Here is a 115,343-nt window from a genome sequence, read left to right on the forward strand (position 1 = left end):
GAATCCTTGTCCACTCGGCTATTTTGACAAAGGTGACATCTTGCTGCGGACGGATTAGCTTACTGGCGAACGGCTGAAGCGCATGCTCAGACAGCTCAATTAAGAGTGAGGTTAACAAATAATTAACACTGGAATAGGTCAAATATCCTGAGTTAGCTACATGGAGGATTTGATTTGCCAGAATATGAATCCTGTCACTGTGCTCGATTTTTATGAACTGCGGCAGATATAGATCATGTACAGACCATAAGCGCTGTGTACGCGACAAGATTTCTTCTGCTTCAGGCTTCATTTCCTCCTCACTCAGCAATACCCCCTCGTGGGTCAGCTCGAAATGAAACCAATAAAATTTAACCCCAGGCCATGATTCTCTATAGCCTACATGCGTGCAATTAGGCATGAGCAGTAGCGCTTCGTCAGGTCCTACTTCAAAGCGTTTATTTTCCTCACTTAAATACACCGTTTCATTCACGCCTATGATTAGCTCATAATTGCCCATTGCACGTTCTACATGTTTCCATGGCGTTTCTGAGATGAATTCTCCTGCCGCCGTAAAATGAACAGGTACATCTGCATTTATTTTCAAATAGGTCATGCGGTCCTCCTAGCCATCAATAAGTCGGATTTGTCCACTATTTGTATGGCTGATCTACCGACAAATCAACGTTTGGGTGTTATCTTATGGATACAAATATACACTTGTCATATCACCCTGACAAGATTGCGAGGGAGCGATTTCATTGAAGACGCAAGCTTTTGCTTTGCAGAATGTACGCATTGAGTCAGGTCCGCTTCTCCATGCGATGGAATTAAATACGGATTATTTACTCAAGCTGGAGGCTGATCGTCTTCTGTCGCGTTTTCGTGAATATGCTGGCTTAGCGCCTAAGGCAGCTAACTATGAAGGCTGGGAATCTCAAGGCATTAGCGGCCATACGTTAGGTCATTATATCTCTGGGTGTGCGTTAATGTATGCCTCTACGGGAAATGAAGAGCTGCTCCAACGCGTGAATTATGTAGTACATGAATTAGAGCGTTGTCAGGATGCGCATGGTAATGGCTTCATTTCCGGCATTCCTCGTGGCAAAGAGTTATTTGAGGAAGTGAAGGCAGGCGATATTCGCTCACAGGGCTTTGACCTTAACGGGGGTTGGGTGCCGCTATATACGATGCATAAGCTGTTTGCAGGTCTCCGCGACGCTTATCGATTGGCCGGAAATCAGAAGGCGCTCGTTATTGAAACGAAGCTGGGGCTGTGGCTTGAAGATATTTTCGCAGGGCTCAGTAAAGATCAGATCCAAGAGGTGCTGCGTTGTGAGTTTGGCGGTATGAATGAAGCGCTGACGGATTTGGCAGAGGATTCCGGGGCTGAACGTTTCCTTGCTTTAGCCGAAAGCTTTTACCATGGAGAAGTCCTTAATGATCTTGCCGAAGAAAAAGACACATTAGCAGGAAGACATGCCAATACTCAGATTCCGAAGATTATTGGTGCGGCAAGACAGTATGAGGTAACGGGACAGAAGCATTATGCAGGCCTCTCTCGCTTCTTCTGGGATCGGGTCGTTAATCATCATTCATACGTGATCGGCGGCAACAGCTATAATGAGCATTTTGGCGAACCGGATAAGCTGAACGATCGATTGGGAGAGGGTTCATGTGAGACGTGTAATACCTACAACATGCTGAAGCTGACCAAGCATATGTTCCAGTGGAATGCTTATGCGGCATATGCGGATTACAACGAACGTGCAATGTATAACCATATCCTAGCTTCTCAGGAGCCGGTAGATGGACGTGTGTGTTATTTTGTATCTCTCGAAATGGGTGGACATAAGTCGTTCAACTCCCAGTTTGAGAGCTTTACATGCTGTGTAGGCTCAGGAATGGAAAGTCATTCTATGTATGGATCAGCGCTATACTTCCATAGTGAGGATGAGCTGTATGTTAATCAGTACGTGCCTTCAACGGTGACTTGGAAAGAGCAGGGTGTCCGTCTGACGCAGGAGACCAAATTCCCAGAAGAGGGACAAGGTGTATTGCGGATCAGCGCAGCGCAGCCCAGGAAGTTCGCATTGAAGCTAAGATACCCGTACTGGGCTGAGCAAGGAATGAGCGTTAGCGTAAATGGTGAAGACGTGCCTGTGAATGTAGGTAAATCCAGCTACCTAGCTTTGGATAGAGTATGGCAGGATGGAGACGTTGTCGCATATGATATTCCGATGTCGGTAAGAATCGAAGCGATGCCGGATAACCCGAATCGTATAACGTTCCTTTACGGCCCCCTTGTGCTGGCAGGCGATTTCGGGCCAATAGATGCGGAGCTGAATCGTGACCGCGCGCTTGCTTCCGTATTAATCGGTGATCGCGAGACGCTAACAGACAGCCTCATTCAGTCAAATGTGAGCAAAAATGTGTTCCGGATGAAAGGTTTAGGATATGCAGGAGACCATGAGCTTCGTCCATTCTACCCTATGCATGATCATCGTTATTCCGTGTATTGGGATTTGTTCACGTCAGAGGAGTGGAAGCTGGTGGAGGCTGAATATCGCGAGGCTGTTGAGAACAATCTAGTACTTGAACAGCTAACCGTAGATTCGGTGCAACCTGCTGAAATGCAGCCGGAACGAGACCATAATTTCAAAGGGGAGCATGTAGGCTTAGGCAAAATCTACAACCGCAAGTATCGCGATAGCTGGATCAATGGCTGGTTCTCCTTCACAATGGAAGTCTTGCCAGAGGAGCAAGTGGATCTGGTGGTAACGTACTTGAAGTCCAACGATACTTCGGTGGCCTTCGATATTACGGCAGATGGTGAACGGCTTGGACTAGGTGTCCTTGAGTCTGAAGAGATGAACAAGCTGGTGACGATTCGTTACGAGCTTCCGCAGTTGGTCACGGGTGGTGCATCAGCTACTACAATCAAGTTTGCTTCGCATGAAGGACATAAGGTGGGCCAAGTGGCCGGACTACGTATCGTTAAACGTAATTCTTGAATAATAAAGCTTCGAGAATTATAATAGGAGCAATTCTTTTAATTGAGGTGAAATGGATGTCGTTCCGTATCGTTCGAAGTAACTAGTTATCGGGCTGGGTGAAACGCGTACCAGCTATCAAGGGAGAAGTCTATCCTTTTGATCCATGAACTAGAGCTTTGAACGGTGCCATAGGCAGCTATTTCTATAAAGCCAGGCACTTAACCTATTTAACTTAGAGAACCGTGTATTTGTGAATGGTTTTTTACAGTGGGATGGTGGGGGTTGCCTGGCTTTTTTGCATTCAATTGAAAGAGGAGGAGAACGTGATGTTGAAAAAGAGTCTAGCCCACCTAAAGTGGTGGATTTGCGGTTATATTTTATTGGGTTTTACGATTCAGCTGCTGAGTAGTTTAGGGATTGTTGTGTTTCAAAAAATATTAGACAAGGCCACGATGATGGGCAGCTTTGGTGAAATATTGAATTTGATTATGATGTATGGGGTTTTGCTGGCTGGGGTGGTAATTCTAAATTATGTAGATGAATACCCTAGCGTGTATTTATCGAACAGTATAACGGAGCGATTAAAGATACTTGCACTATCTAAAATATCCAAAATCGACTATCAAGCCTATCAGGATATCGGCACAGGGCAGATGATTAAAGTGATCGAGAATGGAGCGGCGGCTGGGAACAGCATGATTTTCTCCTTTTTCCTTAAAACATTACATGAGTTATTGCCCACGCTGCTGTTCAGTCTCATCTTTATCAGCTTCTATGATTTAAGGATCATGGTAGTCATTGCAGCGGGCTACGTGGTCGTCTTTTTGATAACGAATCTGCTGTTGAAATTTCTGTATGCGATGAAGGCAACCATTCTACAGGAACAAGAAAAGATGTCCAGATTCTCTATCCGTGGATTTATGGAATTGGTCGTCTTCCGGACGAACAAAAGATATGAGAAAGAGATCGATAAATTAAGCCACACCGCACGCACTATCATTCACAAAAATGCTCAGCTACAAATGATCCATGAAGCTTTTTTCGCGATATTTGAGTTGTTTGTCACGATTATTAAAGTTGTTGTCCTGATTTACGGTGTAAAAAGCATTGTCGCAGGTGAGACATCACTTGGTATTGTGGTCGCTTTGTTTATGTTTATTGATAAGATTTATTCGCCGATTGCTATCTTCAATGTCCTCTTTGTAGATTACAGACTGAATAGAGTGACCTACAAAAGATTCGAGGAATTTATTTATGCCCCAGAAGATAAGAATCTAGAACGAGGAGAAGTTATCACTGAGATCCAAGGTGATATTGAATTTAGGGATGTATCTTTTGATTATGGACAAGTGAAGATCTTGAATCATCTATCCTTTTCAATTGCGAGAGGAACGTCGGTTGCTATTGTCGGATTAAGCGGGGGCGGGAAATCAACCCTGATTAAGTTAATCGTAGGCTTATTAAAAAAGGACGAAGGTGAACTCTTATTGGATGGTAAAGATATCGATGAGATCCATCTGGATAGCTACTATGATCATATCTCTTACTTATCACAAGACACGCCGATTTTTGACGCTACGATTAGGGACAATATTATATTTGATGAGCGTTCCTTATCCGATGAAGTGCTGTATGAAATTTTGGAGAAGGTTCATCTGCAGGAAAAGGTAAGCCAATTACCGGATCGTCTAGATACATTGGTAGGTGAAAAAGGCGTCAAATTATCAGGCGGGGAAAGACAGCGATTAGCTTTTGCCAGAATCATTGCTCAGAAAAGAAACATTCTAATTCTGGATGAGCCAGTGTCAGCACTTGATAATATTACGGAGCAAAGCCTTATGGAGACGATTTTGCAGGAATTTCAGGACAAAACCATCATTATTGTTGCACACCGGCTAAATTTTATAAAAGATGTTGATAAGATACTGGTAGTGGATCAAGGTTCGGTCGTGGGTGAAGGGAAGTTTGATGATTTGATAGCGCATTGTGAAGCTTTTAAAGCGTTGTGGAATAGAAAAATATCGTTTACAAATGCTGATTAAATTGTTAACCTCTTCTAAAAAGAGGTGCAGTCTATGGCATGGCCAACACATATTGTAGCAGCAGGTGGATTCGCAGAAAATGAACAAGGAGATATCCTTTTAGTAAAGACGCATGATGGTGGATGGGTATTCCCTGGTGGACAAGTAGAGGTCGGAGAGAACCTGGTGGATGCATTAATTCGAGAGATTAAAGAGGAAAGTGGAATAGATGTCACGGTATCTCAATTGATTGGTGTGTATTCGAATACAGGCATTCATAAATGGTATGACGGTGTAACCGATGTTCCGACCAAGGTCATGTTTGATTTTATCTGCAAGCCCGTGGGTGGGGAATTATGTACCTCGGAGGAAACCTCTGAAGTAATGTGGGTGGCAAGAGAGAAAGTGCTGGATTGGATTACACAACCGGCTATTCGTACCCGCTATCAAGCTTATTTGGATTATGACGGGAATACGAGGTATATGGATTATGTTACTGGAGACACGTTTGAAGTTAATTTGGATCGAACGGTGTAAATATAAGTGATAGGCCATCCTGCAAAGGATGGCTTTTTTGATTATGCTTTGATGCCCTCAAAGGCAGAGGTGATCAAATATTTCACAAAAGCTTCGTCCAGCTCATCCCCTGTGATTAGAAGCCGATAAAATATCGGTCCATAGAGCAGATCAATCGTGATCCCAATATCCAGATCCGCTTTTAATTGGCCTCGGGTCACCCCGCGCTCCAACAACTGTCGTGCCTCTTGGCGGCGGGGAGCAAAAAACCTTGCACGATAGGCCTCAGCAAGGCCAGCATCGAACTGTCCTTCGCCGATCAACTCGGTAATGATCTTTCCTTCTCGGCTGCGAAGAAAGCTGGCCAGATTTGTGGCATGGATTATAATATCGTCCATGACCGAACCTGTGTCTGGCACCGGCAGTCTTGCGGAAGCTGCAGACAGATAGCCGTCCATGACCACGGCTGCTTTGTTAGGCCACCATTTATAAATGGTCGCTTTGCTTACCTTCGCCCGTTCGGCAATTTTCTCTACGGTCACCGCCCCAAATCCGGTCTCCAGCAGTAGATCATACGATGCTGCCAGAATAGAAGCCTCGGCTTCGTTATTGCGCGGCCGTCCTCTTTTTTTATCCATAAGAGATCCCTCCCGACTAATCTATCCTTTATTTTACTTGCGATCAAAAAATAGAAACTGTACGTTCATTATACAAAATATTTTAAGAAGTAGCCAATCACCTATTTACAAAACTGAACGTTCAGTATATATTTAAACCAATTAGTAAACGTTACGTACAGTATTTAATATCGAAGGGTGGAGATCTTATGAATCAAGGTAATCAAATGAATTCTGTTAGTTCAGTAAATCCGGCAAAGGAACATTCGGAAGGAAAAACGATCCCTGGATGGATTACATTGTTACTGGCGGCCTCCTGCGGACTTATTGTGGCTAATCTGTATTACGCCCAAACCCTGATCGGACAGATTGCCCAAGCTACGCAGCTTTCTTCTGGGGCAGCAGGTCTGATTGTAACTTTGACTCAGGTAGGATACGTTCTTGGACTTTTGTTCGTAGTACCGCTTAGCGATATTATTGAAAATCGCCGCCTGACTGTGGCGTCACTGGCTGTGGTGGTGGTGTCACTGGTAGCAGCCACACTAGCTCCGAATGCTGCAATCTTTCTGGGAGCGTCTCTGTTCATTGGCCTCGGTTCCGTAGCTGCCCAGATTCTTGTGCCGTATGCGTCTTTTCTGGCTGCTGAAGAGCAGCGCGGCCGGGTGGTCGGTAATGTAATGAGTGGGCTGCTGCTCGGCATTATGTTCGCCCGGCCACTGGCTAGCTTTGTCTCTGGATTGTGGGGATGGCATGCGATTTATGCCATATCGGCAGTAGTGATTGCCTTATTAACACTTCTATTGTCCCGTGTGCTGCCGCAGCGCCAGCCTGTGCCTACAATGAATTATGGTGGATTGATCCGTTCGCTAGGTACTTTACTGAAGAATACGCCAGTGCTGCGCCGCCGGGCAATATATCAGGCTAGCCTGTTTGGCGCCTTCAGCCTGTTTTGGACGACAGTCTCTTTGCATCTGTCCGATACGTATCATTTAAGTCAGCAAGGCATTGCCTTGTTTGCACTGGCTGGAGTAGCCGGGGCTATCGCTTCTCCCATCGCCGGGAGATTAGCCGACCGCGGCTGGACCCGGTCGCTGACCGGTCTTGCGTTTGTGCTGGCAGCTGTGGCTTTTCTTCTAGCTTACTTGTTTCAGGAGGATTCGAGAGTAACCCTTGGATTGCTGGTCGCAGCGGCCATCATGCTGGATATGGGGGTATCGGGTAATCTAGTGCTTGGACAAAGGGCGATTTATTCCCTTGGGAACGAGGCGAGAGGACGTTTAAACGGATTATTTATGGCAATATTTTTTGTAGGAGGAGCCGTTGGTTCTTCACTGGGGGGCTGGGCATATGCGTACGGCGGCTGGGGTCTGACCAGCTTGATCGGGCTGGCTCTGCCGATCTTAGCCTTCCTGTACTATTTAACGGAGAAAAAACAAGCGTAAGAGGTTCAAATAAAGGCATTAAAAGGACTGCTCTCCAGGCTGAATATAGTCAGCCTGGAGAGCAGTCCTTTTTTGGAATTCCTAAACGGTATAAGGATTTTGGCGAATCATTTGAATAAGGTTTGCCGCCGAGGCGGATAACGGTTCATTTTTTCGCGTACAAATCGCAATGCTATTCTTCAGATGTATGCCTTCAACATAAACTCGGCATAACTCTCCCCGTTCAACATCTTCGCGAACAACGAGTGAAGAGACGAAGTTGGCGCCATACCCGGCGATAACGGCTTGGATCGCTTCATGAAGTCCGTTAAATTGCAAAGAGATCGTGGGAGCTGGCGTATTATATGTACGGCATAACGATAATAATCGCTCTCTCGTCGAACTCCCTTCCTCACGCATGACAAAAGGCTCCTTCATCATTTCGGATAAAGAAATCTGCTTATTCGCATAGGGGTGATGGGGTGCGACCACAAACCATAACTCATCCTGAAATAACTCCTCTGTCCGGATCGTATCTGGATAGGCCTCGGAAATCCCTCCGTAAATCGCCATATCCACGTCTACATTTAACAGCTGCTTCAGGGCATCGCTTGAATTGGTGGTCGTAATCACCATTTCTACTTGCTCATATTGTTGCTTGAACTTTGCGATCCAGGTAGGGATAAGGAAATGAGCAGGCAAATACGTCGCGGCTAGGCGTATACTTCCATTCGTGCCGTTAACATAATCCTGAGTGAATTGTTCGATCTGCTGTTCGACAGCGAACAGTCTTTTTGCGAGTAGGGCAAGCTCCTCACCCGCATCCGTTAAAGTAATTCCTCTACCTTGAGGCTTGAACAGGGCGAAGTATAGTTCCTTTTCGAATTTCTTGATCTGAGCCGTAATCGCAGGCTGACTGATATTTAATACTTCAGAGGCGCGCGTCACGCTACCCGTTGATGCGATCACATGGAATAAGCGTAAGGCGTGTAGATTCATGGTTAAGCTCCTATCTGCTATCGTTTGATTCATATATTAAATATATAATTTTGGTTTAAAGATATATTATTTTTATGATTATAACTGATTTACAATACAGGTATAAAGTTGAAGTTGAAGTTGAAGTTGAACTTGAATCTTTAGTTAGGGAAAAGGAGTACCGAAGAGGAGGTTTGGAACTGTAGGAGCGTCAGCGACCGACTAAAAGCTTTCCGTAGGAAAGCTCACTTCGTAAGCATAAGCTCTACGGATTTCAACCACGAATAGTGGTTTTAATCGAAGAAATCTGGAGACAACAGCGGCCGGAAGTCCAAACACTCCTCGTAGTTACGACCGATCCCTAATTGTGGAAATGAAAATTTTATTTCAAAGGAGAAGTGATAAATATGAATCAAACGAATACATGGGATAAAGTCGATCAGTACATTACAGAGCGGCTAATTCCGCAGGACTCTGTGCTGGAGGAAGTATTGACCGCTAATCAATTGGCAGGGCTGCCGCCCTTTGATGTCTCACCTAGTCAGGGCAAATTCCTTAACCTATTGGTTCAAATGAAAGGGGCACGCCGGATTCTGGAGATTGGCACTTTGGGTGGGTACAGCACAATTTGGATGGCAAGGGCGCTCCCGTCTGACGGACATATCGTTACTTTGGAGCTAGATCCGTCGCATGCTCAGGTGGCTGGGGCTAATTTCTCGCTTGCTGGGGTGGACGATGTGATAGAACTGCGTATAGGAGATGCGTTGGGGCAATTGTCTCAGATGAAGCAAGAGGGTGTGGAACCCTTTGACTTTATATTCATTGATGCCGATAAACCCAACAACCCTAACTATTTACAATGGGCGCTTCAATTTTCCCGGCCCGGTACGGTGATTATAGGCGATAATGTGATCCGTGAAGGTGAGGTCATTAACAAGAATAGTAAAGATCCTCGTGTTGTAGGCGTTCGCGAATTTTATGATCTGTTGGCTAAAGAGCCTAGGATTTCGGCTACTGCCCTTCAAACGGTGGGGAGTAAAGGGTATGACGGATTCGTATTAGGGATTGTGAATAGCTAAGTTATGTATTGCAATATCCAACAATTGTAATATAATCTATGGAAAATCTAATAGTGAGAGGTACTTTCTATGCAACCTATATTTGAAACACAAAGGTTAACGCTAAGACCGTTTCAATCTACAGATGCAAGTAAAGTGCAAGACCTTGCTGGGGATATAGAAGTAGCTAGAACAACCCTGTCTATTCCCCATCCCTATCCGGATGGAGCGGCTGAATCTTGGATTAGTGCCTGTAGGAGGAGTGCAGCCGAAGGGGATGGGTTTCCATTTGCTTTAATTAGTAGAGAGAGTAATGCCTTACTAGGCTGTATGAGTCTAAATATAGACAAATCGCATAAAAGAGGGGAACTTGCCTATTGGGTAGGCAAACCTTTTTGGGGGAATGGTTATGCGACTGAAGCGGCTAAGAAGCTGATTGATTTCGGATTTGAAGACCTGTCATTAAATAAAATATGGGCAGCGGCAATGACTAGAAATCCAGCTTCCTCTAACGTTATGAAAAAAGCTGGAATGAGATTTGAAGGGGAATTTAAACGGCATATTTTAAAATGGGATAAATTCGAGGATATAGTCTTCTACGGGTTAACTAGAATTGAATATGAAGATAGGAGATAAGTGGTATGATAACAACAAGGGGTTCCTAAGCCATGCTGGCTTGTGGAACCCCTCCTTTTTTAAAGTGACTCTTTAATCACCTTTTTATAGTAGAAAACAGACAGCACTGCAAAGATCGAATACAAAGCCGTGTATAAGAGCATTACCAGAATCATCGGTGTCCAAAGCTCAGTGCCGAAGAAGAACCAGCCTGACTTGACGGCAAAGTAGCTGTGAAGCAGGCCTATAACTAATGGAATCCCGAAATTGAACAATTGTTTCATCTGAATCCCTCTAAGCAAATCACCCTGCGTGAATCCAAGCTTTCTTAGGATCGTATAGTTAGGCTTTTCGTTCTCACTCTCATCCATTTGTTTGAAATAAAGAATACATCCGGAGGTAATCAGGAACGTTAGCCCCAGAAAAGCAACGATAAACATGATCAGTCCCATAGTTTCCTTTTGATTTTTTTTCGTCTCCAGTTGAGAGTCATGCCGGTTGTCTTTTTCAAATTTCATGTTCTGAAAAAGATCATTCGCCTGCTCAACGCTTGACCGATCTTTCATATCGATTCCGATATTAAGAGAGGACTTTCTTTGAAGGGCTGGATCTAGATCGTTTTGTAAGCGTTCGAAGATCGTTTCGTCTACAATAGCAACGGGTAAGCCGCCACCTGTGAAAGATAATAAAATAGGTGCATCCATATTTATTTTTTCATAAGCTTGTGGAATAACCTCATGCAATCCCTTCAATTCAATGGGGCCTTTGTCTTTCATAGCAATCATATTATCCAGTGCACTACTTGTCTTTGTAAAATAGGTCTCATCCGGCGATACATCGATACCTTCAAGTGCCTTTTCACTAATCACAGGAAGGGTCATGATATCAGAGATTATACTAGAGTCCTTTGTATTTTCACCCAGAATCTTCTTCACATTTACATCTACCTGAATGACCTCGGTCTTTTTTTCTGTAAACACTAAGTTCTTCGCAGTTAATACCTCTTTAAATCGTTCGGCTTCATGGATATCGGTAAGAATAAAATCTGACGGAACGTACAGCTTCGCATTTTTCTCAGTAGAGTAGAATGAGATGTAGCTCAAGGATAATAGACCTATTGCTAGTGCCGACACCGTTGTAATGACGGTCAGTAATACGGCGTTTGACTTCATTCGGAACATAATGGAGGAGAGAGACAATACCTCTTTAATGTTCAGATACCCATTTTTCTGTTTACGAATGAGATGAAAGATAAAGCTTACGGAGCCTTTATAGAAAAGATAAGTCCCAATGATAACTGAAGCCAGAATAGTAATCATGGCTATAGATAGCTCAGTCATTGATGTTAAATCTCCACTAAATAATCGAGATGAAATCGAATAGCCAAGTATAATGAATCCAATACCAGCGATCCCGATGATCATTTCGAAGAAGGACAGCTTTTTCACGGTACCTTCTGTGGTTGAGGTCACTCGGAATAAGGACAAAATGCTTTGTCTTTTAATAAAGCTATAGTTCATCAGCATGATTAAGAGATAGATTATAAAAAATACAATCAGCGTTTGGACTAAAGCCAGATTAGAGAAACGAAGGGAAGCAATCGCATCGACCCCAATCGTTTTAAAGAGAATCATTAGAATTAACTTTGAAACAGAAAAACCTACGGCGATTCCTAGAATTAAAGAACCGAAATACAGGATAAAGTTCTCTGCCGAAAGAATCCGGAATATTTTACCTTTGGTCATTCCAATTAACTGGAACAAGCCAATTTCCTTGCCCCGGCGTTTGATGAAGATGGTATTAGCATATAACAGGAAAATGGATACAATCCCGACCAGTAAGACCGAGGCAGCCTTAATTGCTGCGCCCCCTTTGACCGAGCCTTCTACCGCATCCATCGAGGGATCATATTGCAACGTAACAAAGGCGAAATATAAGGCCACGCTAAAGACGAGAGCAAACACATACAGGTAGTAATTTCTGATGTTTTTTCGCAGATTTCGCAGCATCAATACATTAATGCTCATTCTGCACACCACCTAATACACCTTGTGTTTTTATGATGTCGTTGAAGAAGACTTGTCTGGATTGTTCCCCTTTATTTAATTGCGTATAGATCGTACCATCCTTTATAAAAATAACTCTACTGCAATAGCTAGCTGCCACTGGATCATGGGTAACCATAACGATCGTTGCTTTTCGTCTTTGATTTAGTTCACTTAGCTTGTTTAACAAATCAGAAGCAGATTTAGAATCCAAGGCCCCTGTAGGTTCGTCAGCAAAAATGATACTCGGCTCATGAATGAAGGCCCGGGCTGCAGAGGTACGCTGTTTTTGCCCCCCAGAGATTTCATTCGGGTACTTATTTTTTAATTCTAAAATCCCCAGCTCCCTCGCGACGTTTTCGAATTTCTCATTGGCAATTTTCTTAGGGGTGTTGGTAATGGATAGAGGTAACAGGATGTTCTCCTTCACAGTCAGCGTATCCAAGAGATTGTATTCTTGAAAAATAAATCCTAAATGATTTTTCCGAAACTCAGCTAATTGCTTTTCTTTCATAGTAGAAATTTCATTACCTTCGATGGTAATTGATCCATTGCTGATCTTATCTATAGAGGAGAGAACGTTAAGCAGGGTGGTTTTTCCTGAACCGGAAGATCCCATAATGCCAACAAATTCTCCTTCTTCAATAGAAATATCCAGTCCGCTCAACACGGATTGTTTGTTTAATTTGTTTCCGTAGCTTTTATGAATTTTAGTGGCTTCTAGAATTGCCATATTGATTCACTCCCTTTTTATACTCGTTCTTTTTGTATAGCCTTATTATAAAAGGCTTTGCCGTTCTTATCCTTCGATTGCCCGAACAAAATAAAAAAGCATGTGACATTGTTGTCACACGCTTGAGAGCTTCACGAATTCATTTTTAAGGGGAAAGGTTAAAGTGAACGTCGTCCCTGATCCGAGCCTCGACTCAACTCCGATGATGATCAACAAGGATTGTGCTGCTTTTTTGGCTAAATATAAGCCCATACCTGTGGCGGCATTGTCGCGATGCACGGTGGTGGAAGTAAATCCTCTATCAAATATTCGAGGCAAATCCTTTGGATCTATCCCGCGCCCACCATCCTTCACCTCAAGAACGATATGCTCAGCTTGCTGATAGCTACTCACTGTAATATCTGAAGCCTCACTATATTTCACGGCGTTGGTTAGTAGTTGTCGGATAATAAAAGCCAGCCATTTGGCATCACTAAGCACTTCAGCTACTTCCAAGTTCAGTTCAAAGCCGAGTCCCTTCTGAATACACCAGGATTGCAACGTCTTAATCTCCCCGAAAATAAGCGTTTCTAAATCGATATGTTCTATATACAAATCATTCTCAATAAAGGGAATCCGCCTTTGATGGAGCTGCTGGTCCAGTAAGAGATGTATTCGCAGCCATTCATAGGTCAGATTTTTCTTCATTCCGTCATCTTCCATACGTTCAATCATTAGGTGCATCGCGGTCAAAGGGGTCTTCACCTCATGAATCCACGACAAAAGCTCGTCTTTCTCCTGCTCTAGCGTCATTTGATTATGTGAAGCAGTCTGTTTCAACCATCTGGCTTGATTGGTGATGCTCTCTTCAATCATTTTCTCAAATGGACTTTCGGGGGAGGCGATACTGGTTAAATCCAGATCATCCTCTCGCTCCGCCAAGCTTTTATAGAATCTGGTTTCCCTGGGATAGCGAAGGATTAAGAACATTACGAACAAAAACATCGACAAGGAGACCAGATAGAGGACCGAAGAGAATGGAATCGACGGGTCCATATAGGTGACAAAGAGTATAAACAGGTTGGTAAAGAGAACAAGGAGGATCCAGCTGCTTCTTTCCAAGAGATATTTCTTAATCATAGGGTTTCCTCTTCGATGGCCATATACCCTTGTCCCACTTTCGTTTCAATGAAATTACCTAATTCAAGCTCATCCAGCTTCTTGCGCAGCCGATTTACGTTGACGGTAAGGGTGTTGTCACTAATAAAACGTTTATCATCCCACAAGCTATTGATTAATTCCTCGCGGGTGACGATTTTATTCTTTTTTTCAATAAGTAGTTTTAATATATAAATCTCGTTTTTCGTAAGCTCAATCGATCCCATTTCATTCGTCAACAGATTTCTCTCATAATCCACGGTTGCTCCGCACCATGTTTTGAGTTCAATGTTCTCTGTGTTGTAATTGTAGACGCGTCGAAGAATCGCTTGTACTTTGGCAATGAGTACATCGAAATGGAAGGGCTTTTGAATATAGTCATCGGCTCCAAGCTGCATGGACATCACCATATCCGTAGGATGATCGCGTGACGATAAGAAGATAATCGGAAGGTTGGAGTGAGAGCGAATCATTCGACACCAATGAAAGCCATCAAATTTAGGTAATTGGATATCGATGATGACTAAATCAGGTTTGATCTCTATAAATTCCTGCGTGACATTGCTGAAATCTTGAATGCCATACACATCGTAAGACCACTGGGTAAGTCGCTCCTTGATCTCATTAAACAGCGTTGTATCATCTTCTATTAATAATAGCTTGAACACATCTTCACCACACTTTTAGTTAGCTTTACAGCATTTTGGATAATACATCCTGATAATGCTTGAACTCTTTGGCTTCATTTAGATTAGGGCATGTTCTTAAGGATAGCAGAGCGCTTTCGATTAAGAACTCTCTCGGTTCCTTATTATTCATGATTTCTTCTTGGATAAAGTACAACAGCTTTAGATAATTAGTGCGGTTCGTATCACCTGGCGCGAAGGATCTCTCTATTATTTTCTTCAGGCTGATTGTCGCAAAGGATAGATCATTATTGAAAAAATCACTGTATTCCGCTGCGGGCAATAACTTGTCCACATGTTCTGGTGAGATGAGTTGAATGCCCATGTCACTTACTTCTTCAACAACCTTTTGGATAAGAGTAGTGCAATAATCAATGATTTGTTTAGAGGTGATGACTTCATTCATAGCACTGTTGATTTGCAGCATATTCTGCAGAATCCCGTTAAAAATAATGGCTCCATCCAGTAAATAAGGTTTTTTATCCGCAGGAAAAATATGAAGAAAACGTTCATATACCCAAGTGAGCAGGTTGAACTTCGTTTTTTTGATAAATGTAATTAAGTCTGGATCATTGGAGACTAAAGCATCTTCAACGAGCTGTAATAATCTATTTTTTTTATTGATTTTCATGACCAGCTGAACCTGCTCGGCAAATATCTTAATGTCAGAGGGGTCTTGACCAATGAGCATTGAATTTCGCCCTTCTTCAAGCTGAATGTGAATAGATGTGAATACAGCCTTGAAAAGATCCCCTTTGGAAGGAAAATAGTTATAAAAAGACCCTTTGGAGATCCGGCTATGATTCAAAATATCCTGAATGGAAGTGGCGTGGTACCCTTTTTCAATAAATAATTCATGTGCCTTATGAATCACTTGCTCTTTTCGTTTATTAATCATCTGAGATGCCCCTTTAAGCTGGACTCTTTGTTCCAATATAGACTAGCTTATATTTCCTCTTATTACAATTTCAATTTTAAATGAATTTTGTCTTGCCAAGCAGTAAATAAGGGAGTAATATATTCTACACTGGTTTGTAACTAGAGTTCAAATTTGAACCAATAGTATGATTATAGAATGGAGGATTCCAAAATGAAAGCAAAAGAAAATAAAGCGTCCTACGGGATATTGGCAATCCTTATGATTGGTGCATTTGTTGCTTTACTGAGTAATACCCTACTCAATATAGCTTTACCATCGATTATGAAGGATTTTGATGTCAGTGCCTCAACAGTGCAATGGCTATCTACAGGTTATATGCTCGTGAACGGGATCATGATTCCCTCGACAGCATTTTTGATTCAAAAGTATACCGCGAGACGGTTGTTCCTAATCGCCATTGGATTATTTGCGATAGGAACCTTTATCGGAGGGTTCGCACCTAGTTTCCCTGTGTTATTGATCGCCAGAATGGTTCAGGCTTCCGGGGCTGCAATCATGATGCCATTATTAATGAACGTATTGTTCACTACCTTTCCGCCTGAGAAACGTGGTTCAGCTATGGGGATGTTCGGGTTGGTTATGATTTTTGCACCAGCGATCGGACCTACATTATCTGGATGGATTATTCAGCACTATGAATGGCCTGTTCTATTCTTTATGATTGCCCCAATCGCTGTATTGGTGTTCATTCTGGCCTTCTTTAAATTACATGATCCTAAAAAAGATGTGGCGATTAAGATCGATTTCCTATCTGTGCTTTTATCCGCAATTGGTTTCGGGGGGCTTCTATATGGCTTCAGTTCCGCTGGGAATAAAGGATGGGATGATCCAATGGTCTACTCCGCTCTTATTATCGGGGCGATTGGATTAGTAATATTCATTATGCGCCAATTGAAGATGAAGGAGCCTATGCTGAACTTCAGAGTGTACAAATATCCGATGTTTGCGTTATCCTCAGCGATTTCGATTACGCTAAATATGGCAATGTTCTCGGCGATGATGCTGATGCCGATCTACCTGCAAAATATTAGAGGGATTTCACCACTGGATTCAGGACTTCTAATGTTGCCTGGTGCGTTAATTATGGGTGTTATGTCACCAATCACAGGTAAATTGTTCGATAAATTCGGAGGTAAAGTATTAGCACTAGTCGGTCTAGCAATCGTAGTGATTAGTACGTATTTCTTTAGTGATTTGACTGAAACGACTAAATATTCTACACTCATGATTCTATATTCTGTAAGAATGTTCGGGATCTCTATGGTGATGATGCCAGTGATGACTAATGGACTGAATTCTATTCCAGCCAAATATACGCCGCATGGTACAGCGATGAACAGTACGATTCAGCAAGTATCAGGAGCGATTGGTGGGGCACTGCTCGTAACTATTATGTCTAACAGTACCACTTCACATGTGAAGGATATGGTCGCTGATGCTGTAAGTAAATTAACGACTAAACCTTCGGCAGACCAATTGCTTGGTATACAAAATCAAGTTATTGCGAAAGCTACTATTGAAGGAATTAACGATGCATTTTTAGTCTCTGTAGGCGTAGCGATTATTGCATTTATTCTAGCCTTCTTTATTAAAAGAGGCATTCAGCCTAAGGAAACAGCAGAAGAGAAAGTGACTGCGAAGCCAGTAGCTGCCAAGCAGGTTACAACGCATTAATCTATATTCAAAAAGGCGCTCACCTTATAGGTGATGCGCCTTTTTTTGCAAATATAAGAAAGTGTAGATTATTTATAATGATGGGTTAATCTTGGACCATCCTGAATGACTGTGATGGAATTATCGTTCGCGACATATAACCTATTTGTTAGTGGATTCAGGACAATATTTACGCCTGTTACGGAGGGGAATACCGCAATTCTTTTAAACGTGCTGGCGTTATAAACAGACATTCTGTTCTTATTGAAATTACTGACAAATAAGTGATTTGTAATCGGGTTGATGAATGTGCTGGAGGAGGAGGATAACACTCTAGTTGTGATCACCTTATTGGTATTTCCATTAAGCACAAAAAGCTTCCCTTGTTTAACCTGTTGAGCGCTAGACACGTAAACACGGTTCGTAAGCGGATTAAGGATGACCTCACTTTGTAACCTTCCAAGCTGTACATTCTTGAGGAGCTTGTTGGTTCGGCCATTGATCACGGAAAGAAAGCGGCTTAAATTATTCGCTACATAAATACGGTTGGTAATCGGATTTAATGCTGGTATGGTAATGGGGTTCTTGCCAACCTTTATAGTTGCTATCACGGTTTGTGTACTGCCGTTGATGACAGATACGGAGTTGTTTATCGTATTCGTTACATAAATGCGATTGGTACGTTTATTGATGACGATAGCGGAAGGACGGCCGCCGATGTGGATAGTGGTTCGAATACAGTTCGATCTGCCATCGATCACAGTTACGATGCCAGAGGCACTCGACACATAAATCAGGTTCGTACGAACATTAACGTTAACACTATCAGGGTTTCTGCCTACTTGGAGGGTCTTGATTACACGGTTTGTCCGTCCGCTAATTACAGATACCGTCCCATCGCGGAAGTTGGTGACGTACACACGGTTTGTTCTTGGATTGATGGCTAGCTTGAGCGGAAATCTGCCTACTTGTATGGTTGCAATGATCCGATTGGTCAGGGTGCTTAATACACCAACAGTTCCGGCTGTAGTGTTAGGATTTACGAAGAATACCCGATTGGTGATGGGATTTACCTCAATATCTCCGACAGGTACGGATGTAGGAACTGTGGTTATGATGGTGGGTAACGCCATGATATAACCCCCTCTTCAAATGACTAGATGATTCATTATATTTGGGCAAGGGCAAAAGGGTACTACATATATCGTTGCAAGATGTAACTCCTGGGTGTAGAATAATTTTCCTATATACATTTGAAATAGTGTGTAAGCGCTATATTTTATAGGGAAATGAGATGCACTGGAGGTTGGAGGATAAGATGATGAAATCAGTGTTGTCGGATATTTTACTAACACCTGATAAGTTACAACTTCATAGCGAATTACTAGAGGAGATTGGAAAATACATTACGCAAGAGATCCTAAATCATCCGTTATTGCAAGAAGTTCGTCAGAGGGTAAGCATTATCCTCGATGGATCGACCGCACTCGGGGTGGTAGATGGGCAGTCGGATGTAGATATAATCATTATTTGTGAGGATGAGTCTTACAACCGTATTAATCATCGGTTCGAGGAAGCAGGCCTGATTCCGGAGCATAGTAGTTTTTTTATGGATTTAAGGCTTCCGTGTGGGAAGACAGGGCATTATACACTCCATAAAATATCTGATATCAAAGAAGCTTTAATGAGCGGGGATATGAAATGGCTGTGGAATGCATCAGTGTCCTATATTTACTACGATCTGCTGGATCTGAACTCACTTTTTCATTCCTATGTTCCACTCCAACCTGAAGTGCTAATGAAATTTCGTAAGAATTCATACATACAGCTAAGAAGCTATGCCAGAAGTCTAGATCATCCTGTAGTTCGTGGCGACGCCTTTCCCATCATGTTCTTAGCGGTTTCCCTTTATAAAGAGGCTTTACGCTGTGCAATCACTATTGAAGGTTATCCGTATCCCTATGACAAATGGCTTGTTCCCGTAGCGCAGCAAACGGCCGTGGGACAAAGAATTTTAGAATGTGCAGGAGATTTTTGGAGTTATCTAAGAGAGGATGGATCCTTTGCTCCGATGTATCAGGAGGACAATAATTTTGTCAAAATGGAAAAACTATTTCGAAAGATACTTTTGGAGGAATTCCGCCTGAGAGGGATCGATGAACCTTGGTTAATAGAGCGGTGGAAATTTTCGGATGAATAACCGGAGTAATGAGGGTGACTATGCTTATGGATTACGGTAAGGTATACTGGAATGAACTTTTCAGTAAGAGGTGATTAAATGGCTGGGACAGTCTCTATATTAGGCGTTCCTTTTTCAAAATTAACACTACACGAGACAACACTTCATCTAACAAAACATATTCAAGCCGGAGAACCAAAGCTATTTCATTTGATTACGGCGAACCCGGAAATTACGATAACAAGTCAATCGGACGAGCTGCTTCGAACCATACTCCATGAGGCAGATCTGATTACTCCTGATGGGATTGGCATTGTGCTGGCATCGAAAAGAAAAGGTGACCCTATAACTGAACGAGTTACGGGGTATGAACTACTTCTTGAACTGCTCGCACAAGGGAATAAGCTGGGCTGGAGCTTTTATTTCTTAGGAACGGATGAGCATACCAGCTGTAAAGCGGTCGAAAAGATTACAGAGCTATATCCGAATGTTAAAATTGCCGGAAGACATAATGGTTTTATTACTAAAGAAGAGGAACCGGCCATTGTGGCAGAGATTCAGCACGCACAGCCAGATTTCCTGATTGTCGCGATGGGGGCTCCATACTCTGACAAGTGGGTTTATAAGCATAAACAGGCGCTTTCTCAGGTTAAGGTTGTTTTTGGTGTCGGGGGAAGCTTGGATGTTATAGCGGGAAAAGTGACTCCAGCCCCTGCGATATGGAAGAAACTCAATTTGGAGTGGTTGCATCGGCTGTTATTTTCCCCTGTAGCCAAAGGACAAAAGTCGCGCTGGCGCAGACAAGCCGTTCTTCCTAAATTCGTGTATCGAGCAATGATAAGGAAATGAGGTATAGCAGTAAATAGATAGTCTTTCACGATTTCTGCAATTTGTAGAAGTAGTGAAGGACTTTTTTTGTGGTCGCTTACAGGAAATATGCCCTAAGTATTTAAGGGAGAATATCGACTGATGAAATTCCAATATATTCTTGATTGCTTTTTTAAGAATGTTGTAATAAAATATTATCAAGATAATAAATTATTATCAAAAATAAATTAGACGCAAAACGAAAGGAGTGAAATGCTCACATGATAGAAGATCGCAGCTGTCTAGAGTCCTATTTTCCAATCGCTTCTTTTATTGCTTCAATTATAGGTTCAAAATGTGAGGTTGTTATTCATGATATAAGCAATCCAGAGCGTTCAATTATTTTTATTGAGAACGGATACATTAGTGGGCGTAAAGTAGGAGATAGTTCAACAGATCTCGTGCTTAAGCTGTTGAAAGATGAGTCCTACCGTGAGCAACCGTTTATTGCTAACTATAAAGCGCGTGGTTCGCAAGGTCAGGTATTTCGCTCCGCTACTTATTATATTAAAAACAGCAGCAGCGAATTGGTCGGTATGATGTGTATTAACATTGATGTCACACATATGGAGGTTGCAGCTGAGTGGATACAAAACATTTTGCAAGGAGGATCAACACTTCCACCAGTACCGTTAATACCACAGCAAGAGGTTGTAGAGAAGCAGACGGAAGAGTATTTACAAGGAAACGTAGATGATCTGCTCCAGCACATGATTGATTCGGTGCTCGGTAAAATTAATGTTCCGGCAGAGCGATTGTCCTCGAAAGAGAAGATTGAACTTGTGAAAGTACTTAACGAGCAGGGCGTGTTTCTACTTAAAGGTGGAGTTTCTCAAGTCGCTAAGACCTTGATGATATCTGAGCCAACCGTTTATCGTTATTTGCAAAAAATTAAGTGAGAATAAACAGAACTCTCAAGAGAGGAAGTGGGCTAGATGACAATAGACTTTGATAAGGTTGTTAGCCGATATGGGACCAATTGCGCGAAATGGGATGGTATGGCGCAAGTTTTGGGCAGAGAAATGATAGCGCTTTCTGTTGCGGATATGGATCTTCAAGCCCCTCCACAGGTGATAGAGCGAGTAACGGAGATGGCGAAGCATGGCATATATGGATATACCGATCCTTTTCCACCTTATTATGAGGCAGTTCAGGGATGGATTAAAAAAGCTTACGATTGGGAGGTTCCGCAAGAATGGATCGTGTTTTGCCCTCGTATTGTGCAAGCGGTTTCTCTGATCATTCAGAACTTCACTCAACCCGGTGATCAAGTGTTAATCCATACGCCAGCCTATCAGCCGGTTGCTAAATCAGTAGAGCTAAATAACCGCGTATTAGTGGAAAGTCCACTTCGTGAAGTGAACGGGCGTTATGAGATCGATTTTGCTGATATGGAGTTGCGGATGCAAGCAGGGGTTAAAATTGTACTGCTCATCTCACCGCATAATCCGGTTGGACGGGTATGGACACGAGCTGAACTAGAACGAATCGTTAGCTTGTGTACAAAGTATGATGCTTATATTGTATCGGATGATATTCATGCCGATTTTATCCATGAAGGTCATGAGCATACGATAATCGGGAAGATATCGACCGAGGCTGAGCAGCGATCCTTTATCTGTACTTCCCCAGGGAAGACCTTCAATCTTGCAAGCCTTGAAATTGCTAACATCGTGATTCCGAATGATCAGTTGCGGGAGAAATTCAGACGTTGTTTACAGCAAGCGGGCTGTCATAACCCCACCTTTTTTGCAGTACCTGCATTAGAAGTGGCTTATACGGAATGCGATGAATGGCTGGAAGAATTACGAGGATATATCACAGCCAATATCGCTTGGGTGAAAGCGTATATAGCTGAATCTATGCCTGAACTTCGCGTGATCGAGTCAGAAGGAACCTATCTGTTATGGGTGGATTGTAGGGCAATCAGTACCAACGAAGCAGAGCTAAAGCAGTGGATCGAGTCGGATGCGAAGGTTAGCGTGAGCTTTGGGACAGGTTTTGGAGCATCAGGAGAAGGCTTTATCCGCTTAAATATTGCGACGCCACGGCCCTTGTTGCAGGAAGCTTTTGAACGGCTGAATCGAGCTTATCCATTAAAAAAGTAAAAATAGTAAAAAACAATTGATCAATGACCTTGAAAGACCTCATTAGTAGCTTTTCTCAGATCCATATCAAGGGGGAAAATAACCATGTCCAAATCAGAATCACCAAGAGTCAAGAAACAGCCGACGATGTTCTTAGCACTATTACCGATTATTACAATGATTGTGTTACTTAGTTTAGGGTACGTGTTGTTTGAATTACCACCTGAACCACTTATCATTACCTCTGCGGTTGTTGCTGGTATTATCGCGATTATTCTTGGTTATAGCTATAACGACATACTAGAATCTATCGCTGGCAAGATCGCGAAAACGATGCCTGCCATTCTTATTCTGATCATGGTGGGTTTTATGATTGGGGCATGGATGGTTGGTGGAACGATCCCAATGATGATTTATTATGGATTGAATATCATTAATCCACAATTTCTGCTTATCACCGCATTTATTGCGACAGCTGCCGTTTCACTTTGTACGGGCACGTCTTGGGGGTCAGCGGGAACGATCGGGGTCGCCTTTATGGGTGTTGGCGCGGGTATGGATGCGAACCTAGCAGCAGTAGCTGGTGCTGTTGTTGCAGGTGCTTATTTTGGTGATAAATTGTCACCGCTTTCAGACACAACGAATATTGCTGCGTTAGCAACAGGTGTCAATCTTTATGAGCATATTGGACATTTACTATATACCACACTTCCTTCATTTATCGTTGCAAGCGTTGTCTTTATTATCACAGGCCTAAACACAGATGCTGCCGGTGCTATTGTTCCAGAAAAGGTTGGAACGATCATGGGAACATTAGATACCATTTATGACTTTAATCTGCTGCTATTAGTACCTGTACTAATCATCTTGTATGGTTCTATTACGAAGAAGCCGACCATCCCAGTCATGCTGATCTCTTCCATGTTCGCTATGGCCAACGCACTTGTATTTCAGGGATTTACGTTGAATGAGGTCGTATCTTCTGTTGTTAATGGATTTAATATTTCTATGGTTCACGTAGCTGGATTTGATTCTGCTAACATTATTGAAGATGTACCCCGTCTCCTAAATCGTGGCGGAATGAACTCCATGATGGGTACACTTCTCATTTGCTTCTGTGCAATCACGTTTGCTGGAACCATATCTCTGACGAAATCCTTGGAATTGATTGTTAATAAGCTTTTGAAGTTCGTCCATTCCACAGGTTCAATGATCGTAGCAACCATTGTTACAGGTCTTACGATGATCGGGGTTACAAGTAATGGTCAGGTATCCATCTTAATGCCAGGTGAAATGCTGCGTGAAGCATATATCTGTCGGGGCTTGCATCCGAAGAATTTGGGACGTACGATCGAGGATTCAGCGGCGATTACCGAGCCTATTCTGCCTTGGACAGCTGCAGGTGCTTATATGGCGGGAACGCTGGGTGTTGCAACGTTAGACTATTTACCTTGGGCTGTTCTCTGTTGGACAGGAATAATCTTTGCGACGATATGGGGCTTTACGGGATTTGGTATCGCGAAGTTAACGCCAGAGCAACAGGCAGAAATGCTAAAGGAATATGACGGTAAAACTAATGAACAAGTTGGATAAAGGAGTCTTTTAAAATGAAAAATATGCATAAAGAAACTGTAATAACAACGGATGCACCAGGTGCAATTGGACCTTATTCTCAAGCTGTAAAGCTTGGGAACGTCCTATATACTTCAGGACAACTCGGACTAGACCCGGTTAGTGGGACTTTTCCTGCTACGGTTGAGGAACAGACGGAACAGTCGTTGCTGAATGTCAAAGCCATACTGGAAGCGGCGGGTACAAGCATGGACCAGGTAATAAAGACGACCGTTTTCCTAAAGGATATGAATGATTTTCTTAAGGTAAATGAGATTTATGGAAGGTTTTTTGCTCAGCCATATCCTGCTCGCAGCGCAGTTGAAGTAGCACGTCTGCCTAAGGATGGGCTCGTAGAAATTGAAGTTATTGCTTATATACCATAAGTGACTAGAAAATAAGGCAGATGGCCGCCCTGAAAAGGGTGGCTTTTTTTGAGTAGTAAGTTGCGGAAATATTGAAAGCAAGAATTTTTATGAAAATTTAAATGAAAATATTCATGAAAATGTAACAGTAAGTATAACTAATTACTAAAAAACCTTCACAAAACAGCATCCTTGCGTTATCATAAATGTGAAAACATTCACAAAGGGGCGTTATAAAGATGAAGAAGACAACAAGTACTGCTCTCATTCTCATTCTCTCTGTCATGCTCGTAATCGCAGGCTGCGGTAACAGTAATAGCAACAGCGCAGGTAATAGTAATGGCAATGAGAACAAAAGTAAGGTAAATGAGACGGCCAAAAATGATAAAGCTGAAGCCGTATCAGGTGCATCAGAAGCTAGTTACACACCACTGGATCAATTAAAAGATAATTATGATATCGTTATTGTCGGTGCTGGTGGTGCGGGAATGTCTGCTGCACTGGAAGCTAAGGCTAAGGGCTTGAATCCGGTTATTTTAGAAAAAATGCCGGTTGCAGGTGGGAATACAAGTAAATCCTCCTCAGGGATGAACGCTTCCCAAACGAAATTTCAAAAAGAGCAAAGCATTGAAGATAGCAATGATAAGTTTTATGAAGAGACGCTAAAAGGCGGTCATGACACGAATGATAAAGAGATGCTTCGTTTCTTCGTTGACAATTCCGCAAGTGCGATCGATTGGTTAGATTCGATCGGAATCAAGCTGAACAATATTACGATCACAGGCGGCATGAGCGAAAAACGCACCCACCGTCCAGAAGACGGCTCTGCGGTAGGCCAATACCTTGTCAAAGGATTGGTTAGAAACGTACAAGAAAAAGAAATTCCACTGTTTGTGAACGCGGATGTTAAAGAAATTACTCAAAAAGACGGTAAGGCTAACGGCGTCAAAGTACTCTTTAATCAAGCTGATGAAAAAACCATTACAGCGAAGGCAGTTGTTGTAACAACAGGTGGTTTTGGATCCAACATGGATATGATATCAAAAGTTAGACCTGATCTGGAAGGATACGTTACGACTAACCAAATCGGTAGTACAGGCGACGGCATCAAGATGATCGAGGCACTTGGCGGAACTACTGTCGATATGGATCAAATTCAAGTTCACCCAACAGTTCAACAAGATAAATCTTATCTGATCGGGGAAGCCGTTCGCGGTGAAGGATCTATCCTCGTGAACAGCGAAGGCACACGGTTTGTAAACGAATTGACTACACGTGATAAAGTTACCGAAGCGATCAATGCACTTCCTGAAAAAGCGGCAACGCTTGTCTTTGATTCCGGCGTTAAATCACGCGTGAAAGCAATTGAACAATATGACAAAATGGGCTTCGTAATCCAAGCGGATACCATCGAAGCATTGGCGAAAGAAATCGGTGTTCCAGCCGATAAGCTAAAAGCGACACTTGATACTTGGAACAGCGCAGTAAAGAACAAGAACGATGCTGAATTCGGCAGAACAACAGGGATGGACAACGATTTGTCCGTTGGTCCTTACTACGCTATTAAGATCGCCCCAGGGATTCACTACACCATGGGCGGCGTGAAGATCAATACGAATACAGAGGTATTAAATAAAGACGGCGCTGCTATTCCTGGCCTGTATGCGGCTGGTGAAGTTACAGGTGGATTGCACGGTCAAAACCGGATCGGCGGTAACTCTGTAGCAGAAATCATTATTTTCGGCCGTCAAGCAGGGATTAAATCTGCTGAGTTTGTACAAGCACAATAAGATTTAACTGTTATTCTGATTAAAACAAAAGAACCGCTTGGGCTAATTGAAGCCCGGGCGGTTCTTTGTTTAATCTCTTGTTTAAAGTGAGTGGAGTGACCTCTATTCAAAAAGCTACTTCCCGCTCTTAGCCTGTTCTTCGCGCATCCACTGTGACAGCTGGCGTTTGAGTTTAAGGAATTCCGGGGAATCCGTAATCTCATCGCGGCGTGGCCGTGGAAATGGCACGTCAACAGTATGTAGGATGGAGCCGGGGCGGCCCGAGAATACATAAATACGATTCGAGAGCAGCAACGCTTCTTCGATGTTGTGGGTGATGAACAGCACAGAGCGGCGATTCTCCTCCCACAGTTCGAGCAGCCAGCGCTGCATTTCACTGCGAGTTAGGGCATCCAATGCGCTGAAAGGCTCATCGAGCAGCATCAACTCCTGCGGAGCTAGCAATGCTCTGAGAAAAGCCGCACGCTGCTGCATCCCCCCAGACAGCATATGCGGGTAAGCCTGTTCAAACCCGCTCAAGCCAACCTTGTCGAGCCACTGGCGCGCTTCTTCACGAGCTCCATCCTGCAGAGCACCTTTGATTTCCCCGGCGAGCAGCACATTATCCTCAATCGTACGCCAAGGGAAAAGCGCGGGGTGCTGCGGCATATAACTGATTTCACCACGTTGACCTGTAACGACCTTGCCGTTCATGAGGATCGTTCCTGCATCAGGCTTCACTAGTCCGCCGATCATATGGAATAAGGTGCTTTTTCCGCAGCCGGAAGGACCGACGATCGAAACGAACTCTTGCTGCTCTACCTTAAGAGAGACGTTGTTCAGCACGTTCGTCTCGCGGCGGCGATGGGTGAAAGACTTGGAGATGCCGCTTACTTCAAGAGCAGGTGGTGCAGTATGAGCTTCAGGAGAGCTTATGATTTCAGTTGTTCTTTGCCCTATTTGCGTCGCTTGAGACATACAGGCATCTTCCTTTCTATGAATTACGGCGTGGTTTCCAGCGAACTAACCATTTTTCGAGCAACGCGATAATAGCAAAAAGTACAAGACTAAGGAGCACAATAATAACAATAGCGACAAACATCCGATCCGTACGATAAGCGGATTTCTGGAGGAGCATATAATAGCCAATCCCTTTATCTGCGCCAATCCATTCAGCGACCACGGCTCCCATAACCGCATAAGTGGCGGATATTTTCACACCGGAAAATAGTGCCGGTATAGAAGACGGAAGCTCCAGCTTGGTGAAGATTTGCCACTTGCTTGCGCCCGCCATTTTCATATAATTCATCATGACCTGATCACTTTGAGACAAGCCGCCCATTGCAGCGACAGCTACCGGGAAGAAGCATACCAGTGTAATCAGTACGATTTTGGGCAAAAGACCAAAGCCAAACCAGATGATAAGCAGTGGTCCGAGTGCGATAGAGGGAACATTTTGACTCAGAATAATCAGTGGATAAAAAGCGCGTCTAGCCCAAGGCAAAAGATGCAAAAGTAGAGCGACGATCAAGCCTACACCTGTACCAATAGGAAAACCGATTAATGTGAGTCGAAGCGTAGCCATCGTATGAGCCCAAAGACCAGAAGCATTACTGGTGGATTCGCGGGCAATATCAGCAGGACTTGGCAGAATCCAGGATTCGATATGGAATAGAGAAACAGATAACTGCCATACGGTTAAAAAGAAGACGACCGCCACAAGGGGCGGCCATATTAGCTTCCAGGTCGATCTCACGGCCGATATTTCTCCGTCAATTTATCCATGCTGATTCCGTTAGGGTTATGAGCAATTTTGATCTGTGAGATCACGCTTGGACTACCAGCTTCGATCAGCGCCTCCTGCATTTGACGAACAACCTCAAGCAGCTCGCTAAGTTCACCTTCCATCGTGGTTTCCAGCGGGTTCACCTGATGTTTAACGCCGGATTTTTGAATAACTTCAATTGCTTTATCGACGTATGGGATGGAATCCTCATTGTTTGGAGTCTTAGGAATTACTTGAATGCTGAGCAATGTGTTAGCCACAATAATCAATCCTCTCAATTTGTATAGGTAAGTTCAAAAAGCCAACTTTGATAACGAAGTGATACAGGAAGCGGATTCGACATCGAATCTTGAACGAACTTGGGAAGTGCGGTACTCACGTAGCACATCACTACGCTCCGTTCCTCCTTCCTCAAGTAACGTTCAACCTTCTTGGTTCTGAAAGCCGACTTTTTGAACTCTCATTGAAGTGGTAAGTTCAAAAAGCCAACTTTGATAACGAAGTAATTCAGGAAGCGGATTCGGCGTCGAATCTTGAACGAACTTGGGAAGTCCGGTACTCACGTAGCACATCACTACGCTCCGTTCCTCCTTCCTCAAGTAACGTTCAACCTTCTTGGTTCTGAAAGCCGACTTTTTGAACTCTCATTGAAGTGGTAAGTTCAAAAAGCCAACTTTGATAACGAAGTGATACAGGAAGCGGATTCGACATCGAATCTTGAACGAACTTGGGAAGTCCGGTCTACTCCGCCGGTAAAAAATCATTCGTGAATGCACTAGCTGCATCCAGCGGTTTGTCCAGCAGCTTCAAATCATACATCCAGTCGCCGTAATTCTGCCAGACCTCGGTTTTTTGCTCTCCCCAGCGGGGGGCGTCGTCTTTATATTTCGGGCTAAGCCATTTTTGGCTGGCTAGGACAAGCTCGGCATCAAGGTCAGGCACAGCTTTGGATAATGTAGCGGCAGCCTCTTCTGGATGATCAATCGCATATTGATAACCCTTCGATGTGGCATTCAGGAAAGCCTTCACCAAATCTGGATTCTCAGAAATCTGCTTCTCGCTCGTGGTCAGCACAGGGGTGTAATAATCGAGCTGAGGCGCATAATCCTTCAAGTACAGCATATCCAGAGGCTCTCCACGCAGTTCGGCTTCAATACCGGTCCAAGCGTAGAAGATCCAAGCGAAATCAATGTCACGTTTGACTGCGGTAAAATAGTCAGCTTCACCAATACTGATTAGCTTCACCTTTTTCACATCGCCACCAACAGGGTCCATGATCGCCTTCATGGCTGCTTCCTCGGCGGGAGAGCCCCAGCCTCCGTAAGTTTTACCCTCAAAATCTTTTGGCGATTTAATATTGCGATCCACTGGAGCGGCGAATCCCGACGTATTATGTTGAATAATGGCTGCAATCGAGACAAGGGGAACGCCTTGTAGACGAGCTAGAGTCAATCCTTCCTGAGCGCTGATCCCAAAAGCAGCTTCCCCAGAAGTAACCATGGTATCGGAGCCTGCTGCGCCAGGTTGAACGATTTCTACATCCAGACCTTCTTCCGCGTAATAACCAAGATCCTTGGCTACGTAAAGACCGGTATGATTCGTATTCGGTGTCCAGTCCAGTGCAACCTTAACTTTGGTAAGCTCTTTTGGAGCATTTGATCCGGTCGCTGCATTCGATTCCGCAGCAGTCCCTTTGTTTCCGGCTGTATTCCCGTTGTTGCTGCCGCATCCGGCAATCGCAAGAATGAGCATACAGATGAGGCTAAGCATGAGTGCTTTTTTGACATGCATGTCTTCTTCTCTCCTTTAAGGTTGCCAGATCCCGTCATCCAACATGAACCATAAAGTGTAGTATGTACATTTCTTCTACATCTTTTGTGATCTACACAAAAAAAGCGCCCGAGTGATCGGGACGCTGGCTTGGCGCAAGGTTAGTAAAGGTCACAGGGACCAAAACCAATTGGCAATTCCTACGCTGGCATTATCCAGATCAGGTATAAGGGTCAGTATCTTGTGGGATACAATCTCAGCCGGCCAATTCCAGCACCCCTGGTTCTATGAAGTTAACGGGTATTTCCACTTGAAATATAAGAAAGTTTAGGTTTTGCACCTATACTTTATAGCTTATATTTCTTGCATACGCTGTATTATAGACGGCTGTTCTCGGAATGTCTAGTAGCATGATCCTAAATTTTTCAAATCTCTTAGTCCGTTTTCATTCATCCAGATCTTTATGTTTCTTGCGATGACGCCGCTTAAGCTCAGTAACCAGAGCACCTAGTGTAAGGACAACACTGATCATTATCCCGCTCATTATCACGAAGAGAGCAAGAAACTCAAAGGGGGAATAGCTAACCATTTTACTCCACTGAATCTTTCCATCCAGATCGTCAATGACTTGATTCATGCCATAAATCCCACTTACCACCGTAAATACAGTGAGGATCATCAGCAGATTATCCCGGCGCTTCGACTGGAATTTATCTTGATACTGAAACAGGTCAGTCAAGGTTTCTTTTACTTCCTCGAATAGAGCGTCGTTCCCGTATACTTTACGCAGCTGAAGAAAAATCTCCCGTCCTTGCGACTGTGAGATTAGCTCTAAGAAATAAAACTTTGCCGAGAATTTATTAATCGAGTAGATTAAATTATCGATCTCATCATAATCGTGGTTTATGCGTAGTCGGGAATGCATATTTGCCAGCTTTAGCAGAACGATTTTGTGGAAAATATTGAGTAGAAATCCGTAATAGTATTGCCCGTACATCTGGTCGGCCAGGCTAATGGCGATCTTTGGTTCAGCTCGGGTAAGGCAGCAAAAGGTCTGCTCATTCATCATATAATACGTGTCTGGGCCCCATCGATTATAAGAATGCTCATGACAATAATTCGCAATATACGCTGGGTCGCTGGCACTGGCATAGGGCTTGCCGTTCAGATCAATTCCATCAAGCTGAGAGGCGCGATAGCGGATATTTACACTAATCTCATCAGAATCTCCTTCATTCTGAAAGCCATAAAAGGCTTGCACCTGCATTCTTTCATCTACGAAAAAGGGAAGGGTTTCGAAATAAGCCCCATTGATATCCGAGTGATCCAGAAAAGGTTCCAAGCCATCTACCAGATTTCGGAAGACAAAATCCTCAACCATCTCATAGGTCTGTTCCCCGCAATGGATATAGGTGTAATCATCCTGTACGAAGGTATTCTCAAGCGTCCGGAAGCGGTCCGCGAATTCCAGTGCAATACTAAAGGGAATCGAATCCCCCTCAAGCTGGACACGTATCGTCACAAATCCAAGCTGAAAAGGACATATGAATATATCCGTCGAGAGAATTTTAAAAAATATAGACTGCTGAGGAATCTCTAGGATACAGTCCAGATTATTGACTCTGGAAAAGCGGCGGAAAGAGTCCACATCCTTCTTGCGTGGAAAAAGAATATGTGCAGCAAACGGTAAATAGGTACGCTCCAGCCGTTCATGGGAAACACAGTGGCCTTCTCCGTAATAGGCATTTTCTAGCTCTTTATTATCCAGAAAAAAACGTGTGAAGCCATCATCCTGCAATTGTTGGATGAGCTTCTTAGAATCACCCTTTTTTATTGAAAAAGGAAAAATAAACTGCATAAGCGCAGTATGTAATAAAGGTTCAGTTGAAAGCTTATCCATTCATCGTCCATCCTTGTGCTCAGAATATGCTTATAGATGACATTACCCTAAAAAGATTAGGTTGATACCATTCTAACATTCTAAATACTGGAACTCTTTCTTTGTACTGCTTGCCTGGATTGGAATCTCCATGCGGCAATGCTCAGCAAAAACAGGAAGGCGGCAAAGCCGGCAAGTACCCCAGCAGTTTGTACTACTTTTAAATGGTCCATAGACCAGCCCATAAATAGGGGCAGCAGAGCTCCACCGACACCTCCAGCAGCGATCATTATGCTGGGTGTTGATTCTTCGGCTCCTGGCAGCATCTTGCTGGAGAAGACTAAAGCTATGGAGAAAATACCGGACATAAATAGCCCAAGTAGCATAATTACGATGAATGCAGCTAATCGATTTTCTGTGAACGGAAAAAGAGCCAACAGTAACAAGGTCAGTAAACAGCTACATAAAATGTATACACGGTAAGAAATTTTCTCTGCAATCACTCCAGCAAACAATCTTCCCGTAGACATAGCTAGCCAAAAGAAAGTGACTGTCAGCGCCGCCGCAGATTCTGTCATTCCTAGCTTGGCGATAAAGATGGCGGGCATAAAGTTGACCAGACTCATCTCCGTACCTACATAGAGAAAGAAGAAAAGAATGAAGATACCCAGCAGAATCCATTGTTTCCCTTTATACGGAAGCTGTGTGCTGGACTGCGAGGAATGCGGGGATGCTGAGACTTTGCGAGGTGCTCGCTCGTCTAGTATACGTTGCAGATTCCCGAAATGGCCTCTTCCCCAGAGAATGAGGGAAAGTAATGAGAAGCAAGCGACAATTAGAAATGTCAATCTCCATGCTCCGGTAGCAATGAGCGGACTGGCGATAAGAGGCATTAGGAGTGCCCCTACCCCAAAAAGGACTTCAAGTCGGCTCATCGCGATCGCGGTTCCTTCTGTCACAGCTCCGATAATGATGGTGCCGATGACGGCTTCGATCATACCGAAACCAAAGCCAGCCGCAACAGCAATGACATACATCCATCCCCAAGGTGGCAGAAAAGCATATGCAATTTCAGCAGTCAGGAGAAGAGCGGTGGCGATAATGATGCCTCCTCGTTTGCCAAAACGGCGATTGAGTAGGGGAGAGACAAGCACACCAGCCAGAAAACCAGCGAATTGACTAAAGATTAATTGCCCGCCGGCACTATAATTTTGGTCATAATGCTGTAACAGAACGGGAAGAATAGATCCCAGTACGACATGAGCAAGTCCAATGACAAAGTAGGAAAGACAGCCGATCCAAATCAGTTTTTTCACGAAGTAAGCCCCTTATATTGAATGTAGTTTATGGAGTAAGGTCGGATTCAATGTGAACCTGAAGGGTACATTATAATAAGCACCATTGTTATGATAAATCCAAACGGTGAGCTTGGATATATAAACTTTTGTTTACATGCTTGAAGGGAGAGATTTACGTAATGGATAACAAACAACTGGAGCAACTCATTATTAAAGCATTGGATGCCAACAAGTTCGGTTCCTTTGGTACGATCGAAGAAGGAAATAAGCCGAAAGTACGTTATATGGCTATTTTCCATGAGGGTTTGAAGATTTATTTAGCTACGAATCGCAAAACTCATAAGGTGGAGGAATTATCGAATAATCCGAACGCCTTTTTGCTGCTTGGATATGAGTCAGGCGGAAGCAAAGATGTGCTGGAGATTGAAGCCACCGCTGCCGTTTCTAAGGATGAAGGGCTGCGCACAAAGGTATGGAACAAAGAGCTGGAGCCATGGTTTACAGGACCCGATGATCCTAATTATGTGATTCTTGAACTTACTCCAACGCGTATTGAGTATGTTGGCAGTAATAAAGAGCACGGCGTGTGGACTCCCTAAACCAATTTAAAATCGTTTCCGAGAGCCTTCCTATCCCCCACGGGTTTAGGAGGGCTTTTTTTAAAAGATAAGTCCCTGAGTGTCCTGTTAAAACATGTTATAATGACTTCAACTTTTTACGTAATTTCTCAGGGGAGGACTTAAAATACATGACCGTCACTCTGTTATATATTGAAGATGATCATGAAATCGGCAGCGTCGTGTCTGCGGATTTAAGTGAGCGTGGTTATAGTGTGCGTTGGCTGCGGAGCGGGGAGGGAGCGACGGAGGAAGCTTCGCCTTGTCAATTGGCCATTCTGGATGTAATGCTTCCGGGCCTGGATGGCTTTACTGTCGGACAACGATTGAAGCGGGCGTACCCTAAGCTTCCGATCTTGATGCTCTCCGCACGGACTTCCATTGATGATAAACTGCAGGGGCTTGAATTCGCGGATGATTATTTGACGAAGCCTTTTCATCCGGATGAATTAGCAGCCAGAATTGAAGTGCTGCTCAGGCGGAATGGGGCATCGGTTCAGGATTCGCTCACGCTTAAGCACCTAATCGTATATGAAGGAGATAACCGAGTAATAAATGCTCAGACTCAGGAAGAAGTCATGCTTACGGGTAAGCAATTTCAGATTTTTTCTTATTTGCTGCGTCATCTCGGCCAGATTATGACGAAGGAGCAGATTTATGAAGCCGTCTGGGGAGAAGCCTATCTCGAAGGGGATAAAACTTTGATGGTACATATACGATATTTGCGCGAAAAGTTAGAACTTGATCCGGGCAATCCGGAAATTATAGAAACTGTCCGGGGGATTGGATATCGGGTAAGAGCATGAGGGGGTTAGGGCGCATTCGTAAGCAGCGCAACTCCTCTTTGCTGTCGGGATATTTGCTTATTATCGTTTCTGCACTGCTTTTTATCCCTGTGGTTCTGCCGTTATCTTTTGTTCTCTACAATATGGTTAATGAAGTGACTAAAGGGGCTCCACCTGTAGATACCTCTTTATATTCGAGTGTTGCAGCGCTGGAGGCCATGTGGCATAAAGAGGCGCTTCAATTGGAAGATGCTTCTTCGGAAGGCATAAATAAGCGGTTAGATGAACTGAGCCGGAAATACACTGAGGCTACTATGTTTTGGGTAGATGGGCAGGGAATGACCCGATTGATTCTCACACCTGATAAAGGCAATCCGGATCATGGCAGCGGAGTTCCGGAGCAGTGGACTGCGGCTGAGGCTATTTATTTTATGAAAGAAAGTACAAAGCGTGATCCTTTAGCCATCGTCGCCTTCATGGGAGACCGAGTGGATGCGGGTAAAGGGTTTATGGTAATGCAAATTCCAAACAAGCTGCTCAACAAAGGCGCTTATGGGGGAGTCGGGGCTTGGGCTTTGTATTACTTTGTGCTCTTTGTACTTTTTGGAGGGTTCGCACTGGTTTCTTTGCTGTTCTTTAGAAAAATACGCAAACGGCTACTACAGCTGCAAACCGCGATGACAATTACGGGACCGGATAGAATGCCTAAGTCTATTATGACGGGCAAGCTGGATGAGATAGGCAGACTGGAGGAAGCTTTTAATACGATGGTGGCGAAGCTTGACGAAAGCCGAAAGAGGGAAATCGAAGAGGAAGAGCTGCGTAAGCGTCTAGTATCCAACTTATCTCATGATTTACGTACACCGCTAACCGTTATCCGCAGCCACATCCATGTAATGACTAAGGAGAGCTTAACCCCAAAAGGACAACAGTCCCTAGAGCTAATGGATAAGCGTATAGCAGATCTTAGCGTCTTGATTGAGAATCTTTTATCCTACAATCTTCTCAACAGCGGACGGATCACTTTGAAGCGGGAGCGTAAAGATGTCTTGCGCTTGTTGCGGGAAAGTGCTGCTGCTTGGTACCCCGTATGGGAAAAAGAGACCTTCGAGATCGATATTGACCTGGAGGCTGAACCGCTGTTCTGGATGGTGGATGAGGTCTGGTTCCGCCGTATTCTTGATAATCTATTTCAGAATATTGTACGTCATGCCAGCAGTGGTCTTTATGTAGGGATTTCTACGGAGTCCCGTAATGGGAAACGTGTTATTTTGATTACGGATCACGGCAGAGGTATCCAGAGTCCATCCGATTACAAAGGGGCAGGATTAGGGCTGTCCATCGTGGATCTGTTAATGAAGCATATGGAGTTAGAGTGGGATATGGAGAGTACAGGAGATGGTACCTCTATTGTAATCTTCAATCCACGGGATGAAATTTAAACAAAACTTAAACTTCGTGCCGCCTTGTTCTTAACCTTGGGACGTTATGCTAATTACCGAGGTGAGGAAGATGAAAGAAACAGTAATTGAAACGAAGGATTTATTAAAAAAATACCGTGGCCGGGCTGCGGTAGAAAATTTAAATTTGAATATCCGCAAGGGAGAAATCTATGGTTTTCTAGGCCCAAACGGGGCTGGAAAAACAACGACGATTCGTATGCTGCTTGGACTGATCACTCCGACATCAGGAGGGATTGAGGTGTTCGGCCAGGATCTTCGCAAGCATAAGCTGCAAATTTTGCGGAAGGTAGGGTCGCTTGTCGAATCTCCATCCTATTACGGGCACTTAAGCGCTGTGGATAATCTTGAAGCCATCCGCCGTATTCTTGGTGCTCCGAAGTCACGGATTGCTGAGGTGCTTGATATTGTTTCCTTAACAGGGGAAGAGAAACGTCCAGTGAAAGGGTTCTCTCTCGGGATGAAGCAGAGACTAGGTATTGCTGCTGCCTTGCTCGGGGAACCGGAGCTGCTTATTCTGGATGAGCCGACGAACGGACTTGACCCGTCAGGGATTCAGGAGATTCGTGGACTGATTAAACGATTGCCGCAGGAGCAAGGGATTACTGTCGTAGTATCCAGTCACTTGCTTAGTGAAATTGAGCAAATGGCGGATACCGTAGGGATCATTCGTCAAGGGCAAATGGTATACCAAGATAGTATAACGAATCTGCAGCGGCAAGCCGGGGGAGAAATGCGGTTAGCAGTCTCGGACCCGGAGGCCGCGCTGCGCCTTGCTGAAGAACGGGGATACACAGGGATACTTCAAGACCAAAAGCTAGTCTTCTCCCGGATGATCGATGCAAGAGTTGCCTTGCTAGTCAAAGCCTTGGTAGAGAACGGGCATGCTATTTATCGTGTAGAGGAGCGGAGACAATCACTTGAGGACTTCTTCCTGCAGGTTGTAGGAGGAGAGGAATCATGATGTGGCGGGCACTGTCGGCGGATTGGCTCAAAATCCGTGGCAAGGGACTCTGGTTTCTAGTGTTTCTTGGACCGCTTGGACTTGTAGCCATGCAAGGCCTAAACTTCGGCCTTCGTTATGACTATCTTCGTGAGCAGTATGGCGCGGATCTATGGGGTGGGCTTCTGAACAATGTGGCTGCCTTTGTGCCCATTGCTCTTTTTCTCGGAGGGACCTTAGTATGCTCGTTGATTGCAAATGTAGAACATCAGATGAGCTCGTGGAAGCAGCTCTTGGCGCTACCTATCTCACGTACTTCAGTATTTATGGCTAAGCTGGTATTATGTTTGGCGCTAGTGGCGGTTTCTTGTTTGCTGCTCTCGGTGGGTATAGTTGGTTTAGGGCTTGTTTTAGGCTTCAAGGTCGAACTGATACCATATTTGGATGTATTACGAATTGGCTTTATGTCCTTTATTGCAGCGTTGCCGGTTATCGCTTTGCAGCTGTGGCTTTCTCTGGCTAACCGTAATCAGACATTGCCAGTTGCTCTTGGAATAACCTTATCTCTGGTGTCTATCTTCTCCATGTTACTTTCGGAGTGGGTCCCTTTAACATGGCCATATATGGCTTGGGAATCTTCGCATCGTCTCTTATTTAGCGGTGCAGGGTTGCTGCTGGGGCTGCTGATTCTTTTGCAGGGTGCACTGCACTTCGCACGAAAGGATGTGGATTAACGATGAATACATTTTGGAGAGTGTTGTCGGCAGAACGATTAAAAATGTCTAAATCATATGTCTGGATTTTAGTTATAGGCAGCCCGATTTTAGCATTACTTCCCGGGGCATTGGCAGATAATCAAGGGGAGAAGATGAGTTGGGAACTGCTGTTAAATGTGATGTCCATGATGCATGCCTTGCTGTTTCTACCTGTGCTCTCGGGTATTTTTGCAGCGCTGATCTGTCGTTATGAGCATCATGACGGGGGCTGGAAGATGCTGCTGTCTCTGCCTGTGACTCGGTTATCAGTGTACCTCTCAAAATATGTGATGATTATCGGATTGCTGGCTGCGGTTCAACTAACGTTTCTGGTGATGGTACTAGGGATGGGCTTATTCCGAGATGTTCCAGGATCAATTCCCTGGTCGCTGCTACTAAGCTCGGTATTTGGCGGCTTTATTGCCTGTCTGCCACTCGCTGCACTGCAGCTGGCAATCTCTCAAGGCTGGAGCAGTTTTGGCGCACCGCTGGCGCTTAATGTGAGTCTGACCATTCCTAATATGCTGATCGCCAATTCTTCAACCTTTGGCCCCTATTATCCTTGGGTACAGCCGATGTTGGCTATGATGCCGTATGGTGATGACACGTTTGGTGCTTTTAATTTACCGTTCGAAACGCTGATGATAGTAGTGGGCGGTAGTTTTATTGTGTTTTTTGCGGCAGGACTACTCTCCTTTTATCGTAAAGCGGTCTGATTTACAGCGATTCTTATAAACGCCTTCTCGATGGACATCCAGAGCTGGTTTTCATATAATTGAGGAACACAATCAGCAAAGCTGACTAGCTGGTGGAGGAGGCGATAGCATGGAGCCAACGGCATTAGAAGATTGCGATAACACATGCAAGGGTTCGGAGCTTGAACCGGAATCCATTGCATTGATTTTGCCTGACCGAGAAATAACGGATAAAATGGCAGAGATGTTCAAAGCGTTGGGTGATCCCACACGAGTGAGGCTCATTTACGCTTTGTCCCAGCAAGAATTATGTGTACACGATTTGTCCGTGATCCTTGATATGGGACAATCTGCGATATCCCATCAGCTCCGTTATTTACGGAATTTACGAATTGTGAAGCGTCGTAAAGAAGGAAAGACGGTATTCTATTCGCTCAACGATGCGCATGTAGAGCAGATTTTTCTGCAGACCCATGAGCATGTCCGTCACGAATAGCTGGGTATTAAGTATTTTTTTACATCAAAAAAGGGAATCTCAAAAGCCATGTAATGGCTGACGGGATTCCCTTTTCTTATAGATATCGTGAAGCAAGGGTTTAGTTTGTTAACTAGATTGATTTAGGTTGCTCGATACGGTTGGTTTTCTAAAGGATAGAGCCAGCCAGAGACAATGCACAGCGAGTACGAGAAGAATGAATAGATCGATCCCCATATATTCGCTTGTATTATCGTTACCAACAAACTGAATCAGATTATGTACAAAATGAAACAATATCAGCGGTAGAATATTATTATTTTTCAGCATCAACAAAGAAAGCACAAAACCGATCAGAACAGAATATACGAGCTGTAGGAGGATTTGCGTCATGTCTGTACCGGATAAAGCATTAAGTAAGTGGGTAATAGAGAAGAGTATGCTTGAAGTAATCACAGCCGTTTTAGCGCCCTTAGTGAGTAAAGTCTTGAAAATCAATCCGCGGTAAATACTTTCTTCTACAAAGGCTACAAGCAGGGTGAAGAAGATAAAGAACAACACCTCAGACGTACTGATCTCACGAAAGCCTTTAAAGGATATGGTGATCAGGACGACAGCTAGAGGTGCATAATAGATCCACCTCCCAGAGGAAATGGTATTCAGAGGACGGAAGCCAAGATCACTCCATTTGTTCTTAACCGTGAAGTAGATGATCAGTACAAGTGCGATTGGAATAAAGGAGATCAGTACAGGGGCGGTATACGAAAGCTCTTTGATTGTAGCGTAAGTTCCGGCGGCAGATACCGCTAAAAGTAACAGCACCTCAATAATAACAACGGTCCAAACAGGGTGTTTCTGTGAAAAAGAAGACGTCTTGGCTAGCTTTGACATGGTATATATTCATCCTTCCTTCTGTGTAATTTAGTTGCCAATCCATCTCGGATGCAATCATACATGATTTACCATATTTTCACGAAAAGGTCAATTTATTTAATTTTTATGGGAGCGGAGAAAAATGGTGTATATCCCGTATTGACCTTCAAAAATAAAGGGAATATAATAGCAATAAGAAAACATATGAACAAGTGCTCATATATGGTTTTTATTTGAGGAGATGTGCCGTATGGATACGATGCAAGGAAAAGTAAAACGTCAGTGGGAATTAGAAGGCTTAGATTGCGCCAATTGCGCAAGGAAAATTGAAGATAAAGTGAGTAAAATCGAGGGCGTATCGTCTTGTTCCGTTAATTTTGTTACGAAGACAATGACGATGGAAACCGCCGCAGGTTATGAGGAATCGGCGATTGTAGAAGCAAAGAAAACGGTGAAGGCACTTGAGCCCCATGTAAATGTAAGAGAGAAGGCTCAGGGCAGTCGTAAGCTGCAGAATAACAGTAGTCACAAGCATGGGGAGGATCACAAACATGGCCATGAACATGATCATCAGACTGCAGACGGACATAAGCATGATGATGCGGATGGTCACAGCCATGGCCACAGCCACGAGCATGGAGTAGGTGATACCCGTAAGATTCTACTGCGATTAGGTGGCGGTGGGATACTTGCGCTTGCCGGAATATTCTTACCGGTAGAGGGTGTAGTAGAACTACTGATTTTCTTAGCAGCCTATCTCATCGTGGGCAGTGAAGTTGTCTGGCAGGCGGTTAAAAACATTATCCGGGGTCAGGTGTTTGATGAGAATTTCTTGATGGCTCTTGCAACCATCGGTGCTTTTGCGATTGGTGAGTATCCAGAGGGCGTAGCGGTTATGCTCTTTTACCAAATCGGCGAGCTGTTCCAAGGTCTAGCAGTAAACCGCTCACGCCGATCTATCACAGCACTTATGGATATCCGTCCTGAATTTGCTTATCTTAAGCTTGGAAATGATCTGAAAAAAGTCTCTCCCGAGGAAGTAGCGATCGGTGATTTGATTGTTGTGAAACCGGGTGAGAAGGTACCTCTGGACGGAACGATCCTTGAGGGTAACGCTATGATGGATACATCAGCACTTACCGGGGAATCTGTGCCGCGTTCGGCTGGACCAGGAAGTACGGTATTAAGTGGGTTTATTAACCGGAACGGTGTTATTACGATGCAAGTCACTCAGACCTTTGGAGAATCAGCGGTATCCAAAATTCTGGAGCTAGTGCAGAATGCTTCGAGCAACAAGGCCAAAACGGAGAACTTTATTACTAAATTTGCACGGGCTTACACCCCTGTAGTAGTGATCACAGCAGTACTGCTAGCTGTCATTCCTCCACTAGTGATTAGCGGGGCGACCTTTTCAGATTGGATTTACCGGGCGCTTGTCTTTCTAGTGATCTCCTGCCCATGTGCGCTTGTGGTCTCGATTCCACTTGGTTTCTTCGGAGGGATTGGTGCAGCTTCACGCAGTGGGATTCTGATTAAAGGAAGCAACTATCTTGAAGCATTGAATGATGTGAAAGTAGTTGTCTTTGATAAGACCGGAACATTGACTAAGGGGCAATTTAAGGTTACAGGAATTTATCCGTCAGGTGGCAAATCTAAGGATGAATTGCTGCAGACAGCTGCTTATGCGGAGAGCCATTCGAACCATCCGATTGCCGAATCGATTAGGGCGGCTTATGGAGAACAGATTTCTAAGGAAGCGATCTCGAATTACAATGAAATTTCCGGTCATGGGATCGAGGTTTCGATTGAAGGCAAGACTGTACTTGCAGGTAACGCGCGTCTGATGGAGCGAGAAGGTATAGCTTATGAGGTGCCAGAGCAGAGTGGTACAGTTGTTCACATCGCGGTGGATCATCAGTATGGGGGTTACCTGGTGATTGCTGATGAAGTGAAGGAGGACTCGCAGCAGGCTATTCAGAGCCTCAAGAAGCTTGGCATCCGTAAAACGGTGATGTTAACTGGCGATGCTTCTTCTGTAGCTGAAGATGTTGGGAAGCGGTTAGGTGTAGATGAGGTACACGCGGAGCTTTTGCCGCAGCATAAGGTAGAGGCCATCGAGAAGCTGGATCGTGAAAAGTCACATCGCGAGAAAATTATTTTTGTCGGTGATGGAATTAACGATACCCCAGTACTAGCTAGAGCAGATGTTGGGATCGCAATGGGCGGACTGGGCTCCGATGCTGCGATTGAAGCGGCAGATATTGTAATTATGACGGATGAACCTTCGAAGATTCCTGTTGCTATCGGAATTGCCAAGCGTACACGGATGATCGTATGGCAAAATATTATTTTCGCTTTAGGTGTTAAAGCTATATTTCTTATTCTCGGCGCATTTGGGATTGCCACGATGTGGGAGGCTGTCTTCTCTGATGTTGGGGTAACCGTGCTGGCTGTACTGAACAGTATCCGAGCATTAAAGGTTAAAGATCAAGGATGAAAAAATCGCTCTTTAGGGTATTGGTGTTATCTACCGATCCCTAAAGAGCGATTTTTCCGTTTGCAGGAGATTAAATGCTGTCTTCCAAATGTAGGCTCTCAATGCCTGAGCGAACAATGCTGCAGGAGGCGTTGAATTTCTCCGCTTCTTCGGTGTTTAGGTTAAGCTCCAGTAGTTCTTGAATTCCAGTGTTGCCAATAATGGCAGGTACGCCGGTACATATACCACTTTGCCCGTACTCTCCATCCAGAATTGCGGATACGGCAATGATCTTATGCTCATCATTCAGAATGGAACGAGTAATGTAAGCCAGTGCGCTGCCAATACCGAAATGTGTGGAGCCTTTTTTGGTGAATATCTCCCAGCCCGCATCTTTGGTCTTGCGGGAGATGTCCTCCAGATCCAGATGGTGGAAGCGTTCACGATGCTGATCCATAATTTGCAGGATGGGCTTGCCGCCAATCGTCACATGTGACCAAGCTACAAACTGGGATTCACCATGTTCTCCAAGTGCGTAGCCGTTAACGCTGCGTGGATCTATGGAGAACACATCAGACAGTAGTGTCTTAAGGCGCGAGGAGTCAATGGAGGTTCCTGTACCAATAATTCTATGGCGAGGAAGCCCTGATATTTTCCATACCATATAGGTGACAATATCGACCGGATTAGCGGCGACTACGAATATTCCATCGAATCCCCCAGCCATAATGTTGGTAATAATTTCTCTAGTAATAACTGCAGAGGCTTCCAGGACGTCAAGTCTTGTCTGACCAGCCTTTGGATTAGCGCCAGCGGTTAAGATAACTACATCCATTCCTGCGCAGTCGCTATGGGTTCCGGCATACACCTTGGTGCGTGTGCTTGTGAAATCCATGCAGTGTGAGAGATCAAGTGCTTGTGCCATAGCGCGGTCATAGGTGCGGTCGATCATCATGATCTCGTCGCAAATGGCCTGATTAACCATGGAGTAGGCGCAGCTGGAACCGACCATTCCGGCACCGACGATGGCAACTTTTCTTGATTTGCTTTTCAATTGCCTTGACCTCGCTTTCTATTGTTAGTATGCATATATTTTAACGTATCCCTCCAGAAGTTACCTAACATCGGACATAAAAAAATGTTGTTTACTTTAAGGTATTCATCCGCGTAAGAAGCCATCTCAATCGTATGAATTGAGATGGCTTCTTAGAATATCAATATATACTTATGACTGTAGGGACTGTGCCTCCGAGGAGGTGATAGCTTTATAGCGTTTGTACATAAAGAATCTCCAATGAAGAATCATTCCGAAGGCCAAGATGAAGAATAATCCACCGGACTGAGGGATACTAACATAACTATTAATAAATTCATGGAGTAAGGTGCGAACTAAAAGGAGGCCGAGCAGAATGAAAGCAAAGCTCTTTGAACGCTGAGCATAAATTTGTCCATCCCGTTGTTCGAAGTTTGTGCTGCGTATTAGAGGATACGCAAAGATGAACCAGCCAATTAGAAAGGCGAGCGCTGCCCACCACCAAGGGAACCTAACTTCAGGTACAACGAACATGGCAAAGCCAGTCGACATCCCGAGAGGTGGAATCCATATTTTTCGAATGGTAACCGGACGTGCGCTAGCTTTTAGCCGAATAAAAATAACCATTAGCGCCATGAGCAAGGTCCCTATAGTGGAGCCGATATGTAGGAGTGAGGGGTTGATGCTACCCATGATTCACGACCTCTCTATGATTTGAGTCACTTGTATCTTCATTATAACAGAAAAACGATGGCAGAACATTGAAGTGTAGCCGCTGTATGGAGGTAGTAGCTCCATAAAAAGCACTGCATACTACTTTAAGTAGAAAGGGGCCGAAAACACCAAATAGCAGGTCAAGGTAGTTAACCTTGACCTGCTATTTTTAATAATATAAGTAGTCCAATAGTTATTGGTTCAGCCTAAGCTTATGAACGGCTACGTCCACTTGTCGAGCGAAGAATAAGGCTGACGATAAAGATCAGGACAATCGCACCGATCAAAGAAGGGAAGAAGTAGAAATCACTTACTTTAGGTCCCCAGCTTCCCAGAAGCACGCCGCCGAGCCATGAACCGATAATACCAGCGATAATGTTACCAATAACCCCGCCTGGAATATCTCTGCCCATAACCAGACCCGCTAACCAACCAATAATCCCACCAACAATTAACATCCATAAGAAACTCATGTTACTTCAACTCCTTCGTTTTGTTGTTATCGATGTCTACTATTAACCTTGCCAATCATGTTTAAACCACTTGTAAAAACTTACATGTTCCGGGATAGTTAGGAAATGGTCTTAAAATACGAGTTCGATAATGTATTACAACTATAAACATGCTATAGTGAAAAAATATTATGAAATACTGCGTAAGCTGCTATTAGTAAAGGGTAATTAAGAAGTAAATACACTATATACAAACAAAGGAGTCGCTACTATGGAACGGCCTAATGAAGTATTGTTTTATGTGGGAACGTATAACCCTGAAGGTGAGGAAGCTATTCTACTATGCTCACTTAGTCCTTCATCAGGGGAAATGAAGATTCTAGAGGGTACTAAGGGTATTGAGAATCCATCGTTTTTAGCAGTAAACAGCACAGGCAGCGTGCTCTATGCGGTTAGTGAGAAGGATGAGGGCGAGGTCTATGCTTTTGCTGTTAATCCTGTTACTAAAGCGCTGAGTCCACTTGGAAGTCGTCCTACGGAAGGTGGCGCTCCTTGTTATGTCTCGATTAGTCCTAAGCAAGATTACATATTCGTCTCTAATTATTCCGGTGGCAATGCCAACGTATTTCCTGTAAATGAGGATGGTTCGCTTCAGGTCATGTCTGACCAAGTGAAGCATGTGGGTTCAGGAATTCGTGAAGACCGTCAGGAAGCTCCGCATCCACACTCTGTTATTCCGGATGGAAGCGGTAAGCATATCTTGGTTTGCGACTTGGGATTGGATCAAATTCTGATTTATCGCCTTGAAGAAGGTAAGCTGTCTAAGCATCGGGAGATTGATCTCCCACCAGGTTCAGGCCCCCGCCATCTGGCAGTACATCCATCAGGACAATGGATTTACCTGGCGAATGAACTAAACTGTACAGTTACGGTGTTTGCTAATGATGAGCAGAATGGAAACCTCAGCATTTTACAGCATGTCAGCACGCTTCCAGAGCAATATAATGCGGGTAGTGACGATACAGCTTCCGATATTCATGTATCGCCATGTGGTAAATTCTTGTATGTCTCAAACCGGGGACAAGACAGTATTGCCTTGTTCCATATTGAGGGTTCAACTGGTCATCTTGAAGCGGTAGATTGGCAGGTTACAGGCGGACGTACTCCGCGTAATTTCGCCATTATTGGTGGCAAGCTGCTCGCTGCGAATCAAAATAGTGATATTATTACTTCGTTCTCCATCGATAGTGACAGTGGCAGATTAATTCCTACAGGGAATGAGTTGAAGATTAAGACACCGGTTTGTATTCAAGCCTTGTAGGCTGGCAATAGGTTATTGTATGTTTCAATATTAGGGGCTATTCCCCGAAATTCATCAAAATAAAAGGCCTTCCAATCAGCGGTACATGTGCTGAGGGGAAGGCCTTAAAGGTATAATAGCAAGTTACCTTAAAATATATTTCGAATTCCTAGATCGTAAAATCCGATGTCATCTAGCATGATTTTATCTCCCTCGGCTTCAAGGTAGAAGGTGATTTCCGTCAGGTTCTCAGGCTCTAGCTCAGGTTCCTCCTCTTGAAACTGTTCGAACGGCATCTCATAGGTTTGAAATACAGCTTCGGATAGATCACCGTACTTCCCATCATTAATCCGTTCTTCAAGCCATGGGAATAACGTGAACTGAGTTTGCGGCAGTGGCAAAATATCCATTACCACACTTAACGGCAAGCGTGCTGAGGTATCATTTTTGTCGGTTAACTCAACCTCTACATTGGGAGGTAGCGGAATACTTAGTTCATCTTTGATATCACCATTGAGGTTTGCTAAGGAAAATGTAAGGCCATCTGCGTCTGAAAGGGCCATTTCAGTAACAACACTATCTTTAAGCTTAATGTTGTAATAAGCTTCCTCGTCTTTTTTGGCTGTACGTTCAAGAACGACACCATATGTGGCTTTGCTCTTCGATTCACGATCCTTCGCGAGCTCTTCCGACCAGGATAATCCGGATGCTTCTGCTGTTCCGAGATTAACGGTATTCTTGTTGCGATCCTCGTCAAATGTGGCTACTGGCCGATATCCCCCATCCTGGAATCGATTGTAGTAAGTGGTCTCCGGCAGCCATTTCAGTCCGCTGCGGTAATCCCGGAATAAGCTCTGGTATTCGTCTTTTCCATGCAAAGTGGTCTCCAGAAAAGCTGACACATACACTTTAGCGATTTGCCGCTGCTTGTCTGCATCCATAATTTGCGCTCGATTTAAAAAGAGGCCAGCAGGTAATGTCTGATCATACGCGCCCCAATCGCTGTTGAATTGACTGTGATTGGCGTCCGCAATATACAGTGAGCTTTTGAAAGCAGAGGACCCTTGGGAATAGGAAGTACGTATATACTGCCGGTCACCATAGAAATCATGTACATCCCCATCACGAGCCCCTTGGAGCGTCAAATAGTTGACATCCTTGAGACGGGCTTGCTGATCGTCTATCGTTTTGTCCGTAGGGGCAAGGGCGATTACAGAGGCTATATTAAAACGATCTGCTGCCTTCATCACGGGATCATTTTTGAACCAGCGATCGGCATCTGCTGCCATAGCAACAGCTTGTCCTCCACGGCTATGGCCGAGCAGGGCGGTTTTTGTGAAATCTATCTTTTGATAAAAAGGATTGTCTGGTTCATCCGAGAAAGCTGCTAGCTGCTCCAGGTGTTTTAGAATGATCCAGGTCCGTACTTTGAAATCATTGTCCGGAATACCGGACCAAGCAGAATAGTTCAGAAAATTCTCATCCAGGGAAATTGCGATAAACCCCCGGCTGGCCAAGAGTTCACCGAGATAAGCATAGCCTCCGTCAGAGTAATCCTCCATCATATGATTTCCGTGCGCCATCAGAACTACCGGATAGGGACCTTCGCCCTCAGGCATCCATACTCGGCCGTTCAGTGGAAGTGCATTATAATTGAAACCCCAGAATAAAGTGCGGAGTTTTGACCAATCCTTAATATAAGCAGAAGCATCTACTGTAGAAGAGATCACATTGGTATCCTTGCCGTATTCGGGCCGATGCAAATCCTTACCGCTGGCATAAGTGAAGGTCTGATAGGCTTGATTGCCAGGTTGTGACGGACTTGCGGCTGTTAATGGAATTACATCGGAATCACTGATATCAATGGGTTCTAAAGTAGGTAGTTCCTGCACTCCGTTTGCCAGAGCAAGTTGGGAAAAAGTCACCGTAATAGTAAGCAGAAGTCCCATAGTTATTCTTTTACTGCGCAGCAGACCGATGGCTAATCCGCCCAAGGCACCTAATACTGATAGTAGAACAGCAATGACAGCCGCAGCTTCAATCTCAAAATCTGCGTAATATAAGATTAGTAGAATCGCTCCAACATCGCTCAATACACAGCCTGCGAATAGACGCGGGATGCGCAGGCCGGTCAACGCGATCAGGCCAGCAATGATATTGCTGGCAATGGCCAGCAGAATAGTACTCGTCCCTGCAGCAAGTGCAATATCTGTTGGCACCCCTAATCCAGTGGGGATACCTAATACGGCAGTGGTGAAGGCCAAAAAGCAAACGATCCAAAGACCAGCGATTGCTGTCCTCCAGACCGTTGTATCATAACGGTAAGTTCCCCTAATCCTTCGACTAATTTCTTGAGTCATTCTCCTATGAAGCCGTGGTCTTATCGGCGCAGGGGCGTACTCTAAATCCATACCCATGATATTCTCACTCCCGACATTAAGCGGTAATTTCTCTAGACCATAAGCTGTAGCAATAATATTACTTTATAGCATCAATAACAAGTGGATCTTACAGGAACCCACACCATTGCCTGTATAGCGAGGGGAATTGAAAGATTCCTTTGTCATTGGTTGGAAAAAAAGGTTTGACACGGTTAAAGGGTTTCAGTATTATATCCATATAAACCAACTAAGTAGATAGGAATAATTGAAGAAAGTTCTTACCGTACAGACGGAGGAACGCCTGCATTAGGCTCGCAGACACGTGTCATAGGACCGGTTTGACTTGCCATACGTGGGCTTTCCTCCGTTCTTTTTTTACGAAAGAAATGAAGGCAAGAAAAACATGGGGGAGTGGGAATGATGAAGAGAGCTATGAATAAAGGGCTTCTTGTAGGATTTACCTTATTGTTGACGGCAGGACTTACTGCTGCTTGCGGCGGCAATAACAATAGCGGAAATAGTGCTAGTTCGGCAACGGACACACCAGCAAAAACCAACACAGCGGAGGCCACGAATGCTGCTGAAGCTACAAAAGCGCCATCCAAAGATCCAGTAGAACTACTGAACGTATCTTATGACCCTACTCGCGAATTGTACGAGAATTATAATAAAGCTTTTGCTGCCTATTGGGAGAAAGAAACAGGACAGAAGGTCACCATTAAACAATCCCACGGTGGATCGGGGAAACAAAGCCGTGCTGTGCTTGATGGTCTGGAAGCGGATGTTGTGACATTAGCACTTGGTTATGATATTGATGCATTGCAAGAAAAGGGCCTTATTAATGAAGGTTGGCAAAGTAAATTTGATCATAACAGTTCACCGTACACCTCGACGATCGTATTCTTAGTACGCAAAGGAAATCCAAAAGGAATCAAAGATTGGCCAGATCTGCTTAAGGAAGGCGTAGAAGTGATTACACCGAATCCGAAAACATCAGGTGGCGCACGTTGGAACTACTTGGCGGCGTGGGGTTACGCGCTAGACCACAACAATAACGACGAAGCTAAGGCTGAGGAATTTGTAAAAGAATTGTTCAAACATGTTCCGGTGCTGGATACGGGTGCGCGCGGTTCTACGACTACTTTTGTAGAGCGTGGAATTGGCGATGTGCTGATTGCATGGGAGAATGAAGCTTATCTTTCTGTAGAAGAGCTTGGTCCAGATAAATTCGATATCGTGAATCCATCTGAGAGCATCCTGGCCGAACCGCCGGTAGCAATAGTAGATAAGGTTGTGGATAAAAGAAATACGCGTGAAGTGTCCGAGGCTTACTTGAAGTATCTCTATACGGAGGAAGGACAAAAAATCGCAGCTGAGAACTACTACCGCCCGACGCTAGAAAGCGTGAAAGTACAATATAAAGATAAGTTCCCGGAAATAAAGCTCTTCACATTGGCTGATAAATTCGGAACCTGGAAAGAAACGCAAGAGAAGCATTTTAACGATGGCGGGATCTTTGACAAGATTTATGTGCCGGGTGCTAAATAACAGATTAATAAAACGGAAATTATATTTTTCTTTAAGTGCGTGTTCAAAAAGTACGGTTTTCAGCACCGAGAAGATTGAAAGAAGGTAGAAACTGAGGAGCGGAGCGTAGTGGAAGCTACGCCTGAATTCAATATTCGATGTCGAGTAAGCTTCTTGGGATACTTCGTGATCAAAAGTGGACTTTTTGAACAACCTCATTAAGAGATTTGTCCCTAGTAAGGGGCTGATCGGCTAACCTGCCGAAGGCGAGAAAGGATGATTAGGGGATGAATGTCACCGCAACGACTACAGCTGTATCGGCGACAACGCGACGAAAGATACTACCCGGTTTTGGGATAACGATGGGGTACAGCGTACTTTATCTGAGTCTCGTGGTACTCTTGCCACTCTCAGCATTGCTGTTCAATTCTACTGGGCTGAGCTGGGCGAAATTCTGGGATGTAGCTACTGATCCGCGTGTATTGGCTTCGTATCGTGTCAGTCTGTCTACGGCAGCGGCCGCTGCTTTTGTGGATGCTATTCTAGGTCTCTTGCTAGCGTGGGTACTAGTGCGTTACGAATTTCCGGGTAAAAGAATATTTGATGCGCTGATTGATCTTCCGTTTGCTTTACCGACAGCTGTAGCTGGTGTCTCCTTGACGGCTCTTTATGCCACAAATGGCTGGATCGGGGCGTGGCTTGAGCCACTAGGATTAAAGGCGGCATTTACTCCGCTTGGCATTACCCTCGCCTTAATGTTCATCGGAATACCGTTCGTCGTGCGAACGGTACAGCCGGTGCTAGAGGATTTGGATCGTGATATGGAAGAAGCCTCAGCAACCCTTGGTGCAGGCCGCTGGAGAACCTTTCGTTCAGTGGTACTGCCAGAGTTGTTCCCTCCGCTGTTAACAGGCTTTGCTTTGGCATTTGCCCGTGGTATCGGCGAATTCGGCTCTGTCGTGTTCATCTCCGGTAATATGCCGATGAGAACGGAGATTGCGCCTTTGCTTATTATGTCCAAACTGGAGCAGTATGATTATGCTGGTGCTACCGCCGTTGCGTTGCTCCTGCTTCTCATTTCCTTCTTAATGCTATTAGTCATTAATACGCTCCAGCGTTGGGTGCGTAAGACTTCTCGGTAAGTTCTTTCGGTGTTACTCCTTATTTCTCTAATGTTTTTGTATTAGAACTTGCTGAGCGAGCACTAGCGAAGCTACACTCTAACAGGTAAATGACGACTTTATTTTAGGAAGCATACTTGCTTCCGTGAAAATGCGGAATCTTCCGTTAGATAAAGTACCCGAAGAGTAATTTGGGTGTTGGAGGAGCGATAGCGATCTCGGTGTTTGAAACTGAATAATTGGTAAGAAAGGAACGGAGAGGAATATTGGAACTGTAGAAGCGTAGCGTTCGCCCGAAAGCTTTCCAACGGAAAGCTAGCATCGTAAGCATATGCTTATCCTCGGATTTCTTCCGCGGTGAGCGGTTCAAATCAGGAAATCTGAGGATAACAGCGATCGGAAGTCCAATATTCCTTGGAGTGACCCATTCCAATAATCAGGGTTAACAAACTCGGAGATAGCAGACAGTCCGATAACTCCCAAATTTACTCAAGACCCTTCATATTTACCGCCATTCGGCATTTTTCAGAAGCAAATCATGCTTTCGTAAAACCCTTTAAAGGAGGAATCACTTGTGGCAGGCACTATCCCACTCCAAGCCCCCCGGCTGCAGAAGAATACGTCCTCGCCAGCGACAACGGAAACCAAGGCTGTAAAATGGGTATTGATCGGAGCTGCTGGCCTAGTCCTTTTTTGGCTGATTGCCTTGCCTTTGATTGTAGTGCTGACAGAGGCGCTGAAAAAGGGCTGGGACGTATATATAGCTGCTCTGACCGATCCAGATGCCCGCTCCGCGCTGCGGCTGACGTTGCTTGTTGCAGCGATCACTGTTCCACTGAATACCTTTTTTGGCGTAGCGGCTGCATGGGCAGTAACCAAGTTTCGTTTTCGAGGCAAAGGGTTTCTCATTACCTTGATTGATCTCCCCTTTGCAGTATCGCCTGTCATCGGCGGTCTGATCTTTGTGCTCGTCTTCGGCGCTAACGGTTGGTTTGGCCCTTGGCTGAGCGCCCATGATATCAAGATCGTATTTGCGCTTCCAGGCATAGTGTTGGCCACACTGTTTGTTACCTTTCCTTTTGTAGCGCGTGAGTTGATACCACTGATGGAGGATCAAGGGACACAGGAGGAAGAGGCAGCGATAACCCTCGGAGCACATGGGTGGCAAATCTTTTTCAGAGTCACGCTTCCTAATATTAAATGGGGGTTATTATACGGCATTATTTTGTGTAATGCGCGGGCCATGGGCGAGTTCGGTGCAGTCTCAGTCGTGTCCGGTCATATACGTGGGGAGACAAATACACTGCCGCTGCATGTCGAGATTTTGTACAATGAGTATCAATTTTCAGCCTCTTTTGCAGTAGCTTCTCTGCTCCTGTTGTTGGCTTTGGTGACGATGATTATTAAAAGCTGGTTATCACGAAAAAATGCCCATTGACAGTACTTTTGGTTCCGTGCTAAGTTAATTCATAGTATACTGGTTGGTAATAACGGAATTATGAAATTTAGGCGGATATAATCCTTTGGATGGGGAAAGGGAGGCTAGGGAATGGCTAAACCGCTGAAAGTGGATGATTTATGGCTTACGCGGATTGCAGGGCTTCTGGATGATATGGAATTTGGCTCCTTGCACATTGTGGTGCATGAAGGTCAGATTGTTCAGATGGAGCGTACGGAACGCAAACGTTTTGAGAATGGCAATGGCAACGCAAATGGGCGTTACATTAATGAGAGTGGAACCCGGCGGGCCGATTCCCAATCGGCAGGACGTTGATGCAATCTCGGGCAATCATAAAGGGATCAATTATCTTTCTGGATAAAAATTATGGAGTTGCCTCAGCAGCCTTGAAATCCCTGCTGGGGCAACTCCTCTGTTTTTTGATACAAAACACCGCTCGGACTCAGAAGACTCTAAACGCAGTTTTTTGCACATTTGGCATGCTAACGAACCTATAATCGCTATTGGCTTGAAAAACACCAAATAGGTAGCTCTTTTTAATGAATAGCAGCAGTGGAGAAGACAGAGCGCGATTCTTCCGAACATGGAGAAACGCTGCTCTGTTCTCTTTTCACCAAGCAAGCGACCGACGATACAGGCAGTTTTTTAATAACGAGGGGCTTGGCGTGAGGCGGACACACCCTCCATCAGCAGTACGAGCGCAGTGACGCCGTGCATAATCCAGCCTAGGATAGGGATGAACGCTAAAATCGAGGTGATGATACCTAGAACGTTTCCGACGATGGGTCTCCGCTCTCTTTGCAATATAACGATAGCTACTGCGTGTAGCAAAAAGGCAATGGCAAGTGGGACCCAACCATTAGCGATGATAAAGAGTCCACCGATCAACGGCAGAGCCAGAAAGGCTTCATACAGGCATGTTCCCCATTTGAACAGCTTGGCTACAGGAGACATTATGCTTCACCATCCCTTTTAGAGTATTGTTATAAATACTATTCCACACAGTGAGTAATAGGATTCAAGAATATAATACTTACCACTTTGGTGGATGTGTCTGTTTGCTTTATTTTTACTTAATGGTTAACAGATCGGTTCAACCCAACGAAGCCGGCGAGTCTTGCCTGTGTACCATAGAGTCGTATATAGTTGGTACAGCAATGCTGAACGGTGTTAAGCTTGGTTTATCGTGTAAAGCTAGGAGGTGAACGGTATGGGGAGAACAGGAAAGCTAAATATACGTCATGAATGTCCTTCAGTGGAACAGTATTTAGCGCTGAGAAAAGAGGCTGGACTGAGTGCAATGAGCTCCGAAGGGGCTGCAATAGGGCTGCCTCGTTCTATTTTTGCGGTAACCTTGTATGATGAGAATACCTTAATCGGGATGGGAAGGGTGATCGGCGATGGGGGTTGTTTTTTTCAGGTCACGGATATCGCAGTGAAGCCTTCATATCAGGGGCGCGGTTTAGGGAAATTGATCATGGGGGAAATCAGGGAGTTCCTTTATACTGTACCGGGCAATTCCTATGTAAGTCTGATTGCAGATGGGGAAGCTTCTAAATTATATGCACAATATGGCTTTGAACCGGTTATGCCACGTTCTCAGGGAATGTTTTTGCGTCGTTAATGCGAGTACATGCTACTTAGTAGAGAGTGCCCCTTGTATTGGTTAAGGGGTTTTTCGTTTGGAAGTTAACTTGTGGGGATTTAATTTCAAGTAGACCTCATGGGATTAATAATGATTAAAGGTTGTAAGGGAAAGCTACAGAGACGAGTATTAAAAAATATAAAAAATAGGAAGGTCGTACGCTGGCCTTACCCGGAAAAAGTGAGGAAAAAACAGATGGATGTTGTAGTATTGGGTGCATCAGGAACGATTGGGAAGGCGATTGTACAGGAGGCTTTAAAAAGAAAACATGAGGTAACAGCTGCGGTACGGAATCCAGAATCAATAACCCTTGAACATGAACGTCTGCATATCACAACTGTAGATGTTCTAAATCCTGCTTCAGTTGCAGCTGCGGTCCGTGGACATGAAGAGGTAATCAGTGCATACGGTCCAGTACTCGGCCAAGAGAAGAATCTGATAACAGCTGCTAAGGCAATTGTAGAGGGAATGCAAGAAGCTGGGCTAAATCGACTGCTGGTTGTGGGTGGTGCAGGTAGTTTGAAGACTGAAACTAGAGAGCTATTGATGGATACGGCAGACTTCCCAGCTGAGATTAGACCATTGGCAGAAGCCCATGCGGAAGCCTATGAAATTTACAAAAATACAGAACTGGATTATACGTATGCCAGTCCTGCTGCGGTAGTTCATTCAGGTCGACGTACAGGCCATTTCCGCATTGGACTCGACCGTCTCGTTTTTGATGAGAATGGCGAAAGTATAATCAGTGTAGAGGATTTTGCTGTTGCTATGGTGGACGAGCTGGAGGAAGGGAATTTTAGCCGGACGAGATTTACTGTAGCGTATTGATATTAAGCTAGATGTGGATTGAAGTGTAGCGGAAAGGGGCCGAACCATGTATCTGGTAACTGCTGAGCAAATGCGGCGGCTGGACGGAGAAACGATCCAGCGGCTGGGGATTCCAGCTATTGCACTGATGGAGAATGCGGGAAGAGTGATCGCAGAGGAGATCGTTGCACTGTGCCGGCGGAGAGGTGGAGAGGGCTGCAGAAATGCAGCCGGATGGGAAGACGCCGGGAAGGATGCCGCGCTGGCTGGCGCGGCATTTCAGGTCAGCGCAGATCATGCGCTGACCCTGGACAATGCCGCCGCCGAGCGATGGTTCATCCTCGTCGGCAAAGGCAACAACGGCGGCGATGGCCTCGCCGCCGCACGGTATCTTCGCGAGACTGGCATCGCCGTCACGCTCGTTTATGCGGTGCCGCCGGAGTCGCTCTCCGGCGAGGCCGCCCTGCAGCGCGATGCGGCTGCAGCCATGGGCCTCCCTGCCGTGGTGTACGGCAGGGATCGGCTGGACCTTGCCGAGTGCAGCGGCATCTTGGATGCGCTGCTCGGCACTGGCGCCGCGGGAGCCCCGCGCGGCGCCTATGCGGAGCTGATTGCCGCAGCGAACAGCAGCGGTAGAGTGATCGTGTCCGCGGACATCCCGAGTGGTCTGAACGCGGACACGGGTGAGACGCATGAGCCTTGCATTCATGCGTCGGTGACGGTTTGCCTCGCGTTTCTCAAGCGAGGCCTCCTGCAGTACCCCGGCGCTAGCGCTGCGGGGCAGGTGAAGGTCCGGGCCATCGGTATTCCTACTGCGTTGGCCCCTGAAAGCGGTGTGCAGGTTCACCTGCTGACACCGGAAGTGCTGCATGCCCATCTGGGCGTAGATCTGGCCCGCCGGCGTTCGCCTGAAGGCCATAAGGGGACTTATGGGCATGTCCTTCTTGTTGCCGGCACCTTAAGAATGAGCGGTGCCGGCCTGCTCTCTGCCCGTGCTGCGCTCCGGGCAGGCTGCGGATTAGTGACATGGGCGCTTCCGCAGAAGCTCTTGCCCTGTATCATCGGTTCTGCCCCTGAACTCATGCTAGCCGATGTTGAGGGTAATGAAGATGGAAGCTGGCAAGCAGGGAGCGTTTCAGAGCTACTGAAGCTAAGTAAAGAGCGAGATGTTCTAGCCATTGGTCCCGGTCTTGGTCGATTCGAGGCGGATACAGAATGGCTTCGCAATCTCTGGGAAGGGACGGATTGTCCTCTGGTGATCGATGCGGATGCTTTAAATATATTAGCTGACGCTGATTACAAGAGCTGGGCAAGTAGACGCCATCCGGTGATTCTGACGCCTCATCCAGGCGAGATGGCCCGTCTTGCTAGTATAACAACAGCTCAGGTGCAACGGGACCGCATCTGTCTGGCTATGGGATATGCGAAAGAGCATGGGGTTACGCTTGTATTAAAAGGAGCCCATACGGTAATAGCAACGCCTGAAGGACAAGCTTATGTAAACACCACAGGCCATCCCGGCATGGGCACTGGTGGAGCCGGTGATGTGCTAACGGGCATCATTTCCAGCCTGCTGGCTCAGGGATTGAATGAGGCGCAGGCAGCAGCTTTTGGTGTATATCTACACGGATTAGCCGGGGAGAGAGCCGCCCGTCAGCGGAATAATCCAGCGGGTATCATTGCCGGTGATATCATAGAAGCACTCTGAGTGCAGCTTATAACAGCAGTAAGCAGAGCAGCGGTAGAAAAAGTGCAAACACTGGCAGTAACAGAGGGGAACGCTCTACACCCAGTTGCGTCACTCGTAGCAGCAACAGTCCCAAAATTCCAGCCAGGCCCCATAGCAGTAGCTCTGCACCTTGTTCTGCTGCCAGCCATAGACCTGCACCGAAACCTGCGGCTACGTATACAACAAGGGAAACGATGTGGGATGTGGAACGCAGGAGGCGCAGCAGAACATCGGCTACCAGTGCGGCTGGCAGTCCATAAGCGTAAATCGCATAGGGGATCGAAAGAGGCCAACCCTCAGGTATGCCGTTATGTTGTGGAAACCCAAGCATAAGTAAGGAGATAAGGACGTATGTTAGCCCTGCGCAGGCTAATTTTGTTAAGGCATACATGCCACTTGTTAAACGGACAGAAGGAATATCATAATCGGGCATCTTATTCATAGGTATACATTCCTCTCGTGGTGTATTGTGTATCAGCTGGTGACCATATCTCCACCGTTGACATGTATACATGTCCCGGTAACATATGAAGAATCAGGGCCCGCTAAAAAGAGATATGCTCCTGCTAGCTCATAAGGCTGTGCAGCACGTTTAAAAGGTGTATCTGTACCAAAGATACTAACTTCCTCTGCAGAGTAGCTTGAGGGAATCAGTGGGGTCCATACCGGACCGGGAGCTACACTGTTGACGCGGATGCCAGCGTCTACGAGAGACAAGGCTAAAGAGCGGGTAAAAGAGACCACCGCCCCTTTGGTGGAGGAATAATCTATGAGCTCTTTATTTCCTTGATAGGCAGTAATGGAAGCGGTATTAATGATGGATGCACCTTTTTTAAAATGTGGAAGTGCGGCTTGTGTGAGATAAAAGAATGGAAAGATATTCGTCTGAAACGTCTGGTACAATTGCTCTTCTGTAATATCCAAAATACTTTTCTGCGGATATTGGACCCCGTGATTATTGACCAGAATGTCCAGCTTGCCGAAGGTGCGGATCGTATACTCCACAGCCCTGAAGCAATTCTCCTTATGGCGTAAATCAACTTCAATCCTTAAACAGCGTTGCCCTAATTCTTTGATCCGCTTTTGAGTGACTTCTGCATCTGAGGCTTCGTATAAATAAGCTATAGCAATGTCTGCACCTTCTTTGGCAAAAGCAATGGCTGCCGCTTTCCCAATTCCGCTGTCGCCTCCGGTGATGAGTGCAACCTTTCCCTTCAGTTTTCCACTGCCGATAATTTCAGGGTTTTCACTGATGGGACGAGGATTCATCAGACTTTCCAGGCCCGGCTGACGATCTTGATGCTGTGGAGGAAAAGCAATAGGCTGCTCTTTACATACTGTCCGCTCCCCATAATAGGGGTAGATGGGATTCATTTTTTTGAAATACCCTCCTTGCATTCTATCTTCCGTATATTTCTATGCATGCGCCCAGAAAAGCGTGCGCTGTCATCAATACATACATATGCGTTTATAAACCCGAGTCGGAGGAGGCGCTTGTCCAGAATGAATGATTGGCGAAATGTTGATTATCTGATTCATGGAACCGCGGTTCAGAAAGAGGTCTATAACCTTCTTTTAGAGCTGGATATTATGAATTTGCTAACAGACTATAACCCTTTGTTGGTTGGGACAATACCGCTTGGAATTCAAGTGGAGGGCAGCGATTTGGATATCATTTGTGAGGTATATGATCCTATGAAGTTTAAAGCGCTAGTTGTTCGATATTTTGGAGCCATGGAGGGGTTTGTTAGCGAATCACGAGTGGTTCAAGGCATTCCTCGAACGAAAATTAACTTTATGGTAAAGGGCTGGCCTATCGAACTGTTTGGACAGCCGAGGCGAACGGAGCTCCAGAATGGTTATTTGCATATGATCGTTGAAGCTGAAATTTTAGCTCAGATGGAGGATGATTTTCGCGAACGGATCATTCTTTTAAAATCAAGCGGATGGAAGACAGAGCCTGCCTTTGCGAAAGCTATGGGATTAGAGGACGATCCTTACGAAGCGCTGCTGGAGCTGGAAAAGCTTCCTCGGAGCACACTTCATGCTTTATGCCATGCTGTTCAAGCGAGGGAACAAGTATGATTTATAGGAAAATGGTTGCGGATAATTATGAAGCTGCATATCAGCTGTGGGAGCATACTGAGGTAGTATATAGGTGGAATTATGCTGTATTCTCAGGATATCTTGTGATACTCAGGACAAAATAGAAAATGCTCCCCTCCCTCTGAATACGCAATATAAGATATATATTTATCATAGCAAATGTCACGGTGAACTCCGACTGCTAGTGCAGTATACTATATAGGAGTACGATAATTGCCTATTCTTGCAGGCAGGAGGTCTTTTATGCGTTTTAAAGATGTATTTTCAATTATTGGTCCGGCAATGGTCGGTCCTTCAAGCTCACATACCGCTGGGGCGGCACGGATCGGGAGGGCTGCAAGGCAGGTGTTGGGTGAAGTACCGCGTGTGGCTGAAGTAACGTTTTTTGGTTCTTTTGCAGCAACTTATCAGGGACATGGCACAGATCGGGCGATTGTTGGAGGGTTACTTGATTTCACTACCGACGATCATCGGCTTCCAGATTCCCTAGAACTGGCGGTCGAAGCAGGGATGGAGGTTTCTTTTAAGCAAGGAACAGGTCTGTTCCCACATCCGAACACGGTTAAGCTGCATCTCATCGGACAAGAAACAGGAAGCAAACTGACGCTAACAGGGACATCTATTGGTGGAGGAAACATCGAAATTGTTGATATCGACGGTTTTGGGGTGAAGCTTACAGGAATCTATCCGACGGTTCTGATTAATCATATGGATTATTTAGGTGTTCTGGCAAGTGTTACGGAAGTGATGCGTAACGGACAGTTTAATATAGGGCATATGTCTCTGGATCGTAAGAATCGTAGTGGTGCAGCCTTAACGGTGCTGGAGCTGGATGAAGCGGCTACACCGGAGCTTATTCAAGCGCTTAAAGCGCTCACTGCTGTGAAATCCGTGAAGCTGGTTAATTTAAACGAAGGTAAGCAAGATGACAAGGGGAAGGAAAGTTTAACATGAATTTTCAAACACTTAGCGAGCTGGCTGTATTGTGTGAGGAACGTGGTCTCACGATTGGAGCACTTATGCTCGAAGAGCAAAGCGCGGAATCTGGACGTTCCAGTGATCATGAATTTTCCACAATGCGTGAATATTATGGCGTGATGAAAGAGGCTGTTCACCGCGGAATGAATGAGGATACAACTTCGCGCAGCGGCCTTACAGGTATGGATGCCCAGCGTGTAGGCGCATATAACGCGGCTGATGAGCCATGCCTAGGTGGACCTGCAGGTCAAGCTATGGCTTACGCGCTGGCTGTATCCGAAGTGAATGCTTCTATGGGCCGGATCATTGCGACGCCTACTGCTGGTTCATGCGGGATTATTCCGGGTGTATTTCTCAGCTGTCAGGAACGGTTTGGCTGGGATGATGACTACATGGTATCCGGATTGTTCGCAGCCGGGGCTATCGGTTATGTCATCGCCAATAATTCCTTTGTATCGGGTGCGGAAGGCGGCTGTCAAGCTGAGGTAGGTTCTGCCATTGGGATGGCAGCAGGCGCGTTAACCGAGCTACGCGGCGGAACGCCTGCACAAGCAGTGCATGCTGTCGGGCTAGCCCTTAAGAACACTTTAGGCTTGATTTGTGATCCGGTTGGCGGTCTTGTAGAGATTCCTTGTATTGTTAGAAACGGATTCGGTGCAGTTACCGCACTTGCCGCCGCAGATATGGCACTGGCTGGTGTTCGTAGTGTGATTCCTTCCGATGAAGTTATCAAGGTCATGCTCGAGGTAGGCTCAGCTATGCCAGAGAAACACCGCGAGACTGCAGGAGGCGGTTTAGCACAGACCCCTACCGGCCGTAAAATCATGCAGGATTTACGAAAAAAGAAGTAATTAATACGTCTCAAATCACAATTTGTATTTAGAGCATTTTGAAACGTTCCAGCTGATCCCATAAACCTTCTTGCCGAAGGATTTCTGCCTGCCTTGGTCCAATGAGGTCGAAGTGGGGAAACGATGAACGATTATGAATATATTGGGCAGGCAGCCCATTCTTCTCGCACCAATGTTTCAGAGTGGTAAGATCACTACAGCCCACCTTGGTGACGGTAGTGATGCCAGGAAAACGAGGATCCAGCCAATAATGAGTCAAGAAGGCGATCTCTCCTGCGGAGACCGCTTTTTTCCAACGGGTTAATTCTTCTCTGTTGATGCCGAAGGCCATAATGTCTCATCCTTATCTATTGTTGTTGACAACATTATAACCCATGAAAGGGGATTATTTCATGAACGGACAAGTAAGAGCGGATATTCGTCCTGGGCTTGAAGTGGATATTGTACTTAAGCAGGATCAGCCTACAGGCAAGCTAACACACGGTACGGTGAAAGATATTCTCACGAACTCGCCTCGGCATCCGCACGGCATTAAGGTCAGATTGACTAGCGGACAGGTAGGACGAGTTAAGAATATTACAGGCAACTAAATAATCGACACTTCTCCACATTAAAAAGCGACCCTAACCTCGGAGGCTGTTCTGTTCACGGAAACAGAACAACCTCCGAGATTAGGGCTTTTTGATTTGAGTTGTTATATTAGGCCCATAAAATCCTCAACAGATTTATCAGCTTTAGTCTGATTACATAACGTGCAAGCGCAGACGCAATTATCTGGGGTTGTATGACCACCTTTAGCACGTGGCAGTAAATGGTCGATGGTGTCTCCATAAGCGCCGCAGAAGTAGCAGGTATAATTGTCTCTGGCTAGTATATAAGCGCGAAAATCCTTATTACTATACAATCGTCGAATCGTTCGACGGTTTACAACGATAGCGGCATGTTCCCTGACGAGGGTAATTGCAAGCGCTAGATCGATCTCCTGATGCCAGCGCCGTCCCTTGTCGCTATGACCGCGCATTAGAATCATCCCTTTGGCAGAAGGAATCAATTGGGTTGGATCTTCGGGATTTAGCTTTGTGCCTTGAGCATGCGGCCTTTTTCTTCGCTGCTCCAAACCTCGTACGCGTCGGTTCGGATTAGATTGTCCTGAAGAAGCAGCAGCGGAAGACGGCTTTCCCTCTTTGGGAAGCTCCAATAGAGTGTGCTGATGGGTTTGGATCGTATCAAGCTTCACCAGTAAGGGGTTTGCTGTGAGTTTTATATTTAGTGTTTCCCGTTGCTTGCGACATTCACGGCAGGCACCACGGCGTGACTGCCCCTTGGAACGTTTGCCTGTACGTCTGCGAAATTCTGTGAGCGGCTTTAGCTTGTGGCAATAAGCACACTGCTTGGTAGATAGAAGGTCGGTATCGTTCATAGGTATGTTAGGTGCAGCGCATGTGTACGCATGTCCTGTCTCCTTGTTTTTGAAATATAAACTATAAGTTCCACACCATACTTTATGTCTTGGCTTTCTCGCTTATAAGGACGTAGAAGTTGTTTATGCTTTGGATTCAATGATGTTTATTAATGAGTTCCGTTAGGTGAAATGTAAGCTTCTAAACTTAGTATAACGTAAAGCGCTGCTATTCACATCGTACGTAAAAAAACCGTAAACACAGCCAAATTTGTGATATGCATCTCGGTGACAAACAGGGAAAACTTGTAAAATAGAAAGAAGGGCAGATTCGTTATCTAGATAGGGTTGCTCTAATTCTTATTTGGAAATGGGGAAGTAAAATGGAATTAACGAAGGGAAGGCCGGGTACAGTAACATGGCTTTATATTCTTCTTATTTTTTTGGGGGTTGGAGCGTTAGGAGGGGGCGGTGCTCTTGTAATAGATCCAAGCGGGGATCTAATGAAAATGCCGACTTCTATGCTGGAAAGATCGCCATTCTCTGATTTTTTATTCCCGGGTATTCTGCTATTTATCGTATTTGGTCTACTACCCATCTTCGTTGTTTATGGTCTGGTCAAGAGACCTCAGTGGCACTTGGTGGAACGATTAAATCCGTTCAAGAAATTATATAGCTTCTGGGCTTTGTCTCTGTATATCGGGTTTGGGCAAATCATTTGGATAACGGTGCAGACGTACATGCTGAATAGTGTTGCAATTATACATCTGATCTATATGAGTCTAGGGCTGTTGATTCAGGCCGTTACACTACTCCCCTCTGTACAAAGCTACTTTTCGCTGGACGGCGGTACGGAAAGACGTTAAAATTGCAGTGAACAAAAGGCATTTCATTTGTCAGGGCAAGGAGCGAGCCGATTTGACAACGATATACGATATTGCCAAAAGAACCGGTTACTCTCCAACAACGGTTTCTAAGGCGTTTAATAATTATTCCGATGTACGTGAGAAAACTCGTCAGGAAATATTCCGGGTTGCCCAAGAAATGGGATATTTACCGAATTCACATGCCCGTACACTGACCACTAAGAAATCGTGGACCATCGGTGTGCTATTCGTAGAGAATACGGGATTTGGTATTCGCCATCCTTTTTTCAGCGCTGTGATCGAGAGCTTTAAGAAGGTTGCTGTTGAAAAGGGTTATGCCCTCATGTTTATCTCCAAGGATGTTGGCGGTAAGCAAAGCGGTTATTTAGAGAATTGTAGAATTCGTGGCGTAGACGGCGTTGTTGTCTTCTTGTCCGATTATGAAGATCCGTATTTCCGTGAACTGCTTGAGAGTGATATTCCTACCGTTATTATGGATTTTGAGACTTCTGAGACGCATACGGTATGCTCAGATAATACATCTGGAGCCCAGCTGGCAGTGGAGTATCTAGCCTGCTTGGGGCATCGCAAGATTGCCCATATATCCGGAGGTATGAACACGTTTCCAGGGAAAATGCGGGAGCTGGGATACAAGACCGCCATGAAGCAACGAGGGTTTAAAGTGCCTAAGTCCTATGTAGTAAACGGAGCCTTTTATTCTCGGGAAAGTGGCTATAACGCGATGCTGGAGCTTCTTAAGCTCCCTGAACGTCCAACCGCTGTCTTTGCTTCGGGTGACTTACTAGCCTTAGGGGCTATTATGGCCGCTAAAGATAGTGGACTTTCCGTACCGATGGATATTTCAGTTATGGGTTACGATGACATCGATCTTGCTGAGTATGTTTCACCTGCGTTGACAACGGTGCGTCAGGACACGGAACTTCTTGGAAGCCGAGCAGCAGACATTCTTTTAACTACAATTGAGGGTAAAGTGTTAGATAAGGAAGCGATTTTAGTTCCGGTGGAAGTGGTTGAACGGGAATCCTGTGCACCTCCGACTAACGGATATTAGTCCGATAACTTGACGAACTGAAAAGAGTCCTGCTAAAGTAAAAGACAGTATAGCTTTGAATTGTTCTTATGATATGAAATAGTGGTATTTGGCACATCTTATTTTAGTGAGATGGAGCTATAATAGACCCATTGTTTATAAAATGCTCTTTCAATTGATTTGGAAGATCATTTTTTTTCGAAATAATCGAAACCGGTTTCGATTATTTCGATTTAATGGCTCATTGCTCCGAATCTATAACATCGGAAGATGATCCAGTAAAGACTAGTGCTTTGGTAAGAAAACAATTCAGAGGAGATGGATGAAATGGCAAAAGTTCAAACTGTGGTAACTGCAAAAGATACAGGGGAACGCTTAACTCCAAAAGATGCAATTGTTTTTAGCGCAAGAGCAGGATCTGGGTCTGCCGATGTGGAGATTAAGCCAGAGCAGGAGTTTCAAAAGATGATTGGATTTGGCGGCGCTTTCACAGAAGCTGCAGCTTATACGTTGTCACGCTTGAGCTCCGAGAAACGGGCAGAGGTTATTCATCGGTACTTCCATCCTGTAGAGGGGTTAGGCTATAGCATGGGCCGTGTTCATATTCACAGCTGTGATTTTGCCCTCGGAAATTATACGTATGTTGCGGATTATGACACAGAGCTAGCTACTTTTGATATCTCACATGATCATAAGTGGGTACTTCCGCTGATAAAAGACGCCATGGAAGTAAGAGGCGGTGCATTCACGATGCTGGCTTCTCCTTGGAGTCCTCCGGCATGGATGAAAACCAATGGAGAAATGAATAACGGTGGATCACTGAAGCCGGAATTCGCAGAAGTTTGGGCACGTTACTATACGAAATTCATTGAAGCTTATGGAAAAGAGGGAGTACCGATTTGGGCAGTTTCCGTGCAAAATGAGCCGGCTGCCGTTCAGGTCTGGGATTCATGTATTTATAGTGCGGAAGAGGAACGGGATTTTGTTAAAAATCATCTTGGACCGGTGATGCATCAAACCGGCCATTCCGATGTGAACATTGTAATTTGGGATCATAACCGCGATATTATGGTCGAGCGTGCTTCGGCAGTATTATCTGATCCTGACGCTGCAAAGTATGTATGGGGTACAGGTATTCACTGGTACGGAGGTGAGGAGTTCGACAAAGTAGAAAAGGTACATGATTTATTTCCTGACAAGCATCTGTTGTTCACAGAGGGCTGCCAAGAGGGCGGCGTTAAGCTGGGGGAATGGTTTACTGGCGAACGTTACGGCAGAAACATGATTGGAGATTTCAATGCGTGGACAGAAGGATATCTGGATTGGAACCTGGTACTGGATGAGACTGGAGGTCCTAACCATGTAGGCAATCTCTGCGATGCACCGATTATTGCAGATACGACAGCGGATGAAGTGCATTATAACAGCTCCTATTATTACATTGGGCATTTCAGTAAATTCATTGCGCCCGGTGCGGTACGGATCGGATTTACATCTGAAGCGAAAGGTATCTTAACCACAGCATTCCGTAATCCTGACAGTAGTATTGCTGTCGTACTGATGAATGAAAGTGAAGAAGTACACAATGTAACGCTAGGTCTAGGCGAAGAAATTGCAAGCTGTGAGCTATCGCCTCATTCCATCGTAACGCATTTGATTTCATAAATAATCTACTACTTAGGAGGACATAAGTATGAGCAACTATTATTTCGAATCAGGTACATTTGTAATGGAGCAATTTGATGAAGGAAAGCCTTTCTCCAGTTTCTTACCGGGTCTTGCCGGACTGAAGGGAATTCCGATGTGGACTTTTTATGTGAATCGGGGTCAGGCCATTTGCAGCTTCGGGGTACGCGATAAGAATTCGCCGATCATGGAATTCTCTCCTGCAAATATCTCTTATAAGAACGTAGGCACGACCGGTTTCAGAACCTTTATCAAAATTAAAGGCGAGCAAGAGATTTATGAACCGTTTCAATCTGCACGTCCAGATCCTGCTGCAAAGCGCCTCATGACCATTTTGCCTAATGGACTTACCATTGAAGAAAGCCATGCCGGACATGGTCTTAAGACGACCGTACACTATTTTAATTTGCCTAATGACGATTATGCAGCATTGGTACGTCGGGTAGAGATTGAGAACATTGGCGGTAAAGAGATCGAGCTGGAGCTGATGGATGGTTTGCCTGAAATCTTGCCTTACGGCGTAGAGAACAGCGGATACAAGGAAATAGGAAATCTGCTGCGCAGCTGGATGGACGTATACAACTTAGAGAATGGCATTCCGTTCTATAAGCTGCGTTCCAGCACCAATGATGATGCACAGGTTAGCGAAATTACCAATGGCCATTTCTACCTGTCGTTCACTGGAGAAGGAGAAAAAGTCTCGCCAATCGTCGATTTCGAGCTAGTCTTTGGTGGCAATACCTCGCTTACGTACCCAGACCGTTTTGCGGGATTAACTCTTGCCGAACTGGGCGAGCTTCCGCAATACCCGGTCAACAAGGTTCCATGCGGTTTTAGCGGAGTGGCAAGACGTTTAGCACCAGATAGCAGTCTGATCCTGAATACACTGGTTGGACATGTAAATGACATCGACAAAATCAATAAGAAGGCGGAGCAGCTATGCCGCGATGAATATATCCTGTCTAAATCTCAAGAGGCCGCAGGTCTGACGGAGGAATTAACAGAAGACATTGCTACGCACACTTCATCGGCTGTGTTTGATGCGTATTGCCGTCAATCCTATCTTGATAACTTCCTGCGTGGAGGCTATCCTTTTGTCTTCGACAATGGTGGGGATGGCTTTGTAGTTCATTTATACTCGCGTAAGCATGGCGACTTGGAACGTGACTATAACTTCTTCTCATTGGCTCCTGAATATTATTCACAGGGAAATGGTAATTTCCGCGATATGAATCAGAATCGGCGGAACGATGTGTTCTTCAATCCGAAGGTGGGCAGCTTCAACATCAAAATGTTCTATAGCTTGATTCAGGCGGATGGCTACAACCCACTGAGCGTACAAGGAACAACCTTTGAAGTGAAACCGGACCGTAAGGCGCAAGCTGCGGATTGGATTGGAGAAGCTGTAGCAGATCATCAAGCGGAGCTTGTAAAGCTGTGCAGGAGTCGATTTACACCGGGTAGCTTAGTGAACTATATTGCGGATCATAATGTTACCTTGAAGGTAAGTGAGCAAGAGTTTTTGTCGGGCTTACTAGCTTTGTCACAGCAAAACATTGAGGCTGCTTTTGGCGAAGGCTTCTGGTCGGATCACTGGACATATAATATGGATCTGGTAGTAGGTTATTTGGATATCTTCCCTGACAAAAAGCAGGAGCTTCTATTTGGGGATAACACTTATGCGTTCTATGACAGCCCAGCGTATGTGCTGCCACGCAGTGAAAAATATGTAATCAGTGACGGAAAGGCCCGGCAATATGGCGCACTCCTTGAGGATGAGGAGAAGCTGCACAAGCTGAAATGGAAAGCTGGAGATACCCATTGGCTGCGTACTGAAGGCGGTCACGGCGCCATTTACCACACCAATTTGTTCGTGAAGATGCTGTCTCTTGCCTTGAATAAATTTGCTACACTTGACCCTTATGGTATGGGTGTAGAAATGGAAGGCAATAAGCCGGGCTGGAACGATGCTATGAATGGGCTGCCAGGATTGTTCGGCTCCGGAATGAGTGAGACTTTTGAACTGAAACGTACCGTAGTCTTTTTGTTAGAGACTCTGAACAGCAAAGAGAGCGTCCAAGGAGCTGTAGACCTCCCAGAAGAAATTGCACAGTTGCTTGAAGAGGTATATCATGCGGTCACGGCGGTTCTGTCGGGAGAATTGGAACAATTCAATTATTGGGACACTGTAGCTTCGGCGCGTGAGGCCTATAGAGCACGTATCCGTTTCGGTATTACTGGGACTGAGTCTGAAGTAAACTTAGAATACATTCGTGAGGTTCTCTCCAAGTTCTTGGTCAAAATCGACGAGGGGATCAACAAGGCAGTAGAACTTGGTAATGGACTTACCCCAACCTACTTCGGTTTTGAGGCGAAGAAATTCCAGCAGGTAACAGATGCTGAGGGTCAACCGGTAATCAGCGGATATGGCCTGCCAAAAGCTGTGGTCGAGGAGTTTGAGGTCTATGCCTTGCCATATTTCCTTGAGGGACCTACTCGCTGGTTGAAGACGCTGAAAGATCCGGTGCAGGCGAAAGAAATATACAATTTGATTAAGCAAACAGAGCTATATGATCCGACTACGTCTATGTATCAAACATCGGTTAGTCTAGAGGGAGAGTCTCATGAGATCGGACGAATGAGAGCCTTTACGCCAGGCTGGCTAGAGCGGGAGTCCAACTTCCTGCATATGTCCTACAAATATTTGCTTGAGCTGTTGAAGGGCGGGCTTTATGAGGAGTTCTACGGAGAACTGAAGACCTCGCTGGTTCCGTTCCTGGACCCGGCTGTCTATGGACGCAGCACGCTTGAAAATTCATCCTTTATCGCTACCGGAGGTAATCCTGATCCGAACAATCACGGTAGAGGGTTCGTTGCAAGATTAAGTGGGTCGACCGCTGAATTTCTGAGTATGTGGAGAACGATGATGGCCGGAAGCCATGTTTTCAGAGTAGAAGATGGACAGCTTACATTATCTTTGGATCCGGTTCTACCTGGCTGGCTATTTGATGAACACGGCAAACTTTCCTTCATGTTCCTAGGTGGAACGGAAGTCACTTATTCGAACCCAGAACGTGAGAATACATTCGGTGAGAAGAAGGTTGTTATTCAGAGCATGACGCTCATCTACCACGATGGAACAGTGACCGGAATTTCTGGAGCATTCGTTCGTGGTGAAGAGGCAGAGGCTTTGCGGCGTGGAGAAATTAAACAAATTCAAGCAATATTAGCATAACACTAAAGGGGAGGGCATAGGCCCTCCTTATCTTTTTCCATATACAGGAAAGTATAAGCTTCACATGATACATTATCCTTATTTTCTTGCATAAACGCTTACCGTCTTTAAAGGATGCCGAAAGCGTTTTAGCTTGAACCCGAAAAATGGAACCTATAATCCGAAATTCAATACCTTACGGAGACAGGCAAAAGCAAATACAATAAGTATATAGATATTGTAAGCGCTTTAGAAACAGAAAAAGATATATAGCCTGGAGGTCCAAAGGATGGAGAACAAAAAAGGCGTGGAATTAAGTCCAGCGATGAAGCCGCTTATTCCTGGCAATTTCGAAACCGGTAAAGTAAACCGCACCCCGATTTGGAAGAAGTTCATTACTCAACGACATTTGCAGACAATGGCACTGCTCGGTGTAGTATGGATGATTATTTTTAACTACATTCCGATGTATGGCATTATTATTGCCTTCAAGGAGTACAACATCGTCAAACCCATCTCGGAAGCCCCTTGGGTCGGTCTCGCGAACTTCAAAGAGTTCCTGGCAGACGATAATTTTATGTATGTAATGAAGAATACGCTGGGCATTAGCTTAATCAAACTATTGATCTTTCCGCTTCCGATCATATTCGCCCTCTTTCTGAACGAAATCCGATCCGTTCGCTTTAAGAAGAGTATTCAGACGATATCGTATCTGCCCCACTTCCTGTCCTGGGTAGTTCTTGGCGGGATTCTCGCCACTTGGCTGGCAGATGTGGGCATCATTAACAATATTCTGATGGCGCTGCATTTGATTGATCAGCCGATTTCGTTCCTGGCTGAACCGAAATATTTTTGGACCATTATTATTACCTCGGATTTATGGAAGGAGCTGGGCTGGTCAGCGATCATCTATCTGGCTGCCATTACCAGCATATCTCCAGAAATGTATGAAGCGGCCACTATCGACGGTGCCGGAAGATTCCAGAAAATGTGGTATGTTACCGTACCGACCATCAAAGGCACGATCAGCATCTTGTTTATTCTGGCGGTCAGCGGTGTACTGAACTCCAATTTTGACCAGATTCTGGTACTGCGCAATTCGCTGAATGACAGCGCGAGCAATGTGATTGACTATTATGTTTACTATACCGGTCTGCTCTCGGCCCGCTTCTCGTATTCAACCGCAATTGGGATGTTCAAATCGGTTATCTCGCTCATTCTGCTGCTAATTGCCAACCAAGTATCCAAAAAACTCAACGACACCTCGTTGTTTTAGGCCAAGGAGGACCTGTACATGATTACACTGAATCGCAGAACAAAGGGCGAAGTTGTCTTTGATATAGTCAACAATATTGGAATGCTTTGTATTTGCTTCGTTACGCTGTATCCGATCTGGTACGTGCTGATTAATGCTTTTAATGACGGAAAAGATGCAATGCTGGGCGGGATTTACTGGTTTCCGCGCAAATTTTCATTGGAGAACTTTAGTGCCGTATTCGCTAGCCCGGGAATTATGAGGGCGATGTGGCTTACCGTAGCCAAAACACTTCTCGGTGTAGGTCTGCATGTGTTCTTTACGGCTATGGTAGCATATGCGTTTTCCCGCAAGGATCTGGTAGGGGGCAAATTATACATCCTGTTAGGCACGATAACCATGATCTTTGCAGGCGGACTTATTCCGACGTACCTACTCATCAGAGATCTTCATCTACTGGAAAATTTTCTGGTTTATATAATTCCGGTTATGTTCAGCTTCTTCGATCTAATCATCTTCATGACCTTCTTCCGGGATATTCCTGATGGTCTGGAGGAAGCGGCGCGTATTGATGGAGCGAATGACTGGTCCATCTTCCTGCGGGTTGTCCTGCCGGTCTCCTTACCTGTACTGGCTACCATTGCGCTGTTCCATGGCGTTTACCAATGGAATGATTATTTTACCGGAATGATTTATATGAACAATGAAAACATGCAACCGATTCAAACTTTCTTGTACCGGGTTGTTGCCCAGTCCAGTTCCAATCTGATGATGACTGCCGTACAGGGAAGCGCCGTGACCAGGACCGTGACCTCGCAGTCCATCAAGCTGGCTACGATGGTTGTTACAACACTTCCAATTATCTTTGCTTACCCGTTCCTGCAACGTTATTTCGTGAAAGGGATGATGATTGGCTCCATCAAGGGCTAAGTGCCAGTCGCACTTCACCCGAACTAGTGGTAACTCCTCCGGACTGCTCCCGCAGTCTTGGAGTTATAAATTATATGATTAATCAATCTCAGAAAAGGGGTAAACAAGCATGGACATGAAAAGAAAGCCAAAGAAAATAATGCTGCTGCTAATGGCAGCAATCATGGTTCTGTCCGTAGCGGGCTGTTCCGGCAACAATGGCAACACCGCAAATAAAGGTAATGCCGCAAACAAAACTGAAGGTAACACAGCAGAGGCAACAGCTACAACAGCCCCAGAAGCTACAGCACTATCCGCTGATGAGCCGGGTTGGAAATCTGATACATCACCCATTACGTTTGACTGGTACCTGAACTTTGCCTGGTTCCCTAATAAATGGGGTGTAGATCCTACTTCCCAATATATCACTAAGAAAACCGGTGTTGACATTAACTTTATCGTTCCAGCCGGTAACGAAAATGAAAAGCTGAACACACTGATTGCTTCCGGTAAACTGCCGGACTTCATTACACTGGGCTGGTATGAAGATGCTGTTAAGAAAATGATTGAAGGTAATCTCGTGCTTCCTCTGAACAAACTGGCCGAAGAATATGATCCTTATTTCTTCAAAGTATCTGACCCTGACAAACTGGGATGGTACACACAAGCCGACGGCAATGTATATGGTTATCCGAATGCTTCTTCCTCACCTAAAGATTACGAGAAATATGGCGACACTTATGTATCCAACCAAACCTTCGTAGTCCGCAAAGACATTTATGAAGCGATTGGCAGTCCTGATATGCGCACACCGGAAGGATTCGTGGCTGCGCTGAAGGCAGCTAAAGAGAAATTCCCTGAAATCGATGGTCAACCGATGATTCCGCTCGGTCTGCATGAATTTACCGCAACCGGTAACGATTCTCTGGAACAATACATTCAGAATTTCTTAGCTATTCCAAGAGAAAAAGACGGAAAGCTGTATAATCGTGAGACTGACCCTGAATATATCCGTTGGATGAAAACTTTGCGTCAAGCCAACCAAGACGGCTTGCTTGCAAAAGATATCTTTATTGATAAACGTCCTCAAATGGAAGAAAAAATCGCTCAAGGCCGTTACTTCGCGATGCTGTACCAACGCACTGACTTTGCAGCCCAACTGGGAACGCTGTATCAGCAAGACCCGAACAAAATTTATATCGCTGTTGACGGACCGGCTAATACCAACCTGGATGCACCTACTCTAAACGGCCCTGCTATTTCCGGCTGGACAGTAACGCTGATCTCCAAAGATGTTAAAGATAAAGAACGTGCTATTAAATTTCTTAGTTACCTGAACAGCGAAGAAGGTAATAAAGACCTCTATCTTGGAGAAAAAGGCGTCAGCTATGATACGATTGACGGCAAAGACCAATTTAAACCAGAAGTCTTTGATCTAATGAATAAAGACCGTTCGGCATTCGACAAGCAATATGGTTCTTCCTTTACGTTCTGGATGCTGATGAATACCAATATTACAGCTCAATGGACACCTACAGCTGTAGAGCCTTTCAAACAGCTGGAAGACTGGACTCGCGGAAAAACAAAAAGTATCTCCGAGTTTGATCAAATCGATCCGTTGGCAAGCTCCCCGGAGGGCGTCATCTTATCTAAAATTAAAGATTTGCGCAGCAAAACGCTACCGAAGCTTTTGATGGCTTCATCCGATGCTGAATTTGATACCATCTGGACTGGTTACATCAAGAAGCAAGAGGATCTGGGTCTAGCTAAAGTGCAAGCCTTCCAACAAACAAAATATGAAGAGAATAAGTTAAAACTCGCAAATAAATAAAATAAAAACGACCCAATCGCCCGCTATTGCGGGCGATTGGGTTATTTTCAATCTATAATATGGTATAGATATTAAATAGGTTAAGCATTCACTATTTTAGCGAGGTGGACAGTACAGAAGTGTATAGAGTGAACAGACGTGAACGAGCTAGAGAATTATGGAATTCTTTTAGTTATTGGTGGGGAAGAAGATCTCTCCAGAGTCGTTTAATTGCAGCCTATGTTTTTATTATTTTAGGCCCGTGCTTGCTGGTATCCGTCTACTTCTATGAGTCTATCAATAATACCTATCTTAGAGATGCCATCGAGAAGAATGATTATTTGCTGCAAATGGAAAAGTTACATATCTATAATCAAATTGAGGCAATGGAACGTGCGGCACAGATGGCTTATTCTGATACCGATGTAGAAGATTTCCTTGCGAATGAAACCGAACCGCAGCTAGTAGATTTGATTAATTTCAATACAAATGCCTATGTGAATATGACTCGTATTCAATTTAATAATCCGAATATCGAGCATTTGCGGCTGTATTCGAAAAGCAATAAAGTGCATGAAATTTGGCCGATTATCTTTCGTGAAGAGAGAGTTTCTTCCAATCTATGGTTTCAGAAAGCGCTTCAAATGAAGGGGCAGGAATACTGGTCTTTTCAGAAAAGTGATCCGGATCTAATGCAGAGATACTTGGGAGCACCGACGGAAAGTCTGCCCAAGGTCTCATTGCTGCGTGAAAAGAGTCGTCCGGCAGACAATCATATAGGCATGGTGCAGGTGGATATGATGCTGAGTCGTTTTACACCTAAGACGTATACAGATGTCCGGGATAATCAGACCCAAATGTTCCTTGTGGATAGTGAACTGCAGCTTTTCACCAGACCGGATCATTCTTTTTTACAGAATAATCTGAAGATGGCTGATATGATTGCAGAACGGTATAAGCATTTTCGGGAAACTGGGGAATGGGATAGCGAGTACTCGGAGAATGGTCAATCGTTTTTGTTGATTAACACTCCGCTTGAACATATTGATGCTTATTTGTTAAATGTAGTGTCCATGGAGGGGGTTATGAAGGATATCTCCCGAACGCGCAACTTAATCATTGGTGCCAATGTCGGGTTTATTACCTTGCTAACGCTGATTGCTTATGTGACAAATGCCTTTATTCTAAAAAATCTACGTAGATTGACTGAAACAATGAAAAGAGTGCGTAGAGGTGAAGCGTACACTGGAATTATGATACGGGGTGGAGGGGAAGTTGGTGAGCTTGCCCATCATTTCTCTAAACTGATGAACACGATCAATACATTGGTAGCTCAAGCAGTAAGCAAGCAGGCATTGTCAAAAGAGGCTGAGTTACGTACGCTGCATAACCAGATTGACGCACATTTTTTATATAATACGCTGGAAAATATTAAAATGCTGGCTGAAATTGAAAACCAACGAACGATCTCAGATGCATTAACCTCACTAGGGGGGATGATGCGTTATAATTTCAAATGGTCCGGAGAGTATGTCAAGCTGCGAGACGAAATTCGTCATATTGAGAATTACATTGAAGTAATGAATATTCGTTTTGAGTATCCGGTTAAGCTGATGCTTCATATTGAACCCCGATATTTAGAGCTGGAGGTGCTTAAAATGTCACTGCAGCCAATTGTGGAGAACAGTGTTAAGCATGCTTGGTGCGATGAGAAAGATAATATGCAGGACCCGATCGTTCAAATTCATATTTCGGAAACGGAAGGTGATATTTTCATAGAGCTTCGTGATAATGGCATAGGACTAACACCAGAGCGTCTACATGCTTTAAACGAGGCGATTTATGCGAAAGATGAACGCCGTGAGAGCACTGCTGAACAGACAGCGGCTGACCGCCGAACAGGTGGCATTGGTCTGAGAAATGTACATCAGCGTCTGCAAATCTTTTATGGCGATGAATATGGGCTTGTAGTACAGAGTGAAGCAGGAAGCTGGACGATGGTACGTTTAGCCTTGCCGAAAGTTCTTTTGACGGGAGAAAAACAACTATGAAGAAGCTACTGATCATTGATGATGAGAAAAATATTCGTTTCGGTCTCAAGACTATGATAGAAAGAGAATTTCCGTCCATTTATACCATCAAGATGGCGAGTAACGGTGCAGAGGGGTTGGATATCTATAAGACTGATGGTGCAGATATTATTATTACAGATATACGTATGCCAGTAATGGATGGAATTACGCTGTTGAAGCAGTTGTCTTCGGCGACAAGGGGTGAGAAAAGTCCAGCAGTGGTAATTTTAAGCGGGTATGACGATTTTGAATATGCCAAAAGCGCGATCCGATATCGCGTGAAGGATTATTTACTTAAACCGATTCGTAGAGATGAATTATTCGAAATTTTGAAGTGTATAGATAAGGAGCAGGAGGAGCAGAATCTCAGCGCAAGGCAGCAGGAGCAGGAAGCAGAACATTTTCGCCGAGAGCTGCGCTCTAGCCGTTTACGGGGGCTGTTTATGCAGCAGGAAGTTCAGCTGGAGCCAGAGCAGCAGGAGAGTCTAGATGACTTGGAGGTTCCTTTTACAGTAGGTGTGTTGAATTACTATTGTAATGACGGATCAAGAATGAAGCCGGGGGATGTTCAGGGGCTGGTTGAACGATTGATAGGACCACTTGAAAAGTGTTTTTCGGAAATCACAACGGACTGGGATGGTAAATTAGTATTACTCGGAACCAGAAAACAGGATTTTATAGAGCTGTCCAGACAAGCAGAAGCTAAAGAAATAATGGGATTGTCGATTGGAATAAGCAGCGAAGGAAGAAGTCTCGCAGATCTTCGTTCCTGTTATAAGGAAGCGTCCCGGGCTTTACAGTATACTTTTGTATATCCGCAAGTGAACTTATTGAATTATGCGGATGTGAGTCAAGAACGGTCTAATTCTCCCTTACCGAAGGAGGGAATTCGTAAGCTGCTCAATATGCTTGGAACAGAACGCGAGAAGGAAATGAAGCATCTTCTGGCTGAGATTTTTCAGACCGAGCATTTGAAGGCGCTTGACCTGTCTTATTTGGAGTCGGTGGGACAGAATATCAATGAATTGGTGCTGGATGAAGTATTTCGGGTGCATGGCGAAGCCTCGGTAGAGGTGCTGAAACTGTATCGTACAGTAGGCAATATGTACAATTATCGTCATTTCCATGATTATTATCGTGCGCTGGAGAATTTGCTCCTGAGTGTGAGTGATTATATTCTAGGGGTGCGCTCTGCTCATACGGAGCATGCTGACATGGAGGAAGCGCTAAATTATATTGAGACGAATTATGCTCGTCCACTAAATATGGCTATGGTTAGTAACCATGTTTCTTTGAATTATTCTTATTTTAGCGAAGCCTTCAAAGCATATACTGGGGAGAATTTTGTCATTTATTTAAAAAAGGTGCGCATCCGTCATGCTAAAGAGCTGTTAGCGAAAGATTGTGGGAAGCTTGCGGAAGTTTCGGAAAAAGTAGGTTTTGAGAACAGCAAGCAATTTGCCCGTGTATTCAAAGAGTTGGAAGGAATCTCTCCAGGGGATTATAGAGCCAAAATGCTGTCTGAAGATTTTTCGTAAAAGGCAGGATAAGTAGCTTTAGTATAAATATCATTGCTGTACTGTACCTTGATGGACGGTATGGGTGTCGTTAGAAGTAATCCTCCTATATAATGGCAGTGAGAGGCTTTGTTAGGATTAGCAGCAAGAGAGTTTGGAGGGAATGAAGGGTGGAAGAAATTCAAGGCAATTTGATTACAGTTCAGACGTTGGCAGAGGACTTTCGGCGACTGGGTGTACAGGCGGGGATGACGATTATACTGCATTCGTCCTTCAAATCACTAGGCCAATGGGTGGCAGGTGGCCCGGTTGCCGTTATTTTGGCGCTTGAGGAGGTCCTTGGAGAAACAGGCACTCTTGTGATGCCGACGCATTCAAGTGATCTGACGGACCCTGCTGGCTGGAGTAACCCACCAGTGCCTGAATCTTGGTGGCAGAGTATCCGTGAGCAGATGCCGGCCTATGATCCAGACCTGACTCCACTGAGAGGGATGGGTATTATTCCGGATTGCTTCCGTAGGCAAAAAGGGGTAAAACGCAGCGATCATCCCATTCATTCATTTGCGGCTTGGGGCAATCATAGGGATGAGGTTATATATGGTCACTCCCTCGAATACGGTTTGGGGGATGACTCACCATTAGCTCGTATTTATGATCTTGGGGGAAGTGTACTGCTGCTAGGCGTAGGGAATTTAAATAATACTTCATTACATCTTGCTGAATGCCGTGCCTGCTATGAAGGAAAGAAGCAAGTCATTGGCGGGGCACCTATGATGGTGGATGGACATAGACAGTGGTTGGAATTCAAGGAGCTAGATTGGAACTCTGACGATTTCGTTGAACTTGCTGAACAATTCGGGCAAGAAACAGGGCTTATTACATATGGTCACATCGCCTCAGCTGCTGCTCAATTGATTCCGCAGCGTGAAATTGTTGACTATGCGGTGAACTGGATGGAGCGAAACAGGAAGTAGACTATCTCTGGATTTGGGGCTAAGAGGAGGAGCGGCGGATGAATACTACAACGATATATCTAACGCGTCATGGTCAGACAGAATGGAATGTGCAGAATCGTATGCAAGGTCATATGGACTCTGCGCTGACGACGCTTGGTGTACAACAGGCGGAATGGCTGAGCCGGGGAATGCAGGCTATGAATCTTGATGTTATTTATGCAAGCTCTAGCCCAAGGGCGCTGCGTACAGCTGAAATTATACGCGGAGAGCGGGATGTTCCGCTGAAGATTTCCGATGCATTTAAAGAAATCGGCATGGGTGTATGGGAAGGTAGAGATTCTACTGAACTGGCAGCTCAGTATTCAGACCAGCATCGTTATTTCTGGAAGGACCCCGACCAATTTAAAGTGGAGGGCAGTGAGACCTTCGCAGAGGTGCAGATAAGAGCGCTGGAGAAGCTTCAGGAAATTCTCACTGCCCATCAGGGTGAGACGATTCTTATCGTAACGCATACGGTAGTGATCAAGCTCTTGATGGCTTATTTTGAGGGCAGAGAGTTGCCTAAGCTATGGGATCTGCCTTACATTTATCCAACCTGCTTATCGAGGATTGATTTTACGGATAGCGTGGCGGAGATCCTGCTGCACGGGGATACAAGTCATTATGAAGTGAATAAGGCTGGGATGGAATCGTAGAATTGTAGTACTTACATTCAATCTAGTAGGACTTATATATAAAGGCGGTTCCTCGGGTGCATGATGCACTCGGGGAACCGCCTTTTTGTAACGAGAAACGCAGGGATATCATAGAAACACTATATCACCGTTTCTTCCCTAGAGCTGAGGATCAGCCTATATTAGTTGATAAACTGGAGATATTTCAATGTCTTTTCGAGCATCGTAACGGCTTCAGCACGAGTTGCTAGTTTCTGTGGAGCAAAGGAACCGTCTGTCGCTCCTTGGATAATGCCCGCAGTAGCGATTTCTGTGATTGCTGCTTGGGACCAAGCAGGAATGCTTACCGCGTCACTGAATTTAGCTAGTGCTGCAGGATCGGCATTTAAGGTTTTGCCCGTGTACTTGATGGCTTTAGCTAATACAGAGGCCATTTCTTGACGAGTGATCGGGCTACCTGGCTTAAAGCTGCCATCGGAATAACCAGAAATCAATTCGGCTTCTGCTGCAGTGCGAATAGCATCAGCATACCACGCGCTTGGATTTACATCCTTAAATGATGCCTCACCACCTACTGTCGAAAGTCCTAGAGAACGCGTAATTAATGCTGCGAACTCAGCCCGTGTGATCGACTGTGAAGGAGAGAACGTATCGTTATTTGTTCCACTGACGATCAACTTGGAAGCTAACAGATCAATGGACGCTTTAGCCCAGTGTCCGTTAAGATCCCCGAACGTTTTGGAAGTCTTAACGACGGAGTAATAGCTGTTGCTATTCCGTTTAATCGTAACATCCGTGGTCCCATCAGCCTTAGGCGTAAATATCGCAGGTACGAAAGAAATCTTACCTGTAGCAGGATCGAAGACAACTGCTGTTGCGTTATTTGAATTTAAGGAAGAAGGTACATTGATCATCCGATTAACGTAAGTACTGCCGAAGCTGTTCAGCGGTACAAGCTTTGTTCCAGCTTGCGCTGAAACACTGAAATCAATTACTGGAGCAGCTAAAGTAGCATTGCCTAGCTGTGAAGAAATAGCTTGGTTTGTACGGTTTAGTGTTCCCGAATCCGCTAGAAGAATGGATACCGTAATTGTAAAGTCGCTGCTACCTAATTGAGCAGTAAGTGCTGCGCTGTTTATAACGCTGAGCGGTAAGGAATAAGAAGTGCCAGCAGTTGTAAAGGTAAGAACGGTATTAGGCTGTGCTGCAGCTTGTTGTACAAGCACACTGCCTGGAAGTACTACTTGAGCGCCGCTAGTAGTAGCTTTAACCGGAATGACCAGCTCATGGCTACCGATTGCCAGTTCACTGAGTTGCTTGGTCAGATCAGCAGCATTAATCGTTGTTACTTGCGGTGTCGCTATTGGTGCAACAGTTGGCGCCGGTGTCGCTGTTGGTGCTGTTGGTGCTGTTGGTACTGTTGTTGGTACTGTTGTTGGTACTGTTGTTGGTACTGTTGTTGGTACTGTTGTTGGCTCAGTTGTTGGTGATGGTGTTGGCACTGGTGTTGGCACTGGTGTTGGAGTTGGAGTTGTCTCCGGCAGTGGTGCCCCTTTCAGGTCCACAATGCGGCCCTCAACAGCGGAGGTATTCGCAGTGACAGTTCCAACTTGTTTAAGATAATTCGTAAATACATCAAAGTCCGGCAGATACAGCAGGTTCACGCGGCCTTCTTTATAGGCCTTCTCAAGGGAAGTATAGAAATCTCCACCTTTAGCTGTGAAAGCGTTAGTAGCTACTTCATAAGATGCCTTCAGATCCAGAGGAACGTATTTATCTTCGTTCTTCACTTCAATCCGTAATACGCGTTCGTTCACAGGTTTCGTAGAGTCGTAATAGAATTTCAACCCTGCAACATGTGGGAAACGTCCGTCTGCTGCTGGAGTTTTGGAAACACCATTCTCCATCGCATCTTTAATTTCTTGTCCGGTTAAAGTGATCGTAACCAGATCGTTGTTGAATGGAAGTACGCCGAGTACTTCGCTTTGTGTAATCGGTCCTTCATTGATAGATTCGCGAATGCCGCCGCCATTTTGCAGGGCGATTACAGCATTAGTACCAGCTTTTTTGGCTGCAAAGAGCATACCATCGGCAATCAGGTTACCGAGATTGGTTTCCTTTGTGCGAACATTGTCACGAACGCCGTTTAGGACAACCTCTGAATTACCTACTACCTCATTGCCCAGTTCCTCAATACCCGGTTTATATTCGGTTTCCAAGATCAATTTGGCTTCAGGATCCTCTGCGATAACATAGTTAGCGCCATTTTTAGCATCGATGGAGATTAATTGGTCTTTCCAAGTAGTTAGTACGCCATCTTTGTTAAATTTAACTTCAAGTTTACCAAGGAATAGTCCTTTTTCACCGGTTTGTACAATAAGCTTCGGTGCTTTTGGATCGCTGTTATCTACAACGGCTTGATCCAGTTGTGTATGGCTGTGACCACCGACAATAATATCAATACCATTAACGGCTTTGGCTAGTTTGAGATCTTCTTCGTAGCCAAGGTGAGAGAGAACAATAATCTTGTTAACCTTCTCGTTTTGCAGCATAGCGACAGTATCTTTTGCTTTAGCTACAGCATTGTCGAAAGTCACTTTGCCTGGTGAAGCAATGTTGGCTGTATCTTCTGTCGTCAGGCCGATGATACCGATCTGTTCGCCGTCTACTTCTTTGATCAGTGCAGGGTAGATGGTTGCTGCGTTACCCGACCGACCAATTTCATTGGTGAACATTTTACTTAGGATTTCATCCGCAGAGAAATTTACGTTGGATGAGACAAAAGGGAATTCAGCTTTACGGATGAAATTGGAAAGCGTCTCAGAATTTTTATCAAATTCATGGTTCCCGAAAGTCATAGCATCATATTTTACCAAATTCATGAATCTGAGATCTGCTATACCCAGATATTTATTGAAGTAAAGCGTTCCAGAGAATACATCACCCGCATCGAGAAGAATAGGGTTTTCTGTAGTCGCCTTAGCCTCTTTGATTGCCGTTACACGGCGCAAGATATTATTTGGCGAGCTTACAGTGTCTAGTCCCGCATGTGTATCGTTGGTGTGTAGAACAGTTAACGGGAAGTCTTCATTTGTCTCCGGCAGTGGTGTACCTTTCAGATCTATAATACGACCTTCAACAGCGGAAGTATTCGCAGTGACAGTTCCAACCTCTTTAAGATACTTTGTAAATACATCGAAGTCCGGCAGATACAGCAAATTCACACGGCCTTCTTTATAGGCCTTCTCAAGGGAAGTATAGAAATCTCCACCTTTAGCTGTGAAAGCATTAGTAGCTACTTCATAAGATGCTTTCAGATCCAGAGGAACGTACTTGTCTCCGTTCTTCACTTCGATACGTAATACACGTTCGTTCACAGGTTTTGTAGAATCATAATAGAATTTCAACCCTGCAACATGTGGGAAACGTCCGTCTGCTGCTGGAGTTTTGGAAACACCATTCTCCATCGCATCTTTAATTTCTTGTCCGGTTAAAGTGATCGTAACCAGATCGTTGTTGAATGGAAGTACGCCAAGTACTTCGCCTTGTGTAATCGGTCCTTCATTGATGGATTCGCGAATACCACCACCATTTTGCAGGGCGATTACAGCATTAGTGCCAGCTTTCTTGGCTGCAAATAGCATACCATCGGCAATCAGATTACCGAGGTTAGTTTCTTTTGTGCGAACATTATCACGAACGCCGTTTAGGACAACCTCTGAGTTACCTACTACCTCATTGGTCAGCTCTTGAATGCCTGGCTTATACTCGGTATCTAGGATCTTCTTGGCTTCAGGATCCTCTGCGATAACATAGTTAGTGCCGTTCTTAGCGTCGATGGAGATTAATTGGTCTTTCCATGTTGTTAGAACGCCATCTTTGTTAAATTTAACTTCGAGTTTACCAAGGAACAGTCCTTTTTCACCAGTTTGCACAATAAGCTTCGGTGCGCTAGGATCGCTGTTATCTACAACAGCTTGATCTAGTTGTGTATGGCTGTGACCACCGACAATAATATCAATGCCGTTAACGGCTTTTGCTAGTTTGAGATCTTCTTCGTAGCCAAGGTGAGAGAGAACAATAATCTTGTTAACCTTCTCGTTTTGCAGCATAGCGACAGTATCTTTTGTTTTAGCTACAGCATTGTCGAAAGTCACTTTGCCTGGTGAAGCAATGTTGGCTGTATCTTCTGTCGTCAGGCCGATGATACCAATCTGTTCGCCGTCTACTTCTTTAATCAGAGCAGGGTAGATGGTTGCTGCGTTACCTGACCGACCAATCTCGTTGGTGAACATTTTGCTTAGGATGTCATCCGCAGAGAAATTTACATTGGATGAGACAAAAGGGAACTTAGCGTTGCCGATGAATTTGGAAAGCGTCTCAGAATCTTTATCAAATTCATGGTTGCCGAAAGTCATAGCATCATATTTGACCAGATTCATAAAGGCCAAATCGGCTTGACCCAGATATTTATTGAAGTAAAGTGTTCCGGAGAACACATCACCCGCATCGAGAAGAATAGGGTTTTCTGTAGTCGCCTTAGCCTCTTTGATTGCCGTTACACGGCGCAAGATATTATTTGGCGAGCTTACAGTGTCTAGTCCCGCATGTGTATCGTTGGTGTGTAGAACAGTTAACGGGAATTGTTCAGAAGTATTGAAATCAATCTGTGCCATAACCGCATCATGATCGGATACCCGACCTTTCGATGGTGAGAAGTCCGCATTTAGATGGACGACATCTACTTTTGAAGAAGGCGTTAGATTTTTACTGACAAGAATATGATCTAGTACTTGAGAGTTTCCGTCATAGGTATACGTATACTGCTCATTTAAAGGCAGTGTATCGATCAAATTGTCTAGCTCTGAGCCTTTTAAGATTGTTGCAGTTTTAGTGAATTGGAAATCATTCAAATCGCCAAGCGCTACTACGTTGGCTTTAGGATTTGCAGTCAGAATCTCTTTGACAAATCCGTTTACGATTGCGGCAATTTTATGACGTTGTGTTTCACTGGACAATACGGGGGGCTGAACATTCCCAAAAGGACCATTATCGCCGCCTTTTGAATTGAAATGGTTTGCGATCACGATCACTTTTTCGCCGCCGAAAATAAATTGTGCAGCGAGGGGTTTACGTGAACTTGCAAATGCGGCATTCGTTGGATCAATCCGTCCCGGATTGTAAGTTAGCTTATCTGTCGCTGTGTTGTAGCCGACGGATTGTGTAGCAGAGCCTTTTTGTCCAGTTACACTGTCTGCAAGCTGTACTCTTGTTGGGTTGTACAGGAATCCTACGCGAATGTTTCCGCCTGGGGCTCCGCCATCCTTATTGTTCTCCGGAGCGATATCTGTGTATTTGTATACAGGACCGCCAGCGGTTTCAATAGCTTTAATTAGCTCGTTTGCGCTTGCTTCAGTGATTCCGTTATCGGTTTCACCATTGCTGTCCTGCATTTCGACCACGCCGATAATGTCAGGCTTTTTCATATTATTCGTGATGGAGTCGGCAAGCTTCTGGATTTTTGTTGCTCCGACGCCTGGGTAGAAGTTCTCAATGTTGTATGAAGCGATTAATAGCTTGTCCTCATTAACCTCAAGAGTAGTTGTTTCTTGTTTAAAGGTACTTGGGGTAATGGTTGGCAGCTTACCGTTCTCCGGAATTACTTTGAAATTACCATTGTTGTATCCGATGACCCCTGTAACATCTCCAGCGAACTTATCTCCGGTGATGACTTCTTGACCCGGATTTCCATAGGCAATGATAAGGCGCTGAGGATTGAATTGGTTATATTCCTTTAGAACTAGTCCACCAGCTGGTGTGATGACATCAGGAGTATCATTTTCTACTCTTGTAGGGATGTTATAAAGCATGGAATTTCCGCTACCACTTGTCCAGTAAGGACTAATGATCGTAGGGGTAGGGAGTTTTACAAGCATACCTTCTAACGATTCATAGAAATCAATAGCATCTTCACTAGGTTCAAAATCCACCATGCCGTCATTATCAATGATGGAAGAAGGAATAGCTCTTCCACCTTTGCCAAGTACGATAGGTTCAGGCACAGTATAACTAGAAGAGGAATCTACTGTTAGTGATGTCATATTAATTTGAGTGGAGGTTAGATTGCTCGCACTTCCTTCGTTATACTCGGAAACGGCTCCATTAACGCGCACTAAATCTCCAACTTTAGGCTTAAGGGATGCATTTGTGCTGTAAACGAAAATACCTTCCGATGTGTTCACGTTATTGTCCGGCTGAGGGTCCTGCATAAAGAAACCTCTATAAGCGCCAGTTGCGAAAGTGTATCCGTATTGGGTAACGATGCCTTCAACATCAGTAACGTTCTGGCCTGCATACTCAGAAGTATGAGATTCTCCTTGGATATCATGGATACGAGGGAGATCAGAAGCTTTATAAGCAAAGGTATACACTTTACTGGTCTTGCCATCTGCTACGACAATTGCATTAAGGGTAAGATCTTTACTAACTGTAATTGGATCTGAATAAAGTTTGCTTGCTGCGGTTGGTTCTGTTCCATCAGTCGTGTAATAAATCTGTGCTCCAAGGGTAGGACTGGATAGGGTCACAGCACTTCCTTTAATGATGCGACCTGCACCAGGGCTCGCCATTACGGAAAAGGTTTCTTCCACCATAGCGTTTTCGTTAAGTGGAATGAATTGATAAGTTGTATTATATTGCTCAATAACCCCAGTAATGCTGTCAAAGGTTTTACCCTTAACGAGTTTAGGCAGGGTAGAGAAAATTGTGAATTGCTGCCCACCTTGACTTGCAGTCACTGTATTTCCATTTACATTGTCTATGGTCACATTATTCATAGTAACTAGCTGAGCTTCATGGCTTTCGCCGTTCGCTGCAGACAAGTCAGCTGCTGTAATCAATTTAGGTGCAGGAACACCCACATCATTCGCAACGATAGAATATTGAAGTCCACTTTGGAATTTGATTTCTTGCAGGTTGCTGTAGATATCCATCGTGCCACTAACTTCAACACGATCTCCAACGTTGGCGAACTCTGGGAATCCGTAAAGTACGATCCCGCCGGATTCATCCTGAATATACATTTTTGCTGCATTAATGTGAGTTACGATACCTTCTGTTGAAATATTCTGGCCTTTACTAGCAAGGCGTGCTGTTGCGACGTCTGTTTTGGTCAGAATTGTGTAATCAAAAGCCGTTATAGGGCTATCCGGCATATTTGGTTCTGAAGCATACGCCTTAATTGTAGTGTCCTCAGTTAAGGTAATAGGCCCTGTGTAAGGTTGGAAATCAGTTGAACCAGCTGCTCCATAAACAGCTGAATAGACGGATGCTCCAACTGTCGGAGAATTAAGAGAGATTTCAGTACCTACCGGCCAGGCATTAGCGGCTGGTGAAGCTACTACGGAGCTAGCTGTCTCCGGTGCTTTACCATAACTACTATTGCGTGGACTTGCTGCTTGAACAATAAAATCCGTAACGTTGTTGTCCGTATCTAGACCACGGCTATCTGCTGGCGCACCAGCTGCGGCTTTACGAATAGCGGCTGTTGCGTTGGTGAGAGCAGGGGTTGGAGTTCCCTCAACACCTGTAGCTGTACCGTAGCCAACTAAATCTATTGTATTATTCGATGGGTCAACCAAGTCGACTTTACCGTTTGTTCCACTCATAGCTAGGATACCTGTAGCATCAGGAGCAGGTAGTGCAGTAGTTCCTCCTGTTCCTGCAGCCTCTTGGACAAGGTAGTATCCATTTGCAGGAATCGTTCCTGTTAAATCTGTTCCGGTGCTAAAGGTTCCAGTAGCGGAAGTATATCGGACTTTCCATCCAGTCAAGACCACTGGTTTGTTGGTAGGATTGTATAATTCAATAAAATCATTCTTAAACTCTGCTCCGCTGTTTCCTCCACCGCCATAGACTTGTGAGATAACAACATTGCTATTATCCGGTGCTGCCTCGGCAGTCTGAATTGCTGGTAGCACACTGCCGACAAACATTAATATTGCCAGTCCACTAGCCCACCATTTCCTTACTCTTGAAGAAATAATCATTTGGATAAGTATTCTCCCCTCAAATCTTTTATTAGAAACCTACTAAATCTTATCATTCAAATGTAAAATGAAAGGTTGGTTTGCATTAATATAAATTAAAGGTTCTATAAATTAAAATAAAAAAATAAAAAGTTATTGTTTTCGCATAAGAATAGGGGCTGAAAATAGTGCGTAAATACAATAATCCTTAAAATCTAGTGTTTATTGGAGGATGAATAATCCCATATATGAGTTAAATTTTACATTTGAATAACACATAGAGAAGGCGTTGTTAGGCTCGATTATTTGGGAGGTCTTAGAAGAAAAAATGCCCATTCAGCTTCTTGTTGAGAAGTGAATAGGCATTATTTATTTCAAATTTACTTGGATAAAACAGATTACTGTTGTAGAAGCTCTAGCCGCTCTAATCCGTCCATATATTTGCGCAGCGCCTGAGGGATGTAGATAGAACCATCCTCTTGCTGGTGATTCTCCAGCAGCGGGATCAGAATTCTTGGTGTAGCGACTGCGGTGTTATTTAAGGTATGGCAGTATTGTAAGCGACCATCAGCATTCCGATAACGGATGCCCGATCGGCGAGCTTGGAAATCGAGTAGATTAGAAGCCGAATGGGTCTCACCGTATGCGCCTCTGCTAGGCATCCATGTCTCGATATCATACTGCTTATGCGTCTTCAGGGACATATCCCCTGTGCAGACAGCCATGACTCGATAGGGGAGCTCTAAGAGCTGAAGGATGTGCTCGGCATTTGCGAGGATCTCGTGAAGCATATGGTCCGAGACACCTTCGTCATTTCGGCATAAGACGACTTGTTCAATCTTCGAGAATTGATGAACACGGTACAGCCCGCGCACATCTCGCCCCGCTGATCCGACTTCACGGCGGAAGCAAGTCGACATTCCAGCTAGTCGCATCGGTGTATCAAGCTCTACAATCTCGTCGCTGTAAAGCGAAACTAGCGACACTTCCGATGTGCCAACCAGCCAGCGATTATCTCCGCTGAGCTCGTACGTCTGATCCATCCCACCGGGAAAGAATCCGGTTCGCTCCAACGCTTCAGGGCGGACAATTACAGGAACATCCATCACGGTGAATCCGCGTGCAGTGAGCACATCTAGGGCTAGTCTCTGTACAGCAAGATGTAACATCAGTCCTGCTCCTTTAAGCACATAGCTGCGGGGGCCGCCTGCTTTGACGCCACGAGGGATATCGATGATATCGTGGAGTTCACCTAGCTCCACATGATCACGAGGTGTAAAGCCGAATTCCGGCACCGCTCCGTTCAACCGCAGTTCTACGTTATCGTTATCATCGTGGCCGATGGGTGTATCCTGCGACACCGGATTCGGTGCGAGCAGCATGAGCTCTCTACAGCAGCGTTCAGCCTCGTTCAAATCTGCTTCCAGCAGGTTCAGTCTATTATTGAGTTCTCGTACCTGTGCTTTGACGATCTCTCCAGCAGGGCGGTCACCCTTACGTAGTAATTGTTCAACCTCTTTGGTTAGCTCATTACGTTCGGCTCTTATTTGTTCTGTTTCTTGTCGCAGGCTTCGGCGCTTTTCGTCCCAATTCAGCAATTCATCCAGTGGGAAGTCGACTCTTTTCCAGGTGGCAGTGTTTCTTACAAGTTCCTGATTATCCTTAATCCAGTTCATTTCCAGCATACCGTTTCGCTCCTTTTTGTTTAAAAGATAAGGAAGTGTAAGGTTCATCCTTCACTTTATCCTTCTATTTCTCGCACAAACACTTACCGTCCTTATAAGGACGACGAAGGTGATTATGCTTGAAAAAACGCAAAAAACGCCCTCATCCATGGGACGAGGAGCGTCAGCTCGCGGTGCCACCCAGGTTGATCGAATCTCCTTAACAACAGGAAAGAATCGACCCTCTTTGGTCTTCGCGGTAACGGGCGAAACCCGGTGAACTTAGGGAGTCATTATAGGCTCCGGTCGCAGACGCCTCACGGTTGGATGCCGATCATTGGCCTGATTCTTGGATTTAATATTGTTGCTTAGTATATCGCAAGAGTGGGATGAGCGCAAGCGTTTATGGTTTGACAATAATATCTAATCTGCGATAGGATTAATATTAATTTAAAGTATTCCTGTCGGGTTAAATATTGCAGTGTGAGCTGCTCAAGTGGGATGAAAGAGGTGGAGAAGTGGCTAAAATTGTTGTGATTAACGGAACGCCTTCCCTGGTATCGCGTATCAATGCAGTTATAGAGTATGCGGAGGCAAGCTTAACGGATCAGGGCTTTGAAGTTGAGCGTATTAACGTAGCTGAGCTGCCAGCGGAAGATTTGATTCACACCAAGTTTGAGAGCGATGCTATCGTCAAGGCGAATGGCCTTGTAGCTGAAGCGGATGCGGTAATCGTGGTTAGCCCGGTTTATAAAGCCTCTTATACAGGCGTGCTGAAGACCTTCTTGGATCTAGTTCCGCAAAAGGGATTGGCCGGCAAAATCGTACTCCCGCTCTTCATGGGTGGCAGTCTTGCACATCTCCTCACGATTGATTATGCTTTGAAACCTGTGTTGTCTGTACTCGGTGCACGTTACATTCTTGGTGGAGTGTATGCCGTGGATTCTCAGGTGGTTCGTAATGATCACGGAGTGGTAGAGCTTGCTGAGGAGCTGAAGCTGCGACTGAATGATGCATTAGCTGAGCTGGCAGAAGAAACTACACATCGAATAGAGCGCAAGGCATAGGACTCAGCAGTAGGCATTCTGTTTCTGATGGATTCATAACAAATATATAAGCGTCTCATTCATTCCTGATGTAAGGGTTGAGGAGACGCTTTTTTGCTATAGCCAAAAGGCCATCTCACTGTAAAAGTAGAGAATGGCCTCTTTTTTATCTATGGATCGTTATAGTCCAGTCTTACAAATCGTCAAATCCGTTATCATCGCCAACCTTACCGTAGTTGCGGGACTTGGCTTCGAAGAAATCAGTTTTCGTAGCATTCAGCGCATCGTCGGAGAAAGGCTTGATCCAAGGCATGCAGTTAACATCAACACCTTGGTAAGCTTTTTCCATACCCATCAAAGTCAGACGTTTGTTCGCTGTATATTTGATATAGTCGCTAAGCTCGTTAAGGTCAATGCCACGAACATTAGTGAGAGTGTAGTAAGCCCAGTTGGTTTCAAGCTCTACCGCGCGGTCGATGGTACGGTATACGTAATCCATGTTTTCTTTGGTGTTCAGCTCAGGGAAGTCTACGAGCAGCTGCTTAAATACTTCTGCGAAGAAGTAGCAGTGCTGATTCTCGTCACGTTGAATATAAGAGATCATTTGGCTAGTCGCCATCATCTTCTGGTCGCGGGCCAGATTGTAGAAGAAGGCGAAAGTGCTGTAGAAGAAAATTCCTTCTAAGATGAGATCTGCTACCAACGCATGGAAAAAGGTTTGTTTCGTTGGATTATCACGGAACTCTTGATAAATATCGGAGATAAATTGGTTGCGCTCCAGTAGAACCGGATCTTTCTTCCAATACTCGAAAATCTCTTTCTGTTCACTATCCGACACGATGGAGGAAAGAACATAGGAATACGATTGGTTATGCACTACTTCTTGTTGCCCGATAATGGCAGAAATAGCTTCTAGTGAGGAGTCGGTGAAATAACGCTTCACGTCGCTGACGAACATCGTCTGCATCGAATCCAGCACAGCGAGCAGGGAGATGTTGATCTTAAATACACGTTGCTCCTCTGCATCCAGCATAGGGAATTGTTGCGCATCTTTGGACATTGGGATTTCATCCGCGATCCAGTGATTAAGCAGAAGGACCTTGTACAGCTTGTACATATGAGGCATGCGGATATCATTCCAGTTCAGAATGCCTGAGCATTCACCGTCGATAATGCGTGTGGATTGGTTAGGTGCTTCAGTATTAAAAATCTTTTGTAATTGCATTTCTTATCCCTCCATTTTTTTGCGCGGGTAATCTTTCTTTGGTGTCTTGTTCATAGAAAGACGGTGATGGAGTAACGGAGAGGAAGTTTGGAGCTGTAGGGGCGTCAGCGACCGCCTTTGTCATCGGATGTCATCCGCTAATAGTCGGTAAAGATCAAGACATCTGATGACAACAGCGGCCGGAAGCCCAAACATTCCTCGCAGTTACGAAATTCATCATCGTTTTTCTATTCAGGGCACTAAGATAATTAGCTAGCGCAAGAATCACACTCTTCTATTGTCAAAGCACGGCTACGCACATAATAAGTTGATTTCAATCCGCCCTTCCAGGCGTTCAGATGCAGCTCAAGGAACTCGGTAGCCTTGATGTCAGGACGAACATACAGGTTGAAGCTTTGGCCTTGATCGACGTGACGCTGACGAGCGGAAGCCATGCGGATCGACCAGTTTTGGTCAATGGTGAAAGCTGTCTTATAGTACCAGATTGTCTTGTCGGACAGATCTGGTGCCGGGTTAGCGATCTTGTAAGTTGTTTTCTCTTCATAGGAAAGCAGTTCATACAAAGGATCAATGCTGGCTGTGGAGCCGGCAATAATCGATGTGGAGCCGTTCGGTGCAATCGCGAACATCCATGCGTTACGAACACCGTCTTTAGCCACTTCTTCTTGCAGCTCGCGCCATTGTTCTGTGGTTACATATTTGCCTTCTTGTTCACCGCTAACGTAGCCACGTGAAGTAAAGTACGCACCTGTCTCCCAATCGGAACCGGCGAACTTCGGATAACGGCCTTTTTCACGGGCAAGCTCCATGCTCGAACGTACCAACAGGTAGTTGATGTGTTCATACAAATGATTGTTATATTCTACGGCTTCATCAGATTCCCAACGAATGCCCTTGAGTGCTAATAGGTGATGCAAGCCGAATGTGCCGAGACCCACTGCGCGGTACTGGCTGTTCGTGTATTGTGCTTGCAGAACTTCAATATTATTGATGTCGATTACGTTGTCCAGCATACGTACTTGGATAGGTACAAGTCTTTCCAGCACGCCAGCTGGAATCGCACGTGCCAAGTGAATAGAATTCAGGTTGCAGACTACGAAATCGCCAGGAATCTTGGAGATAACAATCCGGGTCTTGCCATCTTTGGTTACTAATTCTTCCTGTTCAATCACGGTAGCGGATTGATTCTGCATAATTTCTGTGCACAGATTGGAAGAGAAGACCATACCTTGGTGGCGGTTCGGGTTCGTCCGGTTCACCGTATCACGGTAGAACATATACGGAGTACCTGTTTCGAGCTGTGATTTCATAATCCGTTTCATGATGTCGATCGCAGGAACGGTAATACGGGACAATTCCAGATTGGCTGTAGCTTCAGCATATTTTTCACGGAAAGTACCTTTACCAAGCTCTTCATCGTAGAAGTCTTCCAGACCCAGCGGACGACCATCCTCATCCGTCCAGCCCATAACCTTCTTCACTTCATGAGGGCAAAAGAGGTTCCAGTGGCTGCGTGATTCAACAGCTTCCATGAACAAGTCCGGCAGGGTTACACCGTGGAATACGTCATGGGCACGCATGCGCTCGTCACCGTTATTTAGCTTAAGATCGAGGAAAGCGAGAATATCTTTATGGAATACATCAAGGTAGACAGCGACAGCACCTTTACGAGTACCTAGCTGATCTACGCTGACTGCGGTATTATTCAATTGGCGAATCCAAGGGATTACGCCGGAGCTAGTGTTCTTGTGACCACGGATATCCGAACCACGTGCCCGTACTTTACCCAGGTAGACGCCGATACCGCCGCCCATTTTGCTAAGGCGCGCTACGTCTGTATTGGAATCAAAGATACCCTCTAGGGAATCGTCCACCGTATCGATGAAGCAGCTGGAGAGCTGTCCAGCGACCTTTTTACCGGCATTGGACATGGTAGGGGTAGCAGCTGTCATGTAGATGTTGCTCATAGCCCAGTAAGCTTCTTTTACAAGCTCAAGACGTTTCTCGGCTGGCTCACGGTGCATGAGGTACATAGCGATAATCATGTAACGTTCTTGCGGAAGCTCCATTACACGGCCGTCAAAATCATGCGCCAAATAACGGTCAGATAGCGTAAGCAGACCAATGTAATCGAATAGAAGGTCGCGTGTATAATCGATACATCCACCTAGCTCGATGATTTGCTCTTTAGTGTAATGCGTTAGAAGCTCCTCACGGTAGATTCCTTTTTTAACAAGATCCGTGATTAGAGGGTACAGCTCACCGTAAGGCTCTTCTGGATAAGCTTTATAGCGGCGGTGAACGGCTGCTTTTTTATAAAGGGTAGTCAGAAGGGCACGGGCAGCTGCAAACTTCCAAGTAGGCTCTTCTTTTGTTACAAGTTCTAGGGCACTCATAGTGAAGGCGTTGCTAACTTCTTCTCCGCTTACGGAGTCACGGCGCAGTTTGGAAATTACTCCCCGCAGCAATGTTTCTTTATTTAGTTGATCAAGACCCTCCAAGATACGGTCGGCGTATATGGAAAGGCGTTTCTCATCAAAAGCCAGTTGGCGATTATCTGGTTTAACTACGAATTGTGGCATGGTTATTTCATCCCTTCTTATTTTGGATTAATTTTGAATATCAAAAATTGATATATTATAGCGCAGTAGGCTGCCACAGAAAGACCTCCGAGCCGTTCATACTGGCCGGAATGTCGATTATGCGTTGGTTAGAGCTTCCTCGGTAAGGAAGTGTAGTATCTTTTAATTCTTCTATAAAACGTCCATCTATTAATACCTGACACTGTGTAAGTAGATTCCACTCCGGAGAACCGGGAAGGGCGTTTAGTTCCTCATACGTATACCCACTGTAAATCCAGATGGGGAAGCCTGGGAGCACGGCGCGAAGCTCATGAATGAACCCAAGTACCTCTTCTGCCGAGAAAAAAGGATCGCCGCCTGCTAGTGTTAAACCATCCAGCAATGGGTTAGCGGCGATTTCTGCAATGATTTCATGTTGACGTTCTAAGGTGAAAACTTCTCCATATTTAAAATTCCATGTCTCGGGATTAAAGCATCCCGGGCAACGATGGCGGCAGCCGCTGATGAAGAGGACGGCCCGCATGCCCTCTCCCTCGTTAATCGACTCCGGATAGTATCCGCAAATATTCATAGATGCTTAACACGATCCCGTACTTCGGCTTGTTTGGCGGCGTTGAAGCGGGTCTGATAGTCGCCAGTTAAATAACCTGTAACTCTGCGCAAACGACGGATGTGCACGTCATTCTCATGTGCGTTGCAGGAAGGACAGTTTGTCCCAATTACGCCTTCGTATCCGCAGCTTGAGCAGCGGTCAATCGGATGGTTAATGCTGAAGTAGCTGACCTGTTGTTCTAGTGCGTATTTAATGATTTTGATAAAAGCGGTTGGATTGCTGCGGGCATTACCGTTTAATTCGACATAAGAAATAGCCCCGGCATTGCAGTATTCATGGAAAGGAGCTTCCAAGCTGATCTTCTGAGCAGCGCCTAGATCATAGTATACAGGGATGTGGAAAGAGTTCGTATAATACTCACGGTCAGTTACGCCTGGAATAGAACCCAGTACCTTACGATCAATCTTGGTGAATTTACCGGACAGACCCTCGGCTGGTGTTGCGAACAAGGTGATGTTTAGATTCAGTTCTTCACTTTTCCGGTCGCAATACTCCCGCATATGACGTACGATAGCCACAGCCTTGGCATGGACTTCCATATCCTCGCCATGGTGTTTGCCGTACATGGCTTTCATGCATTCCGCCATACCGATGAAGCCGAGCGACAGACTACCATGCTTCAGCAGTTCACCTACAGAGTCTTCAGGAGCGAGGGTTTCGCCGCCTTCCCAGACGCCTTCTCGCATCATGAAATCGGATGCTTTAGCTTTTTGCGCGCTTTGGATGCAGAACCTATGAAGAAGTCCTTCCAGCGCAATGTCCATATAGTGATTTAGATCCTCATAGAAGCCAGCTTCGTCTGCGACGGTACGCCGGCCTGTTACTGTGCCGTGTGCCAGACCGAGCCGAACCAGATTCAGTGTATTAAAGGAAAGGTTGCCCTTCCCGGAGCAATGATTACGCCCAAAACGGTCACCGAGCACTCGAGTGCGGCAGCCCATTGTAGCAAATTCCGTATCAGGATCACTTGGATCATAATACTGCAAGTTGAGCGGAGCGTCTAGATTAGCAAAGTTCGGATACAGTCTGCGTGCAGAACATTCCGCTGCTTTTAGGAACAATTCATAGTTAGGATCGCCTTGCTGTTGGTTGATTCCTTGCTTGCATTTGAAGATTTGAATAGGGAATACAGGTGTTTCTCCGCTGCCAAGCCCGTTCATCGTTGCTGTTAGCAGGGAACTGATTACAAGCTGACCTTCTGGTGAAGTACAAGTACCATAATTGATACTGGTAAACGGAATTTGCCCGCCGGATCGGCTGGACATGGTATTGAGATTATGTACCATACTTTCAGCCGCTTGCAGGGTTTCGATTTCAGTTTCTTTCAGTGCATAACGGAACGATTTCGGATATACCTCGGCCAGATCGGTCCGGCTCATTGTGATCTCGCCCAAAGATTCATTAGCTTGTCCCTCATCAAAATAATCCAGACCCTTGCGGAACAGCTTAGCGAAGGATTTGGTTACATAAGGTGCCAGATCATAGTCGAGTTTATTGGCGGATACGCCGCCATATTGAGCATTTTGCTGGGATTGAAAAATGATTGCTACTAGTGACATAGCTGTCATTATGGAGTTCGGAGGACGAACACTGCCGTTACCGGTGTTGAAGCCTTCTCGGAGAAGCTTATCAAACGGGATAAAAATGCAGTTAGTCGTTCCGATTGCGTATTGATCCAGATCATGCACATAGACGACATTGTCATCAATGGCTTGCACCAGCTGCGGCGGCATCGTAAAGTTACGGGCGTACCATTTTGAATATTCACTGCCGAACTTGCTCATTTTACCGGAGAAACTCTCTCCGTTCAAATTGGCATTCTCGCGCAGCAAGTCCAAATCCCGGCTGTCGATAATATCGCGTCCTAAATCAATGAGCTCTTCTAAAAGAACTTCCCGTGCATTTGTTGTACCGTTAAATTGTCTCTCCAACAACGTCATTGTATAGCTCTCCTCTCAGTCTATCGTCCTATCATTAAGAAGTGGGGCCGCATAAGCGGCCGTATATTCATTGTGATCTCATAAAAAAAGCATCCCCTAGCGAGGATGGCTGAAAATGCCCGATGCGTTATGTAAATATCCACACAGATATTTGTAGTGGTCTCTAAGAAGATGACCGCATGCGGACACCGCTCCTGTTCCTCGCAGGCACTCATAGTTGGTGTCGTCGAAACAGGCAGGTCTCCTGGCTTCCGTAGGACCTCTCAGCGCCTTCCCAAGGGGTTCTTACCCTCAGTGGCTTCTGCCAGGAGATCTGCCCATCTTTAGCTTCTAAAAGCTTGTAAAGGGCATCCGGTTACAGTGGCGGGACCGCAGCGGATTTTCACCGTACTTCCCTATTAAGCTCTAATTCCGATTAAGGATCAAAGCGCCTGTCTCCACTATATTTTGTTGTCGTTAGATAAAAATAACCCAAGATGTTGTGTTTGTAAACAGTTTTTTAGAAAACCCGCGCGGGGAGCGGGTTCTTCAAAAGTACTCCACAAATGATCCACAGGCTGTCCATAAGTAATCCACAATTGATCCACAGGCATATGAAAAATGATTCATAAATTGTCCGAAAAGATGCCACAAAGAGTCCATAAATGTAGTGCAGACGACCCTAGAATTCACGTAAGAAAAAATACCCGTGGCGAAAGTCATATTTCGAAGAATTTTTTGGGGAAAGAAGAAGGGGCATAATAAAGCTGAGATCATTTGTGGGAGAGCGGTGGAGTTGTTACAATAGAAGGAGACACATACTTTAAAATTCCGAGGAGGTATTCCCATGCCTATTGCTGAAGTAACCGTTATTCCGATTGGAACAGGTAGTACGAGCCTTAGCAGCTATGTTGCGGATATGCAGCGAGTGCTGAAGACGGTAGAAGGGATTACTTATGAGCTTACATCCATGGGTACAATTATCGAAGGGCCTCTTCAGCGTATTTTTGCTGCAGTCGAGGCGCTGCACGAGTCTCCTTTTGCCGCAGGTGCAGAGCGTGTCTCTACCTCACTTAAAATAGACGACCGCCGAGATAAACCCTCCACTAGCCGTGGAAAGCTGGAATCTGTGGAGCGTAAACTACAGGTGGAATAGCAGTTCGGGAGAGTAGGGAAATAGAGAAAATAGGCTTGCGTTTCTAGGTGAAAGTTGTATAATATTTTTTGTTTGACAGAAAAATCAGCTTTAAGCTGGTGTAGCTCAGGGGTAGAGCAACGCACTCGTAATGCGTAGGCCGGGGGTTCAATTCCCTTCACCAGCATATCTAAGAATTGCGCATGGCACGGCTTCCGGGATTTCGGGACCGTGCCATTTGTCTTGAAATCATCTATTTTCTAACATTCTTCTAACCTTTGCCTACGGTAGGGGCTTTAAATGGATAGATATCTAATTACCTATTTACCCAAGCACTATAGTGTGGATTTCATAAGCTAAGATGAACTTAAATACAAAGGAGAAAATTTAAAATGAGCGAAAATATTGCTGGCTTTGGTGGTGTCGGATATGGTGGCGGTATCGGAGGAGCCTTTACATCTACCGGTGCAATCTTGGTACTGTTTATCCTCCTTGTAATTATTTCTAAGACTATCTTGCTATAAAATGAGAAGGATGTTTTGCTTGGAAGCTTGAGGGTGTGCTTCCACAGAGTTATATCAGCCTTAATCTGGTGTAGCCCAGGGGTTCAATTTCCTTCACCAGCATATCTAAGAATGGAATAACGGCGCGGTTTTCGGGGATCCCCGAACCGCGCCGTTTGTCTTGAAATCACCTATCTTCTAACATCCATCTAACCTTTACTCAAGTAAAATGAGGGATCAGTCGTAATCCTGACCTCTTTGCACGTTTCAAGAATGGAGTCGCCGATCCCTCGAAGGGCTGCTTCTTGTAAGTTGGGGAGAACATGTGAATAAGTATCCAGTGTAACATTGATGGAGGAATGACCCAGTCTCTCTTGTGTGATATTTGGGTGTACACCGAAGATGAGAATCACCCCGAAGACTGTACGTCAATATACGTGCAGACAGGTTGCAATGCTTACCTTTAGGTAAGTACGTGAACTAAAAGTGCATACTTACGCGATGGCGTGATGGGAGGTATAACTCAAGTCCTAAATCTGATTCAAACATGGAGGATACACCATTGAAAACACTTGTTGTCGTTACGCACCCAAACATCGAAACATCCGTTGTTAATAAACGCTGGATCGAAGAACTCCATAAATATCCAGACAAATATACGGTACATGAGCTGTACAAAGCCTATCCCGATGAAAAAATCAACGTGGAAAAGGAACAACAACTAAATGAAGCGCATGATAAGCTCGTCTTACAATTCCCTGTCTACTGGTTTAGTAGTCCGCCTCTGCTTAAAAAGTGGCTGGACGAAGTATTTAACTTACGGATGGGCATATGGCTCGAAGAGTGATAAATTAAGAAATCGTAAAATCGCATTAGCTGTAACTGCCGGAGGAAGTGAAAAAGACTTCAGTGAAGATGGTAAACTCGGCTACGGGCTGGACTGTATTTTATCTCCCTTTGACACGACTTTTATTTACTGCAACGCTGATTATCGTTCCTTCTATGCCATTTATGGTACGGAATCTGAGACGGTAGGAAGTACGGATTATTTTAAAAAATTGGACATCAGTTCGCAAGGCTATGTTGAATTTATCGATAATATGTAATTAGAATTGAAACAAAAAGCAGCATTTTCATTAATGGAAATGCTGCTTTTGTCATAAGTCGTGGCTAAATCGTAAACGGTACTGTTATCTCTTGCGCGGCTGGAACGGAATTTTTCTCTCCCCAAGTGCACATCATATCCAGCACCGGAATAAGCGATCGGCCCTTCTCAGTCAAGGAATACTCAACTTTAGGGGGAATCTGGGGGAATTCCTCGCGCCTGACGAGACAGTCCGCTTCCAGTTCTTTCAACATAATACTTAACGTCTTAAAAGGTATTGTACCGATACCCCGTTGCAGTTCATTGAATCGCACGATCTTGTTTTCAGAGAGATAGTAGAGAATAGTCATTTTATATTTACCACTAATGATAGACAAGGTGTAGCCGAAGCTAGTGTCCTTCTGGTGAATGCCAGGTGGTATACAGATTTCATCACTCATGGGCTATTACCCTCCTTCAGAAAATATAACGAAAAGGCAAACGCCTATTGCTTCTCCGTACTCAGGTCTCGACTTTATTATGTTTTACAACCGGCTATCAAGTCATCCTGCGAGCAACGAACCCACTATATCATTTTAAAACAATTAGTTCAAAGCACTCGTGGCTAACTATCCATCGGTCGGTTTTTCTGTCGGCGAAGCGGGCTACTTTGGTTGGAAATCAAAAGTGTCGAGCGGATAGTCTAAGCGACGAATTGATGTTTTTAATGTAATTTTCATGTGAGCATCATCTTATTTTCAGGTTCAAGGTTTATATTGAAGACACCAAACACCCCCCAGTGTTTTGTGGTATAAATCTCTCAGGTCTTGCCAACTCCCATGGTAAGGCCTATTTTTTTGTTCGCTAATGGAAATGGGGGGGGAGGGGGACAGCCTCTACACGGCTTTACTTAATCTGATACTGCTCTTCATAGCTCTTGAAAGATGAAATATCCAGACCGAGATATCTGCGCATATGAATTGCAGCTTGGGCAGCGACAATGTCGTTTAATAGCAGCATTCGTTCATGGTATCCACGACATATAAATTTGGCTTCGATCCCTGCATTAAGTCTGTTCTGCTCATAAACCTTGATTCCCCGTTTTCTCATCTCTGAACGAACATCTCTTAAATCTGTTGTAGCAACTGCTGCGGCTGTTTCAAGAACCTCCAGATAGGGGGCGGGAGTTCGTAAATGTGCAGATAGAATGGCGGAGTCCCGTTCGAAAGCTGATAAAATCATCGGAAGCAATAAATAAGATTTCACCAGCATATTGTCCCTGCTTTCAGCTCTATGCATGAATCTCATCACCCCTAATGGGAACGTATATTCGTATTCTACCCCGATATTCCAAAAATAATCAATGGTATTTCTAAACAGCTAGTCCAATGTGATTAAATTCACAACTAAATTAGAAAGAATAAAATATATTAAAATTGTAATAATAAAAATTAATGCTTCAGACTTATATAAAGGGAGAATTAGGATGAAAGAGGAAGGAAGTCTCGCCCGTGGAATGGTATTTGGTTTGATTCTAAGTATTCCATTATGGATATCGATATTAGGTTGGATAAAGTTACTTTAAAATTGAAGGAAAACCTTTGTGTGAAGCGCCTTTTGGCGCTTTTTTTGTGCTTGCTTACGCGTGTAAATATCAAAAGGAATTGATTGACAATTGTGGGGATGGAGCGCTAAACTATTGTTAGTTCCAAAGTATTAAAAGTCATAGACCATTATTTAATAGGATGCTTAAGCTACTAGTTCTAATTTGCAAAGGCTATACATATATAATCATGATAATAGCAAACCGCCTGAAAGGGTGGGACGCAAAGTTCAGGAGTCTAAAGTGTCTAAAAGACACTATGACCGTCCGACTGCCATGAGAAGGGAATTCTACTTCTTTTTTGGCGGTCTTTTTGTTGTTAGGTTCTTTAGAGTTCTGGTAATTATTCTGTTTAATTATAAATCATAGTTTTAGGAGGTGCGCATTTTGAAAAGAAGAATGAAACCGTTGCTCTCATTAGTAATAGCGGGGATTTTGATGGTGGGTAGTGGGCTTTCTGGAGGTGGTTATTTGGTCAGTGCGGCAGGGCCTGTGCTTCCGTATATTCCTACACCTGTGTTAGGCATTGCAGGAAATTTTAATACTTTTATCCTTGGTGACTTCAATCAATCTAATGATCAGGTTCACGGGCGCCTGGCGGCCAAAGGTAATATTACTTTGCAGAATTACGGCGTATCCAAGGATAATCCAGGTGGAGATGTCCTTATTGCTGGCAATGACATCACTTTTACTAATGGGACTGTTCATGGAGCATCCGTTCATGGTGGTGTTTTTATCAGAAACGGTGTAGATCTTAAAGAACCAGCGAGAAAAGGGACACCTATTGATTTTGATTATGAAGAGCAATATCTTATTGGACGTTCTAATGAATTCTCTTCACTTGCTACAGTCGGAACTTTCAAAAAGGAATATGGGAAAATAACAATTGATGCTCCGGAATCATTTAACGTTCTTAATTTAAGTGCTGCTGATTTCGTTGGTGCTAATGGCTTACAGTTTAATATTGCAAATAACGCCACAGTTATCGTTAACGTTAGCGGAAGTTCAGTTGAAATTCCAAGCTTTCAAATTTGGGGAGGCAGCCCTAACAAGGTATTATTTAATTTTTATGAAGCTAGCACTGTAAACATTGGAAGTTTAACAATAGAAGGAACTATTCTAGCTCCGCTTGCAAAAGTAACTTATAATTCCGGAGAACTGCATGGGACATTGATTGCGAAAGGATTTGCTGGTGGTGTGCAGATGCATTGGTATCCATATGAAGGGGTAGAGTCGCCTCCTACGCCGACGCCAACAGTGACGCCGACACCAACAGTGACACCAACGCCGACCGTTGCACCGACACCAACGCCGACCGTGACACCGACACCAACGCCGACCGTAGCACCAACACCAACACCGACCGTAGCACCAACGCCGACCGTGGCACCGACACCAACGCCGACCGTGGCCCCAACGCCAACGCCGACCGTGGCACCGACGCCAACGCCTTGCATGACGCCGACACCGACACCAAAGCCAACACCGACGCCAAAGCCAACACCGACGCCAAAGCCAACACCGACACCAAAGCCAACACACACACCAAAGCCAACACCGACGCCAAAGCCAACGCCGACACCAAAGCCAACACCGACACCAAAGCCAACACACACACCAAAACCAACGCACACACCAACACCGAGCGTGACACCATCGCCAACGCCGAGCGTGACGCCGTCACCAACGCCGGAAGTAACACCAACACCGAGCGTGACACCGTCACCAACGCCGGAAGTAACGCCAACGCCGAGCGTGACACCGTCACCAACGCCGGAAGTAACGCCAACGCCGAGCGTGACGCCGTCACCAACGCCCGAAGTAACGCCAACGCCGAGCGTGACGCCGTCACCAACGCCGGAAGTAACGCCAACGCCGAGCGTGACGCCGTCACCAACGCCGGAAGTAACGCCAACGACAACGCCAACGCCAGAGGCAACAGCAACACCAACGCCGACGCCAACGCCAGAGGCAACAGCAACGCCAACACCGACACCGTCGCCAGAGGCAACAGCAACGCCGACTCCGTCGCCGGAAGCAACGCCAACACCGACGCCGTCGTCAGAGGTAACGCCAACACCGACATCGTCGTCGGAAGTGACGCCAACACCGACATCGTCGCCAGAGGCAACACCAACACCGACATCGTCGTCGGAAGTGACACCAACGCCAACGCCGGAGCCTCCGGTGTTCCCAACACCAACACCATCATTTGTAATTGGCACTATTGTTGTTAATGATGACCCTGTGCCGCTGGGTCCTGTAGCTTCTTCGACTCCAGCACCAGTACCCACACCAACCCCGTCGAGCAATACAGAAGTCCTTGTTGACGACGATGAAATCCCACTAGGACCGGTGGCAACGGAAACGCCGTCACCAGAGGATATTGCAGTAGTGGATGATACAATTCCGCTAGGTAATCCACCTGTGGATGAACTGCCAAAAACGGGAGAATCAAGTCCAGTTCCTTATTATGCAGCAGGTCTAGGTTTTGCTCTTATCGGATTGCTAATGAGAAATAGATTCTCGAACAAGAAATAATAAACGGTGATTATAGCGTGAACGCAAGCTAAGCCGTGAAGAATAGAAGAGCCGCTTTCGGGACATATTCCGATGGCGGCTCTATTTTGTCATGATTGTTATATTTTGGCGCATTCTAAGTAGATGTTATACTGATTTACAACGAACATAAGGAAAGGACGGGGAAGACGAATTGGTATGGTTCTTCATTAGTGCTGTCATCGTCATTGGAGCTCTGATCTATGCTGGCTTTTTCTTTTATGGCATTGCTATTAAACGAGCACCGAAGGAATTCCTGAGTACTAATCGTGACTTGAAGGTTGATCCCCCGGTTGCCGGGGCTTCTTGGGGCGAGGGGAAGGATTGGATCTCCAGTCAGAGCTTTGAGAATGTGGAGATTACATCTGAGGACGGGCTACAACTAAGAGGGTATTTGCTCCTTTCGGATCGTGCTGAAGGTCGTACGGTGATTCTAGCCCACGGTTATTCTGGAAAAGGGAAGGATATGGGGGCGTACGCCAAAATCTATTACGAGAGACTGGGCTTTAATATCCTGATTCCCGATGCCAGGGGACATGGGGAAAGCGCTGGAAATTATATTGGCTTTGGATGGCATGAGCGCAAGGATTATTTACACTGGATTAAATATATAATAGAAAAGACTGGGCTCAGTGCTCAAGTTGTGCTTCATGGGGTTTCTATGGGCGGTGCTACAGTGCTCATGACCTCAGGTGAAAATCTCCCACCGCAGGTCAAAGCTATTGTCTCGGACTGCGCTTACAGCTCAGTTAAAGCACAATTAGCTTACCAACTAAGGCGTATGTATCACTTGCCAAGCTTCCCTTTTATCCAAAGTGCAAGTCTAATTACTCGTTTGAAAGCAGGGTATGGTTTTAGTGAAGCGTCTGCCTTGAAACAGGTGCGTAAGGCGAAGGTGCCGATTCTTTTTATTCATGGGGATGCTGATAATTTTGTACCATATAGTATGATGAATGAATTATATGAGGCATGTCAGAGTCCAAAAGAGAAGTTCGTAGTGCCGCAAGCGGGGCATGGATTAGCTTATGATACGGATAAAACGGGTTACATAAATGTAGTAACAGCTTTTGTGAATCAATATGTAAATTAGTGGCCCTGAACGTAGACAGCGCCCGATATCCGCTTGGTAGCGGTTATCGGGCGCCTATATTTTTCCACACATGGCATGTGTCCTTGTGTAAGGTTCGTACAGCCATGCTTTTTCGTTATATTCATCCCCCGCCGTTCGTGAGTAACGGGTGTCTTAATTCCTTGTTATTTCCAGCAGCCGTGTGGCGAGAATAATCCTTCCAATACGACAAAAGCCCTACCTCTCTTTTGCCCTTGCGGCTCCATTGACCGCGCCAGTGTGAATCGGAATGCTATATTTCGAATTTAATCTCATAAAAAGGAAAGTTTCTGCAAGAAAACATGAAGCCTCTGTGTCCAAATTGCCGAAGTGTAAAATAGTCGGCCTGACATCTTCTTGATGGGGATATACAATATATCGAAAAACAAATACGATATAAATATAACACAGTATTGTTTAAAAGGCAAATATAATAATGAATTCCAAGATAAGGATGGTTTTGCTTAGGAGGGGAACAAGTCTCCAGAGGGGGCGTTTCAGATCCGAATGTGACTTAGACTAGATTAATTGTGGAATATTTCGGAAAAGCTAGTAAACCAGAAGAGATGGGCAATCTCGGTTCAAATGGGCTAAAGTGTAAGTTTAATTTTTGCAAACGCTGCAAATTACACCTGAATTTGCTCGAAGCGAAGGGCTTGAGTCTGTGGGGGTTATTTTGCGTGCCTATTTTGTGAACAGGTCTTTAAAACTTACATAAAACCCCAACATTGATTGAAGGATTGAGGGCAGACCGTTATAATTAATAAGTCTGGATTTTAATTAAAAAATAAGGGAGATTTATATGAAACGCGCAGATGTGTGGTTGATTTCCATCGTATTGATTGCTGCGCTCGCTTTTCTCGTACCGAGATGGTTTTCGGACAATGATGATAAAGGTGGGGCCGGTAAAAATCTCGTAGCCAATGTGACTGTGGACGGCGAGTTATTTAAAACGGTAAAGATTACAAAAGAAGAACAAACCATTGAGGTCCGTACCGAACGTGGTTATAACATCTTGAAGGTGCATGATTACGGGATTGAAATGTACGATGCCGATTGCCCGGATCAAGTATGCCTAGGTTTTGGTTTTATTACCCTGCCCAAACAGACGATTGTCTGTCTACCACATAGAGTATTAGTGGAGATCACAAGTGCGTCGGGGGAGGATGATATAGATGCCTATGTCCAGTAGTGAATCTGCAACAGCTTTAAAAAGAACGGTAATTATTGCGATTTTTGCCGCAGTGGCGGTAGTGCTCAGTCTAATAGAGGCTCAGATCCCATTATCAGGGATGGGACTGGTGCCAGGTGCTAAACTTGGACTAGCTAACATTATGATTTTGACCTGTATTTACTTTTTACGTGGACGGGACGCTTTCCTGCTTGTCATTCTCAAAACACTGCTTACTGCATTTCTGCTAGGTACCTTTTCGAGCTTATTGTTCAGTTTATTCGGTTCGCTTTTTAGCTTTGTTGTAATGTTCGTGTTAATGCTGCTTAGTGGCAAAGGTAAAAGTATAAGCTTGATCGGAATTAGTATAGCTGGTGGAATTGCACATAATATCGGTCAGCTGCTGGCAGCTTCTATGGTATTCTCGTCCCTTAGTATTTTTTATTATCTTCCCATGCTGCTGATCACTGGAGTAGTAACAGGAATAGCCGTGGGCTATGCAGTCCGTTATTTGGTGGCTTCATTGTCAAAAATATCGTTGTTTGAAGAGTTTTTGGACTGATTAGTCACATCAGCGGAAGGATGACTAACATGAATGAATCATATGATGGTCAAGAGTTAGAGGGAGAAGGACAAGCTGTCATCTCTTTGGATGGGGTATCGTTTGGTTATGATCCTGAGCATCCGATTCTTCAAAATATAACGTTATCTATTTCACAGGGACAATGGGTTAGCTTGGTTGGCCCCAATGGCTGCGGGAAGTCTACGCTAGTTAAGCTACTAAATGCTTTGCTGCCTAAGAGTGCTGGTGAAATTGTGGTTAGTGGTATGCAACTCAGTGAGGAGACGATCGGAAGCATTCGGCAATGCATCGGTATGGTGTTCCAAAATCCAGATAATCAGTTTATTGGAGCCACTGTAGAGGAAGATATCTTATTCGGCCTGGAAGGGCTTTGTTTGTCGTACGAAGAGATGGCTGAACGATTACACGCTTATACGACGAGGCTGGGAATAAATCATCTGTTGTCCAAACACCCAGGTGAGCTGTCTGGAGGTCAAAAGCAGCGTGTCGCTATCGCCTCCATTCTTGCTATGGAACCAGGCATCGTCATTTTTGACGAGGCCTCTTCTATGTTGGATGAAGGAAGCAGAAATGATCTTCTTGGTATTTTGCAGGATATGCGAGCGGAAGGAAAGTATACGATTCTTATGATTACACATGATGCAGATGAGATTTTGGCATCGGATCGGGTGCTTGCACTGCATGGAGGTGGTTTAGCTGCTGATGTTACACCGGCGGAGCTGTTCCGGGACGAAGAGCTTCTGCAAAAATGCCATCTGTGTGAGCCGTATCCTTGGCGTCTTGCACGCGAGCTGCAGAATCAGGGCATCTATGTGGATGTTCCCGCCAGTGAAAAGGAGCTTATAGACACGTTATGGCCATAGAATTACAGCAAGTAAGTTATTCCTATGCTGACCGAAGCCTATGGAAGCTGACGGCGCTCCGCGACATTAACCTCAGTGTTCCACTAGGCTCTATGGTTGGTATTGCTGGGGCGACAGGCTCTGGTAAATCGACGCTACTGCAGTTGTTTAACGGGATATTGAAACCAACGGAGGGTACGGTAAAAGTGCTCGATGTAACCATCCAGGCGGGGGAGAAATCACCTAAGTTGATGCCGCTGCGCCGTAGAGTCGGATTGGTATTTCAATTTCCAGAGCAGCAAATGTTTGAAGATACGGTCGAAAAGGATCTTATCTTCGGTCCTCTTAACTTCGGCATGAGCCTCGAAGAGGCAAAGGCACGCGCAAGACAGGCCATGCTAGATATGGGGCTGGATCTTGCGCTGCTAGAGCGGAATCCTTTTAAATTGAGCGGTGGGCAAATGCGCAAGGCAGCTATCGCCTCCGTGCTAGCTATGGACCCTGAGGTCATCGTTCTGGATGAACCGACGTCTACGCTTGATCCCATCAGCCGTGCAGAGCTAATCCACTTGCTGGAGCGTTTATGCCGTGAACAGGGGAGAACGATCATCGTCGTCACGCATCGGATGGATGAGTTATTGCCTTACGCGGACAACTGGCTTGTCCTTAAAGAGGGCAGCACGGCGTTTCAAGGCAGCGTAAAGGCGCTGGCAGATGACCCTTCGATTCTGGAACAGTGTGGCTTGACGGTTCCGCAGTCTCTTCGTTACTGGCGTGCAGTCGCTGATCGCTTTGGTCTTACGGATGAAGCTCCTCGCTTAACGGCAGAGAGCTTAGCAGAGCTAATCGCTTCGCTGCCATCTGGATCAGGCAACTCTAGCGAGCAGCACGAAGGAAAGAGGGATAGCTATGAATGAGAAGCTAATCATAGGGCGCAGTATTGAGACCGGTTCATGGGTGCATAAGCTAGATGCTCGTGCCAAAATCATCGGAATGCTATTATACGTAGCTGTTATCCTGCTCTCCCGTTCGTGGATGGCTATGGCGCTGCTGGCTATTTTCTCAATAGCGGTTATGGCTTCCACTCGGATTCCGCTTAAATACTTTCTGAAAGCAGCTAAGCCTTTACGGTATTTAATGCTATTTATCTTTATCGTACAGCTGCTGTCTGTGAAGACGGGTGAGGCGGTGCTGACGCTTGGTTCGTGGTCTATTTATGAGGGAGGGCTAAGATTAGGCGCATTTTCGGTCATCCGCATGTTTTTTCTGATCACGTTCACGGCACTACTTACATTCACCACAACGCCGGGTAAGCTGAATCAAGGGCTGGAGGGGATTTTGGCTCCTTTCAAAAAGTTTGGTTTGAAGCCCGACCGTATCACACTGATGATCAGCATTTCCCTTCGTTTCATACCTACGATTCTAGACGAGTCGCAGATTATCATAAAAGCGCAGGCCTCACGGGGTGCTGATCTGAAGGAGCTGCCTTTAAAGGAAAAGGGACGAATGTTAGTGTCCTTGCTGGTTCCGATTATCGCTAGTGCGTTTAGGCGTGCGCAGGATCTGGTATATTCCATGGAAGCCCGTGGCTTTCGTATGGATGCTCCGCGTAGCCAGTATCACCGCCTAAGGTGGGGCATATTCGATACTATTTTTATTACTATGTTTATTGTAATGGGGATTGCAGTAGCTTTGGTGTAAAGTACAACTTGTATGGAGAGTATCAACTTGGGAGGGAACTTGAATGGCACGTTATTTTAACGGTAGAGAGATTGAATTATTAGCACCCGCAGGAACGTTTGAGATTTTCAAGGAAGTGATCCAGGCACGATGTGATGCAGTTTATTTTGGTGGACCTGTATTGAATATGAGAATGATGCGTAAAGGATATAATCTGTCTCATGAGGAGATCGTAGAGGCACTAGATATTGCTCACCGTCTAGACAAAAAAGTGTATATCACAGTGAATAACCTGTTTAGTGAAGAAGATGTGGAAGAGGCTAAAGAATATCTGCGTTTCCTTGACGGTGCTCGCCCGGATGCCTTAATTGTTCAGGATATGGCAGTGCTGGAGCTTATTCGCGAGATGGGCCTTAATCTTCCGATTCACTCTTCGGTAATGATGAATGTGCACAACCTGGAAATGATCTACGCGCTGCGTGATCTGGGAGTAAGTCGTGTGGTTACTTCACGGGAAATGGATTTGCAGACAGCTAAACTGCTTGGTCAGCGGAGTGGGATGGAACTGGAGTATTTTATTCACGGAGATATGTGCTCAGTTCACGGAGCGAATTGTTATTTCAGCTCTCATGTATTCGGTATGAGCAGTAACCGTGGGAAATGTATGAAGCCTTGTCGCTGGGATTATCGGGTGAAAAAAGATGGTTATGTTTATCCTGCTGAATATCCATTGGCTGTAAAAGATATGTTCATGTATGAGCATCTGCCGGAATTAATTGAGTCAGGCATTACCTCCTTCAAAATAGAGGGCCGCATGCGGGATAAGGAATTTATGGTGATGCTGGCGAATAGTTATGGTGAAGCTATTGACCGGTATATCGATGATCCGATTGGCTTTGACCGTACGGTCGATACTAAAGAACTCTATAACAACCGCAAACGTGACTTTTCGACAGCTTATGCTTTTGGCAAACCAGGCTTGGCTAACATTAACCGTCGTTACGAAGGTACAGGCAAATTTTATAGCACTGGAAAAGTGTTCAGTACACCAACCGCAGAGCGGGAATTATCTGAAAAACGTGTTGAGCAGGTGCGGGAGAGTTTGGCTGAGGTTAAGCAACCGCAGAAGACAAAAGCTAAGCTAGCTGTCCGAGTAAATAATATGGAACAGGCCCGGATGGTCTTAGAGCTTGGTGTTGATAGCTTGTACTTGCCGGGGGATGTTTTTGAACCCGATCAACCTTTTACGAAACGGGACATTAAGGAACTTGGTGAACGGAAAGGCGATAGCAAAATTTACTTAGGTTTGCCACGTATGATGACAGAGCTGCATTTTGATCAATATGATCAATTACTTCAGGGAGAACGCTTGCCGATTGACGGTCTTATCGTTACAAATTTAGGAGCCATTCGTCGTTACAACGCTACAGGATACCCGCTAATTGGGGACAGTAATTTAAATGTATACAATCATCTGTCAGCGCAATTATATACTAACTTAGGCTTGACTCAGCTTTCAGTGTCTCCGGAAATGACGGTGGAGCATTTTGCTACCTTTGCCTCACGTTGTAAAGCGCCTTTGGAAGTGGTAGTTCATGGTACACCTGCACTAATGTATATGGAACATGATCTTTATGAGAATACTGAGTTGATGGAGCCTATTGCTGAAGAGGATAATGAATATGTGCACAATAGTGTTTTGGTTCTAAAGACAGACAAAGGTGAGAATCCGGTATATCGTGATCAGCACGGCCGTTGCCATCTGTTATTTGCCAAAGAACTCTGCTATTTACCATTGTTGAATGAAATGAGTGAACTAGGAATATCAAGCTTCCGTATTGAAGGAGCAACCTATAGCGTCGAACAGCTTCGTGAAATTATTATTTCATATCAACAGGCAATTAACGGATCCGATAAGAAGGATGACATGCTAGGCGGCCTCAAGCCGGTCTATGCGGGTTATACTTTGGGCTCATTGCAGTTCAACTAATTGTATTTTAATGGGGACTAGATATCGCCGTGTAATAGGGTGATGCACAGGACTCTATGAATAAGTTACTATTTTCACAAAAAGGAGAGAGAACCCTTCATGGAACAACAAGACTTCATCGGAAGAGAAGCGGTAGCATCCAAACGTAAGCAATATTTCTATCCTTGTACACAGCATTTTTACCGTGATGCACCTCAGCTTGTTCGTGGTTCAATGCAGTTTGTTTATGATGAGAAGGGAAAATCCTATACGGACTTTTTCGCGGGTATATCCGTAGTCGCTTGTGGGCATTGTAATCCAGCCATAACAGCACGTACGATTGAACAACTGCAACAGCTGCAGCATACGACAACTATTTATTTAACCCAACCAAGTGTAGATTTAGCTGAACGTTTGGAAGAGGTAATGCCGGGTGATTTACGTCGGACCTTCTTCGTTAATAGTGGCTCTGAGGCGAATGAGGGAGCTCTGCTATTAGCCCGGATGTATACGGGACGTAAAGGGTTCATAGCGCTGGAGAGCGGTCTACATGGCCGTACCAATCTGACTATGAGTGTGACAGGTCTGCCAATGTGGCGCACGGATAAATATTTGGATCATGATGTCGAGTTTATTCCTCGTCCGTATCATCAGGATCTATCTCTGGAGGAAGCGGCTTCGTTATCCCTGGATTCGCTGGAGCGGGTGCTCGAAGAGAAGGGCAATACTATCGCTGCTATGATCGTAGAGCCAATCCAAGGCAACGGCGGAATGATCATGCCAACCCGATCCTACTTCCGGGATGTAAAAGCATTGTTGGAGAGATATGGCGTGCTCCTGATTGCTGATGAAATTCAAACTGGATTTGGACGTACTGGCAAAATGTTTGCTATGGAGCATTTTGATGTCGTACCCGATATTATAAGTATGGCCAAAGCACTCGGCAACGGAATTCCGGTCGCAGCCTTTGCTACAACCGATGAGATTGCCTTTGCACTAAACCGCCCGTCAGCCTCTACGTTTGGGGGCAATCCGGTATCTGCTGCAACAGCGCTGGCTGTGCTTGATTATATTCGAGATGAACGGCTTCCGGAACGCTCGGTAGAGCTCGGAGAACGATTGAAAGCAGGTTTGGAGGCGCTACAAGCCCGTTATCCTTCGCTAATTATTGAGGTGCGGGGAACTGGACTTATGCTGGGTGCAGAACTTGCCGGTGCAGATGCTGAAGGCGCTGCGGCACTTACAGATCAAGTGCTCGAGTCGATGAAGGACCGGGGTTATCTAATCGGCAAAAATGGCATAGGACGTAATGTACTGGCCTTCCAGCCACCGATGATTATTACGGAAGAAGATATTGACGGGATGCTTAACGTCCTGAACGAAGTTCTTGCAGAGCATAATCATTAATGAACTTAAACACAAGTAGTAAAGAAAGAGGAATGCACGAATGGCAATTCTAAACATATGTAAAACTGCGGGACTAAAACTTAAAATGTTCAGCGAACTGGTCATGTTCTCTCATACGCTTTTTTCGCTGCCGTTTGCGATTATATCGATGGTATGGGCCGCAGGGGGCTGGCCATCGGGACATTTGATGATCTGGGGATTGATTGCATTGATCGGCGCCCGTAATGGCGCCAATGCTTTCAATCGGCTGGTGGATCGTACGTTCGATGAACAGAATCCTCGAACGGCACATCGGCATCTGCCTCGACGTTTACTGGCGGAAAAAGAAGTTGTTGTCTTTGTTATCGTCAACTATGCTATTTTCATTGTAGCTTCAGGCATGCTTAATTTGCTCTGCTTGATCTTATCGCCGGTGGCTATCGTATTGATATCAACTTATTCCTATACGAAGCGGTTTACCTTTCTCAGTCATTTATATTTAGGGTTTGTTATTGCCTCTGCACCGATTGGTGCATGGTTTGCTGTCACCGGAAATATCGCATTTACACCGTTTGTCATCGGAACAGTAGTTATGCTGTGGATTGCCGGTTTTGATATTATTTACGGTACTCAGGATATCGAATTTGACCGGCGGCATGGTCTATGGTCTATTCCTAGCTTTTTCGGACTGGAGAATGCCCTGCGCATTTCAAAAGGTCTACATTTCATCATGATTATGTTGCTATTGTTCCTATATGTATGGCGTGACCTCGGCTGGATGTATCTGGTGGGGATTGGCATTGCGACGCTGCTCCTGATGACCGAACATAAGATTATTAAACCATCCAATCGTAAATTGATGAAGGTGGCCTCTTATAATCTGAATCAGGTGATCAGCATGGTGATTTTATTGTGTACGCTGATTGATTTTTTCTATGTTAGCTAGGGAGAGTTAGTTCGATGGATGGTTAGGAGGTTAGGAAGCTGCACTGCGTGGAATGTTGGACTTTCGAGCGCTACGCTTCTACAGTTCCAAAATTCCACGCAGTGAAGTCCTAACCATTGGCGCATTGCCTCCAAGCTAACAACAAAAGACAACAGCCTACCCAAAACAGGGTAGGCAAAGGGATCGGAAAGCTGGCAACGCGGCTTTCCTTTTTTGTTTTTGTGGGCATCTGCGAGGGGGGCTAGAGCCGTGTGAGAGGGCTGAACTAATCCAAGGTAGACTTATAGGGAAAACCTCCCTATATTTCCGAGCTTTATTGACTTTAGATCTTGTTATAGGGAAAGTCCCCCTCTAAATTGGCTGATTAGTCTATAAACCATACAAATTCAAGTTTTTAGAGGGAGGAATTCCTTATAATCGTGGATTCCAAGCGATTTTAAGCTAATTAAAGGGAGGATTTCCCTATATGTTGAATAGTAGAGCCTGGAAGCTAAAAGGCTAAACACGCTCACGGGCGCTGCGCTACGTTCGGCTTGTTTAGCTAAAGTACACAAAAAAACGGATACCCACCCAAGTGAATGGGAGGTATCCGTTTTTAATTGCTACGTTAGCATCTGCTTTAGCGATCACGGTCGGCAAAATATTGCAGTAGCGTATCCAGATCGGCATGCGCCGGATAGGAGGAGAGCTGCTGCACAATCGCTCCAGCCTTATCCAGGTAGTTCTGGCTGACCCTTTCTGCGCGAGCTAGGGCATCGCTTCTCTTAATAAGGGCGAGCACATGTACCACCTCAGCATCGGAAGAATCAGGGCCGATTGCACGAATCACAGGCGAAAGCTTTGGATCCTGTAATGCATAAAGCACTGGCAGGGTAACCTGACCATGACGCAGATCGCTACCGGCGGGCTTACCCAGCACAGCCTCAGACTGCGTGAAATCCAGCAGGTCATCTTGTATTTGAAAAGACATGCCTAAGGCTTCGCCAAAGGTATACAGGAGGTTGGCCACTTCCTCTGAGCTTTCGGTGGATAATGCACCCACACGTAAGCAGGTAGCCATAAGGAGAGCTGTTTTATTTAAGGACTTCTCCAGATACTGCTCCATTGTAATCTCATAATCAAAAGCATGTTCCATTTGCTGATACTCACCTAGACAGAGCTGAGCAGTGGCTACAGAAGATAAGTCATGAACATATTTGTTTTTGTCTCCGGTATATTTGCTTAACAGTTCGATAACCCGAGCGGACATATAATTGCCAATATGCACTGCTGATCGTGTGCCCGTCTTAGTATGTAGGGCGGGTTTGCCCCGCCGTAACTCAGAATCGTCAATGATATCATCATGAATTAATGAGGCAACATGAATAAATTCAGCGGCAGCAGCTAATTGAAGCGCTCTTCGACCAGTATCCTTTCGGCCAAAACGACTGCCAACAATGACCATAAGAGGGCGGAGGCGTTTACCTCCAGAATTTATAAGCTCAAGAACACTCTGCCCGAGTTGAGATTTCTTAGGAACATCCTTATCTCGTGCCACAAGATTTACGATTTCACGATTAATTTCATCTATGTCTATGTTTAAGGCCTCATGCAGCTTCATCTTATAGATCCCACCTGTCAAATGGCTTTGCTTGTGCGACTACGCTGTCTGCACTCTTGAATCAAGAATTGTTCGATTCCAGCCGCTGGATCATGTTCCGCGAAGTCTCCATTTGACCGTCTAATTTGCATTTTTTTGATCGAAGGAGCTAAATAAGCAACTAGGTCGAGCTCACGGCATTTCACCGCAAACTGAAGGTAAAAGCTGTACAAATAATCTCCATCCAAAATGTTGCGTGTAAGGTCGGGATGATGTGGGATACATTCCATATGGCGCTCAGCTGCCAAAGTGAGAATAGTGTAAATACCCAGCAAATTGACTTTGCGGTTGTATTCCAGATCATGGCGTTCTAGTACCGAGATTAGCTGCTCACATGCAGCCGGAGAGGGATTAAGCTCAATTCCGGCAATAGGTGACATTTCAGTATGCAACAACCGGAGGGTATCTTCTATGAGTTGTTTGTTCACAAGATTCTCTCCTTCTTGTCGGTTTTGCCGGAAGAAACCATACCCCTGATCATCCCTACAAAACCATTCATTAAAGAATAAACTGACCATTTCCTGATATTAGGAAGATTATTTTCTTCTTGTAAATAAGGAGAGTAATGTGTCCTAGGGACACATTACTCTGAAGTACATCCATATTTAGCTTACTGACATGCAATCTACATATTTTCTTTAAAATAAATGATTACACGAAATCAGGGCTTTATAATCAGTCGGTGTATAGATACCATCGTCTGACGATTGGAACTCTCTTCCAATGTTTCTTAAGCCAAGGAAGTACATAGTAATCTAGGCCAAATGTGCTGCCCGATCCGCCGATGCAGGCGATACCCGCACCAACATACCATAACATTTCTGTAGAAGCCATTTTGGTCGACCAGATCATGACGGACATGGCTATCGTCGCTATAGAAGCAATAGCTGTGAACAGACCAACGATGAGCATAATACCGAACACGATTTCTGCACATACCATACCGATTTGGAACCATTTCGCGAGGAAAGTATAACTTCCGTCGTTGTTGTAGAACATCAAATCCATGAAGAAGTTCGTAATATCATATACGAAACCAGGAACTGGCAATGCTTCAACCGCTTCTTTTGCAGTGGATACTGCTGAAGCTGCAGATTGTGCATCTACTGTTGTTTTAACTGCATCCACCGCTACGCTGGCTGCTGATGAAGCATCCGTTGCAAAAGGAGCGGCTGGAATTAGGAATATCTTATTCGGATCTACCCAAATTTTCCGTAACTTATCTATACCTTCATATAACCACATTCCACCAAGCAACATGCGAAGCGGAACGAGCCAGAAGTTAGGTGAACGCTTGGAGAAGTGTCCGCCCAAGAAGCTCTTACGGTTCTCAACATGGAAGAACTCATGCATCATGTAAGTCCAAACTTTATTGAAGCCTACAACCTGAGACAGGTAGAACATATTGATAAAGTGTTTGGATAACATTGCCATAAAACCAGTAAGCATAAAGAACTTGCCTGGCAAACCAACGTTTGCTACACCGTAACGGCTACCGATGGATACCATGGTACCGTGGAAACCTGGTTTGTATGCCTTTTTAGCAGTGTTCTGAATGTCAGCTGCAATGTTACCAGCAACGATCGGAGCTGCTTGTTCAGCATTCTCAACCATTTGTGGTACAGGACGAGTTTCACCTTCAGGAATGAAGAAAATATTGTCCCCTACTACATATACGTTCTTATGATCTACACTTTCAAGGTTCTCATTCGTAACAATACGTTTGCGTCCTTGTTGTTGTACTTCAAGTCCGCCTACGATTTCAGATCCTTCGACACCTGCAGTCCAAACGATGGTTTGTGAAGCGACAACGTTTTTCTCACCAAGGGCAACACTGCCTTCGCCCACTTCAGTGATTTTGGCGCCTGTAACAATTTCCACGTTCAGCTTGCGAAGGTGAGCCTCAGCTTTTTGAATCAGCTTATCTGGAAGGATAGGCAGAATCTTCGGAGCCATATCAGCCACAATCAATCTCACTTCGGATGGGTCGATATAGAACTCTTTGCATAACTCTTCGCGTTGCTCAGCCATTTCCCCAACAAGCTCGACACCTGTAAAGCCGGCACCGATGATAACGAAAGTTAACATTGCACGACGTACAGTTGGATTTTTCTCCATAGCGGCTTTGGTATACATGTCGCGGATTTGACGTTTCAATGCTACCGCATCATCGTAAGACCAGAAGGAGAAAGTATTCTCTTCTGCACCTGGAATGCCAAAGAACGTTGGTTTGCTTCCTGTACCGATTACAAGGTAATCATACGCATAGGTAGTTTTATTGGATTTGAGTTTCTTACCCTTGAAATCAATATTGCTGATTTCGTCAAGAACAACATTCACTTTAAGGCCAGCAAAGATTTTCTTTAGATCGATCTTAATTGAATCCTCTGGAGCGCGGTTCGCGGCAACCTCATGCAGCTCAGTCAATAGAGTGTGATATGGATTCCGGTCGATCAGTGTGA

General features: G+C 45.0%; 95 protein-coding genes, 1 tRNA gene, 1 pseudogene and 3 riboswitches (2 of these 100 only partly in view). Of the genes and pseudogenes, 60 read left to right on the plus strand and 37 right to left on the minus strand.

The features are described from left to right. Positions 1-595, minus strand: the 5' portion of a protein-coding gene (locus tag M2444_RS12980) for a helix-turn-helix transcriptional regulator (protein ID WP_280787150.1). 299 nt of this gene lie to the left of the window's left edge; only the first 595 of its 894 coding nucleotides appear in the window; it begins with the start codon at positions 593-595; its stop codon lies off the left edge, out of view. 145 nt (positions 596-740) lie between these two features. Between M2444_RS12980 and M2444_RS12985 the strand changes: the two genes are divergently transcribed. The 3 genes from M2444_RS12985 to M2444_RS12995 all read left to right on the plus strand — a co-directional run bounded on the left by M2444_RS12985 (position 741) and on the right by M2444_RS12995 (position 5,533). Continuing rightward, on the plus strand, positions 741-2,993 hold the full coding sequence (locus M2444_RS12985) for a glycoside hydrolase family 127 protein (protein WP_280787151.1): 2,253 nt from the start codon (positions 741-743) through the stop codon (positions 2,991-2,993). A 308-nt stretch (positions 2,994-3,301) separates the two neighbouring features. Next, entirely contained in the window at positions 3,302-5,017 is a 1,716-nt protein-coding gene (locus M2444_RS12990) for an ABC transporter ATP-binding protein (RefSeq protein WP_280787152.1), read from the plus strand. A gap of 33 nt (positions 5,018-5,050) precedes the next feature. After that, positions 5,051-5,533: an NUDIX hydrolase gene (locus M2444_RS12995; protein ID WP_094876707.1), complete on the plus strand. Its 483-nt coding sequence runs from the start codon at positions 5,051-5,053 to the stop codon at positions 5,531-5,533. 41 nt (positions 5,534-5,574) lie between these two features. Here M2444_RS12995 and M2444_RS13000 read toward each other — a convergent pair whose 3' ends face one another. Then, positions 5,575-6,150 carry a TetR/AcrR family transcriptional regulator gene (locus M2444_RS13000; RefSeq protein ID WP_060625198.1) on the minus strand — a complete coding sequence of 192 codons (576 nt, stop codon included), beginning with the start codon at positions 6,148-6,150 and terminating at the stop codon, positions 5,575-5,577. A gap of 188 nt (positions 6,151-6,338) precedes the next feature. Between M2444_RS13000 and M2444_RS13005 the strand changes: the two genes are divergently transcribed. Next, positions 6,339-7,571 carry an MFS transporter gene (locus M2444_RS13005; protein WP_280787153.1) on the plus strand — a complete coding sequence of 411 codons (1,233 nt, stop codon included), beginning with the start codon at positions 6,339-6,341 and terminating at the stop codon, positions 7,569-7,571. Between the two features lie 81 nt (positions 7,572-7,652). Here M2444_RS13005 and M2444_RS13010 read toward each other — a convergent pair whose 3' ends face one another. Continuing rightward, positions 7,653-8,549 (minus strand): LysR family transcriptional regulator, encoded by an 897-nt coding sequence (locus M2444_RS13010; RefSeq protein ID WP_280787154.1) that lies wholly within the window; start codon positions 8,547-8,549, stop codon positions 7,653-7,655. A 386-nt stretch (positions 8,550-8,935) separates the two neighbouring features. Between M2444_RS13010 and M2444_RS13015 the strand changes: the two genes are divergently transcribed. Together M2444_RS13015 and M2444_RS13020 are read left to right on the plus strand one after the other, a co-directional pair. Continuing rightward, on the plus strand, positions 8,936-9,607 hold the full coding sequence (locus M2444_RS13015; RefSeq protein ID WP_094869674.1) for an O-methyltransferase: 672 nt from the start codon (positions 8,936-8,938) through the stop codon (positions 9,605-9,607). A 69-nt stretch (positions 9,608-9,676) separates the two neighbouring features. After that, positions 9,677-10,222 (plus strand): GNAT family N-acetyltransferase, encoded by a 546-nt coding sequence (locus M2444_RS13020; RefSeq protein ID WP_094877889.1) that lies wholly within the window; start codon positions 9,677-9,679, stop codon positions 10,220-10,222. Between the two features lie 59 nt (positions 10,223-10,281). On the opposite strand, the gene M2444_RS13025 is transcribed toward M2444_RS13020, so the two are convergent. From M2444_RS13025 to M2444_RS13045, 5 genes are all read right to left on the minus strand, one after another. Then, complete coding sequence (locus tag M2444_RS13025) at positions 10,282-12,228, minus strand: FtsX-like permease family protein (protein WP_094877890.1); 1,947 nt, start codon at positions 12,226-12,228, stop codon at positions 10,282-10,284. After that, positions 12,218-12,979 (minus strand): ABC transporter ATP-binding protein, encoded by a 762-nt coding sequence (locus M2444_RS13030; RefSeq protein WP_094877891.1) that lies wholly within the window; start codon positions 12,977-12,979, stop codon positions 12,218-12,220. Before M2444_RS13030 ends, M2444_RS13025 begins: the two co-directional genes overlap by 11 nt. Before the next feature lie 114 nt (positions 12,980-13,093). Continuing rightward, positions 13,094-14,098 (minus strand): sensor histidine kinase, encoded by a 1,005-nt coding sequence (locus M2444_RS13035; RefSeq protein ID WP_094869678.1) that lies wholly within the window; start codon positions 14,096-14,098, stop codon positions 13,094-13,096. Next, complete coding sequence (locus tag M2444_RS13040; RefSeq protein ID WP_094877892.1) at positions 14,095-14,784, minus strand: response regulator transcription factor; 690 nt, start codon at positions 14,782-14,784, stop codon at positions 14,095-14,097. The genes M2444_RS13035 and M2444_RS13040 overlap by 4 nt, the downstream gene beginning before the upstream one ends. Before the next feature lie 25 nt (positions 14,785-14,809). Next, entirely contained in the window at positions 14,810-15,700 is an 891-nt protein-coding gene (locus tag M2444_RS13045) for a TetR/AcrR family transcriptional regulator (protein ID WP_280787155.1), read from the minus strand. 192 nt (positions 15,701-15,892) lie between these two features. Here M2444_RS13045 and M2444_RS13050 point away from each other — a divergent pair, with 192 nt between their 5' ends. Further along, complete coding sequence (locus M2444_RS13050) at positions 15,893-17,416, plus strand: DHA2 family efflux MFS transporter permease subunit (RefSeq protein ID WP_094869679.1); 1,524 nt, start codon at positions 15,893-15,895, stop codon at positions 17,414-17,416. 68 nt (positions 17,417-17,484) lie between these two features. Here the strand turns inward: M2444_RS13050 and M2444_RS13055 are convergent, their stop codons facing one another. Further along, positions 17,485-18,528: a YncE family protein gene (locus tag M2444_RS13055; RefSeq protein ID WP_280787156.1), complete on the minus strand. Its 1,044-nt coding sequence runs from the start codon at positions 18,526-18,528 to the stop codon at positions 17,485-17,487. Between the two features lie 185 nt (positions 18,529-18,713). Here M2444_RS13055 and M2444_RS13060 point away from each other — a divergent pair, with 185 nt between their 5' ends. The 7 genes from M2444_RS13060 to M2444_RS13090 all read left to right on the plus strand — a co-directional run bounded on the left by M2444_RS13060 (position 18,714) and on the right by M2444_RS13090 (position 26,294). Then, positions 18,714-19,595 carry a nucleotidyltransferase domain-containing protein gene (locus M2444_RS13060; RefSeq protein WP_280787157.1) on the plus strand — a complete coding sequence of 294 codons (882 nt, stop codon included), beginning with the start codon at positions 18,714-18,716 and terminating at the stop codon, positions 19,593-19,595. A 78-nt stretch (positions 19,596-19,673) separates the two neighbouring features. Next, positions 19,674-20,423, plus strand: coding sequence for a WecB/TagA/CpsF family glycosyltransferase (locus M2444_RS13065; protein ID WP_280787158.1), 750 nt, complete (start codon positions 19,674-19,676; stop codon positions 20,421-20,423). A 239-nt stretch (positions 20,424-20,662) separates the two neighbouring features. Beyond that, positions 20,663-21,340: a helix-turn-helix transcriptional regulator gene (locus tag M2444_RS13070; RefSeq protein ID WP_094877897.1), complete on the plus strand. Its 678-nt coding sequence runs from the start codon at positions 20,663-20,665 to the stop codon at positions 21,338-21,340. A 36-nt stretch (positions 21,341-21,376) separates the two neighbouring features. Beyond that, entirely contained in the window at positions 21,377-22,549 is a 1,173-nt protein-coding gene (locus tag M2444_RS13075; RefSeq protein WP_280787159.1) for a MalY/PatB family protein, read from the plus strand. 84 nt (positions 22,550-22,633) lie between these two features. Further along, on the plus strand, positions 22,634-24,121 hold the full coding sequence (gene nhaC / locus M2444_RS13080; protein ID WP_280787160.1) for a Na+/H+ antiporter NhaC: 1,488 nt from the start codon (positions 22,634-22,636) through the stop codon (positions 24,119-24,121). Between the two features lie 14 nt (positions 24,122-24,135). Continuing rightward, a complete protein-coding gene (locus tag M2444_RS13085; protein ID WP_440961222.1) occupies positions 24,136-24,525 on the plus strand; it encodes a RidA family protein in 390 nt (129 codons plus the stop codon). Positions 24,526-24,743: 218 nt separating this feature from the next. Next, the gene (locus M2444_RS13090; RefSeq protein ID WP_094869686.1) at positions 24,744-26,294 is read left to right on the plus strand and encodes a flavocytochrome c; all 1,551 of its coding nucleotides are present in this window, start codon (positions 24,744-24,746) and stop codon (positions 26,292-26,294) included. Between the two features lie 114 nt (positions 26,295-26,408). Here M2444_RS13090 and M2444_RS13095 read toward each other — a convergent pair whose 3' ends face one another. The 7 genes from M2444_RS13095 to M2444_RS13125 all read right to left on the minus strand — a co-directional run bounded on the left by M2444_RS13095 (position 26,409) and on the right by M2444_RS13125 (position 33,024). Then, positions 26,409-27,251 (minus strand): ABC transporter ATP-binding protein, encoded by an 843-nt coding sequence (locus tag M2444_RS13095; RefSeq protein ID WP_280787161.1) that lies wholly within the window; start codon positions 27,249-27,251, stop codon positions 26,409-26,411. Positions 27,252-27,267: 16 nt separating this feature from the next. After that, a complete protein-coding gene (locus M2444_RS13100) occupies positions 27,268-28,029 on the minus strand; it encodes an ABC transporter permease (RefSeq protein WP_076300092.1) in 762 nt (253 codons plus the stop codon). Then, the gene (locus M2444_RS13105; protein ID WP_036682688.1) at positions 28,026-28,319 is read right to left on the minus strand and encodes a thiamine-binding protein; all 294 of its coding nucleotides are present in this window, start codon (positions 28,317-28,319) and stop codon (positions 28,026-28,028) included. The genes M2444_RS13100 and M2444_RS13105 overlap by 4 nt, the downstream gene beginning before the upstream one ends. 162 nt (positions 28,320-28,481) lie before the next feature. Continuing rightward, on the minus strand, positions 28,482-28,634 hold the full coding sequence (locus tag M2444_RS13110; RefSeq protein WP_280787162.1) for a hypothetical protein: 153 nt from the start codon (positions 28,632-28,634) through the stop codon (positions 28,482-28,484). Between the two features lie 166 nt (positions 28,635-28,800). After that, entirely contained in the window at positions 28,801-29,850 is a 1,050-nt protein-coding gene (locus tag M2444_RS13115) for an ABC transporter substrate-binding protein (protein WP_280787163.1), read from the minus strand. A gap of 159 nt (positions 29,851-30,009) precedes the next feature. After that, positions 30,010-30,120: riboswitch (TPP riboswitch) on the minus strand. A 154-nt stretch (positions 30,121-30,274) separates the two neighbouring features. Next, positions 30,275-31,729: a hypothetical protein gene (locus tag M2444_RS13120; protein WP_280787164.1), complete on the minus strand. Its 1,455-nt coding sequence runs from the start codon at positions 31,727-31,729 to the stop codon at positions 30,275-30,277. 80 nt (positions 31,730-31,809) lie between these two features. Beyond that, entirely contained in the window at positions 31,810-33,024 is a 1,215-nt protein-coding gene (locus M2444_RS13125; RefSeq protein ID WP_280787165.1) for an MFS transporter, read from the minus strand. Between the two features lie 161 nt (positions 33,025-33,185). On the opposite strand from M2444_RS13125, the gene M2444_RS13130 reads away from it, so the two are divergent. The 7 genes from M2444_RS13130 to M2444_RS13160 all read left to right on the plus strand — a co-directional run bounded on the left by M2444_RS13130 (position 33,186) and on the right by M2444_RS13160 (position 38,757). Then, positions 33,186-33,605 carry a pyridoxamine 5'-phosphate oxidase family protein gene (locus M2444_RS13130; protein ID WP_094877904.1) on the plus strand — a complete coding sequence of 140 codons (420 nt, stop codon included), beginning with the start codon at positions 33,186-33,188 and terminating at the stop codon, positions 33,603-33,605. A gap of 149 nt (positions 33,606-33,754) precedes the next feature. Then, a complete protein-coding gene (locus M2444_RS13135) occupies positions 33,755-34,429 on the plus strand; it encodes a response regulator transcription factor (RefSeq protein WP_094877905.1) in 675 nt (224 codons plus the stop codon). Next, positions 34,426-35,850 carry a HAMP domain-containing sensor histidine kinase gene (locus M2444_RS13140; RefSeq protein ID WP_280787166.1) on the plus strand — a complete coding sequence of 475 codons (1,425 nt, stop codon included), beginning with the start codon at positions 34,426-34,428 and terminating at the stop codon, positions 35,848-35,850. Before M2444_RS13135 ends, M2444_RS13140 begins: the two co-directional genes overlap by 4 nt. A 70-nt stretch (positions 35,851-35,920) precedes the next feature. Then, complete coding sequence (locus tag M2444_RS13145; protein ID WP_094877907.1) at positions 35,921-36,832, plus strand: ABC transporter ATP-binding protein; 912 nt, start codon at positions 35,921-35,923, stop codon at positions 36,830-36,832. Then, positions 36,829-37,545: an ABC transporter permease gene (locus M2444_RS13150; RefSeq protein WP_280787167.1), complete on the plus strand. Its 717-nt coding sequence runs from the start codon at positions 36,829-36,831 to the stop codon at positions 37,543-37,545. Before M2444_RS13145 ends, M2444_RS13150 begins: the two co-directional genes overlap by 4 nt. Positions 37,546-37,547: 2 nt before the next feature. After that, entirely contained in the window at positions 37,548-38,282 is a 735-nt protein-coding gene (locus tag M2444_RS13155; protein WP_094877909.1) for an ABC transporter permease, read from the plus strand. A 109-nt stretch (positions 38,283-38,391) separates the two neighbouring features. Further along, complete coding sequence (locus M2444_RS13160; protein ID WP_094869696.1) at positions 38,392-38,757, plus strand: ArsR/SmtB family transcription factor; 366 nt, start codon at positions 38,392-38,394, stop codon at positions 38,755-38,757. Between the two features lie 108 nt (positions 38,758-38,865). Here M2444_RS13160 and M2444_RS13165 read toward each other — a convergent pair whose 3' ends face one another. Beyond that, on the minus strand, positions 38,866-39,627 hold the full coding sequence (locus M2444_RS13165) for a CPBP family intramembrane glutamic endopeptidase (protein ID WP_280787168.1): 762 nt from the start codon (positions 39,625-39,627) through the stop codon (positions 38,866-38,868). Positions 39,628-39,859: 232 nt separating this feature from the next. On the opposite strand from M2444_RS13165, the gene M2444_RS13170 reads away from it, so the two are divergent. Beyond that, positions 39,860-42,106 carry a heavy metal translocating P-type ATPase gene (locus tag M2444_RS13170; protein ID WP_094877911.1) on the plus strand — a complete coding sequence of 749 codons (2,247 nt, stop codon included), beginning with the start codon at positions 39,860-39,862 and terminating at the stop codon, positions 42,104-42,106. A gap of 70 nt (positions 42,107-42,176) precedes the next feature. On the opposite strand, the gene M2444_RS13175 is transcribed toward M2444_RS13170, so the two are convergent. The 3 genes from M2444_RS13175 to M2444_RS13185 all read right to left on the minus strand — a co-directional run bounded on the left by M2444_RS13175 (position 42,177) and on the right by M2444_RS13185 (position 44,305). After that, positions 42,177-43,139, minus strand: coding sequence for an L-lactate dehydrogenase (locus M2444_RS13175; RefSeq protein ID WP_094877912.1), 963 nt, complete (start codon positions 43,137-43,139; stop codon positions 42,177-42,179). A 171-nt stretch (positions 43,140-43,310) separates the two neighbouring features. Further along, positions 43,311-43,811 (minus strand): CcdC family protein, encoded by a 501-nt coding sequence (locus M2444_RS13180; RefSeq protein WP_094869700.1) that lies wholly within the window; start codon positions 43,809-43,811, stop codon positions 43,311-43,313. A gap of 233 nt (positions 43,812-44,044) precedes the next feature. Beyond that, a complete protein-coding gene (locus M2444_RS13185) occupies positions 44,045-44,305 on the minus strand; it encodes a GlsB/YeaQ/YmgE family stress response membrane protein (RefSeq protein ID WP_094869701.1) in 261 nt (86 codons plus the stop codon). Positions 44,306-44,555: 250 nt separating this feature from the next. Between M2444_RS13185 and M2444_RS13190 the strand changes: the two genes are divergently transcribed. Then, a complete protein-coding gene (locus tag M2444_RS13190; RefSeq protein WP_094869702.1) occupies positions 44,556-45,605 on the plus strand; it encodes a lactonase family protein in 1,050 nt (349 codons plus the stop codon). A 128-nt stretch (positions 45,606-45,733) separates the two neighbouring features. On the opposite strand, the gene M2444_RS13195 is transcribed toward M2444_RS13190, so the two are convergent. Continuing rightward, positions 45,734-48,001, minus strand: a complete 2,268-nt coding sequence (locus M2444_RS13195) for a poly(ethylene terephthalate) hydrolase family protein (protein WP_280787169.1) — start codon at positions 47,999-48,001, stop codon at positions 45,734-45,736. A 384-nt stretch (positions 48,002-48,385) separates the two neighbouring features. Here M2444_RS13195 and M2444_RS13200 point away from each other — a divergent pair, with 384 nt between their 5' ends. The 4 genes from M2444_RS13200 (at position 48,386) to M2444_RS13215 (ending at position 52,387) form a co-directional block, all read left to right on the plus strand. Continuing rightward, complete coding sequence (locus M2444_RS13200) at positions 48,386-49,513, plus strand: sulfate ABC transporter substrate-binding protein (RefSeq protein ID WP_094869717.1); 1,128 nt, start codon at positions 48,386-48,388, stop codon at positions 49,511-49,513. A 266-nt stretch (positions 49,514-49,779) separates the two neighbouring features. Next, complete coding sequence (gene cysT, locus M2444_RS13205) at positions 49,780-50,634, plus strand: sulfate ABC transporter permease subunit CysT (protein WP_280787170.1); 855 nt, start codon at positions 49,780-49,782, stop codon at positions 50,632-50,634. A gap of 553 nt (positions 50,635-51,187) precedes the next feature. After that, positions 51,188-52,051, plus strand: a complete 864-nt coding sequence (cysW, locus tag M2444_RS13210; RefSeq protein ID WP_042184404.1) for a sulfate ABC transporter permease subunit CysW — start codon at positions 51,188-51,190, stop codon at positions 52,049-52,051. Between the two features lie 111 nt (positions 52,052-52,162). Further along, entirely contained in the window at positions 52,163-52,387 is a 225-nt protein-coding gene (locus M2444_RS13215; RefSeq protein WP_042184406.1) for a YezD family protein, read from the plus strand. A 330-nt stretch (positions 52,388-52,717) separates the two neighbouring features. Here the strand turns inward: M2444_RS13215 and M2444_RS13220 are convergent, their stop codons facing one another. Beyond that, positions 52,718-53,026 (minus strand): hypothetical protein, encoded by a 309-nt coding sequence (locus M2444_RS13220; protein WP_094874205.1) that lies wholly within the window; start codon positions 53,024-53,026, stop codon positions 52,718-52,720. 256 nt (positions 53,027-53,282) lie between these two features. On the opposite strand from M2444_RS13220, the gene M2444_RS13225 reads away from it, so the two are divergent. From M2444_RS13225 to M2444_RS13235, 3 genes are all read left to right on the plus strand, one after another. Then, positions 53,283-53,696: a GNAT family N-acetyltransferase gene (locus tag M2444_RS13225; RefSeq protein ID WP_280787171.1), complete on the plus strand. Its 414-nt coding sequence runs from the start codon at positions 53,283-53,285 to the stop codon at positions 53,694-53,696. A gap of 216 nt (positions 53,697-53,912) precedes the next feature. Then, positions 53,913-54,545, plus strand: coding sequence for an NAD(P)-dependent oxidoreductase (locus M2444_RS13230; RefSeq protein WP_280787172.1), 633 nt, complete (start codon positions 53,913-53,915; stop codon positions 54,543-54,545). A 46-nt stretch (positions 54,546-54,591) separates the two neighbouring features. Next, complete coding sequence (locus M2444_RS13235) at positions 54,592-56,232, plus strand: NAD(P)H-hydrate dehydratase (RefSeq protein ID WP_280787173.1); 1,641 nt, start codon at positions 54,592-54,594, stop codon at positions 56,230-56,232. A 7-nt stretch (positions 56,233-56,239) separates the two neighbouring features. Here M2444_RS13235 and M2444_RS13240 read toward each other — a convergent pair whose 3' ends face one another. Together M2444_RS13240 and M2444_RS13245 are read right to left on the minus strand one after the other, a co-directional pair. After that, positions 56,240-56,695, minus strand: a complete 456-nt coding sequence (locus M2444_RS13240) for a hypothetical protein (RefSeq protein ID WP_094874201.1) — start codon at positions 56,693-56,695, stop codon at positions 56,240-56,242. Between the two features lie 32 nt (positions 56,696-56,727). Continuing rightward, positions 56,728-57,627: an SDR family oxidoreductase gene (locus M2444_RS13245; protein WP_280787174.1), complete on the minus strand. Its 900-nt coding sequence runs from the start codon at positions 57,625-57,627 to the stop codon at positions 56,728-56,730. Between the two features lie 129 nt (positions 57,628-57,756). Between M2444_RS13245 and M2444_RS13250 the strand changes: the two genes are divergently transcribed. From M2444_RS13250 to sdaAA, 3 genes are all read left to right on the plus strand, one after another. Continuing rightward, the gene (locus M2444_RS13250) at positions 57,757-58,338 is read left to right on the plus strand and encodes a DUF4269 domain-containing protein (protein ID WP_280787175.1); all 582 of its coding nucleotides are present in this window, start codon (positions 57,757-57,759) and stop codon (positions 58,336-58,338) included. Between the two features lie 264 nt (positions 58,339-58,602). Next, the gene (gene sdaAB, locus M2444_RS13255) at positions 58,603-59,313 is read left to right on the plus strand and encodes an L-serine ammonia-lyase, iron-sulfur-dependent subunit beta (RefSeq protein ID WP_094878234.1); all 711 of its coding nucleotides are present in this window, start codon (positions 58,603-58,605) and stop codon (positions 59,311-59,313) included. Then, positions 59,310-60,188 (plus strand): L-serine ammonia-lyase, iron-sulfur-dependent, subunit alpha, encoded by an 879-nt coding sequence (gene sdaAA, locus M2444_RS13260; RefSeq protein WP_060626723.1) that lies wholly within the window; start codon positions 59,310-59,312, stop codon positions 60,186-60,188. The genes sdaAB and sdaAA overlap by 4 nt, the downstream gene beginning before the upstream one ends. Before the next feature lie 28 nt (positions 60,189-60,216). Here sdaAA and M2444_RS13265 read toward each other — a convergent pair whose 3' ends face one another. Then, a complete protein-coding gene (locus M2444_RS13265) occupies positions 60,217-60,519 on the minus strand; it encodes a hypothetical protein (protein ID WP_094878233.1) in 303 nt (100 codons plus the stop codon). A gap of 61 nt (positions 60,520-60,580) precedes the next feature. On the opposite strand from M2444_RS13265, the gene M2444_RS13270 reads away from it, so the two are divergent. After that, complete coding sequence (locus M2444_RS13270; protein WP_042184438.1) at positions 60,581-60,778, plus strand: YwbE family protein; 198 nt, start codon at positions 60,581-60,583, stop codon at positions 60,776-60,778. A 104-nt stretch (positions 60,779-60,882) separates the two neighbouring features. Here M2444_RS13270 and M2444_RS13275 read toward each other — a convergent pair whose 3' ends face one another. Then, a complete protein-coding gene (locus M2444_RS13275; protein WP_280787176.1) occupies positions 60,883-61,608 on the minus strand; it encodes an HNH endonuclease in 726 nt (241 codons plus the stop codon). A gap of 362 nt (positions 61,609-61,970) precedes the next feature. Here M2444_RS13275 and M2444_RS13280 point away from each other — a divergent pair, with 362 nt between their 5' ends. From M2444_RS13280 to M2444_RS13330, 11 genes are all read left to right on the plus strand, one after another. Beyond that, positions 61,971-62,453 carry a hypothetical protein gene (locus tag M2444_RS13280; RefSeq protein WP_094874195.1) on the plus strand — a complete coding sequence of 161 codons (483 nt, stop codon included), beginning with the start codon at positions 61,971-61,973 and terminating at the stop codon, positions 62,451-62,453. 52 nt (positions 62,454-62,505) lie between these two features. Continuing rightward, positions 62,506-63,525, plus strand: coding sequence for a LacI family DNA-binding transcriptional regulator (locus M2444_RS13285; RefSeq protein WP_280787177.1), 1,020 nt, complete (start codon positions 62,506-62,508; stop codon positions 63,523-63,525). A gap of 306 nt (positions 63,526-63,831) precedes the next feature. Next, a complete protein-coding gene (locus tag M2444_RS13290; RefSeq protein WP_280787178.1) occupies positions 63,832-65,169 on the plus strand; it encodes a glycoside hydrolase family 30 protein in 1,338 nt (445 codons plus the stop codon). Between the two features lie 28 nt (positions 65,170-65,197). Continuing rightward, positions 65,198-68,425, plus strand: coding sequence for a cellobiose phosphorylase (locus M2444_RS13295; protein ID WP_280787179.1), 3,228 nt, complete (start codon positions 65,198-65,200; stop codon positions 68,423-68,425). Positions 68,426-68,729: 304 nt separating this feature from the next. After that, entirely contained in the window at positions 68,730-69,680 is a 951-nt protein-coding gene (locus M2444_RS13300; protein WP_256990030.1) for an ABC transporter permease, read from the plus strand. 18 nt (positions 69,681-69,698) lie between these two features. After that, positions 69,699-70,589: a carbohydrate ABC transporter permease gene (locus tag M2444_RS13305; protein WP_094874190.1), complete on the plus strand. Its 891-nt coding sequence runs from the start codon at positions 69,699-69,701 to the stop codon at positions 70,587-70,589. 109 nt (positions 70,590-70,698) lie between these two features. After that, positions 70,699-72,399 carry a type 2 periplasmic-binding domain-containing protein gene (locus M2444_RS13310; protein ID WP_094874189.1) on the plus strand — a complete coding sequence of 567 codons (1,701 nt, stop codon included), beginning with the start codon at positions 70,699-70,701 and terminating at the stop codon, positions 72,397-72,399. Between the two features lie 119 nt (positions 72,400-72,518). Then, positions 72,519-74,429 (plus strand): cache domain-containing sensor histidine kinase, encoded by a 1,911-nt coding sequence (locus tag M2444_RS13315; RefSeq protein ID WP_094878230.1) that lies wholly within the window; start codon positions 72,519-72,521, stop codon positions 74,427-74,429. Beyond that, positions 74,426-75,988: a response regulator gene (locus M2444_RS13320; RefSeq protein WP_094878229.1), complete on the plus strand. Its 1,563-nt coding sequence runs from the start codon at positions 74,426-74,428 to the stop codon at positions 75,986-75,988. Before M2444_RS13315 ends, M2444_RS13320 begins: the two co-directional genes overlap by 4 nt. A 149-nt stretch (positions 75,989-76,137) precedes the next feature. Beyond that, a complete protein-coding gene (locus tag M2444_RS13325) occupies positions 76,138-76,941 on the plus strand; it encodes an AAC(3) family N-acetyltransferase (RefSeq protein WP_280787180.1) in 804 nt (267 codons plus the stop codon). 38 nt (positions 76,942-76,979) lie between these two features. Beyond that, the gene (locus M2444_RS13330; protein ID WP_280787181.1) at positions 76,980-77,618 is read left to right on the plus strand and encodes a histidine phosphatase family protein; all 639 of its coding nucleotides are present in this window, start codon (positions 76,980-76,982) and stop codon (positions 77,616-77,618) included. Between the two features lie 161 nt (positions 77,619-77,779). Here the strand turns inward: M2444_RS13330 and M2444_RS13335 are convergent, their stop codons facing one another. Both M2444_RS13335 and serS read right to left on the minus strand, forming a co-directional pair. Further along, positions 77,780-85,645 carry a 5'-nucleotidase C-terminal domain-containing protein gene (locus tag M2444_RS13335; protein ID WP_280787182.1) on the minus strand — a complete coding sequence of 2,622 codons (7,866 nt, stop codon included), beginning with the start codon at positions 85,643-85,645 and terminating at the stop codon, positions 77,780-77,782. Between the two features lie 377 nt (positions 85,646-86,022). Then, on the minus strand, positions 86,023-87,309 hold the full coding sequence (gene serS, locus M2444_RS13340; RefSeq protein WP_280787183.1) for a serine--tRNA ligase: 1,287 nt from the start codon (positions 87,307-87,309) through the stop codon (positions 86,023-86,025). A 497-nt stretch (positions 87,310-87,806) separates the two neighbouring features. Between serS and ssuE the strand changes: the two genes are divergently transcribed. Further along, positions 87,807-88,355 carry an NADPH-dependent FMN reductase gene (gene ssuE, locus M2444_RS13345; RefSeq protein ID WP_094874470.1) on the plus strand — a complete coding sequence of 183 codons (549 nt, stop codon included), beginning with the start codon at positions 87,807-87,809 and terminating at the stop codon, positions 88,353-88,355. A gap of 172 nt (positions 88,356-88,527) precedes the next feature. On the opposite strand, the gene M2444_RS13350 is transcribed toward ssuE, so the two are convergent. From M2444_RS13350 to M2444_RS13365, 4 genes are all read right to left on the minus strand, one after another. Continuing rightward, positions 88,528-89,559 (minus strand): ribonucleotide-diphosphate reductase subunit beta, encoded by a 1,032-nt coding sequence (locus M2444_RS13350; RefSeq protein WP_094874469.1) that lies wholly within the window; start codon positions 89,557-89,559, stop codon positions 88,528-88,530. 248 nt (positions 89,560-89,807) lie between these two features. Next, on the minus strand, positions 89,808-92,141 hold the full coding sequence (locus M2444_RS13355; protein WP_280787184.1) for a ribonucleoside-diphosphate reductase subunit alpha: 2,334 nt from the start codon (positions 92,139-92,141) through the stop codon (positions 89,808-89,810). 55 nt (positions 92,142-92,196) lie between these two features. Then, positions 92,197-92,712 (minus strand): anaerobic ribonucleoside-triphosphate reductase activating protein, encoded by a 516-nt coding sequence (gene nrdG, locus M2444_RS13360; protein ID WP_280787185.1) that lies wholly within the window; start codon positions 92,710-92,712, stop codon positions 92,197-92,199. Further along, the gene (locus M2444_RS13365) at positions 92,709-94,694 is read right to left on the minus strand and encodes an anaerobic ribonucleoside triphosphate reductase (RefSeq protein WP_280787186.1); all 1,986 of its coding nucleotides are present in this window, start codon (positions 94,692-94,694) and stop codon (positions 92,709-92,711) included. Before M2444_RS13365 ends, nrdG begins: the two co-directional genes overlap by 4 nt. A gap of 217 nt (positions 94,695-94,911) precedes the next feature. Continuing rightward, a riboswitch (cobalamin riboswitch) is annotated at positions 94,912-95,144 on the minus strand. 376 nt (positions 95,145-95,520) lie between these two features. Here M2444_RS13365 and M2444_RS13370 point away from each other — a divergent pair. The 4 genes and pseudogenes from M2444_RS13370 (at position 95,521) to M2444_RS13385 (ending at position 97,417) form a co-directional block, all read left to right on the plus strand. Then, on the plus strand, positions 95,521-95,829 hold the full coding sequence (locus M2444_RS13370) for an MTH1187 family thiamine-binding protein (RefSeq protein ID WP_076285946.1): 309 nt from the start codon (positions 95,521-95,523) through the stop codon (positions 95,827-95,829). Positions 95,830-95,923: 94 nt separating this feature from the next. Further along, a tRNA-Thr gene (locus M2444_RS13375) sits at positions 95,924-95,995 on the plus strand. 205 nt (positions 95,996-96,200) lie between these two features. Then, positions 96,201-96,332: a YjcZ family sporulation protein gene (locus M2444_RS13380; RefSeq protein ID WP_218832805.1), complete on the plus strand. Its 132-nt coding sequence runs from the start codon at positions 96,201-96,203 to the stop codon at positions 96,330-96,332. Positions 96,333-96,873: 541 nt separating this feature from the next. After that, positions 96,874-97,417: pseudogene (locus M2444_RS13385) on the plus strand (NAD(P)H-dependent oxidoreductase). 64 nt (positions 97,418-97,481) lie between these two features. Here M2444_RS13385 and M2444_RS13390 read toward each other — a convergent pair. Together M2444_RS13390 and M2444_RS13395 are read right to left on the minus strand one after the other, a co-directional pair. Continuing rightward, positions 97,482-97,856: a winged helix-turn-helix transcriptional regulator gene (locus M2444_RS13390; RefSeq protein WP_280787188.1), complete on the minus strand. Its 375-nt coding sequence runs from the start codon at positions 97,854-97,856 to the stop codon at positions 97,482-97,484. A 445-nt stretch (positions 97,857-98,301) separates the two neighbouring features. Next, the gene (locus tag M2444_RS13395; RefSeq protein ID WP_094874463.1) at positions 98,302-98,694 is read right to left on the minus strand and encodes a YhjD family protein; all 393 of its coding nucleotides are present in this window, start codon (positions 98,692-98,694) and stop codon (positions 98,302-98,304) included. A 492-nt stretch (positions 98,695-99,186) separates the two neighbouring features. Next, positions 99,187-99,277: riboswitch (cyclic di-GMP riboswitch) on the plus strand. A gap of 108 nt (positions 99,278-99,385) precedes the next feature. On the opposite strand from M2444_RS13395, the gene M2444_RS13400 reads away from it, so the two are divergent. The 10 genes from M2444_RS13400 to M2444_RS13445 all read left to right on the plus strand — a co-directional run bounded on the left by M2444_RS13400 (position 99,386) and on the right by M2444_RS13445 (position 111,242). Beyond that, complete coding sequence (locus M2444_RS13400; protein WP_280787189.1) at positions 99,386-101,539, plus strand: choice-of-anchor A family protein; 2,154 nt, start codon at positions 99,386-99,388, stop codon at positions 101,537-101,539. A gap of 172 nt (positions 101,540-101,711) precedes the next feature. Next, positions 101,712-102,647, plus strand: a complete 936-nt coding sequence (locus M2444_RS13405; protein ID WP_280787190.1) for an alpha/beta hydrolase — start codon at positions 101,712-101,714, stop codon at positions 102,645-102,647. An 820-nt stretch (positions 102,648-103,467) separates the two neighbouring features. Then, positions 103,468-103,857, plus strand: a complete 390-nt coding sequence (locus M2444_RS13410; RefSeq protein WP_280787191.1) for a NusG domain II-containing protein — start codon at positions 103,468-103,470, stop codon at positions 103,855-103,857. Next, positions 103,841-104,398 carry a Gx transporter family protein gene (locus M2444_RS13415; RefSeq protein ID WP_094874526.1) on the plus strand — a complete coding sequence of 186 codons (558 nt, stop codon included), beginning with the start codon at positions 103,841-103,843 and terminating at the stop codon, positions 104,396-104,398. Before M2444_RS13410 ends, M2444_RS13415 begins: the two co-directional genes overlap by 17 nt. A 29-nt stretch (positions 104,399-104,427) precedes the next feature. Then, positions 104,428-105,282: an ATP-binding cassette domain-containing protein gene (locus tag M2444_RS13420; protein WP_094878683.1), complete on the plus strand. Its 855-nt coding sequence runs from the start codon at positions 104,428-104,430 to the stop codon at positions 105,280-105,282. After that, entirely contained in the window at positions 105,273-106,178 is a 906-nt protein-coding gene (locus tag M2444_RS13425; RefSeq protein ID WP_280787192.1) for an ATP-binding cassette domain-containing protein, read from the plus strand. The genes M2444_RS13420 and M2444_RS13425 overlap by 10 nt, the downstream gene beginning before the upstream one ends. Next, positions 106,171-106,962 (plus strand): energy-coupling factor transporter transmembrane component T family protein, encoded by a 792-nt coding sequence (locus M2444_RS13430; protein ID WP_280787193.1) that lies wholly within the window; start codon positions 106,171-106,173, stop codon positions 106,960-106,962. Before M2444_RS13425 ends, M2444_RS13430 begins: the two co-directional genes overlap by 8 nt. A gap of 43 nt (positions 106,963-107,005) precedes the next feature. Continuing rightward, complete coding sequence (locus tag M2444_RS13435) at positions 107,006-108,931, plus strand: peptidase U32 family protein (protein ID WP_094874529.1); 1,926 nt, start codon at positions 107,006-107,008, stop codon at positions 108,929-108,931. A 99-nt stretch (positions 108,932-109,030) separates the two neighbouring features. Further along, positions 109,031-110,317: an aspartate aminotransferase family protein gene (locus M2444_RS13440; RefSeq protein ID WP_280787194.1), complete on the plus strand. Its 1,287-nt coding sequence runs from the start codon at positions 109,031-109,033 to the stop codon at positions 110,315-110,317. Between the two features lie 40 nt (positions 110,318-110,357). After that, entirely contained in the window at positions 110,358-111,242 is an 885-nt protein-coding gene (locus M2444_RS13445; RefSeq protein ID WP_094874531.1) for a UbiA-like polyprenyltransferase, read from the plus strand. Between the two features lie 619 nt (positions 111,243-111,861). Here M2444_RS13445 and M2444_RS13450 read toward each other — a convergent pair. From M2444_RS13450 to M2444_RS13460, 3 genes are all read right to left on the minus strand, one after another. Then, positions 111,862-112,842 (minus strand): polyprenyl synthetase family protein, encoded by a 981-nt coding sequence (locus tag M2444_RS13450; protein ID WP_094878688.1) that lies wholly within the window; start codon positions 112,840-112,842, stop codon positions 111,862-111,864. A 17-nt stretch (positions 112,843-112,859) separates the two neighbouring features. Next, positions 112,860-113,309, minus strand: coding sequence for a hypothetical protein (locus M2444_RS13455; RefSeq protein ID WP_042184507.1), 450 nt, complete (start codon positions 113,307-113,309; stop codon positions 112,860-112,862). 247 nt (positions 113,310-113,556) lie between these two features. Next, on the minus strand, positions 113,557-115,343 hold the 3' portion of the coding sequence (locus M2444_RS13460; RefSeq protein ID WP_094874533.1) for an FAD-dependent oxidoreductase. The gene runs 94 nt beyond the window's last position; the window shows 1,787 of its 1,881 coding nt (coding positions 95-1,881); the start codon falls outside the window, past its right edge; the stop codon is at positions 113,557-113,559.

It is taken from the genome of Paenibacillus sp. PastF-3 (assembly GCF_029893135.1).
Classification (GTDB): Bacteria; Bacillota; Bacilli; order Paenibacillales; family Paenibacillaceae; genus Paenibacillus_AQ; species Paenibacillus_AQ nitricinens.

Bases quoted from the DNA above. Each gene is read 5' to 3' on its own strand.
- M2444_RS13050 (WP_094869679.1), top strand. From the start codon at position 15,893: ATGAAAGCAAAAGAAAATAAAGCGTCCTACGGGATATTGGCAATCCTT.
- M2444_RS13355 (WP_280787184.1), bottom strand. From the start codon at position 92,141: ATGCCACAATTCGTAGTTAAACCAGATAATCGCCAACTGGCTTTTGAT.
- M2444_RS13335 (WP_280787182.1), bottom strand. From the start codon at position 85,645: ATGATTATTTCTTCAAGAGTAAGGAAATGGTGGGCTAGTGGACTGGCA.
- M2444_RS13225 (WP_280787171.1), top strand. From the start codon at position 53,283: ATGGGGAGAACAGGAAAGCTAAATATACGTCATGAATGTCCTTCAGTG.
- M2444_RS13055 (WP_280787156.1), bottom strand. From the start codon at position 18,528: ATGGCGTTACCCACCATCATAACCACAGTTCCTACATCCGTACCTGTC.
- M2444_RS13035 (WP_094869678.1), bottom strand. From the start codon at position 14,098: ATGATTAAGAAATATCTCTTGGAAAGAAGCAGCTGGATCCTCCTTGTT.
- M2444_RS13410 (WP_280787191.1), top strand. From the start codon at position 103,468: ATGAAACGCGCAGATGTGTGGTTGATTTCCATCGTATTGATTGCTGCG.
- cysT (WP_280787170.1), top strand. From the start codon at position 49,780: ATGAATGTCACCGCAACGACTACAGCTGTATCGGCGACAACGCGACGA.
- M2444_RS13000 (WP_060625198.1), bottom strand. From the start codon at position 6,150: ATGGATAAAAAAAGAGGACGGCCGCGCAATAACGAAGCCGAGGCTTCT.
- M2444_RS13395 (WP_094874463.1), bottom strand. From the start codon at position 98,694: ATGCATAGAGCTGAAAGCAGGGACAATATGCTGGTGAAATCTTATTTA.
- M2444_RS13380 (WP_218832805.1), top strand. From the start codon at position 96,201: ATGAGCGAAAATATTGCTGGCTTTGGTGGTGTCGGATATGGTGGCGGT.
- M2444_RS13220 (WP_094874205.1), bottom strand. From the start codon at position 53,026: ATGTCTCCTGTAGCCAAGCTGTTCAAATGGGGAACATGCCTGTATGAA.
- M2444_RS13235 (WP_280787173.1), top strand. From the start codon at position 54,592: ATGTATCTGGTAACTGCTGAGCAAATGCGGCGGCTGGACGGAGAAACG.
- M2444_RS13440 (WP_280787194.1), top strand. From the start codon at position 109,031: ATGGAACAACAAGACTTCATCGGAAGAGAAGCGGTAGCATCCAAACGT.
- M2444_RS13265 (WP_094878233.1), bottom strand. From the start codon at position 60,519: ATGGCCTTCGGCATCAACAGAGAAGAATTAACCCGTTGGAAAAAAGCG.
- M2444_RS13430 (WP_280787193.1), top strand. From the start codon at position 106,171: ATGAATGAGAAGCTAATCATAGGGCGCAGTATTGAGACCGGTTCATGG.
- M2444_RS13445 (WP_094874531.1), top strand. From the start codon at position 110,358: ATGGCAATTCTAAACATATGTAAAACTGCGGGACTAAAACTTAAAATG.
- M2444_RS13170 (WP_094877911.1), top strand. From the start codon at position 39,860: ATGGATACGATGCAAGGAAAAGTAAAACGTCAGTGGGAATTAGAAGGC.
- M2444_RS13310 (WP_094874189.1), top strand. From the start codon at position 70,699: ATGGACATGAAAAGAAAGCCAAAGAAAATAATGCTGCTGCTAATGGCA.
- M2444_RS13145 (WP_094877907.1), top strand. From the start codon at position 35,921: ATGAAAGAAACAGTAATTGAAACGAAGGATTTATTAAAAAAATACCGT.
- M2444_RS13165 (WP_280787168.1), bottom strand. From the start codon at position 39,627: ATGTCAAAGCTAGCCAAGACGTCTTCTTTTTCACAGAAACACCCTGTT.
- M2444_RS13180 (WP_094869700.1), bottom strand. From the start codon at position 43,811: ATGGGTAGCATCAACCCCTCACTCCTACATATCGGCTCCACTATAGGG.
- M2444_RS13420 (WP_094878683.1), top strand. From the start codon at position 104,428: ATGAATGAATCATATGATGGTCAAGAGTTAGAGGGAGAAGGACAAGCT.
- M2444_RS13085 (WP_440961222.1), top strand. From the start codon at position 24,136: ATGAAAAATATGCATAAAGAAACTGTAATAACAACGGATGCACCAGGT.
- M2444_RS13065 (WP_280787158.1), top strand. From the start codon at position 19,674: ATGGCTGGGACAGTCTCTATATTAGGCGTTCCTTTTTCAAAATTAACA.
- M2444_RS12995 (WP_094876707.1), top strand. From the start codon at position 5,051: ATGGCATGGCCAACACATATTGTAGCAGCAGGTGGATTCGCAGAAAAT.
- M2444_RS13290 (WP_280787178.1), top strand. From the start codon at position 63,832: ATGGCAAAAGTTCAAACTGTGGTAACTGCAAAAGATACAGGGGAACGC.
- M2444_RS13425 (WP_280787192.1), top strand. From the start codon at position 105,273: ATGGCCATAGAATTACAGCAAGTAAGTTATTCCTATGCTGACCGAAGC.
- M2444_RS13060 (WP_280787157.1), top strand. From the start codon at position 18,714: ATGATGAAATCAGTGTTGTCGGATATTTTACTAACACCTGATAAGTTA.
- M2444_RS13090 (WP_094869686.1), top strand. From the start codon at position 24,744: ATGAAGAAGACAACAAGTACTGCTCTCATTCTCATTCTCTCTGTCATG.
- M2444_RS13230 (WP_280787172.1), top strand. From the start codon at position 53,913: ATGGATGTTGTAGTATTGGGTGCATCAGGAACGATTGGGAAGGCGATT.
- M2444_RS13130 (WP_094877904.1), top strand. From the start codon at position 33,186: ATGGATAACAAACAACTGGAGCAACTCATTATTAAAGCATTGGATGCC.
- M2444_RS13320 (WP_094878229.1), top strand. From the start codon at position 74,426: ATGAAGAAGCTACTGATCATTGATGATGAGAAAAATATTCGTTTCGGT.
- nrdG (WP_280787185.1), bottom strand. From the start codon at position 92,712: ATGAATATTTGCGGATACTATCCGGAGTCGATTAACGAGGGAGAGGGC.
- serS (WP_280787183.1), bottom strand. From the start codon at position 87,309: ATGCTGGAAATGAACTGGATTAAGGATAATCAGGAACTTGTAAGAAAC.
- M2444_RS13330 (WP_280787181.1), top strand. From the start codon at position 76,980: ATGAATACTACAACGATATATCTAACGCGTCATGGTCAGACAGAATGG.
- M2444_RS13010 (WP_280787154.1), bottom strand. From the start codon at position 8,549: ATGAATCTACACGCCTTACGCTTATTCCATGTGATCGCATCAACGGGT.
- M2444_RS13370 (WP_076285946.1), top strand. From the start codon at position 95,521: ATGCCTATTGCTGAAGTAACCGTTATTCCGATTGGAACAGGTAGTACG.
- M2444_RS12990 (WP_280787152.1), top strand. From the start codon at position 3,302: ATGTTGAAAAAGAGTCTAGCCCACCTAAAGTGGTGGATTTGCGGTTAT.
- M2444_RS13140 (WP_280787166.1), top strand. From the start codon at position 34,426: ATGAGGGGGTTAGGGCGCATTCGTAAGCAGCGCAACTCCTCTTTGCTG.
- M2444_RS13200 (WP_094869717.1), top strand. From the start codon at position 48,386: ATGAAGAGAGCTATGAATAAAGGGCTTCTTGTAGGATTTACCTTATTG.
- M2444_RS13150 (WP_280787167.1), top strand. From the start codon at position 36,829: ATGATGTGGCGGGCACTGTCGGCGGATTGGCTCAAAATCCGTGGCAAG.
- M2444_RS13075 (WP_280787159.1), top strand. From the start codon at position 21,377: ATGACAATAGACTTTGATAAGGTTGTTAGCCGATATGGGACCAATTGC.
- M2444_RS13095 (WP_280787161.1), bottom strand. From the start codon at position 27,251: ATGTCTCAAGCGACGCAAATAGGGCAAAGAACAACTGAAATCATAAGC.
- M2444_RS13120 (WP_280787164.1), bottom strand. From the start codon at position 31,729: ATGGATAAGCTTTCAACTGAACCTTTATTACATACTGCGCTTATGCAG.
- M2444_RS13280 (WP_094874195.1), top strand. From the start codon at position 61,971: ATGGAATTAACGAAGGGAAGGCCGGGTACAGTAACATGGCTTTATATT.
- M2444_RS13030 (WP_094877891.1), bottom strand. From the start codon at position 12,979: ATGGCAATTCTAGAAGCCACTAAAATTCATAAAAGCTACGGAAACAAA.
- M2444_RS13045 (WP_280787155.1), bottom strand. From the start codon at position 15,700: ATGATTAATAAACGAAAAGAGCAAGTGATTCATAAGGCACATGAATTA.
- M2444_RS13070 (WP_094877897.1), top strand. From the start codon at position 20,663: ATGATAGAAGATCGCAGCTGTCTAGAGTCCTATTTTCCAATCGCTTCT.
- nhaC (WP_280787160.1), top strand. From the start codon at position 22,634: ATGTCCAAATCAGAATCACCAAGAGTCAAGAAACAGCCGACGATGTTC.
- M2444_RS13195 (WP_280787169.1), bottom strand. From the start codon at position 48,001: ATGGGTATGGATTTAGAGTACGCCCCTGCGCCGATAAGACCACGGCTT.
- M2444_RS13350 (WP_094874469.1), bottom strand. From the start codon at position 89,559: ATGCAATTACAAAAGATTTTTAATACTGAAGCACCTAACCAATCCACA.
- M2444_RS13305 (WP_094874190.1), top strand. From the start codon at position 69,699: ATGATTACACTGAATCGCAGAACAAAGGGCGAAGTTGTCTTTGATATA.
- M2444_RS13185 (WP_094869701.1), bottom strand. From the start codon at position 44,305: ATGAGTTTCTTATGGATGTTAATTGTTGGTGGGATTATTGGTTGGTTA.
- M2444_RS13015 (WP_094869674.1), top strand. From the start codon at position 8,936: ATGAATCAAACGAATACATGGGATAAAGTCGATCAGTACATTACAGAG.
- M2444_RS13250 (WP_280787175.1), top strand. From the start codon at position 57,757: ATGAATGATTGGCGAAATGTTGATTATCTGATTCATGGAACCGCGGTT.
- M2444_RS13190 (WP_094869702.1), top strand. From the start codon at position 44,556: ATGGAACGGCCTAATGAAGTATTGTTTTATGTGGGAACGTATAACCCT.
- M2444_RS13155 (WP_094877909.1), top strand. From the start codon at position 37,548: ATGAATACATTTTGGAGAGTGTTGTCGGCAGAACGATTAAAAATGTCT.
- M2444_RS13215 (WP_042184406.1), top strand. From the start codon at position 52,163: ATGGCTAAACCGCTGAAAGTGGATGATTTATGGCTTACGCGGATTGCA.
- M2444_RS13295 (WP_280787179.1), top strand. From the start codon at position 65,198: ATGAGCAACTATTATTTCGAATCAGGTACATTTGTAATGGAGCAATTT.
- M2444_RS13300 (WP_256990030.1), top strand. From the start codon at position 68,730: ATGAAGCCGCTTATTCCTGGCAATTTCGAAACCGGTAAAGTAAACCGC.
- M2444_RS13005 (WP_280787153.1), top strand. From the start codon at position 6,339: ATGAATCAAGGTAATCAAATGAATTCTGTTAGTTCAGTAAATCCGGCA.
- M2444_RS13270 (WP_042184438.1), top strand. From the start codon at position 60,581: ATGAACGGACAAGTAAGAGCGGATATTCGTCCTGGGCTTGAAGTGGAT.
- sdaAB (WP_094878234.1), top strand. From the start codon at position 58,603: ATGCGTTTTAAAGATGTATTTTCAATTATTGGTCCGGCAATGGTCGGT.
- M2444_RS13390 (WP_280787188.1), bottom strand. From the start codon at position 97,856: ATGAGTGATGAAATCTGTATACCACCTGGCATTCACCAGAAGGACACT.
- M2444_RS13415 (WP_094874526.1), top strand. From the start codon at position 103,841: ATGCCTATGTCCAGTAGTGAATCTGCAACAGCTTTAAAAAGAACGGTA.
- M2444_RS13435 (WP_094874529.1), top strand. From the start codon at position 107,006: ATGGCACGTTATTTTAACGGTAGAGAGATTGAATTATTAGCACCCGCA.
- sdaAA (WP_060626723.1), top strand. From the start codon at position 59,310: ATGAATTTTCAAACACTTAGCGAGCTGGCTGTATTGTGTGAGGAACGT.
- M2444_RS13245 (WP_280787174.1), bottom strand. From the start codon at position 57,627: ATGAATCCCATCTACCCCTATTATGGGGAGCGGACAGTATGTAAAGAG.
- M2444_RS13115 (WP_280787163.1), bottom strand. From the start codon at position 29,850: ATGCATGTCAAAAAAGCACTCATGCTTAGCCTCATCTGTATGCTCATT.
- M2444_RS13135 (WP_094877905.1), top strand. From the start codon at position 33,755: ATGACCGTCACTCTGTTATATATTGAAGATGATCATGAAATCGGCAGC.
- M2444_RS13275 (WP_280787176.1), bottom strand. From the start codon at position 61,608: ATGAACGATACCGACCTTCTATCTACCAAGCAGTGTGCTTATTGCCAC.
- M2444_RS13365 (WP_280787186.1), bottom strand. From the start codon at position 94,694: ATGACGTTGTTGGAGAGACAATTTAACGGTACAACAAATGCACGGGAA.
- M2444_RS13450 (WP_094878688.1), bottom strand. From the start codon at position 112,842: ATGAAGCTGCATGAGGCCTTAAACATAGACATAGATGAAATTAATCGT.
- M2444_RS13240 (WP_094874201.1), bottom strand. From the start codon at position 56,695: ATGAATAAGATGCCCGATTATGATATTCCTTCTGTCCGTTTAACAAGT.
- M2444_RS13025 (WP_094877890.1), bottom strand. From the start codon at position 12,228: ATGAGCATTAATGTATTGATGCTGCGAAATCTGCGAAAAAACATCAGA.
- M2444_RS13020 (WP_094877889.1), top strand. From the start codon at position 9,677: ATGCAACCTATATTTGAAACACAAAGGTTAACGCTAAGACCGTTTCAA.
- M2444_RS13160 (WP_094869696.1), top strand. From the start codon at position 38,392: ATGGAGCCAACGGCATTAGAAGATTGCGATAACACATGCAAGGGTTCG.